Raw genomic sequence first — 111,576 nt, 5'->3', positions numbered from 1 at the left:
TGCGCACCACCCGGGCCGGGTTGCCCACGGCGACCACCCCCGGCGGCAGGTCCGCGGTGACCACCGACCCGGCGCCCACCACCGTGTCGGCGCCCACGGTCACCCCTGGCAGCACGATGACGCCGCCGCCGAGCCAGGCGTTGTCCCCGATGGTCACCGGCGACGCGTGCTGCCAGCCCGCCCGCCGCTCGGCCGGGTCGAGCGGGTGCACCGCGGTGAGCAGCTGGACGCCGGGGCCGAGCTGGACGTGGTCGCCGAGCGTGATGGGGCCGACGTCGAGGAAGACCGCCCCCCAGTTCACGAAGCAGTGGGCCCCGACGCTGATCCGGTAACCGTAGTCGCAGCGGAAGTCCGACCGGATCGTCGTCCCGCCGCCCACCGCGCCGAGGAGCTCGGTCAGCAGCGCGTGCCGGCGGTGCGGATCGGCCTCGGCGTTGTAGGAGGCCACCAGCGCGCCGGCCCGCCGGGAGTCCGCGGCGAGGTCGGGGTCGTCGGGGCGGTACGGCAGCCCGGCCAGCATCCGGTCCCTCATCTCACCCACCTGCCCCACGCTAGCCAGCCCGTGCGGGGTGGCCGCCGGTCCTGCCGGTGCCGCTGCCTCAGAGGCTGACCGCCACCGTCGCCGCGAGCTCCCGGCAGGCCTCCAGGTCCGCCGGTCCCGGCGCACCGGTGAGGCTCAGCGGCGCGGCCACCTGCTTCCAGCGCAGGGCGCCGGTGACGCGCTCGATGCTGCGCAGGGCGCCTGCGGTGTCGTCGTTGCCGTGCACGTACACACCGAAGGGCAGCCCGGGCGTGGCCTCGAGGCAGGGGTAGTAGACGGTGTCGAAGAAGTGCTTGAGCGCCCCCGACATGTAGCCGATGTTGGCCGGGGTGCCCAGGAGCACCCCGTCGGCGGCGAGCAGGTCCGCGGCTCCCGCCGAGAGCGCGGGGCGCAGGACCGGCTCGACGTCGTCGACGAGCGCCACCCCCTCCCGCACCGCCTCGAGCACCGCCTGCAGCGCCGGCGAGGGGGTGTGGTGGACCACCAGGAGACGGGGCATCCCGGCATTCTCGCCGCCGTCCTGCCCCCGGGCACCACCGCCGGGCCGGGAGGTGTGAGGGTGGAGCCGTGCATCTGGTGCTGGAGTACGTGCTGGCCGACGACTACCTGGAACGCCGCACCGCCCTGCGGTCGGACCACCTGGACCTGGCGCGGGCGGCGCACGAGCGCGGTGAGCTGCTCCTGGCCGGCGCGCTGCCCGACCCGTACGACCGCGCGCTGCTGGTGTGGACGGCGCCGCGCGAGGTCGTGGAGCGGTTCGTGGCGCAGGACCCCTACGTCACGCAGGGCCTGGTGACGGCGTGGACGATCCGGCCCTGGAACGTCGTCGTCGGCTGACGCCGCGGGTCAGCCCGGTCCGCTGCCCGGCTCGTGGCGCAGCTGCCCGTAGATGCGGGCCAGGTCGGGCAGCTGCACGTGGGCGTTGAGCCCGCTGGGGTTGGGCACCACCCAGGTCACCGCGCCGCCCACCCGCTCGGGCTGGCGGCCGGCGACCGCCTTCGGCCGCCCGAACCCCTGCCGCCACGCGGTGATGCCCAGCACCGCCAGGACCCGCGGGCGCATGTCGGCCACCAGCCGCTCGAGCGCGTCGGCGCCGGCCTGCAGCTCCTCGAGGGAGAGCTCGGCGGCCGTGCGTGTCGGCCGGTCCACGACGTTGGTCACCCCGAGCCCGTACCGCAGCAGCTCGCGGTCCTCGTCCGGGCGCAGCAGCCGCGGGGTGAACCCGGCGAGGTGCAGCGCCGGCCAGAATCGGTTCCCGGGCCGGGCGAAGTGGTGCCCGACCTCGGCCGAGAGCAGCGACGGGTTGATCCCGCAGAACAGCACGTCGAGGCCGGGGGCGACGACGTCGGGCACCGGCTTGGCGGGCGGCCGGCTCATCGGTAGGTGAGCAGGTGCCGCCGGTCGCCGGTGACGTGCGCGTGGTCGTTGAAGGCCAGCAGCGACAGCCCTGAAGCGCCCGCCAGCACGGAGGTGACCCCCACGTTCACGGCGGCCCGGTTCAGCGCCACCACGCCGTCGGCCGGGGCGCCGAGCAGCCCGGCCACCAGCGCGGCGATGACCCCGCCGGAGGTGACGACGACGGCGTCGCGCCCGCGCGGCAGCCCGGCGGCCAGGTCGGCGAGGGCCGCGGCGGCGCCCGAGGAGAAGTCCGGCCAGCCGTCGGCGTCGCCGGCCGCGATCCAGGACCGGAGCGCGCCGTCGAGCAGCCGCTGGATCTCCCGGGACCCGGGGTTCCCGGCCGGTCCGGCGTCCTCGCCGGGGTAGCGCTTGAGCAGGTCGAGGTGGTCGTACTCGTCCAGCCGGGCGTCGGCCGTCCCGACCGGGCCGAAGCCGGCCGCCTCGGCGAGCAGCGCCGCGGTGTCCCGCTGCCGGCGCAGCGTCCCGGAGACCACCAGCGGGTCGCGCAGCTCCCGGCGCCGCAGCTCCTCCCCCACGGAGCGGGACTGCAAGCGGCCCAGGTCGCTGAGCACGTCGTAGTCGTCGGCGCCGAACGAGGCCTGCCCGTGCCGGACCAGGCAGATCAGCGGCATCCGGCCAGCCGCTCCGCGCGCTGCAGCAGGACCGCTGCGGCGATGCCGAAGTGGGCGAACCGCGGGTTGGTCGTGTGACCGGAACGGTACCGCGCCCAGATCTGCTGGATGATCACCGCGAGGCGGAACAGGCCGAAGACCTCGTAGAAGGTCCAGTTCGGCGTCGACAGCCCCGTGCGCTCGAGGTAGCGCGCCACGATCTCCTCGCGGGTGGGCATCCCGGCCAGCGTGCTCGGCTGGGTGGAGACCAGGCCGAACTCCTCGTCGTCCCCGGCGGTGACCCAGTAGGCCAGCGAGGCGCCGAGATCCATGAGCGGGTCGCCGACGGTGGCCATCTCCCAGTCCAGCACGCCGGTGATGCGGGGGGTGCCGGAGAGGTCGAGCACCAGGTTGTCGAGCTTCCAGTCGCCGTGCAGAAGGCTCGCCCGCACGTCCTGCGGCTGGTGGCGGTCGAGCCAGGCCATCAGCTCCTCGGCCGGCGGGACGTCGTCGGTCAGCGCGTCGCGGAACCGGCGGGACCAGCCCTCCACCTGCCGGCGGACGTAGCCGGGCCCCTTGCCCAGGTCGGCCAGCCCGGCTGCGTCGACGTCGATGGAGTGCAGGTCGGCGAGGGTGTCGTAGGCCGTCTCGCCCAGCACCCGCGCCTGCTCCGGGGACAGCTGCACGCCCTCGGGCAGCGTCCGGCCGAGCACGGTGCCGACGAGCCGCTCCATGACGTAGAAGTCACTTCCGATGACCGCGTGGTCCGTGCAGTTGCCGTGGATCTCCGCGACGACGCCGAGATGCGGGCGCAGCCGCTGCTGCACGCGCACCTCCCGGCCCATGTCGTGCGCCGAGGCCGCCTTGTGCCCGTGCGGGGGACGGCGGAGCACCAGCTGCGGGTCGCCGTAGTCGAGGAGGTAGGTGAGGTTGCTGGCGCCGCCGGAGAACTGCCGGACCGCCGGTGCGGGCCGCCCCGCCAGCGCCGGGACCCGCGGCGCCAGCCACGCGTGCACGGCCTCGACGTCGAAGGCGTCCTCCGGGCGGACATCACGCACGCGGCTCGCGTTCTCGCTCATCGCCGTCCATCCCACCACGACCGCCGCGACGCACTGCAGCGCCCCGGATACGCCGCGGCGGTGGGCGCGCCGGAGCGCCACCGTGACCTGCGCCACAGCCGGTAGCCTCGCGCCGGGCCGAGAGGCCGGCCCGCGCACACCGCCCCGGGCACCCGGGGCCCGGCCGCCGGGTGGGAGGCAGCCCATGGCACCGGACACCGTCCCCGGCGACGCGGTCGCCGACGCGGCGCCGTTCGGGGTCGTCGTCGACCTCGCGGGCGGCACGGTGGCCCTGGCCGGGGAGTTCGTCCGGGAGCACTCCCACCACCTCGTCGAGGCGCTCGCCGCGCTGGTGGGCACGGAGCACCGCAGGTGGACCGTGGACACCCGGCAGGTGACCCTCTGCGACGCGGCGGGGCTGCGGGCGCTCGTCACCGCGCACCACCTCGCCCGGCGCCAGGGGTGCGCGCTGGTGCTCGACCGTCCGAGCCCGGTCCTGCACCGGCTCCTCGTGCTGGTGGGCCTCGACGAGCTGCTCGAGGTGCACGCCGACCGCGCGGCGCCCCCGCCGGCGGTCGGCGGCGGCCGTCCGCTGCCGTCCGCGGGGCCGCTGCGGGCCGCGCAGCGCGCCACGACGGTCCCCGCCCAGCGCCGGCCCTGAGGGCCGGCGGGCTCACTGGACGGGCGCCCCCGGCGGCGGCAGCCGGTGGCCCCGCTGCTCGTCGACCGACGCGACGCCGGCGACGGCGCTCAGCGCGCCGAGGGTCCCCCTGGGCACCGAGCCGGTGATGATCCCGAGCGCGTCCAGCACCTGGTCGACCTGCATGCCTCGAGCCCGCAGGCCCTGGACGACGCCGTCGAGAGCGCTGAGGTGCCGCTCGTCCACGGTGACGCTGACGTGGGTCATGCCACCGACGCTACAAGGAACCCGCGAGACCGGGAACCGCTCACCGCGGCGCGAGGACCAGCCCGCTGCCGATGTCCACGGAGGCCTCGAGCAACCGCTCAGCCTCCTGGACCAGCGTGGCCCAGAGCTCGAGCCCGCGCCGGCCCGTCGCCTCCGCCCACAGCGCGGCGACGCCCGCGACGTGCGGGGTCGCCATGCTGGTGCCGCTGATGGTGTTGTAGCGGGTCGGCATCGGCCACGCCGAGCAGACCTCGAACCCGGGAGCGGCGACGTCGACCTGGCCGCCGCGGCCGGGGACGCTCCGGGCTGAGAAGTACGCCGTCCCGAGCGCCTGGTCCAGCGCCCCGACCGCCAGGATCTCCGGACTGTTCGCCGGGGCGCCGACGAACCCCCACGAGGCCGCCGGCCGGTCGGCGTTGTTCCCGGCCGCGGCCACGACCAGCGAGCCCTGCGCGAGGGCGCGCCGCCCGGCGGCGGAGTAGGGCGGGTGGGCCTGGGTCACGTCGGCGCCCAGCGACATCGAGATCACCGGGCACCGGTTGGTCACCGCCCAGTTCATCCCGGCGAGGATGCCGGCGTCGGTGCCGCTGCCGTCGTCGCCGAGGACCTTCCCGGCGAAGATCTCCGCCTCGTGGGCGACGCCGTACCGCGGCCCCGACGGCGGGGTCCGCGGACCGCAGGCGGTGCCGATGCAGTGCGTGCCGTGGCCGTGCCCGTCCTGGGGCCCCTCGCCGGCGACGAACGAGCGGGCGGTGACCGCGCGGCCGGCGAAGTCGGGGTGGTCGAGGTCGAACCCGGTGTCCAGCACGGCCACCCGGATGCCGCGGCCGGACCGCGAGGAGGAGTCGGCGCCGACCGCCTGCACCCCCCACGTCGAGGAGCGGGTGTCCTCGAACCGCGCCCGGGAGCCGGCCGGCGCGTCGCCGGGGGCGGCCAGCAGCCGGGCGGTGAGGTCGGTGACCCCGTCGCGGTAGCCGCGGGCGTAGCCCGCGCCCGACCCCTCGAGCACGCGGTGGACCAGCTCCGGGGAGACGGAGAGCACCGGGCGCCCGGTCCCGCCGCCCGCCAGGGCGCCGACCTGCGCGGCGTCGGCCGAGACGACCGCGATCCCGAGCGCCGCGAACAGCACCGCCCCGGACTCGCGGAGGGTCTCCGCGGGCACCACCCCGTCGGCGAAGTCCCGCGAGTCCGCGACGTCGCGGACGCCCGCCCGGCCCCAGTCCACCGGCCCGGCGTCGTCGGCGAGCACGACCACCTGCCGGCCGGTGGTGCGGATCAGCGGGCCGACCGCCCCGTGACGCACGTTCTCCGGTCCCTCGGACACCTCCGGTTCGATCACCGCTCCCCCTCCGCGCCCCGGTGGGCCGCCGCGCCGGCGACGCCACCACCGACCGCCGGGAGCGGCCGGTGACGACAGGGTTCCGGAGAGTGGGCGCCGGCGCCAGCCGGCGGGCTCAACCCGCGAGCACCCCCGGGTCCATCCACATGACCTCCCAGACGTTGCCGTCGGGGTCGGCGAAGCTCGAGCCGTACATGGCGCCGTGGTCCTGGGCCGGCAGCCAGGGCTTGCCGCCGGCCGCGATCGCGGCGGACACCATCCGGTCGACCTCCTCGCGGCTGTCCGCCGACAGGCAGGTGAGCACCGAGGTCGCCTGGGCCGGGTCCCCGACCTCGCCCGCGACGAAGTCGGCGAACCGCTCGCGGGTCAGGAGCATGACCGCGATATTCTCCTCGATCTGGTAGGAGACGGTCCGGTCGTCGGAGAACTGGTCGTTGCGCCGGAAGCCCAGTGCTGCGTAGAAGGCGTCGGCCCGGTCGCGGTCGGCGACCGGCAGGTTCACGAAGATCATGCGCACGGGAGAACTCCTCGATCGGGGTGCCCGGCGCCGTCGGCCGGGCTCGTCGGTAGGACGACGGAGCCCACGCGAACTCATCGGTGCGGGCGCGCGCTCACCCCGCCGGTCGGGCGTCCGGCGTCCGGGGCCGCGGGCGGACCTCGCGCGGCCCGGCGACCTCGTGGCCGTCCTCGCACACCAGCGCCACGCGAACGGAGGCACCGCAGCCGCGGTGCTCGAGCGCGAGCGGCGGCGGGCCGTCGGTGAGGTAGCGGTCGCCCCACGCCATGAGGGCGACCAGCGTCGGGTAGAGGTCGCGCCCCTTGTCGGTGAGCCGGTACTCGTGGCGCTGCCGCTCGCCCTCGGCGCGGTAGGGCTCACGGCTGAGCACGCCCTCGCGGACCAGGGTGGCCAGCCGGTCGGTGAGCACCGCCTTCGGTGCGCCGAGCGCCTGCTGGAGGTCGGCGAACCGCCGGACCCCGAGGAACGCCTCCCGCAGGACGAGCAGGCTCCACTTCTCCCCCACCACGGCCAGCGTGCCGGCGACGGAGCAGCGGGACCGGTCGAAGGAGGCGTCGCTCACGGTGTGAGGATAGCCATGCTGAGTTCGCTTGACGAACTGCGCGCGGAGGAGCAGAGTTCAGGGTGCGAACCCAGGAGGCGGACGGTCTCCGGCCGGCCCGCCCGGCCCCCTGCAGCGCTCGCACCACCACCGCTGCTCCGGAAGGACACGCCATGACCCGCCTCCGCACCGTCCTCGCCCGCCGGCACGCCGTCCGCGCCCACCTGCGCGAGGAGCGCGCGCTCGCCCGGGCGCTCGCCACGGCCCCGACCCTCGAGTCCGCGCACGAGATCGCCGCGCTCGGCGCCCGCCGCTGACCGCACCGGCGCCCGCCCCGGCGGGCGCCGCCTCCCTGCCGGCTGCCCGGGACGCGCTGAGCGTCCCGGGCGGTCGCGCGTTCAGGCTTGCGGCTCGACCCTGGCCGCGTCGAGGAAGGGCTCGCCCTCCCACTCCTCGTAGGCGTCGTCGGGCAGGTCGGTGCCCAGCGCCTCCTCGAGCCCGGCGAGCTCGAACTCGTCCGCGGGCTGCGCGGCCACCGCCACCGTCGCGCCCGGCCGGAGGTCGGCCAGCTCCTGGTCCGTGATGACCAGGATCGGCTCGACGTCGTCGCCGGTCAGCGTGAAGGCGACGGGCGAGACGATGCGGCCCACCTGCCCGAGCAGGCTCACCTCGACCCCCTCGTAGCCGTCGAGGTCCTCGCGGAAGTCCGCGTCGTACGCCCCGTTGTACGGGTCCCGGAGGTCCTCCGACGGGCGGACGTCGACGTCGGCCGCGGTGGTGGGGTCCTCGTCGTCCTCCCCGCAGCCGGCGAGCACGGCCCCGGCGAGCAGGCCCGCCAACAGAGCGGCGGGCACCCGGCGGAGGCTGGAACGGCTGGTCGTCATCTCGGTGGTCCTCCACTTCTCGGAGCGCCGCGTGGCAGCTGGTCGCTGGGCCGGTCCTGCCCACTCCGGGCCGGGGCATCTACACGGCGCGGCGTTCGTCACGACATCGCAAGACAGGCGGCGCCGGCGTCGCGTCGGCGTCACACGACCGCCCTCCCCGGTGTGACGAGCCCGTGGCGAACCGGACCCGGGCCGCATGCCCTCGGACCGGCGGGGAACGGTGCTGTCCGCGCCGCTCCCCGCCACCCTGCCGACCCCCTGCCCCGATCCGGAGGACCCGCCCCATGACCTGGCTCAAACGGACCGCCGCCGTCCTCGGTGGACTGCTCGTCCTCCTCGTGCTCTACGGAGTGCTCGTCGAGCCGCGCCTGATCCTCGACGAGGAGCGGGAGCAGGTGCCGATCCCGCAGCTGGACGAGTCGGCCGACGGCACGGAGGTCGCCATGATCTCCGATCCGCAGATCGGCATGTGGTGGGCCAACGAGGGCATGGTCGCCCGGGCCGTGGAGGAGATGGTGGAGGCGCAGCCGGACATCGCCCTGCTCGGCGGCGACTACGTCTACAGCGAGGATCCCAGCATCCCCGAGCAGGTCGAGTCGGTGATGGAGCTGCTGCAGCCGCTGGTCGACTCCGGCATCCCGACCTACGCCGTGCTCGGCAACCACGACTACAAGGTGGGGGCGGCCGAGGAGCTGGTCCGTGCGTTCGAGGACGCCGGGATCACGGTGCTGCGCAACGAGGCGGCCGCGGTCCCCGGCACCGGGGAAGGCGACCAGGCGCTGCACGTCGTGGGCATCGGGCCGGCCTGGCCCGGCGAGGTGGACGTGGACGCCGCCCTCGCCGAGGTGCCCGACGAGGCCCCGCGTGTCGTGCTGATGCACAACCCGACGACCTTCCCGGAGATGCCCGCCGGGACGGCGCCGCTGACCTTCGCCGGTCACACGCACTGCGGTCAGGTGGCCCTGCCCGGCACCCCGCGCTGGTCCTACCTCGGTCTCACCTCCGAGGAGGCGCTCGTCGCCGACGGCTGGGCTCCCGAGGAGTACGGCGCCGAGGGCAACCGCATGTTCGTCTCGTGCGGGCTGGGGTTCAGCACGGTGCCGGTGCGGATCAACGCCCCGCCGCAGCTGGTCATCTTCGAGCTGCGCGCCGAGGGTTGAGATGACGGTGCACGACCATGCGGCCGAGCACGACGGCGCTCTCTCCCGGTCCGTATCCGCCGGCGGGCCGGCCGACCCGGACGTCACGGATTCGTCATCTCCCCCCGGACGGTGCACGGGGTCCGGCGCGTCACACGGACGGGGGCGCGGTGACTAGTTCGCGCGGGGCTGGGCAGACTGACCGGCATGTCCCGGTCTGTGCTGATCATCGAGGACGACCCACGGATCCGGCGCATGCTGCAACTGACCCTGCAGCGGGAGGGCCTGGAGGTCACCGAGGCGGGGAGCGGCGAGGACGGCCTGGCGCGGCTGGCCGAGAAGTCGTTCGACGTCATCCTGCTGGACCTCATGCTGCCCGGGATGGACGGCTTCGAGGTGTGCCGGGCGATCCGGCGCACCTCCAACACCCCCGTCATCATGCTCACGGCCCGGGCCGACAGCCACGACGTGGTCGCCGGGCTCGAAGCGGGTGCCGACGACTACGTCTCCAAGCCCTTCGTCGTCAAGGAGCTCTCCGCCCGCATCCGGGCGCTGGCCCGCCGCACCCGCGCCCCCGAGCCCCGGGTGGCGCTCACCGTCGGCGACCTGCACATCTCGCCGGCCGAGGGCACCATCACCCGCGACGGCGAGACGCTCAGCCTGACCCGCACCGAGTTCCGGCTGCTCTGCGAGCTCGCCGCCGACCCCGGACGGGTGCTCAGCCGGGAGGAGCTGCTCGAGCGGGTGTGGGGGTACGACTACTTCGGCGACTCCCGCCTGGTGGACGTCCACATCCGCCGGCTGCGGAAGAAGATCGAACCCGACCCGTCGAACCCGACGCTGGTGACGACCGTCCGGGGCATGGGCTACCGGGTCCCTGGGTGACGGGGCCGGTCGACGGAGCCGCCCCCGACGCGGGCGCAGCGCCGGCGCGAGCCCGCCGGCCGCGTCGCGCCTCCTTCCGTCTGGCCACCCTGCGGGCCCGGGCGACCGCCGCCTTCGCGGCGGTCACCCTCGTCGTCTCCGCCGTCCTGGCCCTCGCGGTCTGGGTGGCGGTGTCCCAGTTCCTCCTCCTCCAGCGCGAGCGCGTGACGCTCGTGCAGACCTCGGACAACGCGGCGCAGGTGCAGCGCTCGCTGGCCACCGAGGGGCTGGACGTCGCCCAGGTGCTCGCCCAGCTGCCGCGCGAGACGGGCTCCACCTCGCTGCTGGTGGACGGCGGCACCTGGACCACCACGTCGCTGCTCGTCGGCCGGGACGACCTGCCCGAGGAGCTGCGCGAGCTCGCCGTCGCCGGGACCTCGGTCCGGCAGCGCATCGAGATCGACGGCGAGACGGTGATGGCCGTCGCGGTGCCGCTGGCCGAGCTGGGGTCGGCCTACATCGAGGTCTTCCCGCTCGCCGAGCTCGACCGGACCTACCGCGTCCTGGCCACGGTGCTGGCGGTCGCGGTCCTCGGCTCGGTGCCGCTCTCGCTCGTGGTCGGGTGGTGGGTCACCGGCCCTGCGCTGCGCCCGCTGGACCGGATCTCCGCCGCGGCAGCGGCTGTCGCCTCCGGTGCGCTCGACACCCGCATCGACCCGCGCGGCGACCCCTCGCTGGCCCCCATCGCCGCCTCGTTCAACCAGACCGCGGAAGCCCTCGAGCAGCGGGTGCGCAGCGACGCCCGGTTCGCCGCGGACGTCAGCCACGAGCTGCGCAGCCCGCTGACCACGATGCTGGGCGCGCTCGACCTGGTGGAGGCCACCGCCGACCCCGGCGACGCGGAGCAGGCCGAGGCGCTCGGGCTCCTCCGCTCGGAGGTGGAGCGGTTCGAGCGCCTGGTCGCCGACCTGCTGGAGATCTCCCGCGCCGACGCCGGGAGCACCGACATCGCCGTCGAGCCCGTGCGCCTGTCCGCGCTCACCCGCGAGGTCGTGGGCCGGCACCGGCTGGACGGCACGGCCGCGACGCTGCTCACCGTGCACCCCGACGCCGAGCACGTGCTGGTCCACGCGGACAAGCGCCGCCTGGAGCGGGTGCTCGGCAACCTCATGGACAACGCCGACAAGCACGGCGGAGGCCTCACCGGGGTCACCGTCTCGCGGGCCGGCGACGTCGCGCGGGTGGCCGTGGACGACGCCGGTCCCGGCGTGGCCGAGGAGGAGCGCGACCGGATCTTCGAGCGGTTCGCCCGGGGCACGGGCAGCATCCGCACGCACACGGAGGGAGCCGGTCTCGGGCTGGCCCTCGTCGTCCGCCACGTGCGGATGATGGGCGGCGCGGTGCACGTCGAGGACGGCCCCGACGGCGGCGCCCGGTTCGTGGTGGACCTGCCCGTGGAGGCCGGCTCATGAGGGCTCTGGCGGTCCTGCTGTGCGCCCTCGTCGCGCTCACCGGGTGCGGGGTCGACCCGCAGCCGCATCCCGAACGCATCGCGGTGCCCGCCGCCACGCTCGACACCCCTGCGCCACCGCGCGACGGGGTCGGCCCCGAGGTGATCGTCTTCTTCGTCCGCGGCGCCCGGCTGGAGCCGGTCCCCCGGGCGAGCCGCACGGTGACCGCCGAGCGCGCCCTCGACCTGCTGGCGATCGGCCCCACCCGGGCGGAGGTCGTCGGCGGGCTGCGCACCGCGGTCGCGCCGCAGTCCATCGTCGCCGACGAGGGCCTGCCCGGCGGCATCACGGCGGTGACCGTGACCGAGGAGTTCGCCAGGATCACCGGGGGCAACCAGCTGCTCGCCGTGGCGCAGGTGGTCTGGACGCTCACCGAGCTGCCGGGCACCGCCCGCGTGCGCTTCCTCGTCGACGGCGCGCCGGTGGAGGTACCCACCGACGGTGGGCTGACCGACGGGCCGGTCGGCCGTGAGCAGTTCGGTTCGGTCGCCCCGGCCACCGCCCCCGAGACACCGGGCTCCGACCCGGCGAGCGAGGACTGAGCCCATGAACGACGTCCACCCCGTCCAGCGCCTGTGGCGCGGCATGCGCAGCACCCTGTGGCCGATCCCGCTGCTCACGGTCACCCTCGCGGTCGGGCTCGGGGTCGGGATGCCGATCGTCGACGGGTACCTCGGCACGGGCGGTCCGGCGTCGCCGCTGAGCTTCGTCTTCGGCGGCGGCCCGGCCGCCGCCCGTGACCTGCTGGCCTCGATCGCCGGCTCGCTGATCTCGGTGACCGGTGTGATCTTCTCCCTCACCGTCGTGGCGCTCCAGCTCGGCAGCAGCCAGTACTCGCCGCGGCTGCTGCAGACCTTCGCCACCGACCGCGTCGTCCAGCTGACCCTGGCCCAGTTGACCGGGACCTTCGTCTACGCCCTCACGGTGCTGCGGACGGTGCGGACGGCCGAGGCAGCGGCCGGCGACGACTCGTTCGTCCCCCGGGTGTCGATCACGCTGGCGTTCCTGTTCGCGGTGGGCAGCGTCGTGGCCCTGGTGGTCTTCCTCGGCCACCTCGCCCGCTCGCTCCGGGTGGAGACGATGCTGCGTGACGTCCACGCCGAGGCGACCCGGGCCGTGCGGGACGAGGACGACGAGCCGGACGACGGCGGCCGGCTCCCGGAGAGGCCCGGAACTCCCGTCGAGGCCACCGGCAGCGGCTTCGTCATCGACGTCGACGTCGAGCACCTGGTGGAAGCGGCCCGGGACGCCGACGTCGTCCTCGCCCTCTCCCCCCGCATGGGCGACGCCGTCGTCGCCGGGACACCGCTCGCCGAGGTCTGGCGGCGCGGTGGGAGGCCCGTCGAGGACGTGGAACCGCTGCGGGACGCGCTCGAGCGCGGCGTCCGGCTGTCCTACGAGCGCTCCCCCGACCAGGACCCCGCCTACAGCCTCCGCAAGATCGTGGACATCGTCGGCCGGGCGCTCTCGCCCGGCATCAACGACCCGACGACCGCCGTGCACGCCCTGTCGCACGTCTCCGCCCTGCTCGGCGTCCTCCTCCGCCGCCGCGGCACCGTCCGGTCCTGGTGCGACGACGACGGCGCGGTGCGGCTGCTGGTGCCGCAGTGGACCGCCGACGAACTGCTCACCGTCGGCCTGGAGGAGCCCCTGCAGTACGCGTCGGGGCAGCCGGCGGTGCTGCGCCGGATCGCCGGGCTGCTGCACGAGGTGGCGTGGCAGGTGCGCGGGGAGGGGCTCGACGACGCCCTGCGCAACCTGCTCGACCGCACCGTGGACCTGGCGCTGGAGAGCACCGCGATCGAGAACCGCGAGACCAGCGCCTGGCGGGCGGCCTTCGAGGACGCCCTGGCCGGGCGCTGGTCGCCCGCCCGCCGGCTCAGTCCGCGATCGCCGGCGTCGGACGCGCCGGCCGGGTGAGCTCCAGCCCGCGGCGCCGCTGGCCCGGAGCCACGGTCAGAGCTGCGGGCGGACCCCGGCTTCCTCGATCAGCTCCTCGGGTGCCAGTGGTCCCTCGCCGGCCATCGCGGTGCGGCCGGGTCCGCGGCGGCCGAGCGGGAGGACGGTCTTCTCCTGCGCCCCCTCCAGCTCCAGGGCCAGGGCGGCGTAGAGCGCGAGGACCGCCAGGGCCGCGCCGATCCACCCGGCCCCCGTCTTCCACGCCTGCGACCCGGTCATCTCGTAGACGCCGGTCACGACGAACCGGATCCCGGCCAGCGCCATCACCGCTGCCGGCACGACCTTGCTGCCCATCGCGACGGCGGCCGGGGTGAACATGCCCAGTCCGGCCACCAGGAGCAGGACGCCCAGCCCGCTGCTGACCGAACCCGGCGCACTGGTCAGCGTGGTGATCCCGGCGACCGCCCACGTCCCGCTGAGGATCCCCATGCCCGTCGCCGCCACCGGGTCGCGGCTGAGGAACCCGAAGACGGAGGCCAGCAGCTGCAGGGGGAACGTGGCGAACAGCGCGGTGTAGCCGGCGACCCGCCCCTCGGCGGCGGGGATCCAGCCCAGCTGCACGGCGCTGAACATGGTCGTGGCCAGCGCCAGGGCGAGGAACCCCAGGGGCAGGGGCGTGGCCAGCGGCCGCAGGACGATCCGGGTTCCGGCCGCCCCCGTCGCGCCGTCGGAGCTCAACTGACCAGCACCTGGGTCGCCGACTCCTTGAGCTTGCCGTTGGCCCACCGGACCTGCCGCAGGGTCTCGGGGTGGCAGCGCTCGGCGAGCTCGAGCAGCTCCTTCTTCCGGGCGCCCTGCGCGCCCTGGGCGAGGAGCTCCCAGTCCAGCGACGTGCCGGACGCCTCGCGGTAGATGTGCCGCAGGTCGGCCAGCAGGAGCATCCCGGGTGTGCTGCTGCGCCCCATCAGGTCGGACGCCTTCTGCCGGGCCTTCTCCAGGACGGTGGGGTCCCCCTTCGGCTCCGGGTCCAGCTGCAGACCGAAGTCCCTGCCGATCTCGGCCAGGGCCCGGACGTGGTCCTGCGACCAGCGGGCGATGTCCCTGGCCACGTGGAAGACCTCGTGGTCGGCCTTGTGCCGGTCGGACATCGCCAGCAGGGCGCCGGCCAGGTGGTTCTCGGAGCGGTGCAGCTCCTCGATCGCCAGGTGCAGCTTCATCGAGTGCCTCCCGACACGGTCGCCGGCTCCCCGGCGGGCAGCTTCTCGGTGGACAGCTTCTCGGTGGACAGCTTCTCGGTGGACAGGGCGGCGTCGCCGCCGGTGGTGGGCGGCACCCCGTCGGTGACGGGCTTCGATCCGGTCGTCGTCGGCGCGAGGGACGGGCCACGACCCTTCCCGAGCCGCTTCACGGCGGCGGCCGCGGTCTTGAAGATGGGCTGCTTGGAGGCCGGGTCCCAGTCGGTGATCGTCAGCTCGTTGGCGGCCCTGCCGCGCTTGCCCGCCGGCTGGTGACCGTCGGGCTGGTCCCAGTACCCGTAGTGGAAGGGCAGGAAGACCACTCCGGGCCGGATCCCGCTGATCCGCAGCTTCGCCTGGACGCGGCCACGCGGGGTCCTGACCTCGAGCAGGTCTCCCTCGGCGAACCCACGGTCGGCCGCGTCGCTCGCCGACATCTCCACCCAGACCTCAGGGGCCGCCTGCTGCAGCTGGGGTGCCCGGGCGGTCTTCGTCCGGGTGTGGAAGTGGTACAGCGTCCGCCCGGTCATGAGCTGGAAGGGGAACTCCTCGCTGATCACCTCGTGCGGCGGCACGTACTCCGCCGCCTTCAGCACCGCCTTGCCGGAGGGGTTCATGGCCTTGTACTCGACCGGCGACAGCGGCGCCCCGGTGACGAGGTCGCGGCCGTAGCTCTCGCAGTAGCCCGGGTCGGACCAGAACTGCCCGTCGACGTAGATGTGCTCGGTGCCGTCGGGGTGCTCGTCGTTGCACGGCCACTGGATCCCGCTGCCGCCGCGGAGCTTGTCGTAGCTCATGCCCGTGTAGTCGCAGGGGCGCCCGCGGGAGCACTCCTTCCAGCCCTCGAAGGCCTCCTCGGGCGTCGACCACTTCACCAGCGGCGCGCCGTCCTTGTCCTTCAGCCCCATCCGGTGGGCGAAGTCGAGGAAGATGTCGAAGTCCGGCCTCGCCTCGCCCGGTGGCTCCACGGCCTTCTCCGACAGGTGCACCGTGCGGTCGACGTTGGTGAAGGTGCCGGTCTTCTCGCCCCAGGTGGCGGCCGGGAGCACCACGTCGGCGAGCTGCGCGGTCTCGGACAGGAAGATGTCCTGGACCACCAGGAACAGCCGGTCCTGGGCGAGGATCTCGCGGATCCGGCCGAGCTCGGGCAGGGAGACCGCCGGGTTGGTGGCCTGCACCCACATGAAGCGGATGGAGCCCTCCTCGGCGTACCGGAACATCTGCATGGCATGGGTGGGTGGCGAGTAGTGCGGGATGTCCATCGGGTCGACGTTCCAGACCCGGGCCAGGTCCTGGATGTGCTCGTCGTTGGACCAGTTGCGGAAGGCGGGCAGGTCGCCGTCGGCGCCGCACTCGCGGGTGTTCTGCGCGGTCGGTTGGCCGTTCATCTGGAGGATCCCGCAGCCGGGCCTGCCGAGCATGCCGCGCAGGATGTGGATGTTGTTGACCTGCACGGCCGATGCCGTGGCCTGGTTGGCCTGGTAGAAGCCCTGCAGCACCGTGGACATCAGCCGCTCGGCGGTGCCGATGAGCCGGGCGGCCTCCCGGATCCGCTCCGCCGGGACGTCGCACACCTCGGCGGCGACCTCCGGCGGGTAGTTCGCCACCCGCTTGCTGAGCTCCTCGAAGCCGACGGCGTGCTTCTCCACGTACTCGGTGTCGACCCAGCCGTTGGCGATGATCTCGTGCAGCAGGGCGTTGGCCAGCATCACGTTCGTGCCCGGCCGCGGCGCCAGGTGCACGGTGGCGTGCCGGGCGACCGGCGTCTCGCGCGGGTCGATGCAGACGACCTTCGGGGGGTTCGGGCCGGCCAGCCGGTCGAGGATGCGCGTCCAGAGCACCGTCTGCGTCTCGGCCATGTTGTGGCCGTAGAGGGCGATCACGTCGGCGTGGTCGATGTCGGTGTAGGAGCCCGGTTGCCCGTCGCAGGCGAACGACTCCTTGAGCGCCGCCGCCGCGGTGGCGGTGCACAGCCGGGTGTTGCCGTCGACGTGGTTGGTGCCGATGCCGCCGTGCGCGATCAGGCCGAGGGTGTAGTACTCCTCCAGGAACAGCTGCCCGGTGGTGTAGAAGCTGATCGCGCTGGGCCCCTGCTCGTCCAGCAGCACCTTCGCCCGGCCGACCACCGCCTCCATCGCCGTGTCCCAATCGGTCTCCACGAGCTTCCCGCCGCGGCGGATCAACGGCTTCGTCAGCCGGTCCGGGGAGTTGTTCGCCTGCCAGCCGAAGAGGTCCTTCGGCCCGAGCCGGCCGTGGTTGACCCGGTCGACGGCCCGCCCGCGGACCCCGACGATCCGGTCGTCCTTGACCGCGATGTCCAGGCCGTCGCCGTTGCTGTGCAGGATCGTCGCCGACTGCACCCAGCGGTCGACGTCGTCCTCGGTGAGCCCGTCGGCGAGGTGGACGTCCACCCGGGTGGGCCACTCCTCGCCGGGGCCGTACGGCGTGCGGGTGCCCCAGGGCTCCGCGATTCGGTCGATGCGCGTCACGTGCGTCCTCCGGCAGGAAGCGTCTGTCGTGCGGGGATCGGCGCAGGTGCGTGCACGCGCTGTCGTGCCGGCGGTGCCCCTGCGACGGACGGGCCGGCGGCTGCTGCACCGGCGGGGCCAGGGCCACCCTTCCCCCGACCGGATCGGCGAAACGGTGCAGCGGACAGGCCCAGACGGCTGACACGACTTCGTCATGAACAGCCCGGCCAGGGGGACGAGCAGGTCACCCGTGGTGCTCGTGGGCCCCCGCGACCCCCTCGAGCGCCGTCCCCGCGCCGTACTTCTCCGCCGGGATGACGCTCAGCGAGCCGTCGCTCTCGAGGACGACCGCGGCCACCGCGGACAGGTCCCCGGCTCCCGACGAGCGGACCGCCTGGCGGATCTCGTCGATCCCGACGCGGACGTCCCGCATCCGGTCCTGCAGCGGCTCCCCGTCGCGCAGCACCTGCGTCGGCCGGGAGGTGACCACCCCGCGGAGGGCGGGCCAGCGCACCGTCAGCCAGGCGACGACGAGCTGCAGCAGGGCCAGCAGCGCGAGGGCGACCGCACCCTCGGTCCAGGCGACGTCGGTGCTGAGGAGGATGGTGGCCAGCGTGGAGCCCAGCGCCACGGTGACCACCAGGTCGAAGGCGTTGAGCTTGGTCAGCGTCCGCTTGCCGGTGAACCGGAGGATCACCACCACGGTGACGTAGGCCGCCGATCCCACCAGCAGAACTCGGATGATTCCGGACCACTCGTCGAACCACATGGACGCCCCCTACCCCGCCGACCCCCACGGTGACGCAGCGCTGCGCGTTCCGGCATCCCGGTGCGGGCCGGTGGCCCGGCGGTACAACCGCCGGCCCAGCGTGGCGGTCAGCCCGTGCGCCAGGGTGCTGGCCGCGACCACCAGTGAACCGGCCGCGAGCACCACCGGGTCGATCGGGAGCCGCTCGGACTCCAGCGTCAGGTAGAAGAGCGCCGAGATCCCGATGGGGCCGAACCAGCCGAGGTAGACCCCGTCCGGCGGGGCGAGGTGCAGCGGACGGCGCAGCAGGTAGATCACCGGCGGCCGGCGCAGCAGCAGGGTGAGCACGGCGAACACCACCCCGGACCAACCCAGTTCCCGCCACTGCGCCCACGGCAGCAGCGCACCGAACGCCACGAAGAGCGGGAGGATGACGAACCGGTTCACGGCCTCGTCGATGCGCACGTCCGCAACCCGTTCGCGTCCGGTGCTCACCGCGTTGAACGCCAGGCCGCAGACGAAGACGGCCAGGATGCCGTCGATGTGGATCAGGCCTCCGACGCCGAGCACGGCGAGGGCCAGGACGACCGTGAACACCAGCTCCGGCCCGGGGTCGGTCGCCCCGTGGTCGGCTCCGGCCCGCAGGGCACGGCCGCCCAGCCAGCCGAGCAGGGCGCCGAGCAGGATGGCCCCGGCGACCTGCCAGAGCGACTCGAGCAGCGCCTCCCCCACCGACAGTGGGCCGGCGAGCGCGATCGCGACGAGGACCAGCGGCAGCGCCAGGCCGTCGTTCGCGCCGGACTCCAGGGAGAGCACCTCCCGGTCGCGGTCGGGAAGGTCCTCCTCGGCGGGCTTGCCGGTCACCACGTTGGACGCGAGCACCGGATCGGTCGGCGCCAGTGCGGCGCCCAGCAGCGCGGCGACCCCGACCCCGACACCCAGCGTGATCCCGGCCAGCCCGGCGGTCACGAGGGCCATGACCGGCATCACCACGGCCAGCAGCAGGAGGACCGGCCGCCAGCGGGCACGTACGACGCGGGCCGGGTAGCGCAGCGCCACCGCCATGACGGACACGGCCAGCAGCAGCCGCGCGGCGGTGTGCAGCCAGCCGTGGTCCTCCAGCAGATCGGGCAGGGGCAGGACGCCGAGCACCGCCGGGCCGAGGACGACGCCGATGGCGAGCGCCAGGAGCGGCTCGCTGAACGGGAGCCGGCGGATCCGGTCCGACCACGCGGCGGCGACGAGCGCGAGGGCGCCCGCCGTCGCCAGCAGCACGTCGACGGTCACCGCGGAGCACCGGCCGCCGCGCTGATCGCGGTCACGGGGTCACCCCAGGCTGGCGATGAGCTCCCGGCATGCCGTCTCGCAGCGGCGGCACGCCTCCGCGCAGACCCGGCAGTGCTCGTGCATCTCGGCGTGGCCGGCGCACTCGTCGCCGCAGGACCTGCACGCGGCGGCGCAGGCCTCCAGGACGGCCCTGGTCAGGTTCGCGTCGTAGCCGGTGTGCCGGGAGAGCACCCGGCCGGTGGTGTCGCAGATGTCGGCGCAGTCGGTGTTGCTGCGGATGCACTTCGTCAGCTCTGCGACCGAGTCCTCGCTCAGGCAGGCGTCGGCACAGGCGGTGCAGGCCTGCGCGCACTCGACGCAGGCCTCGATGCACTCGAGCAGCTTCTGCTTGTCCACACCGCCGAGGTCCTTCGGGTAGGTGTCGAGCATCTGGGCGGCGACGGTCACGTCGGTCTCCTCCGTGGTCGTGGTCCGGGACGCGGATGCGTCCGGGGGCTCTCGCCGCACCCGCCGTACCCCCGTCGCCGGCTCCGGCACGCAGCCCGGCCCATGACGATCCCGTGACGGGTGCGCGCTGCGCGGCCGGTCACGCGCGCTCGGCGTCCTCGGCGGTGGCCTCCTCCGGCGAGGGCTCCGGCTCGTCGCGGAGGAAGAGGTACCAGTACGACGTCGCGACGAAGACCACGGCGCCGACCAGGTTGCCCGCCCCGGCGAGCAGCCAGTTGAGCAGGGTGTCGTCCCAGCCGAGGTCGGGGACGCCCGCGAAGATCGCCGCGGGCAGGAAGAACATGTTGGCGACGACGTGGTCGAAGCCCATGGCGACGAAGGCCATGATCGGGAAGAAGATCGCCAGGATCTTCCCGGACACGGACGTCGCCGCCAGCGACATCCACACGGCCAGGCAGACCAGCCAGTTGCAGCCCACGGCGCGCAGGAAGGTCTGCCAGGGCGACTCCTCCAGCGCCTTCCCCTCGGCGATGGAGGCGAGCCGCTCGTACGTCAGCCCGCCCGTCCCCGTCGCGTCGGCGTCCCCGATCACGCCGGTCTGGACCGCGAGGAAGTACGCGACGAACAGGGCGCCCAGCAGGTTGCCCAGCAGGACCAGGGTGAGGTTGCGGACGACGTCGTCCATGCCCAGCTTGCCGTGCATGGCGCCCAGCGGGACCAGCATCATGTTCCCCGTGGCCAGGTCGGAGCCCGCCACCAGGACCAGCACGAGCCCGAGGGTGAAGGTGGCGCCCGTGAAGAGCGTCGGCAGCGTGCCCCAGGTCTCCGGGTCCAGCCCCGAGGAGACGGTGATCGCGACCAACCCGCCGAAGGCGATGTAGGCCCCGGCCAGGAAGGCGCTCACCAGCACGCGGTCCCAGGTGCGGCCCACCTTCTTGGTGCCGGTCGCCGTGGCGACCTGGGCGATCTCCTTGGGTTCCCGTGCCGCCATGGTCGTGCCTCCCGTGGGTGGTCCGCCGCTCCAGGCAGCCTCCCGCCCGTTCCCGGCCGCGGCAACCGGGCGGGAGGCCGGGCCGGGAGGGCGCCACTCCTCCCGGCCGCGCCGTCGTCACGCCGTCGTCACGCCGTCCCCCCGCTGGTGGGCACGGCGCCCACGGCCGGGCGGGCAGCGCCGAAGGCGCGGACGAAGTGCCGCGCCGCCTCCTGCTGGGCCTGCTCGGCCTTCTCCAGCACGGCGGCGGCGCCGAAGAACTCGTGCATGACGCCCGGGTAGTAGCGGTGGGTGGTGGGCACCCCCGCGGCCTCGAGCTTCTCCGCGAAGAGCTGCCCCTGGCTGCGCAGCACGTCGCGCTCGTCGGTGATCACCAGCGTGGGGGGCATCAGCGCCAGCTGCTCGCGGCTCCACCCCAGCAGGTCGACCCGCGGGTCCCGCGCGCCCTCGGGCCTCCCCTCGAACGCGTGCATCGCCATCCAGGAGAGCAGCGCGCGGTTGAGCGGGCGGCCGTCCGCGGCGTCCTCCATCGACTCACCGAGCTGCTCCCCGGTGGTGAGGGGGTAGACGCACACCGCGGCCGCGGGCACCTGCTCGCCGGCCTGCGCCAGTTGGAGCACCGTCGCCGCCGCCATGGTGCCTCCCACGGACTCCCCGCCGATGCCGATGCGCGACGGGTCCCCGCCCAGCTCGGCGGCGTGCGCGACCGTCCACCGGTAGGCGGCGAGGACGTCGTCGTGGGAGGCCGGGAACACGGCCTCCGGTGCCCGGCGGTAGTCGGGGCTGACCACCATCGCGCCGGTCTTGTTGCAGATCCCGCGGCAGGACGCGTCGTAGGTGTCGATGTCGAAGAGCACCCAGCCGCCGCCGTGGATCCACATGATCACCGGTAGCGGTCCCTCGGTCGCCCGCACCGGCTTGTAGACCCGCATCCGCAGCTGGCCGCCCGCGGCGTCGGGGATGACGATGTCCTCCACCGAGCCGACCTCCTCGGGCCCCTCGATGCCCTTGTCGGCCATGACCTTCCTGACGGCGTCGTCGGGGCCCGGCTGGGAGCGCGCCTGGTCCGGCTGGAGGATCTCGAACGGCAGCGGGCCCAGCGAGGAGTGCGCGTCGACGATCGCCTGCGCCTGCGGGTCCAGCAGGCCGGAGGCGTCGGTGGCCATCTCCTTCTGCCGGCCCGACAGCAGGTCGCGCACGTGGTCCAGCGGCTTGGCCAGCATGCCGGCGATCCGCTCGGCGATCCCCTCGTCGGGGGCGTGCGGGTGCGGACGGGTCGGGGCCATCCGCTTGGCCGCCAGGAATTCCTTGCCCAGTTGCGCCATGCGCTCGGGCCCGGCCTTGCGGCGGAACTCCGGCAGCTCCTCGCCCTCCTCGTCGCCGACGTGGTGGCGGACGACGCGCATCAGGCTGCTGAGCGCCTCCTCGAACTCCTGTTCCCCGGGCTCGGTGCGGCCCAGGACGACGAGCAGCTCCTTGATCTCCTGGTGCTCGTGCTCGGCGTCGTCGTGCTCGTCGGTCATCCCGATCTCGGTCCAGATCGGGTAGAGCACCGTCTCCTCGGCAAAGGCGTGCAGGGCCAGCTCGAAGGAGACCTGGTCGACCAGCACGCGGCGGTTGCCGCGCCCGGCCTCCAGGTGCTGGAACTGCCGCTCGACGATCGCGTGGTCGTCGGCGATGAGGTGGTCGATGTCGCCGGGCAGGGTCGGGTAGGTCAGGGCCACGGAAGGCCTCCTCGATGCTCGATGGGGGTGCGCAACCGGTCCAGGTGGCTCTACCCCGCACCGCCGCCGGCACGCGCCCTCCGGTCCACCCGGCGGTAGCCGTAGGTCCCGACGTCCGGGTCGAACAGCAGGCCCTCGCCGTCCCGGCGCAGCAGGTAGCCGTCGTGGTCGCGGTCGCGGGTGGGCACCTGGCTCGACGCGCCCAGGACGAGGAGCTCGCGCGCCGCCACGGCGCCGCCTCAGCTCACGCCGGGTCGGCCGGCCCTGCCCCACCGCCTCGTCGACCGAGGTCTCGCCGCCGGTGCGGCCGCCGCCCGGGCGGGCGGGGTCGTCGCCCACGCTGGCGTGCGAGCCCTCGTCGATCAGGCCTGCCGCTGCAGCACGAAGTCGTAGCGCGACTCCAGCCACGGCACGTCGATCGAGCCGCCGTCGGGTGTGCTGCCCGGCTCCCGCTCCTCGAACGCCGTCACCAGCTCCTGCTTGGTGCCGAACACGACGTCGCTGTCCAGGTAGGGCGCCCCCTCCTGGAACAGGTGGGTGATCAGCGGCTCGAAGCCCGGCACGTTGATCAGGAAGTGGATGTGCGCCGGCCGGAAGTGGCTGATCTCGGTCCGGGCGACGAGGTCACCGACCGGCCCGTCCATCGGGATGGTGTAGCCCAGCGGCGCGATGGTGCGCAGGCAGTACTCGCCGTCCTCCCCGGTCGTGTACTTCGCCCGCAGCCGGGCCTCGTCGATGTCGGGGATCTGCGACTCGTAGGCACCCTCGGTGTCCGCCTGCCAGACGTCGAGCACCGCCCCGGCCACCGGGGCGCCGTCGAGGTCGGTCACCCGGCCGTGCAGGTACAGCGGCGTCCCCGGCAGCCCCTCGGACATGTCCTCGCCGTAGCCGAGCTCGGGCGAGCCCTCGATGTGGAAGGGCCCGAGCACGGTGGCCGGCGTCGCCCGCGGGTCCAGCCGGTGGTTCATCTGGACGACGAGCATCGACAGGCCCACCACGTCGGAGGCGAGGATGAACTCCTCCCGCTTCTCGCTGCTGATCTTCCCCGTGGCGGTCAGCCACTGGACGGCGGCCATCCACTCGTCCTCGGTCAGCCGCACCTCGCGGGCGAAGTCGTGCAGGTGCCGCACGAGGGCCGTCATGACCTCCGCCAGCCGCGGGTCGCGGGCGGTGGCCCAGCGCTCCACCGCGAGCTCGGTGATGTTCTCCTCGGTGACCAGGTCCACGACGGTCCTCCTGCCGTCCGGCGCGGCCGCTGACGGCCGCGCGGTTCCTCCCCCGCGCTTCCCGCGTGGGGCGTGCTCGTTCAGGGCGTCAGGACCAGCCGGACGCCGGGGTCCCCGGTCGCCTGCCGCCGCCACGCGGTGGCGACGTCGGCGAGGGGGACCTGCTCGTGGGCGACGGCGAGCCGGCCGGCCGCCGCCTCGCGCGCGACGGCGCCGACCGCCTCCGCCCGCTGCGCCGGGGTCAGCGCGTTGTTCGTGTAGCCGAGCACCGACGCGGACTTCCCGCGCAGCACGGCCGAGGAGAACTCCGCGGTGTCACCCGCGGCGCCGCCGAGGTTCACCAGGCGCCCGCCCGCGGAGAGCGCCCGGGCCGCCGCGGTCGCCGCCGCCCCGAAGACCGGGTCGACGACCAGGTCCAGCCGCCCGCCCGCCGCGTCGGCGAAGCGCCCCGCCAGCGCGTCGACGCCGGCGTCGAGCGCCACCACCGCGTCGGCGCCGGCGGCCAGCGCCCGCTCCCGGGCCGCCGCCGAGCGGGCCGCCGCCACGACGCGCCCGGCACCGAGCAGCCGCGCCGCGCCGACCGCGGCCTGCCCGACGGCCCCGCCGGCGCCGAGCACCAGCACGTGCTCACCCGGCCGCAGCCCGCCGCGCCAGGTCAGCGACATCCAGGCGGCGACGGCGGAGAGCCCGAGCGCGGCCAACGCGGCGTCGGGGACGTCGGCGTCGACCGGGACCAGGTCCTCGGGTGCCACCGCGCAGCGCTCCGCGAGGCTGCCGTCGCCGGGGGCCATGCCGGCGCTGGTGGCGAACCAGACCCGGGTGCCCGGCGCGGCACCGGGGCCGGTCTCGACCACGCCCACGCCCTGGACGCCCGGCACGTAGGGCACCGCGGGGCGCCCGAAGTAGGAGGTGCCCGAGGCGCACAGCAGGTCGAGGGGGACCAGCGGTGCGGCGGTCACGCGGACGACGGCCCGGTCGGCGCCCGGGCCGGGGTCGGGGTGCTCGCGCAGCTCCGGGGTCTCCCCCGGCGTGTGCAGGACGGCGGCGCGCACGGCCGGCCCCTCAGCCCAGCGGCCGCGCGCCGGGCAGGGGCGCGGGGACGTAGGGGTCGGGCGGCACCGGCCGGTTGTTGAGGTCGACGGAGAGGAAGACCTCCTCGGCCACCGGGTGCCGCAGCTCCTCGGCGAGCTGGCCGATCAGCCCGGCGGTGCGGGCCAGCAGCGCGAACCCCCGCAGCAGCTCCAGGGGCAGCCCGAGGTCGGCCAGCGCCGCTCCGCAGACGCCCGCGCCGTTGAGCGGCAGCCGCTTGCCGAGCACCTGCTCGTGCGTGCGGCCGATGGCGGCGAAGAGCTCCAGGTGCGGGCCGACCAGGCCCTCCTCGGCCGCGATCCCGAACAGCCGCGGCGTGCGCGGGTCGCCCTGCTTGTGCACGTGGTGGCCCAGCCCCGGCACGAACCGGCCGGCGGCCCGCTGGGCGGTCACCGTCTCGAGGGCGAGCGCGTCCCAGCCGGCGTCGTCGGCGGGCAGGTCGCCGTCCACGGAGGTGAGGACGTCGTGCAGGAAGCGGCCGCAGTCCTCGGTGACGCCGAGGAAGCGCGACCCGCCACCGAGCAGCCCGGCGGCGAGGGCGCCCTGGATCGAGTCGGGGGCCGAGAGGTAGGTGAGCCGGGTGACGATCGCGGTCGGCGTGAACCCGTGGTCGGCGAGCGCGGCGAGCACCGCCTCGAACACGCGGGTCTCCCCCGGCGTCGGCCGCCGCTGGGTGGCCAGCCAGAAGGCCAGCTCCCCGAAGCCCACGCTGCCCATGACGTCGCGGGCGAGGTCCGTGCCCAGGAGCGTGATCGACTCCAGGCTGGAGGCGCCGAGCGCCGTCGGGTACCGCGGGCGCTCGGCGGTCACGGGGCCCCCTCCTCGGTCGAGAGCCAGCGCCGGATCTCCGCGCCGTGCTCGTCCAGCCGCGGCGGCGGCAGCCGGTAGGCCGCCGGCGTCTCGGAGAAGGTGATCGGGTTGCGCACCGTGGGCACCGCGGCCGCTCCCTCCCCCACCCGGACGACCGGGTCCAGGCCGACCTCCTGCGCGAACGCCACGCCCTGGTCGATCGTGTTGATCGGCCCGCACGGCACGCCGGCGCCGATGATGTCGCGGAACCACTCCTGCTTGCTCCGGGTGCGCAGCCGCTCCACCAGCAGCGGGCGCAGCTCCTCCCGGTGGGCGGTGCGGTCCTCGTTGCGGCTGAAGCGCGGGTCGTCCGCGAGCTCGGGGATGCCGAGCACCTCGACCAGCCGGCGGAACTGGCCGTTGTTGCCGGCGGTGATGATCAGGTCGCCGTCGGCGCAGGGCAGCGGCTCGTAGGGGAACAGGCTCGGGTGGCTGTTGCCCATGCGGAAGGGCACCACGTCGCCCGCGACGTAGGCGCTCGTCTGGTTGACCAGGCCGGACAGCGCCGAGGAGAGCAGGTTCACCTCGATGTGCTGCCCGCGCCCGGTGGCGTGCCGGTGGTTGAGCGCCGACAGCACCCCGATGGTGGCGTGCAGGCCGGCCATGACGTCGAAGAGCGCCACCCCGGCGCGGTACGGGGAGCCGTCCGGGTCACCGGTGAGGCTCATGAAGCCCGAGATCGCCTGGACGATGAGGTCGTAGCCGGGCAGCGCGGCGCCCTCGGGGGCGCTGCCGAAGCCGCTGATGGAGGCGTAGACGACGCGAGGGTTGCCCGCCGCGACGGCGTCGTAGTCCAGACCGAAGCGGGCCAGCCCACCGGGCTTGAAGTTCTCCACGAGCACGTCGGCCCGCCGCGCCAGCTCACGCGCGGCCGCGAGGTCGCCCGGGTCCTTCAGGTCGAGGGCGACCGAGCGCTTGTTGCGGTTGGCGCCCATGTAGTACGTGGAGACGCCCTCGCGCACCGGCGGCTGCCAGGTGCGGGTGTCATCGCCGTGCGGGCCCTCGACCTTCACCACCTCGGCGCCGAGATCAGCGAGCAGCATCGTGGCGTACGGCCCGGCCAGGATGCGGGAGAAGTCGGCCACCAGCAGGCCGGCGAGGGGCCCCGCCGCCGCTCCCCCGGAGTCCTCGGCGTCAGCGCTCATCCGGGTCGCACACTCCTCGTCCTCGACGGCTGCGGACACCCGTCCGCATTCGGCGTCCGCAGTCTCCGACGGCCGTACCGGGCTGTCAACCGCTGCTCCGACGGCCCGCCGTGTCCACGTGACCCGGTTGACAGCTCCCGGTCCACAAGACATGGTGACGCAGGTCGCACAGGCTGTCCGCTCTACGGACGCCGGTCCGGCGACGCGACGACGACGTCCAGGAGGAGACGATGACCCACTCCGAGCCCGCTCCGGCGGCCGGTCGCCCGGTGGTGCTGCGCGGCGGGACCGTGCTCACCATGGACGAGACCTGCACCGTCCTGCCCGACGCGGACGTGCTGGTCGTCGACGACCGCATCGCCGCGGTGGGGCCGGCGCTGGAGGTCCCCGAGGGCACGCAGGAGATCGACGCCCGGGGCGGCATCGTCATGCCAGGGATGATCGACACCCACCGGCACATGTGGCAGACGGCGATGCGCGGCTACGGCGCCGACTGGACGCTGACCCAGTACTTCGTCTGGTACTACCTCGAGCACGGGCGGAAGTTCCGGCCCCAGGACGTCGCGGCGGGCAACCGCCTGTCGGCGCTGGAGGCGCTGGAGGCCGGCGTCACCACGACCGTCGACTGGTCGCACGGCCTGCAGTCGGTCGAGCACGCCGAGGCCGCCGTCGACGCCCTGCGCTCGGTGCCAGGCCGCTTCGTCCTGGCCTACGGCAACATCCAGGCCGCGCCGTGGGAGTGGACCGCCGACGCCGACGTCCGCGCCTTCCTCGAGCGCCAGCGCGACGCCGCCGACGACATGCTCGGCCTGCAGCTCGCCTTCGACGTCACCGGCGACCCCGCCTTCCCCGAGAAGGCCGCGTTCGAGGTGGCCCGCGAGCTCGGCCTGCCCGTCACCACGCACGCCGGCGTCTGGGGCGCCACCAACGACGACGGCATCCGGCTCATGCACGAGCACGGCTTCATGACGCCCGAGACGGTGTACGTGCACGCAGCCACCCTGACGCCTGACTCCTACCACCGCATCGCGGCCACCGGCGGCTCGATCTCGGTGTCGACGGAGTCCGAGCAGAGCGCCGGGCAGGGCTACCCGCCCACCTGGCAGGTGCGCTCGCACGGCATCCCCGTCTCGCTGTCGATGGACACCAGCGTGTGGTGGAGCGGTGACCTGTTCTCCGCCATGCGCACCACGCTGGGCGCGGACCGCTCCCGGGAGCACTTCGAGGCCCACCTCTCCGGCGACACCGTCACCCACCTCCAGCTGCGCGCCCAGGACGTCGTCCAGTGGGCCACCCGCGGCGGGGCGCTGGCGCTGGGCCGCGACGACCTGGGCACCCTCCAGCCGGGCAAGAAGGCCGACGTCGTGCTGATCAAGAACGACGCCTCGCCGGTCTCCTTCCCGCTGATCAACCCCTTCGGCCACGTGGCGTTCCAGGCGCAGCGCGGCGACGTGCACACCGTGCTGGTCGACGGCCGGGTCGTGAAGCACGCGCACCGCCTGGTCGACGTCGACCTGGCGGCCGCGCGCCGCGAGATCGACGAGACCGTGGGCCACCTGCGGAGCACCATGGGCGAGGAGGCCTGGATGTCGGGCATGTACCCGGACCTGCCCGACTCCCAGGTGCTCGACAACCCCTACCAGTACACCGACTACAAGTCCCACGGGACGCACGCCGCCCGGGAGCAGGTGTTCGAGGAGCACCTGGCCACCGAGCGGCCGGCCGGGTCCGTCACCGACCACTGAGAAGGGAACCCCTGCGCCCCGCCGCCCGCACGCTCGCGGCGGGGGGCAGGGGGCCGCGACCCGGGCACCGAGGAGAGGACGAGGGACATGGCAGGGCGCGGCAGCGGGCCCGACTTCGTCGAGGCGCTGGCACGGGGCCTCGACGTCCTCGCGTGCTTCGATCGCGACCACCCGGCCATGACGCTGTCGGAGGTGGCCGCGGCGGCGCAGCTCGCCCGCCCGACCGCGCGACGGCTGCTGCTGACCCTCGAGGAGCTGGGCTTCGTGCGCTCCTCCGGCGGGGCGTTCGCGCTCACGCCCAAGGTGCTCACCCTGGGCATGGCCTACGTCGGCGCCCTCGGGCTCTGGGACATCGCCCGCCCGCACCTGGAGGCGCTGGTCGCCCGCACCGGCGAGTCCTCCTCGATGGCCCAGCTCGACGGCTCGGACATCGTCTACGTGGCGCGGGTGTCGGTGCCCAAGCTGATCACGCTGCGGGTGGACATCGGCACCCGGTTCCCCGCGGCCCAGACCTCGCAGGGGAAGGTGCTGCTCGCCGCCCTGCCGCCGGACGAGCTGGCCGGCGTCCTCGCCGAGCCCAGCCGCGCGGGGCTGCCGCCGGTGATCGGCCGCACCGCCGAGCAGCTGCGGGCCGAGCTCACCGAGGTGCGCGCCCGCGGGTGGGCGCTCGCCGACGAGGAGCTGGCGCCCGGGGTGCGGTCGGTGGCGGTCCCCGTCCGGGACGGCGACGGCGTCGTCCGCGCGGCCATGAACGTCACCGTGCACGCCGCGGAGACCTCCACCGAGCGGCTGGTCGGCGAGCACCTGCCCCACCTGCTGCGCACCGCCGGCGACATCAGCGCCGAGTGGGCGCTGTGGCAGTCCCGCCCGCACGTGGAGCTCTCCCCCGGGCGGGCCACCGGCGCCACGGCCTGACCTCCCGCCACGATCAGGGTCCCTGATCGCCGGGCGTCCTCCCTCACCGCAGACCGTGAGGGAGGACCCCGCCAGGTGAGGGAGGACGAGCGGTGGCCGGGTGGTGAGCTGCTCCCCGCGGCGAGGCGGTGTGCCAGGGTGGCCGGCGTGACCGCCGTCCTCTCCATCCAGTCGCACGTCACCTACGGCCACGTCGGGAACAGCTCCGCCGTCTTCCCCCTCCAGCGCCTCGGCATCGAGGTCTGGCCCGTGCACACCGTCCAGTTCTCCAACCACACCGGCTACGGCCAGTGGACCGGCCGGGTCTACGACGGCCAGTCGATCGACGAGCTGGTGCAGGGCGTCGCCGACCGCGGGGTCCTCGGCAGCTGCGACGCGGTGCTCTCGGGCTACCTCGGCTCGGCCGACATCGGGCACGCCGTCGTCGGCGCGGTGGCGCGGGTGCGCGCGGCCAACCCGGCGGCCGCGTACTGCTGCGACCCGGTGATCGGCGACGTCGGCCGCGGCGTGTTCGTGCGCCCGGGCATCGAGGAGTTCATGCGGGAGGTCGCCGTCCCGGCCGCCGACCTGGTGACGCCCAACCACTACGAGCTGGACCTGCTCTCGGGCGCCACCACCCGGTCGCTCGACTCGGTGAAGGACGCCGTCGCCGCCGTGCAGGCGCTCGGGCCGCGGGTCGTGCTCACCACGTCACTGGTCGCCGAGGACACCCCCGGGGACGCCGTCGACCTGCTCGCCTCCGAGGGCGGCCGGCACTTCCGCGTGCGCACCCCGCGGCTGGGGGTCTCGGTCAACGGCGCCGGCGACGCGATCGCCGCGCTCTTCCTCGCCCACTGGCTGGCGACCCGTTCGGCGGCCGAGGCGCTCGGGCGCGCGGCGGCGTCGGTGTTCGGCCTGCTCCAGCGCACCGAGGACGCGCGCTCCCGGGAGATCCTGATGGTCGCCGCGCAGGACGAGTTCGTCTCCCCGAGCCGGACGTTCACGGTCGAGGAGGTCTGAGGACCCGGCACCGCGGGGTGACCGGGAGGCATCGACCCTCGACCGGGCATCCGGTGGTCTGGAACGTCGTGCACGGGCCAGTGCCTGGCCGGCCGCCGCCGGTCAGGGCTCCAGGACCGCGGCGATGCGGGTGATGGTGGCCTCCTCCACCGGCAGGTGCGGCAGCACGGACGGCACCTCCTCGGGCTCCAGCCCGGTGTCGCCGAGGGCGGCCAGCAGCAGGTCGGCCTCCTCAGGCGGCACCGGGACCGTGCAGCCGGAGTCCTCCAGCGCCGCGCGGGCGAGGAAGAGCGCGCCGGCCAGGGTCTCGTCGGGCACCGGTGCCGGCTCAGGGACGACGGCGGAGCGGGTGGCCGCCTCCGCCGCGCGCACCAGCGACAGGGGCAGCCCCTCGGCCTCGACCTCGATGAGCGGGACGTCGCGCAGCGCGGCGAGCACCAGGTGCTCGGCGTCGATGCGCAGCGGCGCCTCCCACCCGCCGGCCCGCACCACGTCGTCCACGTCGGCGGGGTCCTCACCCAGGTCGTCGGCGAGCTCGGCCCAGTCCGCCGGACGGGTCGCGCGGGCCCGCTCCCCGGCGAGCCGACAGGTCTCGGCGACGAAGGGCACCAGCACCTCGTCGTCGAACCGCTCGGCGACCAGCCGCCCGTCGGCGCCGACCATGTTGAGGGCGTCCTGGAAGCTGCCCGGCGCGGCGTCACCGAGGTCCACGCGGCCGTCCTCCTCGCCGCCGAGCAGCTGCCCGGTGGCCGCCCGCTCCCCCACCGTCAGCCCGCTGGGCGCCAACCGGCCACCGCGCCGGTGGTGGTGCGGCCGGTCGGAGAGCCCGACGGCCCACGCGCAGCTCTCGGCGATCAAGGCCGCGCCGCGCTCGCGCAGCACCTCGCGGGTCAGCAGCCCCATCCAGTCGACGTCGAACACGCCCACCACTGTGCCCCGCGAGCGCCCGTCCGCGCTCGCGACCCCGGTCATTCCGCGGCGGCGCCGGCGGTGCTGCCCTTGGCCTGCTCGCTGCTGGGCCCGCCGATCCACACGGTCTTGGCGTTCATGAACTCCCGCATGCCCAGCTCGGTGAGCTCCCGGCCGTAGCCGCTCTGCTTGATCCCGCCGAAGGGCAGCTCGGGGTAGCTGGCGGTCATCCCGTTGATGAACGCCATCCCCGAGGCGATGTCGCGCACGAACAGCGCCCGCTCCTCGGCGTCCTCGCTCCACAGGTTCGACCCCAGCCCGTACACGTGGGAGTTCGCCAGCTCGATCGCCTCCGCCAGCGAATCCACCGTGTACAACGCCGCCACCGGCCCGAACACCTCCTCCGAATGCACCCGCATCTCCGGGGTCACGTCGGCGAGCAGCGTCGGCTCGAAGAACCACCCCGGCCGGTCCACCCGCCGGCCACCGACCACCACCCGCGCGCCCTTGCTCCGCGCGTCCTCGACGTACTCCTCCACGTCGGCCAGCCCCGACTCGGTGGCCAACGGCCCCACCTGCGTCTCAGGATCCATCGGATCCCCCACCGTCAGCGCACCGATCTTCTCGGCGAACAGGCGGGTGAACTCCTCGGCCACCGCCCGGTGCACGAAGAACCGCTTCGCCGCGATGCAGGACTGCCCGTTGTTCTGGTTGCGCGCCGTGGTCGCCACCTCCGCGGCGGTGTCCAGGTGCGCCGAGGGCATCACGATGAACGGATCGGACCCACCCAGCTCCAACACCGTGGGCTTGAGCGCATCCCCGGCGATCGCCGCCACCGACTGCCCCGCCGGCCCGCTGCCGGTCAACGTCGCCGCCACCACCCGGTCATCACGCAGCACCCGCTCCACCGTGGAGGAGCCGATCAGCAGCGTCTGGAACACATCCGCCGGGAACCCCGCCCGCCGGAAGCACTCCTCCAGGTACAGCGCGGTCTGCGGCACGTTGCTGGCGTGCTTGAGCAACCCCACGTTCCCCGCCATCAACGCCGGCGCGGCGAACCGCATCGCCTGCCACAACGGAAAGTTCCACGGCATGACCGCCAGCACCACACCCAGCGGCTGGTGCACCACGAACGCCCGCTCCGCCCCCACCGCCGCCGCATCCTTCGGCTCGGGCTCCAGCATCGCCGGGCCGTGCTCGGCATACCAGCGCAACGCCTTCGCGCACTTGCCCACCTCCGCCTTCGCGGAAGCCAGCGTCTTGCCCATCTCGGTCGTCATCAGCTCGGCGACGGCGTCGGTGTCGGCGTCCAGCACCTCCGCCGCCGCCGACAGCCACCCCGCCCGCTGCTCCGGCGAGGTCAACCGGTAGCCCGCGAACGCCCGGGCCGCACGAGCCAGCTTCTCCTCCAACGCCTCCTCCCCCAACGGCTCGTAGGTCTTCAGCGTCTCGCCGGTCGCCGGGTTGATCGTCGCGATGGCCATGGTGTTCTCCCTCCTGGTGCGCCCTCACCTGCCCGGACGGGCCCGGTCGAAACGGGCGGCAGGCGGCCCGACCACCGTCCACCCGGCAGGCACCCGCGCTTCCGGAACCCCCGGATGCGCCTCCGGACCGGGGTGCGGGCTGACCACCCCGCCGCGCTGGCCTACCGTGGGAGCCCGAGCAGGACGGCCGGCGCGGAGAACTCAGGGGAACAGGTGAACTGGACGGCAGCGGGCGGTGCGGGCCACCCCCCGACGGCGGGCTTCGTCCACGACGCGCTGGTCTACGACTCCCTCGACGACCTCGTCGCCGTGGCCGCCCCCTTCCTGCGGGCGGGGCTGGACGCCGGTGAGGCCGCCGTGGTCGTCGCGTCGGGCCCGGCCACGACCGCGCTGCGGGAGGCGATCGACGACGAGCGGCTCGTGGTCCTCGACCGCACCGTGACCTACGGGCCGCGCACACCGGCGGCGATCACCAGCTTCCGCCGGCTGGCCGAGCAGCATCGGGCGGCCGGGGCGTCGCGGGTCCGGGTCCTCGGCGAGGTGGACCACGGCAGGACCCCGCGCGAGTGGCTGGAGTGGCAGCGCTACGACGCGGTCATCAACGAGGCGCTGCGCGGCTGGGACCTCTGGGGCGTCTGCGCGTTCGACACCCGGCGGCTGCCCGCGCCGGTGGTGGCCTCCGCGGCCTGCACGCACCCCCACGTGGTGGGCGCCCAGGGTCGTACGAGCAGCACGGAGTACACCGACCCGGCCGCCTACCTGCGCGGGCTGCCCGTGCCGGAGGAGCCGCTGGAGAGCACCCCGCCGCGGTTCGCCGCCGCCGACGTCGCCGACTTCATCGGCCTGCGGCACGCCGTCGGCGCGGAGCTCGCCGGCCTGGGGGCACCCGCCGACCTCGTCGAGGACTTCCTGCTCGCCGTCGACGAGATGACGTCCAACGCCGTCCGGCACGGGCTGCCCCCGGTCAGCCTGCGGCTGTGGACCGCACCCGACCGGCTCGTGTGCACCATCGCCGACGGCGGTCCGGGCTGGGACGACCCGTTCGCCGGGTACGGGCCGGCGCACGGGAACGACCTCTCCCGCGGCGGCATGGGCCTGTGGCTGGCCCGCCAGCTGTGCGACCACGTCGACATCTCCGGCGGGGCGCACCACCCGGGCGACGGCGGGGTCCGCGTCCGGCTCACGGCCCTGCTCCCCTGACCCCTCGCAGCGGCGGATTTCCGCCCAGTGGGGACGGCGGCCCCGCCGGGCGGTGGCGGCCCGCGATACTGGGGGCCGCAGCCGGCGACGATGGGAGCAGCGTGGTGGATCGGGCGCGTTCGGACCACGGACGGGGAACCGTCCCCGCAGAGCGGGAGGGCTGACGTGGACAAGGTCGTCCGCTCCGCCGAGGAGGCGGTCGCCGACATCACCGCCGGCGCCACGTTGGCCGTGGGTGGCTTCGGGCTGTGCGGTGTGCCGTACGCGTTGATCGACGCGCTGCTGGCCCAGGGCGCCGACCGGCTCACCACGATCTCCAACAACTGCGGGGTCGACGACCAGGCCCTCGGCGTCCTGCTCTACGCGGGCCGCATCCGCAAGACGATCAGCTCGTTCGTCGGCGGCAACAAGGAGCTGGCGCGGCTGTACCTCTCCGGTGAGCTCGAGGTCGAGCTCACCCCGCAGGGCACCCTCGCGGAGCGGCTGCGCGCCGGCGGCAGCGGCATCCCCGCCTTCTACACCCCCACCGGCGTCGGCACGCTCGTCGCCGAGGGCGGTATCCCCATCCGCTACGACGCCGAGGGCACCGTGGTGGAGGTCAGCCGCCCCAAGGAGGTGCGGGAGTTCGACGGCCGGCAGTACGTGCTGGAGACCGCGCTCACCGCCGACTTCGCGCTCGTCCACGCCGCCGTGGGCGACCGGCACGGCAACCTCGTCTTCCACGAGTCGGCCGCGAACTTCAACCCGCTGGCCGGCATGGCGGGCCGGATCACCGTCGCCGAGGTCGAGGAGCTCGTCGAGCCCGGCGAGATCACCCCCGAGCACGTCCACCTGCCCGGCGTCTTCGTCGACCGGGTCGTGGTCGTCGGCGCCGACCGCAAGCCGATCGAGCGGCGCACCACCCGTCCCCGCCCGGCGGGGGCCGACACCGCCGCCCCGACCGCCGCCGGTGACGAAGCCACCACCGAGGGAGCACGCTGATGGCCCTGACCCGTGAGCAGCTCGCCGCCCGCGTGGCCCTCGAGCTCGAGGACGGCCAGTACGTCAACCTGGGCATCGGCATGCCCACCCTCGTGCCGAACTACGTGCCCGAGGGCGTGCACGTCGTCCTCCACTCGGAGAACGGCGTCCTCGGCGTGGGGCCCTACCCCTTCGAGGGCGAGGAGGACCCCGACCTGATCAACGCCGGCAAGGAGACCGTCACCCTGCTCCCCGGGGCGAGCTTCTTCGACTCGGCGCTCTCCTTCGGCATGATCCGCGGCCAGCACCTGGACGTCGCCGTCCTGGGCGCCATGCAGGTCAACGCCCGCGGCGACCTCGCCAACTGGCTCATCCCGGGCAAGATGGTCAACGGGATGGGCGGCGCGATGGACCTCGTCCACGGCGCTCGGCGCGTGATCATCATGATGGAGCACGTCGCCCGCGACGGGTCGCCGAAGATCGTGCAGGAGTGCACGCTGCCGCTGACCGGCAAGGCCTGCGTCGACCGGATCGTCACCGACCTCGCCGTCCTCGAGGTCACCGCCGAGGGGCTGGTCCTGCGCGAGACGGCGCCCGGCGTCACCGTCGACGAGGTGGTCGCGGCCACCGGGGCCCCGCTCACCGTCGCCGACGACGTCCGCGAGATGCCGCTGCCGGCCACCGTCTGACCCGGGGGCGCCGGCCGCCGGCCGGCGCCCCCGGGTCAGGGCACCGGTCGCCCGCCGGGCCCGGTCGGGTCCGCAGCACGGTCCAGGGTGCGCGAGATGCCGCGGGCGGCCGCGCGCACCCCCGGGGTCAGGGTGCGGACGGCGGCCGGCGAGTTGCCGCGGACCACGATCGACAGCGCCGCCACGACGGTCCCGCGCACCTCGATCGGGGCGGCCACGGACACCGCGTCGGTGGTCACCTGCCGGTCGCTCACCGCCACGCCGGCGCGGCGCACCTCGGCGAGGACCCGGCGCAGCTGGCGGGGGTCGGTGACGGTGTGCGAGGTGTACCGGTGCAGCGGGCCGGCGAGCACCCGCTCCTGCACGTCGGCGGGGGCGTGCGCGAGCAGCACGAGCCCGACCCCGGTCGGCGGCAGCGGGAAGCGGCCGCCCACCTGAGTGAGGACGGCGACGGCGTTGCGTGCGGCGAACCGCTCGACGAAGACGACCTCCACGCCGTCCCGGACGGCCAGCTGCACGTTCTCGTGGGTCACCTCGTACAGGTCTTCCATGAACGGCAGCGCGGCCTCCCGCAGGCCCAGGCCGCGTGGCGCGAGCGCCCCCAGCTCCCAGACGCGCAGGCCCACCCGGTACCGGCCGTCGTCCGCCCGCTCGAGCGCACCCCACGCGCACAGCTCCCCCACCAGCCGGTGGGCGGTGGACAACGGCACACCGACGGCCCGGGAGATGTCCGACAGCGTCAGCGCCGGCCGGTCCCGGGAGAACGCGCCGAGGACGGCGAGCAGCTTCCCTCCGGCGGTCCGCGAGCCGGTCAGAGCTCCAGCACCAGCTTCGGGCAGGCCGCCCGGGACACGCAGATGAACATCGTGTCGTTGGCCGCCTGCTCCGCCGGCGTCAGCAGCGAGTCCCGGTGATCCACCGCGCCGGAGAGGACCGTCGTCTCGCAGGTTCCGCACGTTCCCTCCTGACACGAGGAGAGCACGCTCACCCCGGCCTCCTCGACCACCTCGAGGACAGACTTCCCCGGGGGCACGGTGAGCGCCAGCCCGCTGACGGCCAGCTCCACCTCGAAGGCGTCGGTGAGCACCGGTTCGCCGACGTCCTTCGGGGCGAACCGCTCCAGGTGCAGCGACCCTTCGGGCCACTGCCGGCAGCGCTGCTCGACCGCGGCCAGCAGCGGCTCGGGCCCGCAGCAGTAGACCACGGTCCCGGGCCGCGGCACGGCGAGCAGCGCGTCGAGGTCGATCAGGCCGACCTCGTCCTGCGGGTGCAGGGTGACCCGGGAGCCGGTCGCCTCCTCGAGCGCCTCCAGGAAGGCCATCGACCGCCGGCTGCGGCCGCCGTAGTGGAGCTCCCACTCGGCGCCGGCCGCCTCGGCGGCGTCGACCATGGGCAGGATCGGCGTGATGCCGATGCCGCCGGCGACGAAGACGTACCGCGGGGCCGGTACCAGCGGGAAGTGGTTGCGGGGACCGCGCACCTCGACCTCGGCCCCCTCGACGAGGGCGTCGTGCACGTGCGCGGACCCGCCCCCGCTCTCCGGCTCGCGCAGCACGGCGATCCGCCAGACCGATCGGTCCGCCGCGTCACCGCAGAGCGAGTACTGGCGGGTCAGCCCGCCCGGCAGGCAGAGGTCGACGTGCGCGCCGGCCGACCAGGCCGGCAGGTCGCGCCCGTCGGCGGCGCGGAGGTCGAGGACCACGACGCCTTCCGCGCCCGTCGTCCGCCGGTCGACGCGCAGCCGCAGCTCGACCTCGTCGTGGGTGCTGTGCACCGGGAGCAGCTCCTTCTCGCTAGGCCAGGACGGGGATGCGGGTCCGCTCCCGGGCCCGAAGGACCGCCGGGTCGGTGACCACGTGCGCGGGCGGGGGCGGCAGGTCGACGGGCGGTTCCGGGATGTCCGGCCCCCCTGCGGGGTGGTCGGGATGGGCGAGCAGCCACTCCCACATCCGCACCGGGTCCTCGGCCTCGGTCTCCGCGCCGCAGTGGCACCGCCCGCGCAGGCGGTCGGAGCCGGGCAGCCAGTTCACCCGCAGCACCCGCTCGCCCTCGAGGACGTGCCGAGGCGGCGGGAGGGACACGCCGGGGGTCACCGGCCGGCCGCGGCGGGGGCCGGGGCGGCCGGGGCGGCGGCGGGGCCGTCGGCCTCCGCGGCCAGCCGGGCGATGAGGCGCCGGGCGGCCAGCCCGCCGGTGTCGATGTTGATCGAGAGCTCCTGGTAGCCGTCGGCCTCGCCGGTCAGCACCTGCTCGAGCACGTCGAGGGCGACGACGTCCTGCAGGACGACGGTCCGGTTGTTCTCGGCGAGGAAGTCCGACACACCCTGGTCGTCGAGGGCGAAGTCGCGGGCGACGGCCCAGAAGTCGTGCGTCGAGTGCTCCGTCTCCGGCGTGATCGCGTAGACCACCTCGACGTGGAAGGCGTCGGGGTCGCTCCCGTCGTCGTTCGGCAGGACGCCGACCGGCGCGATCCGGCTGTGCAGCTTGTACAGGCAGGGCGGGGTGAACTCGATGTCCTGCCAGCGGGTGATCCGCCCCTCGATGCCGGTGCTCTTCGCGTAGAACGGCGGGCAGGCGGCGTCGGCCATGTGCCGGCTGACGTAGACAATGCCGGCGTCGTCGTCGACCTCGGTGGTGATCGGCGTCTCGGCCACCTCGGGGGTGCCGATGTATCCGCCGTGCAGGTAGGTCTCGTGGGAGAGGTCCATGAGGTTGTCCACCAGGAGGCTGGCCCGGGCGGCGAGCGGCTCCATCCCGGACACCGTCGTCCAGCCCTCCATGTCCAGCCACGGCGCCCGCGGGATCCGGGTGGTCTCCGCCCGGTCCGGGTCGCCGATGAAGACCCAGACGAAGCTGTCCTGCTCGACCACGGGGTAGCTCTTCAGCCGCGCGGTGCGCGGCACCCGGGTCTGGCCGGGGACGGCGACGCAGACGCCGTCCGCCCCGTAGGTGAAGCCGTGGTAGCCGCACACCACCGTGTCGCCCACCAGGTGGCTGGGCTGCTGCGAGAGCGGGAACCGGCGGTGCACGCAGCGGTCGCTCATCGCGGTGACCTCACCGGCCTCGGTCCGCCAGAACAGGATCGACTCGCCGCAGATCGTCCGGCTGAACAGCTCCCTCCCGACCTCGCGCCCGTAGGCGGCCACGTACCACTGGTTCCGAACGATCGACGTCATGCGTCCTGCTCCTCCTCGATCCGGCGTGGTCCGAGCGTGACCGCCGTCACCCATCGCCCGACAGCACTCTTCCGCCACGTGGAAGGTTCGTCCGCCGCGGTCGCGGCAGGCCCGCCGGAGTCGCCGACGGGCCCGCGACGCCCGCATCACCCCTCCGGGAGCAACCCGTCCAGGTCGGCGTCGTCCTCGAGGAGGCCGTCCTCGACCATCAGCTCCCCGAGCTGCCCGAGCTCATCCCGCCGCAGGTCGGTGCCGAACTCCTCCAGGCGCACCTGCTCGGCGACCTCCGGCGGCAGCTGCGGCAGCACCTCGGAGATCTGGTCCTTGACGGCGTCGGGGTTCTCCTCGGCGAACTCGAGCGTCTCCTCGATCGCGGCGGTGAAGTCCTCGACGAGCTGGGGGTCGGACTCGACGAGCTCGCCGGAGGTGAAGAACAGCTGGGTCGGGTGGCCCTGCACCGACTCCGCGCTCGAGTAGGTGGCGACGACGTTGCCGCCGGCCTGCAGGCTGCTCAAGAACGGCTCGGGCACCCACACCGCGTCGACGTTGCCGCCCTCCAGGGCGGCGGGCATGTCCGGGAAGGGCAGCTCGACGAACTCCACCGCGTCGGGGTCACCGCCGTCCTGGCGCACCGCCTCGCGGATGGTCAGCCCGCCCATCCCGCTGAGCGTGTTCACCGCGACGGTCCTCCCCTCGAGGTCGGCGGCGGACTCGATGCCCGACCCGGCGGCGGCCACCACACCGTTGACGTCGGCGTCGCCCTCGGACAGGGCGGAGGTCCAGTGGGCGATCACGCGGACGTCCAGACCCTGCCCCCGCGCCTGGAGCAGCGAGACCGGGTTGCTCGTCGCGAAGTCGATCTGACCGCCCATGACCGCAGGCAGCAGGGCCGCACCGCCCTGACCGGTCTCGACGGTGACCTCGATCCCGCGGTCGGCGAAGAAGCCCTCCTCGATGCCGGCGTAGAGCGCGGCGGTGGGGAGGATCGGCAGCATCCCGACGGTGACCTGTCGGGGTCCTCCACCGTCGGTGGCGGCACCGGCCGACGGGGAGGCGTCCGAGTCGTCCCCGCCGCAGGCGGCGAGCACGAGCGTCGAGGCGAGGAGGGTGGGGATCCAGCGGCGCATGATGGCGGCTCCCGGGATTCGGTGAGGTCGTCAACGATTGACAGACGGCATGATGCACGTCACAGCGACGCCTGGCCACCCCCTTCCGCCGGGTGGCAGCCGGCCGCCCGGCCGGCGGCGGGTCAGCCGACGGCGCCACCGCTGCCGGTGCGCACCAGGCGACCGAGGAGATCCCGCAGCAGGTACTGCTCGGTGGCCGTCAGATCGGCCAGCTGGACGGCCACCGCGGCATCGACGTCCACGACGGCGGCTGCGCGCAGCTCGCGACCGGCGGCGGTGCCGACCACCAGCTTGGTCCGCCGGTCGGTGCCCGACGGCCGCCGCTCGACCAGGCCGGACTCCGCCAGCTCGTCCACGAGCAGGACCACCTGGCTGGGGTCGAGGCCCAGGACGCCGGCCAGGTCGCGCTGCGACATCCCGTCGTCGGAGGCGCAGGCGAGCAGCAGGACCGAGTACGAGCGGACCCGGAGGCCGTAGGACGCCAGGGCGGTGTTGCTGGCCCGCACGAACAGCCCGCTGGCGCGGGACAGCAGGAAGCCGACGTCGTCGGTCAGCGCGCCTGTGGTGGTGTGGGCGTCCATGTCTCCTCCATCGTTGGCATCCTCCACGATATCCGCCTAGCGTCGCGCACCAGCTGACCGTCCCCCGATCAAGGGAGTCCCGTGGACCTGTCCGGCAAGGTAGCCATCGTCACCGGAAGCGGACGGGGTCTCGGGCTGGCCTACGCCACCGAGCTCGCCCGCGCCGGTGCCGCCGTCGTGGTCAACGACGTCGACGCCGCCGTCGCCGAGGCCGCGGTCAGGACCATCACCGACGCCGGGGGCACGGCCGTGGCCGAGGTGGTGCCCGTGGGCACCAGCGAGGCCGCGCAGGCGCTGGTCGACCGGGCGGTGTCGGCGTTCGGCCGGCTCGACGTCCTGGTCAACAACGCCGGCATCCTGCGGGACAGCACGCTCTGGAAGATGAGCGACGAGGACTTCGACGCGGTCATCGGCACCCACCTCCGCGGGACCTTCACCTGCACCCGGGCCGCGGCCGTCCGGATGCGCGAGCAGGGTGAGGGCGGCCGGATCGTCTGCGTCGGCTCCCCCACCGGCCAGGTCGGCAACTTCGGGCAGACCAACTACGCCGCGGCCAAGGCCGGGATCGTCGGCATGGTGCGGACCTGGGCCATGGAACTGGCCCGCGCGGAGATCACCGTCAACGCGATCGTCCCGGTGGCCATCACGGCGATGACCGAGACAGCGCCCTTCCTCGAGCCCTACATCCACGCCATGCGGACCGGCGGGCCCCTGGCCGAGTACGGCCGGCGCGAGCTCAGCCTCGGGCCGCCGGAGGACGCCGCGGGGGTGGTCGCCTTCCTCGCCTCCGACGCGGCGGCCGGCATCACCGGCCAGGTGGTCGGCATCGGCGGCGACCGGCTGGCGCTGTGGAGCCACCCGCGCGAGGTCGTGGTGGAGTTCGCCGACGGCACCGGCTGGTCGGCCGACGCCGTCGCCGGCGTGTGGCCCGGGGCGTTCGCCGGTTCCCAGCAGAGGGTCGGCCAGGAGTTCCCGGAGCCCCCGACGAAGGCGATGGCGGAGTGAGCATCGCAGGGAGCGCCAGCGACCGAGGAGCGGAGCGACCCGGAGCCGAGCCGATGAGCAGAGTGACGTCGCACCTGGACCTCGACGCCCTGGTGGCGATCGACGTGCACGTCCACGTGCACGCCGACTCCCACGGCCACCTGGCCCTGGACGACGAGCTCAACGCCGCCGCGGCGACGTACTTCAAGGGCGATCCCTACGACCCCACCGTGGCCGACATCGCGGCCGACTACCGGCGCAGGAAGATGGCCGCGGTCATCTTCACCGTCGACGCCGAGGCGGCCACCGGGCACACGGCCCTGTCCAACGAGGAGATCGCCGAGGCCGCTGCCGAGCACCCCGACGTGCTCATCCCGTTCGGCTCGATCGACCCGCACCGCGGCGTCGCCGGCATCCGGGCGGCCCGGCGGCTGGTCGAGCAGCACGGCGTCCGCGGGTTCAAGTTCCACCCCAGCCTGATGGACTTCCTCCCGAACGACCGGGCCGTCTACCCGCTCTACGAGGAGCTGCAGGGTCTGGGCGTCCCGGCGCTGTTCCACACGGGCCAGACCGGCATCGGTTCCGGGCTGCCGGGCGGCCGCGGGATCAAGCTGCGCTACTCCGACCCGATGCTGCTCGACGACGTCGCCGCCGACTTCCCGGGTCTGACGATCATCATGGCCCACCCCTCGGTGCCCTGGCAGGACTCCGCGATCGCCGTCGCCCAGCACAAGGCGAACGTCTACATCGACCTGTCCGGCTGGTCCCCGAAGTACTTCCCGCCCCAGCTGGTCCGGGCCGCCAACACGCTGCTCAAGACGAAGGTGCTCTTCGGATCGGACTACCCGCTGCTGCGGCCCGAGCGCTGGATGAGGGACTTCGAGATGCTCGAGATCCGCGACGAGGTGAAGCCGCTGATCATGAAGGACAACGCCGTCCGCGCTCTCGGGCTGGACCGTGCGTAACGCCGGGCTCGGCTCCTGGCCGGAGCGCCGGCTGCGCATCTCCCCCGACCGCGACGCCCTCTGGTTCGAGGGGACGACGACCTCGCACGCAGGGTTCGCCGACCGCGTGCGCCGCACCGCCGGTGCGCTGGCGGGGCTCGGCGTCGGATCGGGCGACCGGGTCGCGTGGACCGGCGGGAACCACCCCTCCGCGCTGGAGACGCTCTACGCCTGCGGTCAGCTGGGCGCCGTCTGGGTGCCGGTCAACGCCCGGCTCGCCGCTCCGGAGGCGGAGTACGTGCTGGGCCACTCCGGCGCGAGCGTCGTCGTGCACGGCCGGGACCACGGCGCCCTCGCCGACGCGCTGCGCGACCGGCTGCCCGGCGTCCGGCACTGGCTGGCGGCCGAGCCCCCGGCCGCCGGCGGGGCCGGCTCCCGGCCGTACGAGGAGCTGCTCGCCGAGGCCGACGCGGACGCCCGGGACCTGCCGGTGACGCTCGACGACCCCTGCCTGATCATGTACACCTCGGGGACGACCGGCCGTCCCAAGGGGGCGGTGCTCACCCACGGCAACATGACCTGGAACGGCGTCAACCAGCTGCTCGGTTTCGACTTCGGGCAGCACGAGCGCACGCTGGCCCTCGCCCCGCTGTTCCACATCGGCGGGCTCAACGGCACCGTCAACCCGACGCTGCTCAGAGGTGGGTGCGCAGTGGTCGTGCGCGGCTTCGACCCGGCCGAGACGCTGCGGGTCATCGAGGAGCAGCGGATCAACTCGTTCTTCGCCGTCCCCACGATGCTCGACGCGATGGCCTGGCTCCCGGAGTTCGCCACCCGCGATCTCTCCGCCCTGCGCACCATCGGCGCCGCCGGTGCGCCCCTCCCCCTGCCCACCCTGCGGACCTGGCTGGACCGCGGCGTGACGATGCAGCAGGCCTACGGCATGACCGAGGCCGCCCCCGGGTGCACCGTCCTGGACTCGGCGGACGCCGTCCGCAAGGTCGGCTCGGCCGGCAAGCGGGTCTTCTTCACCGACGTGCGGGTGCTGCGGGCCGACGGCACGGAGGCCGCAGTGGACGAGGTGGGCGAGGTCGTCGTCCAGGGGCCCAACGTCATGGCCGGCTACTGGCGGGACCCGGAGAGGACGGCCGAGGTGCTCGTCGACGGCTGGTACCGGACCGGCGACGCCGGCTCGGTCGACGCCGAGGGCTTCCTGTACATCCGCGACCGCTACAAGGACATGATCATCTCCGGCGGCGAGAACATCTACCCGGCCGAGGTCGAGTCCGCCCTGCTCGAACTGCCCGGCGTGCTCGAGGCCGCCGTCATCGGCGTCCCGGACGAGAAGTGGGGCGAGGCCTGCCTCGCCGTCCTGGTGGTCGCCCCCGGCGTCGAGCACGACGGGGACGTCGTCCGCACCGCCCTGCGCGAGCGCCTGGCCGGCTTCAAGGTGCCCCGGCTGGTCGAGTTCGCCGACGAGCTCCCCAAGACCGCCACCGGCAAGGTGCGCAAGCCGGATCTGCGGGCCCGATACATCCACACCGAGGAGACCACCGCATGAGCACGACCACCACGCTGGCCGAACTGCCGTCGCTGAGGGGCCAGGAGCTCGGGCAGAGCTCCTGGATCGAGGTGACCCAGGAGCGTGTCAACACCTTCGCCGACGCCACCGGCGACCACCAGTGGATCCACGTCGACGTCGAGCGCGCCACGGCCGAGAGCCCCTTCGGTGGCCCGATCGGCCACGGCTACCTGACCCTGTCGCTGCTCATCCCGATGTGGTCGGAGGTGCTCACCGTCACCGACGCGACGATGGGCGTGAACTACGGGCTCAACAAGGTCCGGTTCCCGTCTCCCGTGCCGGTCGGCTCGAGGATCCGGCTGACCGCGACGCTGAAGGACGTCGAGGAGGTCACCGGCGGGCTCCAGGTCACGGTGGCGGCGGTCATCGAGGCCGAGGGCGGGGCCAAGCCCGTCTGCATCGCCGAGCCGGTCTTCCGGATGTACGGCGGCTGACCGTCCGGTCCCCGCGGCACGGCGATCAGGCGGGGTCGCCCCGCAGCTCCGCGAGGATCGGCCCGGCGACCTTGAACGCGTGGTTGGCGGCGGGCACGCCGGCGTAGACGGCGGCGTGCTGGATGACCGCGCCGATCTCCTCGTCGGTCAGCCCGTTGTTCACCGCGGCGCGCACGTGCAGGGCGAACTCCTCCCAGTGGCGCAGCGCGATGGTGATCGACAGCGTCATCAGGCTGCGGTCGCGCCGGGAGAGCTCGGGCCGCTGCCACACGTCGCCCCAGGCGACCCGGGTGATGAAGTCCTGGAACCCGGCGGTGAACGGCGTCGTGCCGGCGACGGCGCGATCGACGTGGGCGTCGCCGAGCACCTCGCGGCGGGTGCGCATGCCGGCCTCGCGGCGGGCGTCGTCGGTGTCGGGCAGCTCGCTCACCGGGTGCCTCCGCCGGGGTTCGAGAGGCCTGCCGCGTCGAAGTGGCCGAGCAGCGCGCCGGTGACCTCCAGCGCGCGCTCCAGGTTGCCCAGGTGGGCGGCCGGGTCGAGCACCAGCAGCTCCGCTCCGGCGATGCCCTCGGCGATCAGCTCCTGGTGCGGGGGCGGGAGGGCCGGGTCCTGCACGCCGGAGACCACGAGCGTGGGCGCGGTGATCCGGCGCAGGTCGTCGCGCAGGTCGATGCCCGCCACCACCTCGGCGCAGGCGGCGTAGCCCTCGTCGTCGGCGCCGGCGACCATCGCCTCGAGCCGGGCGACCAGGTCGGGGTGCTCCGCGGCGAAGCCCGGGGTGAGCCAGCGGGAGACGACGGTCGGGGCGAAGGTGGCCGTCCCCTCGGCACGGGCCTGCGCCGCCCGGTCGAGGAAACCCTGCGGGTCGGTCTTCGCCGAGCTGAACATCACCGCCAGGCACCCGACCCGGTCCGGCGCGCGCGCCGCCAGCCGCATCCCGACCATCCCACCCAGCGACACACCGGCGACGTGCGCCCGCTCCGCCCCGAGCCGGTCCATGAGCGCCAGGACGTCGTCGACCAGGTCGTCGAGGGTGTACGGGCCGGCGGGCGCGGGCGACTCCCCGTGCCCGCGGCCGTCGTAGGTCACCACGCGGAACCGCTCGGCCAGCGGCGGCACCTGCGGGTCCCACATCGCCCGGGTGGCGCCGAGGGAGTTGGAGAGGACGACCAGGGGTGCGTCCGCGGGGCCGGCGACGGAGTGGGAGACGGGGACGGGGCTCATCGGGTTCCTCCGGTCAGGTGGGCGTGCTCGGCGAGCACGGCGTCGACCTGCGCGGCCGCCTCGCCGACGTCGGGGCGGGCGCCGAGCAGGTCGGCGAGGTCGACGTCGTCGCGGCCGGCGACCACGTCGGCCAGCGGTCGCCCGGTGGCCGCGGCCTCCCGGACGGCGGCCGCGGCCTCGTCGTGCGCCGCGTCCCGGCCGAGCGACGGGGTCAGCGCGTCGGCGAGCGCGCCCGCCAGCTCCGGGTCGCGGGCCGCGGCCACCGTGGCCGCCATGCGGGCGGGGTCGGGGCGCAGGCCGTCGAGGCTCTCGACCAGCCAGGCCGCGGCCGAGCCGACGGTCGACAGCAGGTCGGTGAGAGCCGGCCACTCGCTGTGCCAGGCGCCGGCGGCGCGCTCGTGCTCCTGCTCCATGGCGCCCAGCAGGGTGGCCACGAGCCCCGGTGCGCGCCGGGCGCAGGCGCGGGCGGAGATGGCGGCGACGGGGTTGCGCTTGTGGGGCATGGCCGACGAGCCGCCCCGGCCGGCCCCCGTCTCGGCGACCTCGGCGACCTCGGTCTGGGCCAGCAGCACGACGTCGACGGCGACGGTCGCCAGCACCCCGGCGGTGGCCCCGAGCGCGCCGGCCAGGTCGGCGATCGGCAGCCGCACCGTGTGCCACGGCGCGGCGGTGGCGACCAGCCCGAGCTCGGCGGCCAGGGCGGCGCGGAGCGCGGTGCCGGAGCCGTCGCTGGCGGCCAGCGTGCCGACGGCGCCGCCGTACTGCACCGGCAGCGAGGCCACCACCTCGGCCAGCCGCAGCCGGGCGCCGTCCAGCCCCCCGAGCCACCCGGCGGCCTTGAGCCCGAAGGTCGTGGGCAGCGCCTGCTGCATCAGGGTGCGGCCCATGACGACGTGGTCGCGGTGGGCGCGGGCCAACCGGGCGGCGGCCTCGGCGGCGAGCACCAGGTCGCGGTCGATCGCGGCGATCGCCCGGCGGGCCAGCAGGACCAGCGCGGTGTCGACGACGTCCTGGCTGGTGGCGCCGACGTGGACCGCGACGGCGTCGCGCTCCCCCACCGCCGCGCGCAGCACGCGCACCAGCGGCGGCACCGGGTTCCCCGCGTCCGCGGACTGCGCCACCACCGTGGCCAGGTCGAGCGCCGCCGGTTCGGCGCAGACCCGGGTGACGGCGTCGGCGGCGGTCGCGGGCACCAGGCCGGTCGCCGCGGCGGCGCGCGCCAGGGCGGCCTCGACGTCGAGCAGCGCGTCGAACCAGGCGGCATCGGAGACGGCGGTCGCCGCGCCGCCGCGGGCGAAGGTCGCGCTGAAGAGACCGGTCACGTCCCGTTCCTACCGCCTCGGCCGCGCGCGGGGAGGTTCATACGGCGAAGAACACCGTCTCGCGCTCGCCCTGCAGGTGGATGTCGAAGCGGTAGCCGTCCCCGGACGGGGTGGCGAGCAGGGTCTGCCGGGCGGCGTCGTCGGGCAGCGCCCGCAGCACCGCGTCCTCGGCGTTGGCCTCCGCCTCGTCGGCGAAGTAGATGCGGGTGACGACGCGGTCCAGGATGCCGCGGGCGAAGACCGAGACGTCGATGTGCGGGGCCTGCAGGCCGCCCTCGCCGTCGGGCACCCGGCCGGGCTTGAGGGTGTGGACGGCGAACTCGCCGGTCAGCGTCTGGGCCCGGGCGTAGCCACGGAAACCGGGGTAGGACGACGCCCCGCGCGGGTCCTCGGGCGAGGGGAAGCCGCCGTCCGGATCGGCCTGCCAGGTCTCCACCATCGCGTCCGGGACCACGTCACCGGCGCCGTCGAGGATACGGCCGCGGATCCAGAAGGCGCCCGCGGTGCCCTCCTCGGCGGCCCACTCGCCGTCGGGCCAGGTGAGGCCGATGGAGAGGTAGGGGCCGACGGTCGCGCTCGGGGTGGTGCCCAGCCGGAACGGCCCGGTGAGGAAGCCGCTGCCGCGCTGCCCCGAGCGCGGCTGGAAGGGGGTGGGCGGGTCCGGCGGGACCTCCAGGGGGTTCACGGTCACGCCACATCTCCGTCGTCGTCGGTCTCGAACGGCGTCTGGTCCGCCCCGCGGAGCACGATGTCCCACTCGAACGCCAGCGCCCAGTTGTCCTGGGTCCGCTCCAGCGAGAAGCGGCTGATCGCGCGGTGGCGCGCGGCGGCCGGGATCGCGTTGTAGATCGGGTCCTGGCCGAACAGCGGGTCGTCCGGGAAGTACATCTGGGTCACCAACCGCTGGGTGAAGGCGCGGCCGAACAGGCTGAAGTGGATGTGCGCCGGCCGCCAGGCGTTGTGGTGGTTCCCCCACGGGTAGGCGCCGGGCTTGACCGTCAGGAACTCGTACCGGCCCAGGCTGTCGGTGACCACCCGGCCCAGGCCGTCGAAGTGCGCGTCCAGCGGCGCCGGCCAGTTGTCGACGACGTGCCGGTAGCGCCCGGCGGCGTTGGCCTGCCAGACCTCCACCAGCGCACCGGGCACCGGGCGGCCGTCGCTGTCGAGCACCCGGCCGTGCACGAGGATCCGCTGCCCGACGGCCTCTCCGCCGTTGCGCAGCGTCAGGTCGGCGTCGTGCGGCAGGACGCGGTCCTCGCCCAGCACGGGCCCGGTGATCTCGGTGAGCCGGTGCGGCAGGTCCACCGGGGTCCGCAGGGGCGCACGCAGGGCGGTGCTGCGGTAGTCGGGGAAGCCCACGGGGGTGCGCAGCGCGGCGTCCTCCCGGTGGTACCGCGGCAGGTGCAGGCCGCCGGTGGAGGTGGTCCCGGTCATGGCCGGGACCGTACGACCGCCCGGCTACGCTCCCAACCCCAGGCTTCCACTGGACGGGAGAGGCGAGCATGGCCGGTCGCAGCGCCAGCCCGGGACGGTCGGTCACGTCCCGGGCGCTGGGCATCCTCGACGCATTCGACAGCGGCACCCCGCGGCTGTCCCTCTCCGAGATCGCCGAGCGGTCGGGCACGCCGCTGACCACCGCGCACCGGCTCCTCGGCGAGCTGACCGGCTGGGGGGCCCTCATCCGGCGCCCCGACGGCCGCTACGAGATCGGGCGGAAGCTCTGGGACCTCGGGCTCCTGGCCCCGGTGCAGCTCGAGCTGCGCCAGGTCGCCGCGCCGTTCCTCCTCGACCTGCACACGACCATCCGGGACACCGTGCACCTGGCCGTCCGCGAGGGGCTCTGCGCGCTCTACGTCGACCGGGTCTCGGGCCGGGAGTCGGTCCCGGTGGTCAGCCAGGTCGGCAGCCGGCTCCCCCTCCACGCCACCGGCGTGGGGAAGGTGCTGCTGGCCGCGGCCCCCGACGACGTCGTCGACCAGGTGCTGCGCGGGCTGCGCCCGGTCACCCGGCACACCGTCACCGACCCCGCCCTGCTCGCCCGCGAGCTGACCGAGATCCGGCGGCGGCGCTACGCGCGCACCTGCCAGGAGATGTCCCTCGGAGCCGCGTCCCTCGCGGTCCCGGTCCAGGTGGAGCGGGCGGGCGGGCCGCTGGCCGTCGCCGCGCTGGGCATCGTCGTGCCGCCCCACCGACGCGAGCTCGCCCGGCTGGTCCCGGTGCTGGAGATGGCGGCGCGCGGCATCGGCCGGGAGCTGGCCCGCTCCCAGGAGTTCCACTGAGCCGGGGTGGTGGCGGCGACGCCCCCTCGACGGCGCGCTTCCACCGGCCGCACTGCCCGGGGAGGATGCTGCAACCGCCCGGCGACGTCTCGCCGATCCGTCGAGCGGGAGGGGAGGCCGGTGCACGCCTCCGTCCTGGCCGTCGTCGCCCATCCCGACGACGACCTCCTCTTCCTGAACCCCGATCTGGACGCCGGCATCCACGCCGGGCTCCCCACCACCGTGGTCTACGTCAGCGCCGGGGACGCGCTGCTCCCCCTCGAGGAGGCGTCGTCGCGCGCCCGCGACCGGCGACGCGGCGTCCAGGACGCCTACCGGATCTCCGCCGCCGTGCCGAACCGCACCCTCCAGGACGAGTGGGTGGGCGAGGTGGTGCAGGTCGGCGGCCACCGTGTCGAGGAGTTCCGGCTCGGTGATCGCCCCGAGGTGCGGGTGACCTTCCTGGGGCTGCCCGACGGCCGGCTCTCCTCGTTGCTCTCCGGCGCCACCCTGCAGACCGTTCCGGCTGCCGGTGGTCTCGTGGACCAGGTGCAGCGGTACGACCAGGACGACGCGGTGGCGGTGCTGCGCGGGCTCCTGGAGCGCTACCGGCCGACGGTGCTGCACGTGACGGAGCGCTTCGCCGACCACCGGTACGACGTGCCGCAGTCGCACCCGGACCACCGCGCGGCGACCGCCCTCGCCCTCGAGGCGGTGCGCCGCTACCGGGCGGTCCAGGGCACGTGGCTGCCCTACGTGGTGGAGCACCGCGACTACGGGGTCGGGCAGCACCCGGTGAACCTCGACAGCGCGACCCGTGCGCGCAAGCGGGAGCTGTTCGCGACGGCGTACCAGCCCTGGGACCCGGCCGCGGCTGACGTCTTCGGCGCGACCGACCGCTCCTACTACCGGACCTCCCGCGGAACCCGGTGGTCGGCGACCGACGGCGAGGGCGCGGTGCGCCTGTTCGCCGTGCGCGACGGCCGGGTGGCGTGCTTCACCGGTCCGGGCAGCTGGCAGGGCCCGGTGGACCTCGGTCCCGACGACCTCGGCGCCGGGGTCACCACGGTCGTCGCGGCGGCCGGGGCCGACGGCAGCACCCACCTCGCCGCCCGCACCGACGACGGGCGGGTGGCGGTGCGCCCCCTGACCGGCACGTGGACGGACCTGGGCACGCCGAACCCCGGCGACGCCGCCCGGTACGTCGGGAGCCCCGCCCTCGCGCCGAACGCGGACGGCCGGCTGCAGGTCGTCGTCGTCAACGCCGGCGGCGGCCTGTCCAGCCGCCACCAGGAGGCCGACGGGGGCTGGCACCCCTGGTCCGATCTCGGCGGCACGGACCTGCAGGACCCGTGCGACGCGCTGCTGGACGTCACGGGGCGCATCGAGGTCGTCGCCGCCTCGCGGACCGGACTGGTCCTCTGGCGGCAGACCGTCCCCGGCGGCGCGCTCCTGCCGGGCCCGCTGCCCAGCCTGCCACCGGCCAGCCCTGCCACGTTCGCCGTCAACGCAGACGGGCGACCGGAGGTGCACTACCGCCAGGCGGGGACGGCGGACGTCGCGACCAGCTGGCAGGACCGCGACCTCGCGTGGCGATCGGCCACCTCGATCGGGGGGCACGGCGGCACGGGACCCACGGCGAACGCCACCGTGGACGGGCGGATCGCCTGCGTCGCCCGGAACGCCGGCGGGGGCCTCTCGGTGACCCAGCAGGTCGCCCCCGACAGCCACTACGGCCCGTGGACCGACCTGGGCGGGTTCGTCACCGACCACCCCACCGCCGCCGCCACTCCCGACGGCCGGCTGGTCGTGGCCGTCGTCGACGCGGGCGGCGCGCTCACGCACCGCACCCGGTCCGCCGACGGGGAGTGGGGGCCCTGGCGGACGGTCGGGGAGATCGTCTGACCGGATGTGCTCCTCCGCTGGACGGAAGGATCTGGCGACACCGGGGGCGGCGGGCGGGAGACTGCCCCCGTGCGCACCCAGGTAGCGATCATCGGTGCCGGCCCCGCCGGACTCCTGCTCTCGCGGCTGCTCGCCCTGCAGGGCATCGACTCGGTCGTGCTGGAGAACCGCTCGCGGGAGTACGTGGAGGCCCGCATCCGGGCGGGCATCCTGGAGCAGCACACCGTCGACACCCTGACCGACGCGGGGCTGGGCGAGCGGCTGCACCGCGAGGGCCTGGAGCACCGCGGCATCTACCTCCAGTACCCGGGCACCCGCCACCAGCTGGACTTCCGGGAGCTGTGCGGCCGCAGGGTGTGGGTCTACGGGCAGACGGAGGTCACCAAGGACCTCATCGCCGCCCAGCTGGACGGCGGGCCGCCGCTGCTGTTCGACGTCTCCGACGTCACCCCGGAGGAGGTCGACTCGGAGAACCCGCGCGTCCGCTTCACCGACGCCGACGGGGTGGTCCAGGTGCTCGAGTGCGACGTGATCGCCGGCACCGACGGGTTCCACGGCGTCTCGCGTCCCGTGGTGCAGGCCGCCGCCGCCGGGCGGACGTGGGAGCGCACCTACCCCTACGCCTGGCTCGGCATCCTGGCCGACGCGGCGCCGGCCACCGACGAGCTGATCTACGCCTGGCACCCCGAGGGGTTCGCCCTCTACTCGATGCGCTCGCCCTCGGTCTCCCGGCTCTACCTCCAGGTCGACCCCACCGAGAAGATCGAGGACTGGTCGGACGACCGCATCTGGGAGAACCTCTCCCGCCGCTTCGCGCTCGACGGCTGGGAGATCGGCACCGGCCCCGTGACCGAGAAGTCGATCCTGCCGATGCGCTCGTTCGTGAGCAGCCCGATGCGGCGGGGCCGCCTGTTCCTGGCCGGGGACGCCGCCCACATCGTCCCGCCGACCGGCGCGAAGGGGCTCAACCTCGCCGTCGCCGACGTGACCCTGCTGGCACAGGCGCTGGTGCGGCTGCTGGCCGAGAAGCAGACCGACCTGGTCGACTCCTACTCCGACCGGGCGCTGGCCCGCGTCTGGCGGTGCACGCACTTCTCCTGGTTCATGACCTCGATGCTGCACACCTCCGGCGACGACTTCGACGCCCAGCTGCAGCTCTCCCAGCTGCGGCGCATCTGCTCCTCGGAGGCGGCCGCCCGGGAGCTCGCCGAGAACTACACCGGCCTGCCCGTCGAGTAGCGGAGGGTGCATCCGCCGGGCGGCCGTCGCCCGAATGAGGTGCGTGGAGTCCACCGCCCCGCAGCAGGAGACGGCATGGCTGGTGCAGCCCCTGGTCGACGCCGGGCTCGACCTCGACGAGATCAACGCGCTGGTGACGCGCCTGGGCTTCGAGGCCGTCGTCGGCACCGGGCCGGGCACCGGCACCGGCCTCCTGGACGTCGTCGGTGACCGCCCCCGCGACGTCCGGGCCGCCTGGGTGGAGGTCCTCGAGCGGATGACCGGCCGGCCCCTCCCCGGCTGCTGAGCACCGCTCCGGCCACCCCGGGCCGAGCGTGACCTCCGCCACACGGGGTGAGACAGCTCTGGCTAGTGTCTCAGGTGCTGTGGCCCAGCTCACCCCAGGGCTCGGCCGGCACTCCTTGGAGGTCACGTGCGCACCACTCCCCCACGTCCTGCCCGAAGGTCGTTGCTCGCGCTCGGGCTGGGCACCGCCCTGACCGCGGGCGCCCTGGCCGCCGCGGCGCCCGCCGGCGCCGCCCCCGATCGCGCCCCGCTGGTCGTGCAGACGACCGAGGGCGCCGTCGCGGGCACCGCGGCCGACGGCTACCGCCTGTTCGAGGGCATCCCGTACGCCGCGCCGCCGGTGGGCGACCTGCGGTTCCGGCCACCGGCCCCGGCGGAGCCGTGGGAGGGGGTCCTCGACGCGACCACCCCCGGCAGCGCCTGCCCGCAGGAGCCCAGCGCCACGAACCCGACGTCGTCGGTGGAGGAGGACTGCCTGTACCTCAACGTCACGACCCCCTCGGGCCTGGACACGCCCCGGGGGAACCTGCCGGTGATGGTCTGGATCCACGGCGGCTCGTGGCAGACGGGCAGCGGCGACCGGTACGACGCCGCCGAGCTGGCGCTCGAGGGCGAGGTCGTCGTCGTCACCATCAACTACCGGCTCGGCGCGCTGGGGTTCATGGCCCAGGAGGACCTCTCGCGGGAGAACGGGGACGTCGCCTCCGGCAGCGCCGGGCTGCTCGACCAGCAGGCCGCGCTGCGCTGGGTGGAGCGCAACATCCGTTCCTTCGGCGGCAACCCCGGCCGGGTCACCATCTTCGGCGAGTCGGCCGGCGGCTCGGCGGTCTGCGCCCAGCTGACCTCGCCGTCGGCACGGGGCCTGTTCGACCGGGCCATCGCGCAGAGCTACAGCTGCACCGCGCCCTACGACACGGTGGAGACGGCGGAGGCCAAGGGTGCCCGGGTCGCCGGGACCGTCGGGTGCGACCCGGCGGCCGACGTCGCTGCCTGCCTGCGGGAGACGCCGGTGCAGGAGCTGCTCGACGCCTGGCCGGGCGGCGCCTTCGTCGTCGGCGGGTCGGCGCTGCCGGTGCAGCCGGCCGAGGCGATCGCGGCCGGGGACCACGCCCGGGTGCCGGTCATGCACGGCAACCTCAGCGACGAGAACACGCTGTTCACGCCGCTGAACCCGACCGTGGCCGGGCTGGCCGCCGACGGCTTCACGGAGGCCGACTACGCGACCGTCCTCGACGGCGTGTTCGGCGACGCCGCCGGCGAGGTGCGGGCGCGCTACCCGGCGGCCGCGTACCCGTCGCCGCTGCGCGCCCTGGCCGCCGTCAACAGCGACGCCGGGAGCGCCCTGTCCACCTGCTCGCACGTCGACGCCTACGACACGCTGGCCCGTCCTCCGGTGCCGGCACCGGTGTTCGCCTACCAGTTCCGCGACGAGACGGCCGACCCGCTGTACGACTTCCCGTACCCGGACTACCCGGAGGACGCCCAGCACGCCGCCGAGCTGCCCTACCTGTTCCCGGATCTGTTCGGGGACGGGCTGACCGCCGAGCAGGAGGAGCTCTCGACGGCGATGGTCCGCTACTGGACCAACTTCGCGGCCCACGGCAACCCCAACGGCCGGGACGTGCCGACGTGGACCCGCTACCGGGCCCCGGCCGACGTGCAGGGGCTGGACATCGCCTCGGACGAGGGCATCGGCCCGGTCGACGTCGCCACCGAGGCGAACTGCGCGTTCTGGTCGACCCTGAGCTGACCGGACCGGATCCGGGGCGGGCCCCGGGCAGCGCGTGCTGCCCGGGGCCCGTCCGCGCGAGCGGCGCGCCGTCCCCCGGGTGCCGCTCCTACCCACCGGTAGCCCGTGTGGGATCGTCGGGGGCACTACGTCGAGACGGCACCTGCCGCCGTCAGGAATGAGGACCGATGCGGTTGCAGCTGTCCCCGGAGCTCGAGGCCTTCCGGGAAGAGATGCGGACCTTCTTCACCACCCAGGTGCCGCAGGAGATCCGCGACAAGGTCGCGGCCCACCGGCACGTGTCCAAGGAGGAGTACGTCGAGGCCCAGCGCGCGCTCAACGCCGCCGGCCTGGCCGTGCCGCACTGGCCGGTCGAGTGGGGCGGGCGGGACTGGACGCCGCTGCAGCGCCACATCTGGCGCGAGGAGATGCAGCTGGCCGGGGTCCCCGAGCCGCTGGCCTTCAACACCTCCATGATCGGCCCGGTCATCGCCGCCTTCGGCAACCAGGAGCAGAAGGAGCGCTTCCTGGCCAAGACGGCGAACCTCGACATCTGGTGGTGCCAGGGCTTCTCCGAGCCCGACGCCGGCTCCGACCTCGCCTCGCTGCGCACGACCGCCGTCCGCGACGGCGACGACTGGGTGGTCAACGGCCAGAAGACCTGGACCACCCTGGGGCAGCACGCCGACTGGATCTTCTGCCTGGTGCGCACCGACCCGACGGCGGAGAAGAAGCAGCGCGGCATCTCCATGCTGGTCTTCCCGATGGACACCCCCGGCGTCACGCTGCGGCCCATCGAGCTGATCGACGGCGGCTTCGAGGTCAACGAGGTCTTCTTCGAGGACGTCCGCGTGCCCGCCGAGAACCTCATCGGCGAGGAGAACCGGGGCTGGGACTACGCCAAGTTCCTGCTCGGCAACGAGCGCGTGGGGATCGCCCGCGTGGGCGCGACCAAGAAGATGCTCTCGCAGGCCAAGGACCACGCCCGCGAGATCACCGTCGACGGCCGCCCGCTGCTCGAGGACCCGTTCATGGCCCGGCGCATCGCCGAGGTGGAGAACGAGCTGGTGGCCCTGGAGCTCACCGCCCTGCGCGTGGTGGCCAACTCCGCCGACGGGAAGCCGCACCCGGCCTCCTCGGTGCTCAAGCTCAAGGGCTCGGAGCTGCAGCAGGCCGCCACCGAGCTGCTGGTCGACATCGCCGGCCCGCTCTCGATCGCCTCGTTCGCCGAGGAGGGCTCCGACGTGCCCGACTGGGCGCGCGTCGCGACGCCGCACTACCTGAACTACCGGAAGGTCTCCATCTACGGAGGCTCCAACGAGGTTCAGCGCACCATCATCGCCGGCACGATCCTGGGGCTGTGATCTGACGTGGACTTCACCTTCGACAGCGAGCAGAGCGACCTGCGGGAGGCCGTGCGCGGCCTGCTGGCACGCGCCTACTCCGACAGCGAGCAGCGCCGCACGGTCGTCGCCAACGACCCGGGCTTCGACGAGAAGACCTGGGCGCGGCTGGCCGAGATGGGGCTGCTCGGGCTGCCATTCGCCGAGGAGCACGGCGGCATGGGCGCCGGGCCGATCGAGGTCGCGATCGTCGCCGAGGAGATCGGCCGGGTCATCGCCCCGGAGCCCTTCATCGAGGCGGTCGTGCTGGCCGGTGGCCTGATCGCCGCCGTCGGCACCGACGAGCAGAAGGGCGAGCTCCTCGCGGGCATCGCCGAGGGGACGACGGTCCCGGCCTTCGCCCACGCGGAGCCCGGCACCCGGTGGAGCGCCTCCGCAGCCGGGGTCACCGCCACCCCGTCCGGGAACGGCTGGACCCTGACCGGCGTCAAGGAGCCGGTGCCCACCGGCGCCCGCGCCGACGTCCTGGTGGTCACCGCGGTCGTCGACGGCGGCACCGGGCTGTTCCTCGTCCAGGGGGACGCCGCGGGCCTGACCCGCACCGGCTACCGCACGCACGACGGCACCCGCGCGGCCAACGTCCGCTTCGACGGCACCCCGGCGACCCTGCTGGGCGCCAATGGCTCCCCCACCCACCCGGACCAGACCGCCGCCGTCGAGCGGGCGCTCGCCGAGGCCCGCATCGCGTACAGCCACGAGGCGATCGGCGCGATGGACACCGCCCTGCGCACCACCGCGGAGTACCTCAAGACCCGCAAGCAGTTCGGCGTCACGCTCAACAAGTTCCAGACGCTGACGCACCGCGCGGCGGACATGTACGTGTCCCTCGAGCTGGCCCGGAGCACCGCCCTGTGGGCCTCGATGGTGCAGGACGCCGGCGGCGACGTCGTCTCCGCCGCCGACCGTGCCCGGCTGCAGACCAGCCGCGCCGGCCGGCACATCGGCAAGGAGGCCATCCAGCTGCACGGTGGCATCGGCGTGACCGCGGAGTACTCCGTCGGGCACTACACCAGCCGGCTCACCGCCATCGACCACCTGCTCGGTGACGGCGACTTCGCCGCCGCGCGGCTGGCCCGCACGGTGGGCGAGCGGAAGACCGTCGACCCGCTGGGCGCGCCGTACGCAGTCTGAACGCGACCCCTGCCGGGCCCGTCGGAGCCCCGTCCCCCTCGCGGGGGGCGGGGCTCCGCCGCGTGGCCCGTCGCAGGGCCCCGGCGCGAGCGGAGCGAGTGCTGGGGGGCGACGGGGTCCTTCTTCAGTCGGCCAGCATCGCCCGGCGGAGCTCGTCGGCGTCGGCCCGCACCGAGTCGAGGACCGGCACCAGGTCGTCCTCGCGGAGCTGGCCGCAGGTGAGCCGTCCGATCGGCACCGCCTCGTGCTCCTCCGCGGTGAGCCGTGCGGCCACCTCGAAGGCGGCCCGCAGCAGCCCGCCCTCCAGCGAGGCGTGGTCGTCGACCTGGTTGAGCCGGTTGGTCATGGTGTGCGGGAAGCCCCACTGCTCCAGGGCGACGGCGGTCAGCCGGACGCTGTGGAGGCCGTAGCGGCCCAGCTCGGCGCTCCGCCGCGCCGCGAAGCCGGGGTGCTCGGCCACGAGGGCCCCGTAGCCCTCGGGGTCGCCGTGGTGCAGGAGCGCGGCGCCCATCTGGGCGAGCAGCCCGACGCAGAGGGCGTCCTGCGACCGCTCCCCGAAGCGGGGCGCCAGCGTGGAGGACGCGAGCGCCAGGCAGGTGGTCACGTCCCAGAAGTCCTCCGGCAGCCGTGACTCGTCGTCCAGCCCGGTGAGCGCGACCGTCGCCATCGTCCGGACGGTGGTGAAGCCGATCACCGTGACGGCGAACTGCAGGGAGGTGACGCGGCCGCGCAGGCCGAAGTAGGCGGAGTTGGCCAGCTTCATGACGCGCCCGGCCAGAGCGACGTCGGAGGCCAGGATCCGCGACAGCACCCTGGCACTGGTGCCGTCGGAGTTCGCGACCGACACGATCTGCGCCGCGACCGGGCGCTGGGCCGCCATCGTGTCGATGCCCGCGAGGACCTTCTCCAGGTCGAAGACCGGAGCCGACTCGGCGCCGACCGGCAGCGGGGTGACGGTCACCGGGTGCCCTCTCCGTGGGACGCGAACCAGGCGGCGGTGCGCTCCCCGGTCATGGGCCGGCTCAGGCCGAAGCCCTGCAGGTGGGTGGCGCCCAGGCGACGGAGCTCGTCGGCCTGCTCGGCGGTCTCCACCCCCTCGGCGACGGTGCTCAGGTCGAGGCTGCCGGCCAGCGCGATGACCGCCGAGGCGATCTCGCCGTGCCCGTGGGCGAGCTCCGCGACGAACGACCGGTCGACCTTCAGGCAGTCCACCGGCAGGTGCCGCAGGTAGGCGAGCGACGAGTAGCCGGTGCCGAAGTCGTCGATCGCCAGCTCCACGCCGAGGTCGCGGAGCTGCTGGAGCACCTCGCGGGCGGAGTCGGGGTCCTTCATCAGCGCCGACTCGGTGATCTCCACCGAGATCCGGGAGGCGTCCAGCCCGTGCCGCCCGAGCGCCTCGGTCACCTGCGGCGGCAGGTTGGCGTCCAGCTGCAGGGCCGAGACGTTGACGTTGGCCCGCGGGGGTGCGGCCGGCCCCAGGGCGCGGTCCCACTCGGCCAGCTGGCGGCACGTCTCGTCCAGCACCAGCAGGCCGAGGCCGGCGATCAGCCCGCTCTCCTCAGCCAGCGGCACGAACACCGTCGGGCTGATCGGGCCGCGCGCGGCGTGGGTCCACCGGGCCAGCGACTCGACGGCGATCGGGCGCCCGTCGTCGGCGCCGAGGATCGGCTGGTAGAGCAGGGTGATCTCGCGCCGCTCGACGGCGTCGCGCAGCTCGGCGACCAGCCGGAGCTTGTCCCGGGCCTCCTCGCGCGCCCGCTGGTCGAGCACGGTGATCCGCCCCTTGCCCCCGGCCTTGGCCTGGTACATGGCGATGTCGCAGTCGCGGATGAGCTCCTCCGCGCCGGAGTGCTCCTCGGTCTGCACGGTGACGCCGACGCTCGCGTGCGGGCGCACGTCGACGCCACCCAGCCGCACGGGCCGGGCGAGCTCGGCGGTGATGCGCTCGGCGAGCGCCACCACGGCATCCTGGTCGACCTCCTCGCAGACCACGACGAACTCGTCGCCGCCGAAGCGCGCCACCAGGTCCCCCGGGCGGACGACCGACCGCAGCCGGTCGGCCACCTCGGTGAGCAGCTCGTCGCCGGCCGTGTGCCCCAGCGAGTCGTTGACGACCTTGAAGTTGTCCAGGTCGAGGAAGAGGCAGGCGAGCGACCCGGCGCCGGGGACGAACCGCTCCGCGACATGGCGGGCCAGCAGCGTCCGGTTCGGCAGGCCGGTCAGCGGGTCGTGGTCGGCCTGGTGGGCCAGCGTGGCCTCGAACGCCAGCCGGTCGGTGATGTCCTCGATGGTGCCGACGAAGCCCGCACCCACCCCGGGGGTGAACACGTGGGCGAAGCGGATGACGGTCGTGCGGACCGACCCGTCCGAGCGGCGCAGGCGGGCCTGGGCCTCCGCCTCCTCGCCGTCCAGCGCGGCCGACACCTGCTCGATCACCGTGTCGAGGTCGTCCGCGTGCACGGTGTCCATCCACCCGGTGCCCAGCAGCTGCTCGGCGCGGCGGCCGACGAGGCTGCAGAACGCGTCGTTGACGTGCGCCAGGCGCATCCCCTGCTCGGAGAGGAGCGTCGGCACCGGCGACCGCTCGGTCAGGGTGGAGAAGCGTCGCTCGTGGGCGTCGGCGGTCGACCGCAGCGCACGCTCCAGCTCGTTGTCGGTGGAGACGACGCGCATTGTCCACATCCGGCCGCCGGGCGACGGTGTCGTGGTGACCAGCGCCTCGATGCGGGCGCCACTGGCGGTGCGGACCGGCAGCGTCATCCGGGCGGCCCGCTCCCGGCGCAGCAGCAGCGTGAACTCGCCACCCCCGAGGCTCGGGAACAGGTGCTCGACGGGGAGGGCGCGCAGGTCGTCCAGGCCGTAGCCGAGCAGCTCCCCGGCACCGGCGTTGCCCCAGCTCAGGCACGCTCGGCCGGCCACCATCTCGACGACCACGATGGCCAGGCTGTCGCTGACCGTGGCGCCGTAGAAGACCGAGGCCATGATCTCCGGCGGCACCCGGTCGTCGGGGCGGTTCAGGATGACGGACACGGTCCTCCCCTCGGTTCGAGCAGGCGCCGAGGTCTGGACCCGCCACCGAGGTCTTCGGCCGGTCGCCCCTGCCCCCTGCACCCGGACAGGGCGCCCGCCCCCCGTTCGGGGGATACCGGCCGCCCGCCGACCGCGGTGCGTCGCCGTCGTCGGGCGACTCGCCGTGCCGTGCCTCACATTCGCGCAGCCAGGCACCGCCACCGTGCGTTAACAGGCAAGATCCGTCCCACTCACCCGGCACCGCGAAGGACCCCGCCACTGGCGGGCGGGCGACGAGGCCTGCCCACCGAGGAATGGAGCGCCACGATGCAGATCGGAGTTCCGCGCGAGACGCGGCCACGTGAGACGCGGGTGTCCGCGACACCCGCGACGGTCACGCAGCTGGTCCAGCTGGGCTACGACGTCGTGGTGGAGTCCGGCGCCGGGTCGGCGGCCAGCTTCCCGGACGACGCCTACGCCGGGGCCGGTGCCCGGATCGGCACGGCGGCCGAGGCGTGGGGCGCCGAGATCGTGCTGCGGGTCAACGCCCCGGCCGAGTCGGAGATCGGCCGGCTGGCCGACGGCGCGACGCTGATCAGCCTCCTCAGCCCGGCGTTGAACCCCGACCTCGTCGAGGCGCTGGCCGCCCGCCCGATCACCGTGCTCGCCATGGACGCCGTGCCCCGGATCTCGCGGGCGCAGTCGATGGACGTGCTCTCCTCGATGGCCAACATCGCCGGCTACCGGGCGGTCATCGAGGCGGCGAACGTGTTCGGCCGCTTCTTCACCGGCCAGGTCACCGCTGCGGGCAAGGTGCCCCCGGCGAAGGTGCTGATCGCCGGGGCCGGCGTGGCGGGGCTCGCCGCGATCGGCACCGCGTCCAGCCTGGGCGCGATCGTGCGCGCCACCGACGTCCGGCCCGAGGTGGCCGAGCAGGTGCGCTCGCTGGGCGGCGAGTACGTCGCCGTCCCCGCCGGGGAGCAGGAGGGCGGCCAGGGTCCGGGGAGCACAGACGGCTACGCCCGCGAGATGGGCGAGGACTTCAACCGCCGGGCGGCGCAGATGTACGCCGAGCAGGCCCGCGACGTGGACATCATCGTCACCACGGCGCTCATCCCCGGCCGGCCCGCCCCGCGGCTGATCACCGAGGAGATGGTGGCCTCGATGGGCTCCGGTTCGGTCATCGTCGACATGGCCGCCGCGCAGGGGGGCAACGTGGCGGGCTCCGTGCCCGACGAGGTCGTGGTGACCCCCAACGGCGTCACCATCATCGGCTACACCGACCTCCCCGCTCGGCTGCCCGCCCAGGCCTCCCAGCTCTACGGCACCAATCTGGTCAACCTGCTCAAGCTGCTGACCCCCGGCAAGGACGGCGAGCTCGTCCTCGACTTCGACGACGTCGTCCAGCGGGCGATCACGGTGGTCCGCGACGGCGAGCTCACCTGGCCCCCACCGCCGGTGCAGGTGTCGGCGGCGCCCCCGCCACCGCCCGCTCCCCCCGCCGGCGCCACGGCGGGCACCCCCGCGGTGCCGCAGCGGACGCCCGCGCCCGCGCGCCGGTTCGCCCTGGTGGGCCTCGCCGCTGCGGCGCTCTTCCTGGTGGCCGCCTTCTCCCCCGACGAGCTCCTCGGGCACTTCACCGTCTTCGCGCTCGCCGTCGTCGTCGGCTTCTACGTCATCGGCCACGTGCACCACGCCCTGCACACCCCGCTGATGAGCGTCACCAACGCCATCTCCGGGATCATCGTGGTCGGCGCGCTGCTGCAACTGGGCAGCGACGACGGCGTGGTCCGCGCGCTCGCGTTCGTCGCGACGCTCGTGGCCAGCATCAACGTCTTCGGCGGTTTCGCCGTCACCCGCCGCATGCTGGGCATGTTCTCCCGCGGCCCGAGCACGGAGAGCGTCGCCCGATGACCGCCACCACCGCCGCGGCCGCGGCCTACATCGTCGCCGCCCTGCTGTTCATCCTGAGCCTGGCCGGGCTGTCGCGGCACGAGACGGCCAAGGCGGGCAACGCCTACGGGATCGCCGGCATGGCGATCGCGCTGGCCGCCACCGTCGGCCTGGCCACCCGTGACATCTCGGCCGTGGGGCTGACCCTGCTCGTCGTCGCGGTCGTGATCGGTGCCGCGATCGGCCTCTGGCGGGCCCGCCAGGTCGAGATGACCGGCATGCCCGAGCTGATCGCGCTGCTGCACAGCTTCGTCGGCCTGGCCGCGGTGCTCGTGGGCTGGAACGGCTACCTCTCCGTCGAGGGCGCCGACGGCGGGTCGGTGCTCACCGGCGCCGAGGCCGGCATCCACTCCGGCGAGGTGGTGGTCGGCGTCTTCATCGGCGCGGTCACCTTCACCGGCTCGATCGTCGCCTTCCTCAAGCTCTCGGCCCGCATCAAGAGCAACCCGCTGGTGCTGCCGGGGCGCAACTGGCTCAACCTGGGCGCCCTGGCGCTGTTCGCCGTCCTCACCGTCGTGTTCGTGGCCGAGCCCAACCTGCTCGTGCTCTCGGTCGTCACCGTGCTCGCCCTCGCGCTGGGCTGGCACCTCGTGGCGTCGATCGGCGGCGGCGACATGCCCGTCGTCGTCTCGATGCTCAACAGCTACTCGGGGTGGGCGGCCGCGGCGTCGGGCTTCCTCCTCGGCAACGACCTGCTGATCATCACCGGGGCCCTCGTCGGCTCCTCCGGTGCCTACCTCTCCTACATCATGTGCAAGGCGATGAACCGCTCGTTCCTCTCGGTCATCGCCGGCGGCTTCGGCAACGAGGGGGCGGTCGCCGCCTCCGACGTGGACTACGGCGAGCACACAGAGATCTCCGCCGAGGAGACCGCCGAGCTGCTGCGAGAGGCGAAGTCGGTGGTCATCACCCCCGGCTACGGCATGGCGGTCGCGCAGGCCCAGAGCGCCGTCGCGGAGCTCACGCGGAAGCTGCGCGCGCACGACGTCGACGTGCGCTTCGGCATCCACCCGGTCGCCGGGCGCCTGCCCGGGCACATGAACGTCCTCCTCGCCGAGGCGAAGGTGCCCTACGACATCGTCCTGGAGATGGACGAGGTCAACGACGACCTCGCCGGCACCTCGGTGGTCCTGGTCATCGGCGCCAACGACACCGTCAATCCGTCCGCGGCCGAGGACCCGACCAGCCCGATCGCCGGCATGCCGGTGCTGCGGGTGTGGGAGGCCGAGCACGTCGTCGTCTTCAAGCGGTCGATGAACACCGGGTACGCCGGCGTGCAGAACCCGCTCTTCTTCCGCGAGAACAGCCGCATGCTGTTCGGCGACGCCCGGGAGCGGGTCGAGGACATCCTCAAGGCGCTCTGAGCAGGCCTCCGTCGCCGCACGCCGTCCGGGGGTCCCCCCGACGGCTGGCTATATTGGACCGAGCCACACACGCGTCACACAGCCGGCGCGCGGCCGGGCCCCCGGGTCCGGCTCCGAGGGATCCTGGAACAACGCGGGAACCCCCTCACTGACCGCCGGCGCACGTTCGTCCGGTGCATGACCCGACGGAGTGCAACCCGTGACACCCCCCGACGACGATGCCCTCGACGTCCAACCGGCGTTCGACGAGCTGGCCCAGCTCTCCTTCGCGGAGCACTCGCTGGAGTCCGTGCTGCGCACGGTGACCGAGCTGGCCACCCCCATCCTGCCGGGACGGCCCGTGGCCTCGGTCACGATCCTCGACGACGGCCGGCCCACCACGGTGGCCTCGAGCGGCGACCTCGCCCTGCGGCTGGACGAGCTGCAGTACCGCCTGGGTTCCGGACCGTGCCTGGAGGCCGCCACCACGGGACGGCCGACCGCGGTGCCCGACACACGCGCAGAGCCGCGGTGGCCGGAGTTCGCCGCCGAGGCGGCCGCCCAGGGGTGCGAGAGCACCCTGTCCTACCCGCTGCCGGTGCAGGAGCGGGTCTCGGGGGCCATGAACGTCTACGCCCGGAACTTCTCGGTGGCCGACGACCGCACCCGCTCGCTGGTCTCCCGGCTGGCCGCCTACGCCGTCGGCCCGGTGTCCAACATGTACCTGTACGAGACCGCGGTGGAGCGGGCCGAGCACCTGCAGGCCGCCCTGCAGCACCGCGCGGTGATCGACCAGGCCAAGGGCATCCTCATGGAGCGGCACAAGCTCACCGCCGACCAGGCGTTCCAGCTGCTGGCCCGGGTGTCGATGGAGAGCAACACCAAGGTCCGGGACGTCGCCGCGCAGTTCGTCATGACCGGGGAGCTCCGCCCGCGCTGACCACCGCCCGGCCCGACCCGCGCCGGGTTGCGCCGGGGACGCCGGTCACCGACGGTGTCGGGGTGGATCCCTTCCGCGGCCTCGGCATGCCCCGCATCCCCGGCTTCAGCGAGCTGCTGGCGCTGCTCCAGACCCAGACGGAGGCGCTCTCCCAGCTCCCCCGCACGCTGGCCGACCTCAACGGCACGGTGCGGGAGCTGACCGCCGCGACCACCTCCGCCCGGGAGACCATCGCCTCCGCCCAGCGGATGGCCGAGCGCCTGGAGAGCCTGGTCGAGGAGCTCGAGGAGCCGGTGCGCGCGCTACGCCCCGGCATCGAGCGGGTCGGCCGGGTGCTGGACGACCCCGCCGTCGACACCGTCCCCGAGACGCTGCGCCGCATCCACGACGACCTGATGCCCCTCATCCACGGCCTCCGCCAGGCGCAGACCCGCGTGGGCTCGGTGACCGGTCTCCTGCGCCGCCGTCCCGCGGACGAGGACGACGGCTACTGAGCGAGGGTGTCCGAGGGCCCGGTCGGGAGGGGGCCCGGGCCTTCGGGCGCCGGGATCCTCGGCGTCGGTGCGTTCGTCCGGCTCTTGCTCTCGGACGGGACGGTTGTTGGGGATAACGGTCGACGTGGCGCGCCACGGGTCCGCGCCTGGCTCGAGAGGACGCCGCCGGTCAGGTCACCGGACGGCCGGCGATCACTGCTGGGCGGGCGGCTCCCGGCGCACGATGTCGCCGACCGCCTCCTCCAGCCGGGCCCAGGTGGAGCTCCACTCCACCAGCGGGTCGAGGATCCGCTCGAAGACGGCGAGCTGCTGGTCGAAGGCGTCCAGCTGGGCGCGCATGGCCGCGATCGAGCTGCGCTGCGCCGTCACCATCTCCTTCACCGCCCGGAGCTGGGCGGCCGACATCGCCCCGGGCGGGGTCGGCAAGGCCGGGAGCGGGAGGCGGGACGTCGCGCTGCCGGCGAGGTTCCGGGCACGGTCGCTGAAGAACCGCAGCTGGCTCACGAACTCGTCGATGGACCGGCCGATCATCCCGCTCTGCGGGGTCGTCCGGTCGTCGTCGGCCTCGGTCATCGCTCCCCCTCGATCGGCTGCGGACCGACCTTAGGCAGGGCCGCCGCCGCGGGGCGAGGGCTTCGAGAACGCAGGTAGGGCTTCCTGTGCCTCAGCGGGACGGGCCCGTCCCGGGTCCCGCCGGGAGCCGGCGAGCGGTGGGGTGGACGCCGGGTCCGCTCAGTACCAGCCGACGGACTGCGAGTGCGCCCACGCGCCGCACGGGGAGCCGTAGCGGTTGGTGATGTAGATCAGGCCGGCGTCGATCTGGCGGTAGCCGTCGGAGGTCTTGGCGATGCCGGTGCCGGCCCAGGTGGAGTCGAGGAACTGCGCGATGCCGTAGGCGGTGCTGCGCGGGTTCTGCGCGTTGGGGTTCCAGCCGCTCTCCTTGCCCCAGAGGCTCTCGAGGCAGGAGAACTCGCTGCCGGAGCCCACCTTGCCCATCGCGTAGTCCTTGAAGGAGCCGCCGGCCGGGGCCGGAGCGGCGACCGGCGCGGGGGCGCTGCGGGCGGGAGCCGGGGCGGCCGGGGCGGCCGGGGCAGAGGTGCGGGGGGCCTCCTGGCGAGCGGCCTCGGCGCGGGCGGCCTCCTCCTCGGCGGCCTTGCGGGCAGCCGCTTCCTCGGCGGCCTTGCGCGCGGCCTCCTCCTCCGCGGCCTTGCGCGCGGCCTCCTCGGCGGCGCGGCGGTCCAGCTCGGCCTGCTCGGCGGCGGCCCGGGCCTCGGCGGCGGCGGTCTGCTCGGCGGCGCGCTCGCTGCGGCTGGCGGCCAGCGGCGCGAGGCTCGCGACGGCGGACTCGACGGGGTCGACGGCCGGGGCGTCGGCGGTGATCCCGAGCTGGTCGGCGACGCTGACCGACGCGAGCTGCGGCTCGGCCTGCGCGGCCGGCTCCGTGGCGACGACGCCGTTGACGAGCAGCCCGCCCGCCGCGGCGACCGCCAGGAGCAGCGCGGGACGGCGCATACGGGCGGCGCGGCCCCCGGTCGCGGGACGGTGGGCGCGGGTGATCGAGGTGGCGCGAAGCTTCATGGGGTGCAACTGCTCCAGGGGCAGGGCGCGGCGGGCCGCACGGGCGGCACCACTGCTGGGGTGGTCGAGTGGCAGCGGGGATCGGGCGGGTGCCCGGGCGCTCAGCGCGGGGAAGGCGCGCGCGAGGCTCCGTACCGGCTGCGGTTCCGTGCAAGGTGGGCCCGCAGGCTCGCCATGCGGCGGCTCTCCCTTTCTTCCGTGTGCCGCCTACCGGGTCAGCTGACGGGGGAGCAGCGCTGCTGCCCGCGACGGGACGTGCCCGGCGCAGGGGGGTCAGTGCTGCGGTGGTCCCCGGCTCGCCCCGGAAGGCGACTCGGCGGCGCCCGGCGGACCTCCCCGGTGGGGAGTGGACGACCGGCCGGGCGGAGCCACGGTAACCACCGTTATGCGTCCGTGACAATCCCCCGGCGGTCATCGCTGGTGAGACGGGCCTCAGGGCAGCCGCCACACGGTCGTCCGGCGCACCGGCGGGGGCCCCGTCGGCGAGGGCTCGGTGTCGGGTACGTCGTAGGTCGCCAGCGCCTCCAGCCGGTCCTCGGGCAGGTACACCCGGCCGGGATCGCCGACGAGAACCTCGGCGCCGCGCGCCCGGGCAGCCGTCAGGAAGGGCAGGACCCGGTCGGTCATCTCCCGGTCGTAGCAGACGTCGCCGGCCAGGACGACGCCGACGTCCGGCGGGTCCGCACCGAGCACGTCGCCGACCGGCGTGATGCCGGCCGCCCCGTTCCGGCCGGCGTTGACGGTGACGGCGGTCAGCGCGTACGGGTCGACGTCGCTGGCGAGCACCGCGCTCGCCCCGGCGAGGACGGCGGCGACGGCGACCAGGCCGCTGCCGGCGCCCAGGTCGAGGACCGCGCGCCCGGCCACGAGCTCCGGGTGGTCGAGGACGTACCGCGCCAGCGCCTGCCCGCCCGGCCAGGCCGCGGCCCAGAACGGCGGGTCGGTGGAGGTGCGCCCGTGCTCGCTCTCCATCGCCTCCCAGAGGGCGACGACGTCGGCGGCGACCAGCAACTCGACCTCGGGCACCAGGTCCGGGCGCACCGGCCGGGTGTGGGCCCGGAGGAACTCCGCGGGGATGGGACGGTCCACCTGGGCAGTCAACCGCACCGGACCGCCGGCCCCGCAGCGCCCCGGCTCAGAGCCGGGCCGACCACGACGAGAGGGCGCCCGCGGGGCGGAACCCGAGCTCCTCGTTGACCGCGACCATGGGGGTGTTGTCCTCGGCGTTGTAGGTGCTGATCCGCCGCACCTGGGGGTAGCCGGCGGCCAGCTCGCGCAGCACGGCGGCCTTCATGCGCGCACCGAGCCGGCGCCCGCGGTGCTCGCGCAGCACCAGCGTGCCGCCCTGGTGGGCGAGCACCGGCTGGGCGAGCGGGATCTGCAGGTCGGTGAAGCCGACCAGCCGGCCGTCGGTCACCGCACCCGCGCTGAGCACCGTCCGGCCCCGGGCGACGTGGGTCTGCTCGTACTCGCGGATCCGGTCGCCGTCCCACTCCTCCTCCCCCACCGGCAGCTCGCCGTGCGGGGCGTCGGTGGTCATGCGCCGCTCCAGCAGCGCGCGGTCGGCCAGCAGCGCGTCCGGGGTCCGGTCCCGCCAGGTGACGATCCCGTACCCGGCACCGGCCGCGGCGGCCCCGGCCTCGACCGCCCGCAACCGGTCCGCGTCGACCGGCAGGGCCAGCTCCCGGCGGGTCTCCACCAGATCGCAGCTCCAGCCGTGCCTTTCGGCGAAGACCCGGCCCGGCGCCCCGGGGCCGGGCTCGTCGACCTCGGTCACCAGCAGGGTCCGCCCGTGCGCGGCGGCGATGCCCCGGGCCTCGGCCAGCAGCGCGCTCCCCAGGCCGCGCCGCCTGGCGGCCGGGTGCACGGCGAGGTCGACCACCGCCAGCGACGGGTTGTCCTTGAGCGGGAGGACGATCCGCAGCGCGCCGGTGACCGCGCCGTCCGCCAGGGCGGCCCGGTGGGTGCCGTCGCGCGATCCACCCGCCGCCACCAGCTCCCGGCCCAGCGCGACGTGCTCCTGCGCCGGCCGGGGCGGGTCCGCGGGCCGGGCGTCCCGGCCCGCGGCGGACCACACCTCGCACCAGGAGGGGAAGAGGCCGTCGTCGGGTCCGAGCTCGACGATGCGCCAGGAGCGGTCGCTCACACCTCCCGTTCTACCGGGGGCGGCAACCGCTTTTCCGGCCTCAGCGCTCAGGCTTCGTCGGCGCCGCCCGCCGGGCGATCAGCCGCCAGTAGGTGCCGGGGAGCAGGCGCACGAGGACGTCGGGCACCTTCGCCGTCCAGCCGATCAACAGCCGGGGACGACGGCGCTCGACCGCCGCGAGGATCTGCGCGGCGGCGACCTCCGGCGGGATGCGCAGCAGCTTGCTGAACTGCCTGCGGCCCTCCTCGTACTCCTCCACCGAGACGCCGGCGCCGGTGCGGGCGCTCTCGGCGATGCGGGTGCGGATGCCGCCGGGGTGCACCACGGTGACCCCGACGCCGTCCTCCGCCAGCTCGTGGCGGAGCGCCTCGCTGAAGCCCCGGACGGCGAACTTGCTGGTGGCGTAGGCGACCTGGCCGGCGGGGGCGAAGATGCCGAAGACGCTGGACAGGTTCACCACGTGCGCGCCGGGGTGCGCCTTCAGGACCGGCAGCAGCGCGTGGGTGAGGCGGACGACGGCGCGCAGGTTGATCGACAGCAGCCACTCGACGTCCCCGAAGCTGACCTGGTCGAAGCGCCCGCCCAGGGCCACGCCGGCGTTGTTGACCAGCAGGGTCGTCTCCGGGTGCTCGGCCACCAGCGTGGCGGCCACGCGGGCGGTCGCCTCGTCGTCGGCCAGGTCGACCACGTGGGTCACGATCCGCAGGGCGGGGTGGTCGGCGGTGAGCCGCGCGGCCACCGCCGCGAGCCGCTCGGCGTCGCGGTCCAGCAGCACCAGGTGGCTCCCCCGGCCGGCCAGCTGCCCGGCCAGGGCCTCGCCGATGCCGCTCGCCGCGCCGGTGACGACCGCCGTCCCGCCCGCGAAGACGTAGGGCCCCATCAGGCGACGACCCGCTCGGTGCCGGCCGCGGCAGCCACGCGGGGCTGGAAGGTCATGCCCTCGTCCTCCAGCGGGCCCCGGCGCATCATGGCGACGTCCCGCAGGTAGTTCTGGTGCAGCCGCCAGGGGGCGCGCCGCCCCTGCTGCGGCAGGCCGGAGAGGCCGCGCTGCACGTAGCCGGCGGTGAGGTCGAGGAAGGGCGCGCCGCCGCCCTCCGGCGGGGCGACCGGCGTCGCCGACGCGTAGCCGTGCTCGTCCAGGTGGTCCAGCAGCCGGCAGACGTAGCGGCTGACCAGGTCGGCCTTGAGCGTCCACGAGGCGTTCGTGTAGCCGATCACCATGGCGAAGTTGGGCACGCCGGAGAGCATCATCCCCTTGTAGGAGACCCGCTCCGGCAGCTCGACGGGCTCCCCGTCGACCGCGATCTGCATCCCGCCGACCGGCAGCAGGTTCAGCCCGGTCGCGGTGACGACGACGTCGGCGGCCAGCCGCTCCCCCGAGGCCAGCTCGATGCCGTCCTCCGTGAAGGTGGCGATCCGGTCGGTGACGATCGAGGCCGCACCCCCGCGGAGGGCCCGGAAGAGGTCACCGTCGGGGACGAGGCACAGCCGCTGGTCCCACGGGTCGTACGGCGGGTTGAAGTGGGTGTCGACGTCGAACCCGGCCGGCAGCTGCTTGGCGGTGACGCGGCGCAGCAGCGAGCGGACCAGCGCCGGGCGCCGGCGGCTGAGCTGGTAGAGCGCGGTGCTGGTCAGCACGTTCTTCCACCGCACCACCGAGTAGGCCACCCGCTCCGGCAGCCGCGCCCGCAGGACCTCCGCGACGGGATCGCGCCCGGGCAGCGACATGACGTAGCTGGGGGTGCGCTGCAGCATCGTCACGTGCGCGGCCTGCTCGGCCAGGGTGGGCACCAGCGTGACCGCGGTGGCCCCGCTGCCGATGACGACGACCTGCTGGCCGGTCACGTCGAGGTCCTCGGGCCAGTGCTGCGGGTGGACCAGCCGCCCCCGGAAACGCTCCTCGCCGGGGAACTCCGGCCGGAAGCCTTGGTCGTAGCGGTAGTAGCCGGAGCAGACCTGCAGCCACGAGCAGGTGAGGGTGACCGGCTCGCCGGTGTCGGTGCGCTCGGCGGTGACCGTCCAGCGGGCGTCGGCGCTGGACCACTCCGCCCGCACGACGCGGTGGTGGTATCGGATCTTCTGTGTCACGCCGTGCTCGCGCGCGGTCGCCTCGATGTAGCGGCGGATCGCCGGGCCGTCGGCGATCGACTCGGCCTCCCGCCACGGCCGGAAGGAGTAGCCGAGCGTGAACATGTCCGAGTCCGACCGGATCCCCGGGTAGCGGAAGAGGTCCCAGGTCCCGCCGAGGGCGGCCCGGGACTCCAGCAGCAGGTAGCTGGTGCCCGGCCGCTCCCGCTCGAGGTGGCAGGCGGCGCCGATGCCGGAGAGCCCGGCGCCGACGACGAGGACGTCCACGTGCTCGGTGGTCATGCACTCTCCGGTGGCTCCGCCGGGTGGACCGGCCGCGGGCTGACCCCGGCACGCTATCGACGCCCTGTCGAGTTAGTCAACACGGTGTCGACAACAGCGCGGCCCTGGCTATCCTCTCCCCGTGCCGACTGCCGCGGGCGAACCGCAGACCGCCGGTCGCGGCCGGCGACCGGCCCGGCCCTCCGGGGACGACCGGGAGCTCGCGATCCTCGTCACCGCCGAGCGGCTGCTGGCCGAGCGGCCGCTGGCGGCCATCTCGGTCGACGACCTCGCCCGCGGCGCCGGGATCTCCCGGCCGACGTTCTACTTCTACTTCTCGTCCAAGGACGCCGTCCTGCTCGCCCTCCTCGACCGGGTGGTGGCGGAGGCGGACGCGGCGATGCGCCACGCGTTCGACACCCCGGCGACCGGGGCGCGGGACGGCTGGGCCCGGGCGATCGGCACCTACCACGACACCTTCCGCGCGCACCGGGCGCTCACGGTCGCCTGGGCGCAGGCCCGGTCCACCAACGAGGAGGTGCGGGCGCTGTGGTCGGCGGTCGTCGAGCGCTGGGTGCAGCGGTCGGCAGCGGCCATCGACGCCGAGCGGGCGCGGGGCGCGGCGCCGCCCGGGCTCGCCGCGCGCGACCTCGCGATCGCCCTCACGTCGATGAACGAACGGGTGCTCTACGCGACCTTCAGCGGGGACGGCCCCGCCGTCGCCGAGCAGGACGTCGTCGAGGTCCTGCTGGGCATCTGGCTCGCGGCCGTCTACGGCACGGCCACGCCGGGCTGAGCCGCGACGTCGTCAGACGGCGAGGGTCGCGACCGTGTTGCCGGTCAGGCTGCCGAACCACAGCCTGCCGCCGGCCTCGCGCACGCCGGTGAGCATCTCGAAGCCGGGGATCTCGCCGCTGAAGCGGTGCACCGCCGCCCCCTCGGCGTCGACCGCGAGGACGCCCAGGGTCCGGCCGGGGCTGGGCTGCAGGGCCGGCGGGAGGAGGCTCACCAGCGCGCGCAGGGGCGCGGGCAGCCGGTGGATCGCGGCCAGCGCCGCGACGCGGGGGCTGGGCAGGGTGATCCACACCAGCCCGTCCGAGCCGAGCGCGATGTTGTCGGGGTGGCCGGGCAGGTCGTCGACGAAGACCTCGCTCGTGCCGGCCCGCGCGCCGGTCAGCCAGACCCGGCGGACCCGCGCCGCCCCGGTCTCCGCGGCCGCCACCCAGGACCCGTCCGCGGCCAGGGCCACGCCGTTGGCGAACTCCAGGCCGCCGAGCAGCTCGGTGACCGTGCCGTCGGGGTCACGGCGGAACAGCCGCCCGCTGGCGGTCCGCCGCACCAGGTCCGCCCGCCACCGCGGGATCAGGTAGCGCTGCGAGGAGTCGGTGAAGTAGATCGTCCCGTCGGCGCCGACGGCGGCGTTGTTGACCGCCCGCAGCCGGCGCCCCGCCACCTCGTCGACCAGCGTCCGCACGCCGCCGTCGGCGAGCGAGACGGCGAGCAGCCCGGCGTCGGAGGCGCACACCAGGAGCTCCCCGCTCCCGAGGAGCTCGAGGCCCAGCGGCCGGCCGGGCACCCGGGCGACCGTCTCGACCGGCCCGCCCGGGCCGGCGACGCGCACGATCCGGCCGTCGGCCAGGCCGGTGAGCACTCGCCCGGCGCCGTCGACGAGGACGTCCTCGGGCCCCTCGCCGACCGGCACCACCGTCGTCCCCGCGAAGTCGCGCACGCCGTCTCCTCCAGCTCGCCGCCCGCGGTCGCTCCGCGGGCCGGCGGCAGTCTGCCCGACCGAGCCGCCGACCCCCGGGCTCACTCCCCGACGACGGCCCCGACCGCGTCCGCGGTGAAGTCGCGTCCCTGGGCGCCGGTGCGCACCACGGTGACCGGGCAGGCGGCGTGGTGGACCAACTGGTCGCTCACCGAGCCGAGCAGCAGGCCCTTGAAGCCGCCGCGGCCGCGCGCGCCGACGATCAGCAGGCTGGCCCCTTCGGCGGCGGCCAGCAGACCGGGCACCGGAGCGCGGTGGACGACATGGGTGGTGACCCGGCAGGCGGGGTCGAGCCCGGCCGCCGCCACGTGCGCGGTGAGCTCGTCGCGCACCGCCTGCTCCCAGTCGGGGAGCGGGGGCACGTAGCCCGGCTCCCAGGTCGAGGGCTGCGGTGCGGTCGTCATCGACCAGGCGCGCACCACGTGCAGCTCGACATCGGCGCGCCGGGCGAGCCGCCCCGCCCACTTCAGCGCCTCCTGCGCGCACTTGGAGCCGTCGTGCCCGACCACGACGCCACCCTCGATCCGAACGACCTCACGGACCTCGTCCACCGCTGACCTCCTCGTTGCCCTGTGCCGGCGCGTTCACCGGCCCCGGCCAGCCTCTCACCACCCGCGACCGCGCAGGCCACCGGCGGCGCGCGCCGCGCCGTCAGCCGGTGACGGGCTCGGCCCGGCCGCCCAGCAGCGCCAGCTCCTCGGCCGGGGGAACCCCGACCGCCTGCAGCGCGGCCCCGATCCGGTCGGTCAGGCAGCGCAGCGACTCCCGGGCCTGGTCGCGCTGGCGCCACAGGTCCTCGATCTCCGTGCGGAGGGCGGCCAGGTGGGCGCCCGCGGCGTCGTCGGCGGCGGCCCGGTCGCGCCGCGCCTGCTCCTCGGCGCGCTCGAGCTCGGCGGCGGCCTCCGCCGCGAGCCGGTCCCGCTCCGCGGCGGCCTCGGCGGCCAGCCGGTCCCGCTCCGCCGCCGCGGCCCGCAGCAGCTCCTCGGCCTCGTCGCACGCCTGCTCCAGGGCGGCGACCCCCTCCGCCCGGTCCCGCTGGGCGTTGACCCGCAGCTGGTCGGCGACCTCGATCGCCAGCTCCTTGATCTCGTGCGCCTTGCGCAGCCGGGCATCGGCCTCCAGGCGCGCGTCGGCGCGCAGCTGGGCGGCCTCGGCCTCGGCGGCGTCCAGCACCTGCGCGGCCTGGTCCTCGGCCAGCCGCAGCACCTCGCCCACGCGGGCGCTGACCGCGGGGCGCTCGCGGCCGACCGGCTGCTCGGCGAGGAGCCGACGGGAGATCTCCAGCTCCGTCCCGCAGGCGACGACGCGGTCGAGCAGGTGCTCGCGCTCGCGCTGAGCGGCGGCGAGCTCGTTCTCGGCCCAGGCGACGTAGTTGTCGACCTGGACGCGGTCGTAGCCGCGCACCGAGCCCCGGAACGCGGGCCCGTGGTCCAGCAGCGCCTCCAGGGCTCCGGCGGGCCGCGGCGACGGGGCGGCGGGCCCGTCCGGCGGCACCCCCTCGTCCTGGACATGGTTGGCGATGAATTCGACACGCCGGAGCATCCGGATGGCCCCCCTGGGAAGTAGGTGGAGCGGAATCTGCCAGAGCCGCCGGGAGCGCGCGGTCGACCGTGACGGCTCCGTGACCCGTGTCGCGGCCGGTCCGGGGGTGCCACGGCGGGGCGTGCCGGAACAGTCACGGATCGTTCCGACCCCACCCCGCAGGGCGACCGGGCATAGCCGGGGGGTCCCGCGCGTTGAGCCGGGCAGAGATGATTGCACTCTCAACCAGTTTGGAGCTCGAGATGCAGTTCGGCGTCTTCACCGTCAGCGACATCACCACCGACCCCACGACCGGCCGCACGCCCAGCGAGGCCGAGCGGCTGAAGGCGGTGCTGACCATCGCGCAGAAGGCCGAGGAGGTGGGCCTGGACGTCTTCGCCCTGGGTGAGCACCACAACCCGCCGTTCTTCTCCTCCTCCCCCACCACCACGCTGGCCTGGATCGCGGCGCGGACCTCGACGCTCCAGCTGTCGACGGCGACGACGCTGATCACCACCAACGACCCGGTGAAGATCGCCGAGGACTACGCGATGCTCCAGCACCTGGCCGAGGGCCGGGTCGACCTGATGATGGGCCGCGGCAACACCGGCCCGGTCTACCCGTGGTTCGGGCAGGACATCCGCAACGGCATCGAGCTGGCGGTCGAGAACTACGCGCTGCTGCGCCGGCTCTGGACCGAGGACGTCGTCGACTGGTCCGGCCGGTTCCGCACGCCGCTGCAGGGCTTCACCTCGACCCCCCGCCCGCTGGACGGCGTCCCGCCGTTCGTCTGGCACGGCTCCATCCGTTCGCCGCAGATCGCCGAGCAGGCCGCCTACTACGGGGACGGCTTCTTCCACAACCACATCTTCTGGCCCAAGGAGCACACCCAGCGGATGGTGGAGTTCTACCGGCGTCGCTACGAGCACTACGGCCACGGCGCCGCCGACCAGGCGATCGTCGGGCTCGGCGGGCAGGTGTTCATGCGGAAGAACAGCCAGGACGCCGTCCGCGAGTTCCGCCCGTACTTCGACAACGCGCCGGTCTACGGCCACGGCCCCTCGCTGGAGGACTTCAGCCGCGAGACGCCGCTGACCGTCGGCTCGCCGCAGCAGGTGATCGAGCGGACGCTCGGCTTCCGCGACTACGTCGGCGACTACCAGCGGCAGCTGTTCCTCATCGATCACGCCGGGCTGCCGCTGAGGACCGTCCTCGAGCAGCTGGACATCCTCGGCGAGGAGGTCGTGCCGGTGCTGCGGCGCGAGTTCGCCGCGCTGAAGCCCGCCCACGTGCCCGATGCCCCCACCCACGCGGCCCGCGTCGCCGCGGCCGGCGGTGCGGCGGACGCGACGGTGCACGCCCCGGCCGACGACGTGACCGGGCAGGTCCGGGACGAGGTGGAGGTCCGATGATGCGCCGGACAGCACGGCGCAGCCGTTCCGCTCCTGCACCGGAGGTGGGTCGATGAGCACCCGAACCCTCGCGGTGGTCAGCGCCGGGCTGTCGACGCCCTCGTCCACCCGGCTGCTGGCCGACCGGCTGACCACGGTGACGGTGGAGGCGCTGCGGGAGCGCGGCGTCGCCGCCACCGTCGAGGTGGTCGAGCTGCGGCAGCACGCCCGCGACCTCGCCGACAACCTGACGACCGGCTTCGCCAACGAGGCCTTGCGCGCGGCCGTGGACACCGTCGTCGGCGCGGACGGCCTGATCGCGGTGACGCCGATCTTCTCCGCGTCCTACAGCGGCCTGTTCAAGACGTTCGTCGACGTCCTCGAGAAGGACGCGCTGACCGGCAAGCCGGTCCTGATCGGCGCCACGGCCGGCACCGCCCGGCACTCGCTCGCGCTGGAGCACGCCGTGCGGCCGCTCTTCGCCTACCTGCGGGCGACCGTCGCCCCCACCGCCGTCTTCTCCGCCCCGGAGGACTGGGCCGGTGGCGACACCGGCACCCCGGCCCTGACCGGCCGGGTGCGCCGGGCGGCCGGGGAGCTCGCCGACCTGGTGGCCGGCCGGCCCCCGGCCGCCCCGGCCGATCCCTTCGCCGACCCGACGACCTCCTTCGAGGACCTGCTCCGGGGCAGCTGAGGCCGGGGCGTCCGAGGGTGCTCCCGGGCGTCGGAGGGGTCAGTCCTCCTCTTCCTCGCCGCCCTCCCCGCCGCCCTCCTCGCCGACCTCCTGCTCGATGACGCCGCCCTCCTCGCCGCCTTCCTCCCCGCCGCAGGCGGTCATGGTGAAGGAGGCGGCCGCGATGGCCACCCCGGCGGCAGCCGAGCGCCAGCGACGGGCGGGCAGGGACGTGCGGTTCATGGGTTCTCCTCCAGGCAGGCCGACCACGGGGTCGGGCACGGGCGTACCTGCTCTCCTGTGCCCCGGTCCGCCGAGAGGCACGCCGATCCGTGCCGATGTCATGGACCCGTCACGCGTCCCCGTGGACGCGGGCGGCGTCCGGCTCAGCCCACGGCGTCGGGCGACGGCGGTGCGCTGCCACCCTCGGGCTCGCCGATCATGAGCGCCGTGATGGCGGCCCGGTCCGCGGGCGAGGGCAGGCCCCACTCCGGCTCGTACCCGTACACCTCCCGCAGCGGCCGCGACGCCGTGCGCCCGGTGAGCACCTCGACCGAGTCGGTGTCGATCAGCCCCGGGTGGGGGACCCCGCACGCCTCGGCGACCCGGAGCAGGTCGCGGCGCAGGGTGCCGATGTAGTTGGCCGCGCGCACCGACTTCAGCTGCGGGTCCAGGCCGTGGGTCAGCCAGGCGTTCTGCGTCGCCACCCCGGTCGGACAGGTGTCGGTGTGGCACTTCTGCGCCTGGATGCAGCCGATGGCCAGCATCGCCTCACGGCCGACGTTGATCATGTCGCAGCCGAGCGCGAAGGCCACCACGGCGTTGTCCGGCAGGCCGAGCTTTCCGGCGCCCATGAACACCACGTCCTCGGCCAGCCCCGCCCGGGCGAACACCGCCTGCACCCGGGAGAACCCGAGCTGGAAGGGCAGCGAGACGGAGTCGGTGAAGATGAGCGGCGCGGCCCCGGTGCCGCCCTCGCCGCCGTCGACGGTCACGAAGTCCACTCCCCGGCCGGTGTCGGCCATGAGCCCGGCGAGCTCTTCCCAGAAGGTCATGTCGCCGACCGCGGACTTGATGCCCACCGGCAGGCCGGTCTCGGCGGCGAGCAGCTCGACCCAGTCGAGCAGGCTGTCGGCGTCGGAGAACTCGGCGTGCCGGGACGGGCTGATGCAGTCGACGCCCTCGGGCACCCCGCGCGCGGCGGCGATCTCGGCCGACACCTTGGCCGCGGGGAGCACCCCGCCCAGGCCGGGCTTCGCGCCCTGGCTGAGCTTGATCTCCAGCGCCCGCACCGGGGCGCCGGCGACGAGGTCCTTGAGCCGGTCGAGGTCGAAGCGGCCGTGCTCGTCGCGGCAGCCGAAGTAGGCGGTGCCGATCTGGAAGACCAGGTCGCCGCCGTGCCGGTGGTGGCCGGAGATGCCGCCCTCCCCCGTGTTGTGCAGGAAGCCGGCCAGCGCGGCCCCGCGGTTCAGCGCCTCCACGGCCTGGCCCGACAGCGAGCCGAAGCTCATCGCGCTGATGTTCACGACCGACGGCGGCCGGAAGGCGGCGGCCCGCCCACGGGGCGCCCCGAGCACCTTGGCGCAGGGCAGGTCGACGAACTGCCCGGCGTGCACGTCGGTCGCCGGGACCGCCGGCCCGAAGGTGCGGTGCTTGATCACCGGGTACCCGGCGGTGAACTCCAGGTCGTTGTCGGTGCCGAAGCCGAAGTAGTTGTTGTCGCGCTTGCTGGAGGCGTACACCCAGCGCCGCTGGTCGCGGGTGAACGGGCGTTCCTCGTTGTTCCCGGCGACCAGGTACTGGCGCAGCTCGGGCCCGATCGACTCCAGCAGGTAGCGGGCGTGGCCCACGACCGGGAAGTTGCGCAGCAGCGTGTGCTCCCGCTGCAGCAGGTCACGGACGGCGACGGCGGCGAGCGCACCGAGCCCGGCGGCCGCGGCACGTGGGAGGAGCGGCATGCCCCACTATGGCGCGTCCGGGAGCCCGGTGCAGTCGCGGCGTCCGCCGTCGTCAGAGGAAGAGGCTGAGCACGAGCGCCAGGACGAACCCGATCGTGCCCAGCAGCGTCTCCATCACCGTCCAGGTCTTCAGCGTCGTCTTCTCGTCCATCCCGAAGAACCGGCTGACCAGCCAGAAGCCCGAGTCGTTGACGTGCGAGAGGACGGTCGCCCCGCCGGCGATCGCGATGACGATCAGCGCGAGGTCGACCGAGCTCAGCCCGTCGGTGGCCTCGACGACGGGCGCGATCAGACCGGCCGCGGTGGTGAGGGCGACGGTGGCCGAGCCCTGCGCCACCCGGATCAGGGCCGAGATGACGAACGCCGCCACGATGACGGGCAGGCCGACGTCGCCCAGCACGTCGGCGAGCGCGGCACCGATGCCGCTGGCCCGCAGCACGCCGCCGAACATGCCGCCGGCACCGGTGATCAGGATGATCGCGCAGACCGGGCCCAGGGCGCTGTTGACGATCGACTCGACCTCGGCACCGCTCTCCCCGCGGCGCCGGCCCAGCACCCACATCGCCACGAGCACGGTGATCAGCAGGGCGATCGGCGTCGCGCCCAGCAGCTGCCCCCACTCCACGACCAGGGACTCCTCATCGAGCACGCCCTGGGTGGCGAGGGTGGACATCCCGGTGTTGAGGAAGATCAGGACCAGCGGCAGGAGCAGGATCCCGATGACCGTGCCGAACCGCGGCGGCGCCGGCCGGGCCTCCGTGCGGGTGCGGCCGGACGCGATGGCCGGCGAGGTGCCCTCGACGGAGGGGTCCGGGGCGTCGTCGGCGGTCCTCCGGTCGGACAGCACGTCGGGGACCGCGATGTCGTAGCGGCGCCCGGCCCACAGGCCGAACAGGTAACCACCGAGGAACCAGGTCGGGATGCCGATGATCAGGCCGAAGACCAGGGTCAGACCGATGTCGGCGCCGACCAGCTCGGCCGCGGCCACCGGCCCGGGGTGCGGTGGCACGAAGGCGTGCATGACGGCGAAGGCGCCGGCCACGGGCAACCCGTAGGTGAGCAGTGACCCGCCCAGCCGCCGGGCGACGGTGAAGACGATGGGCAGGAAGACGACCAGCCCGGCGTCGAAGAAGATCGGGAAGCCGAACATCAGCGCCGCGACGCCGAGGGCCAGCGGCGCCCGCTCCTCGCCGAACCGCCGGATGAGGCTGTCGGCCAGGACCTGCGCCCCACCGCTGTGCTCGAACAGCCGGGCCCAGCATGGCGCCCAGGCCGACCAGCAGCGCGACGCTGGCCAGGGTCGCCCCGAAGCCGGACGTCATCGTCTCGATGACGCCGCCGATGGGGACCTGCGCGGCCAGCGCGACCAGCAGGCTGACCAGGATCAGCGCCAGGAAGGCGTGCAGCTTCACCTTCGTGATCAGGAAGGGAGGACCGCGACCGCGGCCGCGGCGATCAGCAGCAGGGGCCCGGCGCTCAGCGCGGGTTCGGCCTCGGGCATGGCTCCTCCACGGGTTCAGGTGGGTCGGCTCGGTGCGTCATCCAGGGCGTCGAGGGTGGTGAGGACGTCGGCCAGGGTCGTGGTGGACCGGTCGACGAGGGGGCGGAGCTGCCGGTAGACGGCGACGGCCTCCGGGTCGGGGAGCACCGGCTCGTGGACGGCGACGAGCGCGGTCGCCGCGGTGAGGTCGGGCAGCGCGCCGAGGGCGTGCCAGCCGAGCAGGCAGGCGCCGAGAGCGGTGCCCTCCGGGGAGTCGGCGACCCGCACCGGCAGGTCCAGTGCGGAGGCGAGCGTCCGGATCCACAGCGGCGAGGCGACCGCACCGCCGGTGGCGCGCACCTCGCGCACCGGCACGTCGGTCGCGGCGAACGCGTCGCGCACCAGCGCCAGCTGCTGGCACACCCCCTCGACCGCGGCGCGGACCAGGTGCGGGCGGCGGTGCTCGCGTCGCAGCCCCAGGTAGGCCCCGCGCATCCCCGACCGCCACCAGGGTGCCCGCTCGCCCAGGAAGTAGGGCAGGCAGAGCAGGCCCGAGCTCCCGGCCGGCACGGCGGCCGCCTCCTCGAGCAGCCGGGCGTCGAGGTCGTCGGCGGCCTCCCCCTCGGGGCCCGGCTCGCCCCCGGCGCCGGCGGCCAGCGCCTGGGCGGCCCAGCGCACCACCGACCCGCCGTTGTTGATGGCGCCGCCGACGACCCAGGCGTCGTCGGTGAGGGCGTAGCAGAACAGCCGCCGCCCCGGGTCGACCGTCGGCCGGGGGACGACGACGCGCATCGCACCGCTGGTGCCCAGCGAGACGGCGGCGACGTCGGAGCGCACGGCGCCCACGCCCAGGTTGGCCAGCACGCCGTCGGAGGCGCCGACCACCACGGGGAGCCCCGGCGGCAGGCCGGTGGCCGCCGCGACCTCCGGCCTCAGGCCGGGGAGCAGCGCCGTCGTCGGCAGGACCTCGCCCAGCTGGCCGGGGCGCACGCCGGCGATGCTCATCGCCTCCTCGTCCCAGCGCCCGGCGCGGAGGTCGTACAGGCCGGTGGCCGACGCGCAGGATCGGTCGACCACGTGCGGGCCACCGCAGACGGCGGCCACCACCAGCTCCTTGACCCCGCCCCAGCGCGGCACACCGGCCACGCGGGCGGAGTTCTCCGCCCGCTCCCACGACAGCTTGACCAGCGGGGACATCGCGTGCACCGGGGTGCCGGTGCGGGCGTGGAGGTCGGGCGCGCGGCCGTCGGCGACCAGCGCCTGCGCCCACTGCGCGGCGCGGTCGTCGGCCCAGGTCACCACCGGGCCGAGCGGGGTGCCCCCGTCGTCCATGGGGACCAGCCCGTGCATCGCCGCGCTCAGCGAGACGGCGACGACCGCATCGCCCCGCTCGCGGGCGAGGGCGGCGACCTCCCCCAGCGCCTCGACGGCGGCCGCGGCGAGCCGCCCGGCGTCCAGCTCGGCGCGGCCGGGGGCGGGGACGAGCAGCGGGTAAGCCACGCTGGCGCCGTCGCGGACGCGGCCGTCGGTGCCCGCGGTGACCGCCTTCGTCGCCGTGGTGCCCGAGTCCAGCCCGACCACGACGTCCACGGGTCCACCCCCCTGACCAGCTCGTCCGCTCCCGGCATCGTGCCGGTGCGCGGCCGGGGCGGCAACAGCCCGTTCCGGATCAGCCGCCCGACGGGCCTCCGCGCAGCCGGTGGCGGACCGCGACGTGCAGCGGCTGCAGCACGACGCCGTCGCGGGCCAGCCGTGCGCGCAGCTGCCGGCGGTGCCGGACGACGCCGGCCAGGCCGATCGCCCAGAACAGGTACTGCACCGCGAAGGCGGCCCGGAAGGAGTCGAGGTCGTAGGCGGTGGAGGTGCCCGGGGTGAGCAGGTCCAGCACCGCGCCGACGGCCAGGATGGTGAGCAGCGAGGCCACGAACCCCCCGACGTTGACCACGCCGCTGGCGCTCCCCTGCCGCTCCGCCGGGTTCTCCGTCCGGGCGTAGTCGAAACCGATCATCGAGCCGGGGCCGTTGGTGCCCAGGACCACCACCAGCAGCACCAGCACCGCCAGCGGCGCGCGGCCGGGCCACAGCAGCACGAGCGTCCAGGTGCTCACCGTCGCGACGAGGATCGCGAACACCAGGACCGAGCGGCGCAGCGGCCACCGGGCGCACAGCCGGCCCAGCGCCGGCCCGACGCCCATGCCGACCAGCACCAGCAGCGTCAGCAGGGCCGCCGCCGTGCCCGGCGACAGCCCCTGGCCGACGACCAGGAAGGGGTAGCCCCACAGCAGCACGAACACCGTGCCCGAGAACTGGGTGACCAGGTGGGCGTAGAGCCCGATCCGGGTGCCCGGCTCGCGCCACGTGTCGGCCAGCCCCCGGCGCAGCTGGGCCAGGTCCGGCGCCGCCGGGCGCGGCGTCCCCTCCGGCGCGTCCCGCAGCGCGACGAGCACGAGCAGGGCGACGAGCACACCGGTCGCCGCGGCCCCCAGGAAGGTCGCCGTCCAGGAGGTCTCGTGGAGCAGGGTGACGAGCGGGTAGGCGGCCACGATGGATCCGACCTGGCCCAGGATCCCGGTCAGCTGGGTGATCAGCGGCGCCGCCGGGCCCGGGAACCAGAAGGCCACCACCCGGAGCACGCTGATGAAGGTCATCGCATCGCCCGCGCCGACCAGCACGCGGGCGGCGATGGCGGTGGGGACGTCCCCGGCCAGTGACAGCACCAACTGGCCGGCCGCCATCGTGACCGCGCCGGCGAGGATCATCCGCCGGGACCCGAAGCGGTCCAGCGCCACGCCCACCGGAACCTGCAGCCCGGCGTAGACCGCCAGCTGCAGCACCAGGAAGAGCGAGACGACGGACGCGCCGGCGGAGAACCGTTCCTGCGCCTCGACGGCGGCGACGCCCAGCGACGAGCGGTGGAAGACGGCGACCGCGTAGGCCAGCAGTCCCACGACCCACGTCGCGTAGGCGCGGCCCGACGGGCGGGCCCGGTGCAGGGAGGTCACCTGAGGAGGACACCCCGACCGACCGGAACCTTCCCCGTCGGGCGGTGAGTTCCCTCACCCGCGTGCCGACCGCCGGAGGAGGTCCGGCGGCACAGCTGCCCCGAGCGCCGGGTTCGGGCGGCGCCGGTCCGTGGCGCCCTGGGCGTGATCGACGACGCTGCCCCGGACGACTACTCCCGGCCCGGACAGGGCAGGAGCAGCCCGGCGCCGGCCGGGCTGCTCCGCGCCCGGCCGGCCGTAGCCGTCCGTCCCCGAGACGAGAGGAGCGCCGTCCATGGCGTCCGTCATCCACTACACGATCGCGACCGAGGCCGAGAAGAGCCCGGACTTCCGCCGGGTCCTCTGGACCGGCACGAACACCCAGTTGGTGATCATGACCATCCCGCCGGGCGGTGAGATCGGCGAGGAGACGCACGAGGACATCGACCAGATCCTCACCTTCGTCAGCGGCATCGGGAAGGCCGTGATCTCCGGCAAGGAGAAGAACGTGGCACAGGGCGACCTGGTCGTCGTCCCCGCCGGAACGAAGCACAACTTCCTGAACACGGGCGAGAACCCGCTGGTCCTCTACACGGTCTACGGCCCGCCCGAGCACGCCGACGGCGCGGTCCACAAGACCAAGGAGGAGGCCGACGAGGCCGAGGAGTCGGGCCAGGACGAGCCCCCGACCTCCTGACCGGGCGCACGACCACCGGCCGGGGGGGGGGGGGGGGGGGGGGGGGGGGGGGGGGGGGGGGGGCGGGGGGGGGGGGGGGGGGGGGGGGGGGGGGGGGGGGGGGGGGGGGGGGGGGCGGGGGCGGCGGCGGCGCCGCCGCCCCCCCCCCCCCCCCCGTCCCCGGTCCCGGGAGGGGGCCCGGGCGCGCCCGCCCGCGAGCGGCGAGCCAGACTCGGCGGCATGAGCGCACCGGCCGCGGACACGACGACGCGCACCGACGACGGCCGGGCGGTGGCGGCCGAGCTCCGCCGCGCCGGGATCGGCGACGTCGACGACTCGGGGCTGGCCCGCGCCCTCTACTCCTCCGACGCGTCGCTGTACCGCGTCCTGCCCCGGGCCGTCGTCCGGCCGCGCCACCCCGACGAGATCGTGGCCGCCCTGGAGGTGTGCCGCTCCCTCGGCGTGCCGCTGACCGCCCGCGGGGCGGGGACGTCGATCGCCGGCAACGCCGTGGGCGCCGGCGTGGTGATCGACACCAGCCGGCACCTGTCCCGCGTGCACGAGGTCGACCCGGAGGCGCGCACGGCGACGGTGGACCCCGGCGTCGTCCAGTCCGCGCTGCAGACCGCCGCCCGCCCGCACGGACTGCGCTTCGGCCCGGACCCGAGCACGCACAACCGCTGCACGATCGGCGGGATGATCGGCAACAACGCCTGCGGCTCCCGCGCCCTGGGTTACGGCCGGACGTCGGACAACGTCGTGGGCCTCGACGTCGTCACCGGCACCGGCGCGCGCCTGCGGCTCGGCCCGGGCACCGAGCCCGCGCCGGGGGTGCTCGCCGACCTGCACCGGCTCGTCGCCGGCGACCTGGCCACCGTGCGGACCGAGCTCGGCACCTTCGGCCGGCAGGTCTCGGGCTACTCGCTGGAACACCTGCTGCCCGAGCGCGGCTTCGACGTCGCCCGCGCCCTGGTCGGCAGCGAGGGCACGCTGGCCGTCGTCCTCGGCGCGACGGTGCGGCTGGTCACCGACGCCCCGGTCCGCGGCCTGGTGGTGCTCGGCTACCCGGGCATGGCCGACGCCGCCGACGCCACCCCCGGCCTCCTGCCCCACGAGCCCACCGCCGTGGAGGGGCTCGACCAGCGGATCGTGCAGCGGCTGCGTGACGTCCCCGCCGCCGTCGTCCCGGACCTGCCGCGCGGCGACGGGTGGCTGATCGTGGAGCTGACCGGCGACACCGAGGCCGAGGTGCAGGCCAAGGCCCGGGGCGTGCTGGCCGACGCCGGCGCGGTCGACTCGATGGTGGTCACCGACCCGGCGCACGCCGCGGCGATCTGGCGGATCCGCGAGGACGGCGCGGGGCTGGCCAACCGGACCTCCGACGGGCGCCCGGCGCACGCCGGCTGGGAGGACGCCGCCGTCCCGGTCGAGCGGCTGGGCGCCTACCTGCGCGGCTTCGAGGCGCTGCTCGACGGCCACGGTCTGCAGGGCGTCCCCTACGGACACTTCGGCGACGGCTGCGTGCACGTCCGCATCGACTTCCCGTTCGGGCAGGGCGACGACCGCGGCCGGTCGGCCTACCGCTCCTTCGTCGAGGACGCCGCCCGGCTGGTCGCCGGCTACGGCGGCTCGCTCTCCGGCGAGCACGGCGACGGGCGGGCGCGCAGCGAGCTGCTGCCGCACATGTACTCCCCCGCCGCGCTGGACCTCTTCGCCCGGGTCAAGGCCGTCTTCGACCCGGCCGACGTGCTGAACCCCGGCGTCCTGGTGCGCCCGGCGCCGCTCGACGAGGACATCCGCATCGCCGCCGCCCCGCCCCTGCGGGAGGGCCTCGCGCTGGCCTACCGGCACGACGGCGGCGACTTCTCCGCCGCCGTGCACCGCTGCACCGGCGTGGGCAAGTGCCGGGCGGACCTGCAGTCCTCCGGCGGCGTCATGTGCCCGTCGTGGCCGGCCACGCGGGAGGAGAAGGACTCCACCCGGGGCCGCGCCCGGGTGCTGCAGGAGATGCTCGCGCCCGGGGGCCCGGTCAAGGACTGGCGGTCGCCGGAGGTGCACGAGGCGCTGGACCTGTGCCTGTCCTGCAAGGGGTGCTCGTCGGACTGCCCGACCGGCGTGGACATGGCCAGCTACAAGGCCGAGGTGCTGCACCAGTCCTACCGCCGCCGGCTGCGGCCGCGCTCGCACTACACCCTGGGCCGGCTGCCGTTCTGGTCCGACCTCGTGGCCCGGGCCCCCCGCCTGGTGAACGCGATGCTCGGCTCCGCGCTGGTGGGCCCGCTGGCCAAGTGGAGCGCGGGCATCGACCAGCGCCGCCCGGTGCCGGCGTTCGCCGCGCGCACCTTCCGGCAGCAGTGGGCCGGGCGGACCGCGGGCGGCGACGGGCCGCGGGTCGCCCTGTGGGTGGACTCGTTCACCGACCACTTCGCCCCGGAGGTCGCCGAGGCCGCCGTCCGGGTGCTCGAGTCGGCCGGCTACCGGGTCGAGGTGCCCGGCGCCGACACCTGCTGCGGGCTCACCTGGATCACCACGGGGCAGCTCGACGCCGCCCGCCGCATCCTCGGCGACACCGTGCGCACCCTCGCCCCGCTCGCCGCCGCCGGCGTGCCGGTCGTCGGCATCGAGCCCTCGTGCACCGCCGTGCTGCGCGGCGAGGCCCTGGAGCTCGTCGGCGGGGCGGAGGCCGAGCAGGTGGCCGCGGCGACCCGCACGCTGGCCGAGCTGCTCCGCGACACCCCCGGCTGGACGCCGCCGTCGCTGGACGGCCTGGAGATCGTCGCCCAGCCGCACTGCCACCACGCCTCGGTGCTGGGCTGGTCGGCCGACGCCCGGCTGCTGGAGCGCGCGGGCGCCCGGGTCACCCGGCTGGGCGGCTGCTGCGGGCTCGCCGGCAACTGGGGGGTCGAGCGCGGGCACCACGACGTCTCCGTCGCCGTCGCCGAGCAGCAGCTGCTGCCGGCCGTGCGCGACCTGCCCGAGGACGCCGTCGTCCTGGCCGACGGCTTCTCCTGCCGCACCCAGCTCGAGCAGCTCGCCGGCCGGCGCGGCCGGCACCTCGCCGAGCTGCTGGCGGAGCGGCTGGCCTGAGAGCGGGTCTGCGACGATGCCGGACGTGGAGCTCGAGGAGACCCTGCTGCCCGGCGTCGGCGTCCGCTACCAGATGAGGACCCGGTCGGGGCAGCTGATCGGCATCGTCGTCCAGCGGGAGGGCGGCGCGGAGATCGCGGTGTTCGACCGGCGCGATCCCGACCAGGCGCGGGAGACGATCCGCCTGGACCCGGAGGAGGTCGACGCCGTCGCCGAGGTGCTGGGTGCCCCCCGGCTGACGCAGCGGTTCGCCGACCTCTCCCGCGAGGTGCCGGGGCTGGAGTCCGGGCGGATCACCGTCCGCCCGGAGTCACCGTTCGCGGGCCGCACCCTGGGCGACACGCGCGCGCGCACGCTGACCGGCTGCTCGGTGGTCGCCATCGTCCGCGGCGCCGATGTCGTCCCCTCCCCCTCGCCCGCGGACCGGCTCTCCGCCGGCGACGTGCTCGTGGCCATCGGCTCGGCGCCTGGGCTGGAGCAGCTGGACCGGCGGCTCGCGGGTCACGAGTAGAGCGGCGGTGGACCACGTCGCCGCCCTGCTCCTCGAGCTGGGGCTGCTCTTCCTCGGCCTCTCCGCGCTCGGGCTGCTGGCCCGGCGGCTGGGCCTCTCCCCCATCCCGTTCATCCTGCTGGCGGCGCTGGCCCTCGGCGAGGGCGGCGTGGTTCCGATGGACAACGCCGCGCCGTTCCTGGAGGCCGCCGCGGAGATCGGCGTCGTCCTCCTGCTGCTGACCCTGGGCCTGGAGTTCTCCGCCACCGAGCTGTTCGCGTCCTTCCGCCGGCACGCGCCGTCGGGGCTGGTGGACCTCGTGCTGAACGGCCCGCCCGGATTCGTCGCCGGGCTGCTCCTGGGGCTGCCGTGGCAGGGGGCGCTGGCGCTGGGCGGGGTCACCTACATCTCGTCGTCGGGGATCATCGCGCGGCTGCTCGGCGACCTCGGGCGGCTGACCAACCGGGAGACCCCGGCGGTGCTCTCGGTGCTGGTGCTCGAGGACCTCGCGATGGCGCTGTTCCTGCCGCTGCTGGTGGTCGCCCTCGCCGGCCAGGGCCCGATGTCGGCCGTCGCCGGCGTCGGGCTGGCGGTGGGCGCGGTGCTGCTGGTGCTGCTGGCCGCCCAGCGGCACGGGCACCGGCTGGGCCGGCTGCTCTCGCACGACGACGACGAGCAGGTGATGCTGCGGCTGATCGGGCTCACCCTGCTGGTCGCCGGGGCCGCCCAGGCGATGGGGGCGTCGGCGGCGGTCGGCGCGTTCCTCGTCGGGCTGGCGCTGCCGGCGACCTTCGCCGAGCGCGCCCGCGCGATCCTCGGCCCGCTGCGCGACCTGTTCGCCGCCACCTTCTTCGTCGCCTTCGGCCTGGCCACCGACCCGGGAGCCATCGTCCCGGTGCTCCCCGCGGCGCTCGCGCTGGCCGCCGTCACCACCGCGACGAAGATCGGCACCGGCTGGTTCGCCGCGAAGCGGGACGGCGTCGCCGTCCCGGGCCGGCTCCGCGCCGGGACCGCGCTCGTGGCCCGCGGGGAGTTCTCCATCGTGATCGCCGGGCTGGCCGTCGCCGCCGGGATCCCGGCCGTCGGCCCGGTGGCCACCGGCTACGTGCTGGTGCTGGCGGTGACCGGGCCGGTGCTCACCCGCTTCGTCGAGCCGCTCTCCGCCCGCCTGGTGCGCGCCCCGTCACCCGCCTGAGCGGTCACGCCGCGGCGTCCTCCCGCCGGGCGCGGGCCGCGTCCAGGACGTACGGGGTGAGCACCTCGGCGATGCGCGCGTAGCCGGCGGAGGAGGGGTGGAAGCGGTCGGCGGAGAAGAGCGCCGGGTCGGCCGAGAAGGCGCGCGCCACCTCGGCGGCCACCGGGGCCACCGTGGCGCCGCCGCCGGCGGCGACGTGCGACTGCCGCTGCTGGAGCACCGCGCAGGCGCCCCGGACCAGCGCCCGCAGGGCCGGCGGTACGAAGGGGACCATCGACATGTCCGGCGCCGGGACGACCACGACGTCGGTGCCGGCGGTCCGGAGCGCGGTCACCGCGGCCGAGAGCGCTGCCGCCGCCTGCTCGGCGGGGACGAAGCGGGCGAGGTCGTTGGCGCCGATGACCACGACGGCGAGGTCGGCCGAGAGCGGGAGGGCTCGGCGCACCTGGTCGGCGAGCCCGGCCGAGACCGCCCCGGGGACGGCGAGCACGTGCAGGTCGACGTCGAACCCGTCGTCGGTCAGCGCGCGGGTCAGCCGCGGGCCGAGGGCGTCGGCGGGACGGGCGGCACCCGTGCCGGAGGCGAGGGAGTCACCGAGGACGAGCAGTCGGAGAGCGGAGCGGTCCACGTCAGGCGGAACGACGCGGACCGCCCCGGTATGCCGCTGCGACGGCTCAGCGCCCGCGCCACACCGGCGGGCGGCGTTCGGCGAAGGCGGTGGAGCCCTCCCGCGCGTCCTCGGAGCCGAACACCGGCCGGACGACCTGCTCCTGCCGCTCCCACGCCTCCTCCGCCGGCCAGGTGGGCGCCTCGAGCACGACCCGCTTGGTCGCGGCGACCGCGAGCGGGCCGTTCGCGGCGATGACCTCGGCGAGCGCGACGGCCGCCTCGACCGCCGTTCCGTCCTCGACCACCCGGTTGACCAGCCCGACCGCCGCCGCGCGCTCGGCGTCCACCGGCTCCCCGGTCAGCAGCAGCTCCAGTGCGACGGCGCGCGGCACCCGCTGCGGGAGGAGCAGCGCGGCCCCGCCGGCGGCGACGAGCGAGCGCTTCACCTCGGGCACCCCGAACCGGGCGCCGCGGCCGGCCACCACGAGGTCGCAGGCGAGCACCAGCTCGAAGCCCCCGGCCAGGGCCCAGCCCTCGACGGCGGCGACGAGCGGCTTGCGCGGCGGCGTGCGGGTGATGCCGCACAGGCCCCGCCCCTCGATCGCGGGGCTCTCGCCGCGGAGGAAGGCCTTGAGGTCCATCCCGGAGGAGAAGGTCCCGCCCGCCCCGGTGAGCACCCCGGCCCGCAGGTCGGCGTCGGAGTCGAGCTCGTCGACCGCGGCCGCGACCGCCCGAGCGACGTCGCCGTCGAGGGCGTTGCGCGCCTCCGGACGGTTGATGGTGATGACCTGCACCGCGCCGCGGCGCTCGACGAGGACGGACTGCTCGGGCACGGGACCTCCGGGAACGGTGCGGGTGCGGCACGGGGCCGGGCCGCCGGTCAGGCAGCCCGGCCCGTCGTGAGGGTGGAACGGCCCCTGGCGAGGGGATGGAACGGCCCCGCTGCAGGGCCCCCCGGCGCGCGAAGCGTGCCGTGGGGGGCAGCGGGGTCCTTTCAGGCCTTCGGGCCGCCGGCGGCGTAGACGACCTGGCCGGAGACGAAGCCGGCGCCCTCGCTCACGAAGAACGAGACCAGGTGCGCGATGTCCTCGGGCTTGCCGGTGCGGGCCACCGGGATCTGCGAGGCGGCGCCCTTGATGAAGTCCTCGAACGGGATGCCCATGCGCTCGGCCGTGGCCTTGGTCATCTCGGTCTCGATGAAGCCCGGGGCGATCGCGTTGGCGGTGACGCCGAACTTGCCCAGCTCGATGGCGAGGGTCTTGGTGAAGCCCTGCAGGCCGGCCTTGGCCGTCGAGTAGTTCGCCTGGCCGCGGTTGCCCAGCGCGGAGGTGCTGGACAGGTTGACGATCCGGCCCCACTTCTGGTCGATCATGTGCTTCTGGGCGGCGCGGGTCATGAGGAAGGCGCCCCGCAGGTGCACGTTCATGACGATGTCCCAGTCGGAGTCGGACATCTTGAACAGCATGTTGTCGCGGAGGACGCCGGCGTTGTTGACCAGGACGGTCGGCGCGCCCAGCTCGGTGGCGATGCGCTCGACGGCGGCCTCCACCTGCGCGGAGTCGCTCACGTCGGCGCCGACGGCCAGCGCGCGGCCGCCGGCGGCCTCGATCGCCTCGACGGTGCCCTTGGCCGAGCCCTCGTCCAGGTCCAGGACGGCGACGGCGAAGCCGTCGGCCGCCAGCCGCTGGGCGGTCGCCGCGCCGATGCCACGGGCCGCGCCGGTCACGATGGCCACGCGGGATGCCGTGGTGCCTGCCTCGGTCATGTCGTTCCCTTCGTCTCGGATGCCTGCGGTCACCGGGGCGGACGGCCCCGGTGCGCGGCGAGCTGCGCCCGACACGTTACGGCCGCCGGTCGCGGCCGCCGTCACATGGTCCGGGCCGGCCCGCGGCGGAGCGTGCCGGACGACGTCCACCCGGTCGAAGCCCTCGTCCACCGATGGCGGCACGAACCGGGCCCGGGTGGCGTGCAGGCCCACCAGCGGCACGCGGGCCCGGCCGGTGCGGGCGGCGTTGCGGGCCAGGCAGACCTCCGCGGGGGTGTCCAGCCACACGGCGCGCACCGGAACCCCGGCCTCCCGGGCGAGGGCGACGAGCGCCGCACGGTCCTCCGGCGCGGGGTGGGTGTTGTCGACGACGACGCTGTGCCCGGCGGCGAGCAGCTCGGCGACGACCCGCTGCTGGCGCGCCTCGCGACGCCGGGCGTTGGGCCAGTGGTCCTTGCTCACCACGACGTGGGTGCCGGCCAGGTGCGCCCCCACCCAGGTGCTCTTCCCGCTCCCCTGCAGGCCGACCAGGACGACGAGCTCCTGCGCGGTCAGGACCGCCCCACCGGGGTCGGCGTCTCCTCGTGCTCCGCGTCGGCCGCCCCCGACCGGCGGGAGGGGTGGTGGTGCAGGCGCCGCATCGACGCGAGCGCGGCGTGGCGGTCGGCCATCCGCCGCCGGGCGCGCGTGGTCCGCGGGGCGCGCGGCTCCTCGCGCAGCAGCGCGTCCAGCCAGTGCCCCCGCGGGTCGACATCGACCATGAGGGCCTTGACCAGGAGGGTCAGCGGGATGGCGAGCAGCGCGCCCAGGGCGCCGAGGACCCAGCCCCAGAAGAGCAGCGCCACGAACGTCACCGTCATGGACAGGCCCACCGAATCGCCGACGAAGCGCGGCTGGATGAGGGTCTGCACCACGAAGTTCAGCAGCGAGTAGACGACCAGGATCGCGACGAAGTCGCCCCAGCCGCCGGCGAGCAGCCCCAGCACGGCGGGCGGCGCCACCCCGAGCAGGAACCCGATGTTGGGCACGTAGTTGGTGATGAACGCCAGGAGCCCCCACAGCGGCGCGGCGGGCACGTCGAGCAGCGCGAGGGCGATGGTGTCGCCCACCGCGACGATCGCCCCGAACACCGTGCTCACCAGCAGGTAGCTGCGGGTGCCGCGGGTGAACAGGCCCAGGGCCACCGGCAGGTGCGGGCGCTCGGCCCCGATGAGCGCCAGCCGCCGGCCGAAGCCGCTGCTCTCGATGGCCATGAACACCAGCGCCGAGAGCAGGAGCACCAGCGTGGTCGCCGCGTCGGTGAGCCGGCTCAGCAGGTCGGTGGCCAGCCCGACCAGGGAGCCGTAGTCGATCTGCTCGACGAGGTCCGAGAGCTGACCGGAGACGATCCCCCGGCTGTTCAGGTCGGTGACGACGTCGTTGATCAGGATCTGGGCCCGGTCGGCGTAGTCGGGCAGCAGCGCGGCGAACTGGGCCACCGAGGCCACCAGCAGGGCGACGAAGGCGAGCAGCACCGCCCACACGAGCAGGAGCAGCACCGTCGTCGCCAGCCAGCGGGGCGTGCCGATGCGGCGCAGCCACCGCTGCACGGGGGTGAGCGCGACGACGACGACCAGGGCGAGGAAGACCGGCGCGACGAGCCAGGCGACCGCCTGCAGCCCGGCGACGGCGATCGTGGCGGCGGCCGCGCCGCCCACCAGCAGCAGCCAGCGCGGCAGGCCCGGCTCGGGGGCCGGCAGCGGCACGACCGGCTCGACCCCGGCGGGCTGCGGGGCGCTCCCCTCCGCCGGCGGGATCAGCTCGCCCGTCGCCGGCTGCCCGGGACCTGCTGCCACGCCCGCCTCCCCCTCCGTCGCACGCGGCCGCACCGGTTCTGCCGAGCCCGTCAGCCGCGGGCGTCGAGCAGCGCGGTCATGGCCGGCAGGTCGAAGAACGCCGCGGTCTCCCGGGCGCTGGGCCCGCCCGCGTCGGGATCGGCGCCGGCGGCGAGCAACGCCTCGACCGTCTCGGCCGACTGCTTGAACACCGCCGCGGCCAGGGCCGTCTGCCCCCGGTCGTTGGCCCGCCCGTGGTCGGCGCCGCGCGCCAGCAGGGCCGCCACCGTGTCGCCGTGCCCGTGGTAGGCCGCGAGGATCAGCAGGGTGTCGCCCTTGTCGTTGGTGAGGTTCGCCGGCACGCCCGCGTCGAGGTAGGCGACGAGCTCGCCGGTGTGCCCGCCGCGGGCGAGGTCGAAGACCCGCCCGGCGAGCTCGATGACTCCGGGGTCGATCGGCTGGCCGCTCACCCGACCCAGCGTAGGCACCTCGGCGGTGACCGGGCCCGCACCCCCGTCGGCCGGCAGGTCAGAGCACGAGCCTGTAGCCCGCGTGCGAGTGGACGAAGCCGAGCCGCGCGTAGAACCGGTGCGCGTCGGGCCGGGCCAGGTCGCTGGTCAGCTGCACCAGCGCGCACCCCTGCCGGCCGGCCTCGGCGACCGCCCAGGTCAGCAGCGCCGCGCCGAGGCCTCCGCCGCGCCGGTCGGAGCGGATCCGCACGCCCTCGATCTGCCCGCGCAGCGCGCCCCCGCGGGAGAGCCCCGGCACGAGCGAGAGCTGCAGCGCGCCGACGACGTCCGTCCCGTCGACGGCGGCCGCCAGCAGGTGCGCCGGGTCCTCCTCGATGCGCCGGAACGCCGCCCGGTAGGGCGCCGGGTCCGCGGCCCGCTCGCGCCCACGGCCGAGCGGGTCGTCGGCCAGGAGCGCGACGAGGGCCGGGAGGTCGTCGGCGGTCGCCGCGCGCACTCGCACCCCCGTTCCGGGCAGCGCCCCCCAGGCGGGCGGAGTCACCGGCGGGCGACGCGGTCGGTGAGGGCCAGCAGGTGCTCCCACGCGTCCCGGCAGGCGTCGGCCCACTCGCCGTGCGAGCGGTCGAAGAACGAGTGCGGCGCTCCGTCGTAGACGGCGAGGTCCACCTCCGCCCTGGCCGCCCGGAGCCGCTCGGCCAGCCCCAGCTGCTCCTCGAGCGGCGTCACGGTGTCGGCGCCCGCGACCAGCATGACCATGGGCAGGTGTGCCCGGTCGGCGGCGTCCCCCACCAGCGCCGGGCGCCCGTAGAAGCCCGCGCAGCCGGCCAGGTCCAGGTGGCCGCCGGCCAGCCGCCACGCGTGGCTGCCGCCGAAGCAGAAGCCGACCGCGACCACCGGCAGCTCCGCGCCGGCCCGGTCGCGGAGGTGGGCGATCGCGGCGGTGACGTCGGCGTCGACCCCCTCCGGCGTGGTGCGCGGGATGTGCGCCTGCCAGTCGAACCCCTCCGGCCGGACGCCGTCGGCGCACACCCCGGCGGTCCGCCCGAACCAGTCGATCGCCACGGCGGCCAGCCCGGCTTCGGCGAACCGCTCGGCCAGGGCGACGTAGTAGGGGTGCAGCCCGCGGATGTCGGGGAGGACCACCACCCCCGCGCGCGCGGTCCCCTCGGGCAGCGCGGTGGCGGCCGTGAAGGAGGCGCCGTCGGCCGCGGTGAGCGTGGTCGTGCTGCGCTCGCGCACCGGGCCGGTGCGCGGAGGGGCCGGCGGTCGGCTGTCGTGGTCGTGGCACATCGTCGTCCCCCGGTCAGGCGTCGGCGTCGCCGGCGGCGGTCCCCGCCCGGCCGCCGAGGACCGAGGCCGCCACCTCGCGGCGGACCACGACGAGCCAGTGGTGCTGCCGGTCCGCCTGGTGGATCAGCCGCTCGAACAGCTCGACGTCGACGCGTCGGTCCACCTCGCCGAGGGCGCGCAGGGTCTCGAACCCTGCCCGCTTCGCCACCACCGCGGTGGCGATGAACTCCCACTCGACGAGGTCGCTGAGCGGCGAGCGGGTGAAGAGCCGCCCGTTGAGCTTGAACCGGCCGAGCTTCTCGGCCGCCCATGTCACGGCCTGCTTGTACTCGCGCACCGGCACCCCCAGCGCACGCATCGTCGTCAGCAGCGCGGCGCGCTCCTCGCGGAGCTCGTCGAGCAGCTGCGCGAGCGCGTCGTCGTGCGGCCCGCCGCGGTGGTGGCCGAGCATGCGGGTGACGAGCTCGACGCCGCCGGTGGCCGCGGCGAGGTGGTCGTTGCAGTAGACGGTCAGCAGGTCGGGGTTGCGGGCGCCACCGGGGGCACGCGACTCGGGCACCAGGCCTCCAGGGGCGGGCAACGGCGACGGGGCCCCAGTCTTCCCCCCGTACCGCACAGCCCGCTCGGCGTGTGCCCCGGTCAGCCGCGGAGCAGGACCGCGACCCCGACGCAGCCGGCGGCCCACAGCCCGCTGGCCAGGGTGCCCACGATGAACCGCTCGGCCGCCGCCGGCGCGCGCAGCTCCGAGAACCGGCCCAGCCCCTTGACGGCGAGGACGACGGCGAGCCCCTCGGGCCACCCGACGAGGAGGGTGGCGGCGATCGCCCCCCGCTCCAGCACGCCGATCCAGGCCCCGCCCCGGAGGATCTCGGGATCCTGCGGCCCGCCCGACACCCCGGCGGCGGCGGGGTCGGCGGCGTGCAGCACCGCCGTCGCCACCGGACCGCCACCGGTGACCGCGGCCAGCGCCGCGAGCGCCGCGCCGGCCTGCGCCGCGCCCGCCCCGCCCGCGGCCGGCCAGGCGAACGCGGCGGCGACCGCGAGCGCGCCCACCAGGGCGATCGCGCCGGTGGCGACGGAGGCCCGCTCGCCGCGGAGGGCCAGGGCCAGCCCCGTCACGCAGACCAGGGCGAGGAGCACGAGGACCGCGACGGTCATCCGGCAGCCCTCTCCAGGAGCCGGGCCGCCGTCGGCCGCAGCTCGCGCTCGAGGTCCCAGGACGCGGCGCTCAGGCGCTGGCCCACGGCCTGCCGGGTGATCCCCAGCGCCTCGGCCGCCTCGGCCTGGGTCCGCCCGCCCTCGACCAGCTCGATCGCCTCCCACGCCTGCCGGCTGCGGCGCCCCACCAGCACCGCCAGCGCACCGAGCACCGCCTGCGCATCGGCGGCGTCGGAGGCTACCGCCCCGCGCACGGCCAGGCGCACCGACCGCTGCTTGGCGGCGTCGACGGCACGCCGGGCGCACAGGAAGGCCGGCCCCGCCGCGGCCCGGGTGCTGGAGGGCAGCGGGTGCTGGACGGCCCCGGCGCCGATGCCGATGCTCCACCCGCCCAGCCGGACCAGCCGCAGGGCGACGTCGACCACCGTCTCCGGCTCACCCAGGACACCCTGGAACTCGTCGCCCGCCGTCCGCTCGAAGGCCAGCACCGCGCCGACGCCGGCGTTGAGCTCGGCCAGCACGTCGGCGACCCGGTCGGGCCCGCGCCGGCTGCCTCGCTGGTCGACGGTCAGGACGTACACCATCGCGAAAGACTCCCACCTTTCACCTCCGCATGCAAGTCTCAGAGCTTGTCGGCTACCTCGGCGGGGAAGCCGCCGGTCGCGATCGGGCCCCACGCGGTCACGGTCACCCGGACCAGCGCCTTCCCCTGCCGCTGCATGGCCGCGCGGTACTCCGCCCAGTCGGGGTGCTCCCCGCTGATGGACCGGTAGTACTCGACCAGGGGCTCGAGGGCCTCCGGCAGCTCGAGCACCTCGGCCTCCCCGTCGAGCTGCACCCACGGACCGTCCCACTCGTCGGAGAGCACGCACAGCGAGACCGCGGGGTCGCGCCGGGCGTTGGTCACCTTCGCCCGCTGGGGGTAGGTGGAGACGACCACCCGCCCCTCGGCGTCCACCCCGCAGGTGACCGGGGAGAGCTGGACGCCCCCCTCGCGGCGTCGGGTGAGCAGCACCGCCCGGTGCCGTGGGCGAAGGAACTCGAGCAGGGACTCCCGGTCGACCCGGTCGGCGGTCGCGATCTTCGGCATGCCGCGCACGCTACGACGCGGGTGTGATGATCGTTTCCTGCCCGGTCGGTCGCGCACATCTGTGTTGAGATCGGTGCATGAGGATCCGCTTGCCCGGTCGCACCGACCCGCCGCCGGACGGGACCCCCGACGACGTCGAGCCCGACCAGCCGACGCCGGAGGCCGGTGTCCAGCCGGCCACGCACGCCCCCGCCCCCACCCGTGAGCGCGGGGAACGCCTGCACCGGGCGAGCCGGGCCGTGGCCGTCGCCTCGGCCGAGCTGCTGCTGATCGTCGGCGGTGTGTACGTCCTCGGCTGGGTCGTCGGACAACTCTGGGTCGTCCTGCTGCCGGTCGTGCTGGGCCTGCTGTTCACCACCGTGCTGTGGCCGCCCACCCGCTTCCTGCGCAACCACGGCTGGCCGGCGGCCCTGGCCGCCCTCACCGTCCTGCTCACCTTCCTCGCCGCCTTCGGCGGGATCATCGCGCTGATCGCGCCCCCCGTCGTCCGGCAGGTCGAGGAGCTCGCCGACGGCGTCAGCGTGGGCCTCCAGCAGCTGCAGGAGTGGCTGACCGGCCCGCCGTTCAACCTCGGCCAGGAGCAGATCGGCACCGCCGTCGACCAGGCGATCGACTCGATCCAGGGCAACGCGCAGAACATCGCCTCCTACGCCGTCACCGGAGCCACCGCCATCGGCGGGATCCTGATCAACCTGGTGCTGGCGCTGGTGCTGACCTTCTTCTTCCTCAAGGACGGCCCCCGCTGGGTGCCGTGGCTCGCCGCGCAGACCGGCCCCCCGGCCGCCCCGCACGTCGCCGCGCTCTCCTACAAGACCTGGTCGACGCTGTCGGAGTTCATCCGGCAGCAGGCCCTGGTCGGGTTCTTCGACGCCTTCTTCATCGCCCTCGGGCTCTGGATCCTCGGCGTCCCGCTGGTCCTGCCCCTGGCGGTGCTGACCTTCTTCGGCGCCTTCGTCCCGATCATCGGTGCCTTCGTCGCCGGCGGTTTCGCGGTGCTGATCGCGCTCGTCGACAGCGGCCTCACCACGGCCCTGATCGTGCTCGGCATCGTGATCCTCGTGCAGCAGATCGAGGGCAACATCCTGCAGCCGATCCTGCAGGGCCGGGGACTGAACCTGCACGCCGCCGTGGTCATCCTGGCCGTGACCGCGGGCGCCAGCCTGGCCGGCATCGTCGGCGCCTTCCTCGCGGTCCCGGTCACCGCGCTCATCGCCGTCGCCTACCGCTACGCGCGTGACCAGCTCGACGGGAAGTCGCCGGAGATCCTCCCCGACGGCACGCGGGCGCAGATCGTCGCCGACGAGGTCGGCGCCCACCTGACCCGCGAGCCGGTCGCCGAGCCCGCGGGCCAGGACGCCGACGGGCGCGAGGGCCGGGAGGAGACGGCGAACCGCTGAGCAGGGCGGCCGGGCGCACCCCACCGGGAATGCGGCGGTGCGCCCGGCGGCTCTACGGGGCGAGGTGTGACCCGCCGTCACGCCGCACGACCCCACAGGAGGTGCCCCGTGGCCCAGCGACCGGACGACCTGGTCGAGCTGCTCCCGGCGGCGGAGCCGTTCCTCGCCCGCGAAGCGGCGGTCGGCGACGCGGCCGAGCGGCCGGGGCTCGTGCTCGTGCACGACCTGGCCGGCGACTTCGACGCCGCCTCCGCCGGCACGCTCGCCGGCGCGCACCTGCTGGCCGGCCTCCCGCACGAGGTGATCGCCCGCTTCGACGTCGACAGCCTCGTCGACTACCGAGCCCGCCGGCCACGCATGACCTTCAACGCCGACCGCTACGAAGCCTTCACCGCGCCGGAGATCCTGCTGTACGCCGTCGAGGACGACGCCGGCGCGCCGTTCCTGCTGCTGCACGGCGCCGAGCCCGACTACGCCTGGGAGCGTTTCGTCGCCGCGGTCGGCGGGCTGGTCGAGCGGCTCGGCGTCACCTCCGTCGCCGCGCTGCAGGCGATCCCGATGCCGGTCCCCCACACGCGGCCGGTCACCGTCACCGCCCACGCCACGCGCCGGCAGCTGATCGAGTCCTACCCGGTCTACTGGGGCGAGCTGCGCATCCCGGGCAGCGTCTCGGCGTTGCTGGAGCTGCGCATGGGCGAGGCCGGGGTGGACGCCTTCGGGGTCGCCGCCCACGTCCCCCACTACCTGGCGCAGGCCACCTACCCCGCCGCGTCGCTCGCGCTGCTCGAGAACCTGGAGCAGCTCACCGGCCTGCGGCTGCCCACCGAGGCGCTGCGCGAGGCCGCCGAGCTGCACCGCACCGAGGTGGACGCGCAGATCGCGCGGTCGGCCGACAACGTCGCCGTCGTCGCGGCCCTCGAGCAGCAGTACGACTCCTTCACCGCCGCCCGCGAGGGCACCGACCTGCTCGGCAGCACCGGCGAGGTGCCCAGCGCCGAGGAGATCGGCGCCGAGTTCGAGCGGTTCCTCGCCGACCAGGACCGCCGCCGGGAGTGAGCCCCCTCGTCGCGGGCCCAGCGACCCCGCGCCCCCCGCGCCGGGATCAGGTTCCCTGATCGTGGCGTGTCCTCCCTCGCGGTGTGCGGTGAGGGTGGACGCGCTGCGGCGAGGGAGGACGCCAGCGCCCGGGACCTGCTCGGCTGGTCTGCGCCACACCTCGCCGCGGCGTCGGGACGGCGGACGACGCACGGCGGGCCGCGACCGGTGATCCGGTCGCGGCCCGCCGCGGTGGTGCTGGTGTCGCCCGAGGATCAGCCGGCGACGACGACCCGCTCGTTGGGCACGCAGTGCGTCATGACCAGGCCGGTCACGTCGCGCGGGCCGTTCTTGCCGAGGTTGGCGGCGCGCTGCTGCTCCTCCTCGGTGAGCGTCTGGGTCTGCAGCGGCGGCAGGCCCCGGACGTCGTCGGCGGTGATGCCCAGCGCGTCACCGACGCGCTGACCCCACTCGTCCTCGCACATGAAGAAGTGCCAGACCATCCGCTCCTGGATCTCGCGGCTGCACTGCTGGAGGGCGCCGACCAGGTTGGTGACCAGGTCGTCCTTCTCCCACTGCTCGCTGAGCAGGTAGCGCTCGCCGGCCTGCTTGTAGTCGTTGGTCCGCGGAATCCGCTTGCGGGTGAGCCGGCCGTTGATGACCGGGCCCTGCTCGTCGTGCGTGGGGTAGGTCGCCTCGCGCAGCCCGCCGGTGATCGACGGCTCGTAGTTGACGTGCGGGTTGGCGCCCACGTTGTCGCGGCCGTAGGACATCGGGCCGCCCTGCTGGTTGGTGTTCACCGGCACCTTGGGGCGGTTCACCGGCAGCTGCAGGTAGTTCGGCCCCACGCGGTAGCGCTGGGTGTCGGAGTAGGAGAACGTCCGGCCGACCAGCATCTTGTCGTCGGAGAAGTCCAGCCCGTCGACCAGCACGCCGGTGCCGAAGGCGATCTGCTCGTTCTCCGCGAAGTAGTCCTCGGGCATCCGGTTCAGGGTCATCGTCCCGACCTTGCGGAGCGGGAAGACCTCCTCCGGCCACACCTTGGTGTCGTCCAGCGGGTCGAAGTCGAGCTCGGGGTGCTCGTCGTCGCTCATGAGCTGCACGTGCAGCTCCCACGACGGGAAGTCGCCGGCGGCGATCGAGTCGTAGAGGTCCTTGGTGTGCGCACCGAGGGTCTGCGCCTGGACGGCGGCAGCGTCGGCGGCGGTGTAGGACTTCACGCCCTGCTTGGGCAGCCAGTGGTACTTGACCAGGACGGTCTCACCCTGGGCGTTCACCCACTTGTAGGTGTTCACGCCGAAGCCCTGCATGTGCCGGTAGGACGCCGGCAGACCCCGCGGGCTGAAGACGAGGGAGACCATGTGCATGGCCTCGGGGGTCTGGCTGAAGAAGTCGAACGCGCGCTCGGCGACGTTGGCCTCGAAGGTGACCGGGTCCGGCTTCTGCGAGTGGATGAAGTCGGGGAACTTGATGGCGTCCCGGATGAAGAAGACGCCGAGGTTGTTGCCGACGAGGTCCCAGTTGCCCTCCTCGGTGTAGAACTTCACGGCGAAGCCGCGCGGGTCGCGGGCCATCTCCGAGGAGTCGCGGCCACCGGCCACGGTCGAGAAGCGCAGCGCGACGTCGGTGCGCTTGCCCTTCTCCTGGAACAGCTTCGCGCGGGTGTACGTCGCGATCGGCTCGTCGCCGACGGTGCCGTCGGCCTCGAAGTAGCCGTAGGCGGTCACGCCGCGGGCGTGCACCACGCGCTCCGGGATGCGCTCCCGGTCGAAGTGGCTGATCTTCTCGAGGAACTGGTAGTTCTCCAGCGTGGCGGGGCCCCGGGCGCCCACCGTCCGCTGGTTCTGGTTGTCGTAGACCGGGTGGCCCTGACGGTTGGTCAGGACCGGCTTGTCGGCCTGGCTGGGCGCCGTGCCCTGCGATGCGACGTCGGTCATGCTCTCGTTCCTCCTCGGATTCCGTGCTCTTCGAGCCGCTCAGGTCCGGCGGCGTCCGCGACCCTGCGGCCGCGGTCCTGGCAGGTCCGGCACAGGCCCCAGAACACGACCTCGGCCTCGTCGACGACGAAGCCGGCCGTGTCCGACGGGGCCAGGCAGGGGGCTGCGCCCACGGTGCAGTCGACGTCAGCGACCGCGCCGCACGAGCGGCAGACCAGGTGGTGGTGGTTGTCGCCGACCCGCAGCTCGAACAGCGCGGGCGCACCCGCGGGCTCGATCCGGCGGGCGATCCCCGCGGCGACCAACGCCTTGAGCACGCCGTAGACGGCCTGCGGGGACAGCGACGGGTGCAGCACGCGGGCGCCGGTCACGATCGCCTCGGCGTCCGCGTGCGGACGGTCGGCCAGCACGCTCAGCACCGACAGGCGGGGACGCGTCACGCGCAGCCCTGCCTCTCGCAGCTGGTGCGCCCAGGTCGTCTCCATCGGGACCCATCCAACGCCCTTTTCTTGAGTCAGTCAAGAAAAGGCGTCCACGGTGGGTGAAGACGGCCGGGCCTCGCCGCCCCGACGATCAGCCTCCCTGATCACCGAGCGTCCTCCCTCACCGTGCACCACGAGGGAGGACACCGCATGATCAGGTCACCTGATCATCGCCTGGGGGCGTGGTGGTCAGGCGAAGACGATGGTGCGGTCGCCCTCGACGATGACCCGGTCCTCCACGTGCCAGGTCACCGCCTGGGCCAGCACCTGCCGCTCGACGTAGCGCCCGACCCGCCGCATGTCCTCCACCGTGGCGCGGTGGTCGACGCGGGCGACCTCCTGCTCGATGATCGGCCCGGCGTCCAGCTCGGCGGTCACGTAGTGCGCGGTGGCGCCGATCAGCTTCACCCCGCGGTCGTGCGCGGCCTGGTACGGGTTCGCGCCCACGAACGCCGGCAGGAAGCTGTGGTGGATGTTGATCAGCCGCTCGGGGAACCGCGCGCAGAACTCCGGCGAGACGATCTGCATGTAACGCGCCAGCACCACCAGGTCGACGTCGCCCACGATCTCCAGCGCCCGCGTCTCGGCCTCGGCCTTGGCGCCTGGCGTGACCGGGACGTGGTGGAAGGGGATGCCGGCCGCGGCCGCCACCGGCTCCAGGTCGGGGTGGTTGCTGACCACCGCGGTGATGTCGGCCCGCAGGTCACCGGCGCGGACCCGGTAGATCAGCTCCTGCAGCACGTGGTCGGTGCGGCTGACGAAGACGGCGACGGTCGGGCGGTGCGCGGCCTCGACCAACCGCCAGGTGAGCCGCCAGGCGCGGGTGAGCTCGCCCAGCCGCTCCTCGAGCTCGGCGCGCCGGCCGGCGAGGTCGGCCAGCACGAACTCCAGCCGCAGGGTGAAGATGCCGCCGCTGGGGTCGGAGGAGTGCTGCTGGGACTCGGTGATGTTCGCGCCGACGTCGGCCATCAGACCGCTGAGCGCCGCGACGATCCCCGGACGGTCGGGGCAGCGGACGACGAGCCGTCCCAGGTCGGCGGTGCGGGGATCGAGCTGACCAGCGGCGGACATGGCCGGAATCGTCCCAGAGCCGGGCCGGAGCCCCCGGAGAGGGGCGGCCGCTCACACCCCGGGGAGGGATGCGCGCACGGCGCCGGCGACGTCGAACAGGTCGCCGTACTCCTCGACGCGGGCCAGCACCTGGTCGGTGGTGAAGCGCAGCCCGGCCGGGTCGAGGGAGCCGTCGCGGACGGCGTCGACCTCGTCCCAGCCGATCGGCGTGGAGACCGTCGCCCCCGCCCGTGCCCGCAGCGAGTACGGCGCCACCGTGGTCTTGGCCGGGTTGTTCTGGCTCCAGTCGATGAGGACCTTGCCCGGGCGCAGCGCTTTCTCCATCCGCCAGACGACGTGGTCGGGCGTCTCGGCCGACAACTCCTGCGCCAGCTTCTTCGCGTACCGGCTGGGGTGCTCCCGGTCATCGGGCGTCTCGATCGGCGCGTACACCTGCATGCCCTTGGAGCCCGACGTCTTCACCACCGGATCGAGCCCGTCGGCCTCCAGCCGCTCCCCCAGGCGCTCGGCGACGAGGCAGCACTCGTACAGGCCGGTCTCGGGCCCCGGGTCCAGGTCGAGCACCAGCAGGTCGGGCAGCTGGGCCACCCCGTCGTCGTCGACCCGCCACTGCGGCACGTGGACCTCCAGCGCCGCCAGGTTCGCCGCCCAGGCCAGGTCCGGGACGTCGGCCAGCAGGACCATGTCGAGCGTCTCGCGCCCCCGCGAGCTGCCCGGGCTCGGCAGCGTCACCCGGCGCACCCAGTCCGGGGCGTGCCGGGCGCTGTTCTTCTCGAAGAACGCAGGCCCCTCCACCCCGTCGGGCCACCGGGTGAAGGTCACCGGGCGACCGGCCACGTGGGGCAGCAGCACCGGCGCGATCCGCACGTAGTAGTCGATGACCTGCGCCTTGGTGAAACCGACCTCGGGGAAGAGCACCTTCTCCAGGTTCGACACCGCGAGCCGCCGGCCGCCGATCTCGACGAGCTGCCTGGCGGGGCTCAAGGTTCGCTCCCGCGGGGCGCTCCGCTCCTCGCTCGTCCCTCGCGGCGATGCTCACGCCCCCGTCCGCTCACGATGCTCACGACTCCCTCACCACGTCATCGGGCTCGAGGTCGTCCCGGACGCCGCGCCAGATCGGGTGCCGCAGCCGGCCCTCCGCCGTCCACACCGCGTAGGCCACCTCGCCCACGAGGTCGGGCTCCACCCAGTGCGCGTCGCGGGTGACCTCGCGGGGCAGGTGGCCGTCGAAGGGCGGGGTGCGCCGCCGGGTGAGCAGCCGTTGCAGGTCGCGCAGGTCCTGGTCGCCGAAGCCGGTGCCCACGTGCCCGACGTACACCAGCCGGCCGTCCTCGTCCGGCACGCCGACGAGCAGCGAGCCGATGGTGCCCGCGCGCCGGCCCTGCCCGGGCCGCCACCCGCCCACGACGACCGACTGGGTCAGGAAGTTCTTGACCTTGCGCCAGTCGGGGCTGCGGACCCCCTCGCGGTACGGGGAGCGCAGCCGCTTGGCGACGACGCCCTCCAGGCCGTTCTCCTCACTCGCCGCCAGCACCTCCGCGCCGTGACCCGGGAACCAGGGCGTCAGCACCCAGCGGCCACCGGCCGGGGCCAGCTCGTCGAGGAGCTCCCGGCGCTCGGTGTAGGGGTGCGAGCGCAGGTCGGTGCCGTCGAGGGCGAGCAGGTCGAAGACCAGGTAGCTCACCGGCGCCGCCGCCGCCAGGCGCGGCACCTCCGGCCCGGTGCGGTGCATGCGGCTCTGCAGCGCGCCGAAGTCCGGCCGCCCCCGGGCGTCCATCAGCACGACCTCGCCGTCGACGACGGCGTCGCGAGCGGCCAGCGCCTCCGGGAGCCGCGCCACCTCGGGATAGCGGACGGTGATGTCGCCGCCCTTGCGCGAGGCGAGCGTCAGCCGCCCGTCGCGCACCCCGGCGACCGCCCGGACGCCGTCCCACTTGAACTCGTAGCCCCACCCGTCGTCCCCGGCGGGCATCTCCCCGGGGACGGCGAGCATCGGCAGCGGGAGGTCGGCCGGCTCGGGCGCCGCCACCTCAGGCGCTGCGGCGGGCCCGCTTGGCCGGTGGCTTGTCGCCGCCGGCGGCCCGCGCGGTCGTCTTCTTCGCCGGGGTGGCCGCCGCCTTCCGGGGGGCGGCCTTCTTCGCGGCGGCCTTCTTCGCCGGCGCCTTCTCCGCCGTGTCGTCCGCCGCCTTCCGCGGCGCGGCCTTCCGCGCGGACGTCGCCTTCTTCGCCGGTTCGGCGGGGGCGTCGTCCGCCACGCCGCCCCGGGCCCGCTCGACGCTGCGGCGCAGGGCGCTCATCAGGTCGACGACGGCGGCACCGTCGTCCGGGGCCTCGGCCGCCGGCTGGGCCACCTCGCCGCCGCTCTGCTTCGCCTCCAGCAGGGCGGTCATCGCCTCGCGGTAGTCGTCGGTGAACTGCGTCGGGTCGAACTCGGTGGTCATCGAGCCGATGAGCGCCTCGGCCATCGTCAGCTCCTGCGGCCGCACCGAGATGTCCTCGTCGAGGAAGGCGAAGTCGGGACGCCGGATCTCGTCCGGCCACCGCATCGTGTGCAGCACCAGGACGCCGTCGCGCACGCGGAGGGCCGCCAGCGACTCGCGCTGCCGCAGCGCGATCTTCGTGATCGCCACCTGGCCGGCGTTCTCCAGCGCGTCGCGCAGCAGCACGTAGGGGCGGGCCGCGGGGCCGTCGGGCTCCAGGTAGTAGGTCTTCTCGAACATGATCGGGTCGATCTCGCCCTGGTCGACGAACTCCAGGACCTCGATCTCCCGGCGGGTGCTGAGCGGCAGCTCCTCGAAGTCCTCGTCGGTGAGGATCACCACCTCGCCGCTGGGCAGCTCGTAGCCCTTGGCGATGTCGGAGTACTCCAGCTCCTCGCCGTCGACCGAGCACACCCGCCGGTACTTCACGCGGCCGCCGTCGGCGGCGTGCACCTGGTGGAAGCGGATGTCCTTGTCCTCGGTGGCCGAGTACAGCTTCACGCCGATGCTGACCAGGCCGAACGACACGGCGCCGCGCCAGATCGATCGCATGCCGACCCTCCCTCGCGCCCGTTCCGATGGGCGGTCCCGGACCCGCAGCCGGGTCAAGATCGCAGGATAGGTCCGCGGCGCCCTCCGCGGCAGCGCGAACGCCGCGCCGGGTCCCCCCGACGGAGGACCGCGGACCTCTCAGACCTCCTCGGCCGCCCCGTCGTCCGCCGGCGCGAGCGCCCCGTTCTGGATCGAGTCGTAGACGAACTGCAGGACGTCGGAGCCGGCGACCGTGGTCATGGTCAGCGCGGCCAGCCGGGTGGCCCGGGGCGCGGTCACGTAACCGAAGACGAACGCCGTCCCCACCCACTGGGCCAGGCAGAAGGGGCAGGTCAGCAGCTCGCCGACGGCGTGCTTGACCCCGCCGTGCTCCCGCACCTCCTCGGCCACCTCGGCGTGCCCGGACGTCCCCTCGTAGCGCACGAACGGTGCCCGCAGCGGGCTGGTGACCGGGTCCTTGGCGATGCGGCGGGCCAGCCGGAACGTGGCGATGGTCAGCAGCGCGACGTCGCCCAGCGGGATGCGGTCGGGCAGCTGCTTGCCGGCGGCCCGCACCGCCGCGGCGCCGCCGACCACCAGGCTCGCGTAGACGCCCATGGCCCCCAGGTCGCCGGCCAGCGGCCGGGGCTCGCCCTGGGTGTACTCGCGCTTCTGGGTGCGTGCCCACCGGCGGAGGGGTGCTCCGACCCGCTGGACCTCGTCTGCGATCGCCATGGCCCCCCGCTACCCGGCGGGCGCACGACCATGCCGCCCGCACGGAGGCAGTGCCAGGACCCACACCGGCGCATGGCGGCCGGGCACCCGGGTAGGGCGGGAGACCGACGCCGGTCCCCCGACCGGCGCGGCGTCCCCGTGCGACGCCGGCGAGAACCACGCGCGCACCCCGCGCAGAGACGGAGGCACCGCATGACGCAGCCCGAGGGCCAGACCGCGCGCGACGTCTTCCCCGAGGACGACGGCATCCCCGAGGTGGCGCAGGACGACTCCCCCACGCAGGCGTGGAAGGAGGACCCCCAGTTCGCGCCGCTGCCCGGCGAGCGGCCCACCGCCACCACCGACTTCGGCACCACCGCCCGGGAGCAGTCCGAGGGCGAGTCGCTCACCGGCCGGCTGGAGCGGGAGCTGCCCGACGACGCGCTCGACGTCCGGCCGGCGGAGGACCCGTCGCGGGCGGAGGCCCAGCTGGAGCAGGACACCTCGACCACCCCCGAGAGCGACTCGGGCACCAACCGCACGGCCGACGACGTGGAGGCCACCGCGGACCTCCCCGTGGGCGGTGAGGGCCCCGAGGAGTCCGCCGTCCACGTCATCGACGGCTGAGCCCCTCCCCCCACGCACCACCGACCCACCCCCCATGGCCCCCGACCGGGTGCCCGCCGGGGGGGTGGGTTGGCGCGCGCCCGGCAGGTTGTCTACGTTGGGTCAGCGGTTCAGCAGGCAGCCGCAACGTGCCGGGCCCGGTGGCCCGGTGCGCGACACGTTCGACCACCGCGAGCCGGGGGCCCGGGCCCCCGGAGACGCGGAGCGGTAGATTGTCCGGGCGGCCCGTCGTCCGGGTCCGCCGAGAGGAGCCACTGTCCGTGACCACTTCCGACCTGCCCGCCGAGGGGCAGCCCGACGTGTCGACCGAGGGCACCGAGGCACCCTTCGACGACGTGATCACGCTGTCGACCTCCACCGACGAGGACGGCGCTGTCACGGTCACGGTCGTCGGCGAGGTGGACACCTTCACCGCTCCGGTCCTCCGTTCGACCCTCGACAGCCAGCTCGAGCAGCAGCCGCGTGAGCTGGTGATCGACCTGTCCGGCGTCCAGTTCCTGGGCTCGGCCGGTCTCGCCGTCCTGGTCGAGACGCAGAAGTCGGCCCGCAGCCGCGAGGTCGCCCTGCGCCTCATCGCCACCACGCGCGCCGTCACCCGGCCGCTCGAGGTGACCGGCCTGATCGATCTCTTCACGATCGCCGACGCCCGCTAGCGACGTCTCGTCCCGAGCACGACGAAGGCCCCCCGGTCCGCCGGGGGGCCTTCGTCGTGCTCAGGCGGTGAGCAGCCGGCAGACGGCCTGCTCGAGCACCTTCTGGGTGTCCCGGTCGGCCTCCGCCTCGTCCGCCTCCCCCAGCGCCTCGGCGACCGTCTCGCCGTGCTCGAACCGGTCGACGACGCGGGGGTCGACGTAGCTGGCCTTGCAGACCGCCGGCGTGTTCCCCAGCTGCTCGCTGACCCGCTTGTACGCGGCGCTGACCAGCTTCTTCCGGGCGGTCTTCGACGCCGGCGGGGGCGCCTCGGCGAGCGCGGCCGCCATGAGCACGGTCGCCGTCCACGTGCGGAAGTCCTTGGCCGAGATCTCGGCGCCGCTGATCTCCTTGAGGTAGGCGTTGATCTCCGCGCTCGTGACGTCGCGCCACTCGCCGTCCTCGGTCTGGTAGGCGAGCAGGTCCTCGCCCGCGTCGGCGGGGCGCTCGAGCAGCTGGCGGACGACGGTGGCGGTCGGCCGGTCGGTGATCTCCACCTCGCGCTCGATGCCACCCTTGGCGACGTAGGAGTAGAAGGTCCGCTCGCCGCGCACCGAGACGTGGGAGCGCTTGAGCGTGGCCAGGCCGTAGGTGCCGTTCTCCTCCTCGTACTGCTCGCTGCCCACGCGGAACGCGCCGAGGTCGAGCAGCCGGATGGCGGTGGCCAGCACCCGCTCCCGGCTGAGACCGCGGCTGCGCAGGCCCGCGCGCACGGCGTCGCGCACGTCGGGCAGCTGGCGAGCGATCTCCAGCACGCGCTCGTGCTTCTCGGCGTCCCGGCGGGCGCGCCACTCGTCGTGGTAGCGGTACTGCCGCCGTCCCGCGGCGTCCAGCCCCGTCGCCTGGATGTGCCCGTTGGGCCACGGGCAGATCCAGACGTCCTTCCAGGCGGGCGGGACGGCGAGCGACCGGATGCGGTCCAGCCGCTCGTCGTCCCGGATCAGGGTGCCGTCGGTGTCGTAGTACGCGAAGCCGCGCCCCGCCCTGCGGCGTCGGAAGCCGGGGCCGTGCACGTCGCTGCGCCGCAGTCTCACGGACCGTCCATGGGCACCGGAGGCGTTCCGCAAACGCCGTGGTACGCAGGGTCACAGCTCAGCGGAGGTCGACCAGCCCGTCCAGGCCGCTGATCTCCAGCACGTGGCGGGTGACGCCGCCCGCGGGGGCGTGCACCACCAGGCGCCACGACTCGTCCCGGGCGATGCGCGCCATCGCCAGCACGACGCGGACCGCCGCGCTGCTGAACAGGCCGACCTCGCAGAGGTCGAGCTCCATGGGGGTGGCGCCGCCGTGGCTGGCCTCCAGCATCCGGATGCGCAGCTGCTCGGCGGCGGCGGCGTCGATGGCACCCCCCGCCCGCACGACCGGCCGCGGGCCCTCGCGGTCGACCACCACGTCGGCGCCGTCGGCGACGCGCTGCGGATCGGTCTCCTCGTCCGGGGTCCGCCGCAGCCGGAAGCTCAACGTCACCGTCGTCCCGTGGTCCTCCGTCAGGGTCACGCCGTCGACCAGCTGCCGCATGATCAGCAGCCCGCGCCCCCGGTCGCCGGGGTCGCGGTCCGGCGGGCGCCAGGTGCCCTCGTCCTGGACGGTGACGGTGAGGACGCCGTCGACATCGACCTGCGCGGTCACCGACATCGGGCCGGGCTCGGCCCCCCGGTAGGCGTGCTCGGCGGCGTTGGCGCAGGCCTCCCCGACGGCGACCATGACCCCGACCCGGTCCTGCTCCCCCATGCCCAGCTCGGTCAGCCAGGCGTTGAGCCGGCGGCGCACGCCGGGCAGCGCCGCCGGCACCGCCGTCAGGTCCAGCCGGAGCGCCTCCTGGGTGGTGGCCCGCCGGTGGGCGACGAGGACGGCGACGTCGTCGAGCCAGCCGTGCGGCCGGCGCACGCCCTCGGCGATCGCCCCGGCGAGCCCGGCCGCCGCCTCAACGTCGAGGGCACCGGGCTCGTCCAGCGCCTCACGGGCGGCGGAGCCGAGCCGCTCGAGCGCCTCGGCGGGGGGCTCGTCGAGCCCGGCGACCGCGCCGTTGGAGAAGAGCACGAGGGTGGCGCCCTGGGCCAGCTGCGCCTCGTGCAGGGGGGCAGGCGCCCCGGGGAGGCTGCCGAGCGGGGGCCGGGGGGTCACGGTCAGGAACGTGCTGCGGCCCCCCGCGTCGACCACCAGCGGCGCGGGGTGCCCGGCGGCGCTGTAGACCAGGCGCCCGCTGGCGGCGTCCAGGACGCCGTAGAACACCGAGGTGCCCTCGACGTCGTCCATCTGGGCGGCGAAGGCGTCGAGCGCCGCGAGCACGGCCGCGGGCTCCGGGTCGCCGAGCAGGACCGAGCGCAGCGCGCCGCGCAGCCGGCTCATCGCGCCGGCCGCGGCCACCCCGTGCCCGACGGCGTCGCCCACCGCGAGGGCCACCCGCCCCTTGCCCAGCGGCACGGCGTCGTACCAGTCGCCGCCGGCCGCCGAGAGCTCGGTGGCGCGGTGGTAGCTGCCGGACAGCACGACGTCGGGGAGCATCGGCAGCGACGGCGGCAACAAGGCCTGCTGCGCCCGGTGGACGTCGTCGGCGGCGAGCGCCTCGATCACCAGGAGGGCACCCGGCCCGCCGGCGACCGCGAGGGGACGCGCCGTGGCCGTCGCCATGGGTCCCTCGGGGCCGAGCGCGCCGCTGAGGGTCTCGGTCCGGCCGGCGCGCACCGCGGCGTCGACGAGGTCGGCCAGCGGGCGACCGGAGAGCTCGGGGAGGCCGCCGCGGCGCGCCTCCAGGCCCCGGGCGCGGGCGTTGGCCCACAGCGGCTCGGCGGCGTCTGCCGCGAGGCAGAACAGCGCGTCGGGCGAGCTCTCCATGGCAGCGAGCAGCACGGCGGAGCCCTCGTCCAGGGCGCCGTCGGTGCGGGGTGGCAGACTGCCGGAACCGGTGCTCATCTCCGGCCAGCAAACAGCAGGGCCCCGGTGGCGGCAACCGCGTCCCGGGGCGCAGAACCCGTGGTCCGCGCCACGTTTTGCGGTCGGTGCGGGACGGGTAGGCAGCATCCTTGTGCACCGACCGGGAGCCCGGTCCGCGCCCCCACCGGAGGCCGGGCCGCCCGACACGTAGGACCGCCGCGGCTCGAGGGTCGAGCGCGCCGGGAACGAAGGAGCGGACGACGGATGGTCGACTCGAGGGCCCCCCTCGCGCAGGACGGACGGCGCGCGGAACGGCTGGAGCTGCGGGTGCCCACCACCCCGACCCAGCTGCCCGCGGTCCGGGCCATGGCCGGTGACCTGGCGATGCGCATGGACTACGACCTCGACGCGGTGGAGGACCTGCGCCTCGCGGTCGACGAGGCCTGCGCCACCCTGTCGACGATCGTGGAGGGCGATGCGCCACTCACGGTCGTCTTCGAGACCACCCGGGCCGGCCTGCACATCAGCGCCTGGGTGCCCACCTCCGACGGCACCGAGGTGCCCACCGACGGGTTCGGCTGGGCGGTGCTCGCCGCCCTGGTCGACTCCGTGGAGGGCCGCCGGTCCACCGAGCGCGAGATGCCCGGCGGCAACGGTGACGACGTCCCGGTCGCCGTCATCTCGCTCGCCAAGTACCTGCCGGGCCAGCGCCCGGCCGGCGTGGGCAGCGACGACAACGTCTCGGTGGCCCGGTGAGCCGGTCGGCCGCCGCCGACTCCGTCGAGGAGGAACCACTGGACGCCACCGACGGCACGCCGGTCGACCCCCCGGCGGACGAGCCGGTCGCCATCCCGGAGCAGCCCACTCGGGGCACCTCGGCCGCGCCGGTGGCCGACGCCGAGCCGGTGACCGACGCCGAGCCGGTGGCCGAGGTGGAGCCGGACGCGCCCCCGCTGTCGGAGAACCGGCGCCGGGCCGAGCGGACGGCACCGCTGTTCGCGGAGCTCGCCACGCTGGAGAAGGACGACCCCCGCCGGGAGCGGCTGCGGGAGATCCTGGTCGAGGAGCACCTCCCCCTGGTGCGCCACTTCGCGCGCCGGTTCAGCAACCGCGGTGAGCCCTTCGACGACCTGCTGCAGGTCGGCACCCTGGGGTTGATCGCGGCCATCGACCGGTTCGACCCGACGCGGGGCGTGGAGTTCCTCTCCTTCGCCGTCCCGACGATCACCGGGGAGATCAAGCGGCACTTCCGCGACCAGGGCTGGTCGGTGCGGGTGCCGCGCCGGCTCCAGGAGCTGCACCTGTCGCTCAACGCCGCGGTGGGCGAGCTGGCGCAGAAGAACGGCCGCGCGCCCACGCCGTCGGAGCTGGCCGAGCACCTCGGCATCCCGCGCGCGGAGGTGCTGGAGGGCCTGGCCGTGGCCAACGCCTACCGCAGCAGCTCGCTGGACGAGCGGCTCTCGGGCGAGGACGACTCCCCCACCCTGGCGGCGACGCTGGGCGAGGAGGACGCCGCGCTGGAGGGCGTGGAGTACCGCGAGTCGCTCCAGCCGCTGCTGGCCACCATCCCGGCCCGCGAGCGCCGCATCCTCATCCTGCGGTTCTTCGGCAACATGACCCAGTCGCAGATCGCCGCCGACATCGGCATCTCGCAGATGCACGTCTCCCGCCTGCTCAGCCAGACCCTGGCCAAGCTCCGCGAGGGCCTGCTCAAGGACTGAGGAAGGACCTCCCTGCCCCCGCGTCTCGCACCCTCGGCGCGGGCCCCTGCAGGAAGGCCTTTCCAGCACGTCGCCAGGCTCAGGGCGGGCCCCTGACGAGGGCCGTGGACGCCGATGGCCCAGAACTCCACGAGTTCTGGGCCATCGG

Annotated in this window: 113 protein-coding genes and 2 pseudogenes (1 of these 115 only partly in view); 42 read left to right on the top strand and 73 right to left on the bottom strand. The window is 74.8% G+C overall.

Annotated elements, in window-relative coordinates; all coding sequences use genetic code 11:
* On the bottom strand, positions 1-532 hold the 5' portion of the coding sequence (locus tag ACI79P_RS11820) for a sugar O-acetyltransferase (RefSeq protein WP_456581270.1). Its footprint begins 11 nt before the window's first position; 532 of the gene's 543 nt are visible here — the first part of the coding sequence; its start codon is at positions 530-532; its stop codon lies beyond the left edge, outside the window.
* A 67-nt stretch (positions 533-599) separates the two neighbouring features.
* Entirely contained in the window at positions 600-1,040 is a 441-nt protein-coding gene (locus ACI79P_RS11815) for an NAD(P)H-dependent oxidoreductase (protein ID WP_456581238.1), read from the bottom strand.
* A 68-nt stretch (positions 1,041-1,108) separates the two neighbouring features.
* Here ACI79P_RS11815 and ACI79P_RS11810 point away from each other — a divergent pair, with 68 nt between their 5' ends.
* The gene (locus tag ACI79P_RS11810; RefSeq protein ID WP_456581237.1) at positions 1,109-1,378 is read left to right on the top strand and encodes a YciI-like protein; all 270 of its coding nucleotides are present in this window, start codon (positions 1,109-1,111) and stop codon (positions 1,376-1,378) included.
* Between the two features lie 9 nt (positions 1,379-1,387).
* On the opposite strand, the gene mug is transcribed toward ACI79P_RS11810, so the two are convergent.
* The 3 genes from mug to ACI79P_RS11795 are packed head-to-tail and all read right to left on the bottom strand — an operon-like array spanning position 1,388 to position 3,629.
* Positions 1,388-1,918, bottom strand: coding sequence for a G/U mismatch-specific DNA glycosylase (gene mug / locus ACI79P_RS11805; RefSeq protein WP_456581236.1), 531 nt, complete (start codon positions 1,916-1,918; stop codon positions 1,388-1,390).
* Positions 1,915-2,571: a histidine phosphatase family protein gene (locus tag ACI79P_RS11800; RefSeq protein ID WP_456581235.1), complete on the bottom strand. Its 657-nt coding sequence runs from the start codon at positions 2,569-2,571 to the stop codon at positions 1,915-1,917. The genes mug and ACI79P_RS11800 overlap by 4 nt, the downstream gene beginning before the upstream one ends.
* Complete coding sequence (locus ACI79P_RS11795; RefSeq protein WP_456581234.1) at positions 2,562-3,629, bottom strand: phosphotransferase family protein; 1,068 nt, start codon at positions 3,627-3,629, stop codon at positions 2,562-2,564. Before ACI79P_RS11795 ends, ACI79P_RS11800 begins: the two co-directional genes overlap by 10 nt.
* 184 nt (positions 3,630-3,813) lie before the next feature.
* Here ACI79P_RS11795 and ACI79P_RS11790 point away from each other — a divergent pair, with 184 nt between their 5' ends.
* Positions 3,814-4,269, top strand: coding sequence for an STAS domain-containing protein (locus tag ACI79P_RS11790; RefSeq protein ID WP_456581233.1), 456 nt, complete (start codon positions 3,814-3,816; stop codon positions 4,267-4,269).
* Between the two features lie 12 nt (positions 4,270-4,281).
* On the opposite strand, the gene ACI79P_RS11785 is transcribed toward ACI79P_RS11790, so the two are convergent.
* The 4 genes from ACI79P_RS11785 to ACI79P_RS11770 form a co-directional block, all read right to left on the bottom strand.
* Complete coding sequence (locus tag ACI79P_RS11785; RefSeq protein WP_456581232.1) at positions 4,282-4,515, bottom strand: hypothetical protein; 234 nt, start codon at positions 4,513-4,515, stop codon at positions 4,282-4,284.
* 40 nt (positions 4,516-4,555) lie between these two features.
* Positions 4,556-5,854: a S8 family serine peptidase gene (locus ACI79P_RS11780; protein ID WP_456581231.1), complete on the bottom strand. Its 1,299-nt coding sequence runs from the start codon at positions 5,852-5,854 to the stop codon at positions 4,556-4,558.
* 115 nt (positions 5,855-5,969) lie between these two features.
* The gene (locus ACI79P_RS11775; protein ID WP_456581269.1) at positions 5,970-6,365 is read right to left on the bottom strand and encodes a VOC family protein; all 396 of its coding nucleotides are present in this window, start codon (positions 6,363-6,365) and stop codon (positions 5,970-5,972) included.
* A gap of 100 nt (positions 6,366-6,465) precedes the next feature.
* Positions 6,466-6,933: a winged helix-turn-helix transcriptional regulator gene (locus ACI79P_RS11770; protein WP_456581230.1), complete on the bottom strand. Its 468-nt coding sequence runs from the start codon at positions 6,931-6,933 to the stop codon at positions 6,466-6,468.
* A gap of 152 nt (positions 6,934-7,085) precedes the next feature.
* Here ACI79P_RS11770 and ACI79P_RS11765 point away from each other — a divergent pair, with 152 nt between their 5' ends.
* Complete coding sequence (locus ACI79P_RS11765; RefSeq protein ID WP_236826088.1) at positions 7,086-7,229, top strand: hypothetical protein; 144 nt, start codon at positions 7,086-7,088, stop codon at positions 7,227-7,229.
* Positions 7,230-7,310: 81 nt separating this feature from the next.
* Here ACI79P_RS11765 and ACI79P_RS11760 read toward each other — a convergent pair whose 3' ends face one another.
* Entirely contained in the window at positions 7,311-7,796 is a 486-nt protein-coding gene (locus ACI79P_RS11760; protein WP_456581229.1) for a hypothetical protein, read from the bottom strand.
* Positions 7,797-8,080: 284 nt separating this feature from the next.
* Between ACI79P_RS11760 and ACI79P_RS11755 the strand changes: the two genes are divergently transcribed.
* From ACI79P_RS11755 to ACI79P_RS11735, 5 genes are all read left to right on the top strand, one after another.
* The gene (locus ACI79P_RS11755) at positions 8,081-8,956 is read left to right on the top strand and encodes a metallophosphoesterase (protein WP_456581228.1); all 876 of its coding nucleotides are present in this window, start codon (positions 8,081-8,083) and stop codon (positions 8,954-8,956) included.
* 186 nt (positions 8,957-9,142) lie between these two features.
* Positions 9,143-9,820, top strand: coding sequence for a response regulator (locus ACI79P_RS11750; RefSeq protein ID WP_456581227.1), 678 nt, complete (start codon positions 9,143-9,145; stop codon positions 9,818-9,820).
* Positions 9,817-11,271 carry an ATP-binding protein gene (locus ACI79P_RS11745; RefSeq protein WP_456581226.1) on the top strand — a complete coding sequence of 485 codons (1,455 nt, stop codon included), beginning with the start codon at positions 9,817-9,819 and terminating at the stop codon, positions 11,269-11,271. Before ACI79P_RS11750 ends, ACI79P_RS11745 begins: the two co-directional genes overlap by 4 nt.
* Positions 11,268-11,852, top strand: coding sequence for a GerMN domain-containing protein (locus ACI79P_RS11740; protein WP_456581225.1), 585 nt, complete (start codon positions 11,268-11,270; stop codon positions 11,850-11,852). Before ACI79P_RS11745 ends, ACI79P_RS11740 begins: the two co-directional genes overlap by 4 nt.
* 4 nt (positions 11,853-11,856) lie before the next feature.
* Positions 11,857-13,230 carry a DUF2254 domain-containing protein gene (locus ACI79P_RS11735; protein ID WP_456581224.1) on the top strand — a complete coding sequence of 458 codons (1,374 nt, stop codon included), beginning with the start codon at positions 11,857-11,859 and terminating at the stop codon, positions 13,228-13,230.
* A 36-nt stretch (positions 13,231-13,266) separates the two neighbouring features.
* On the opposite strand, the gene ACI79P_RS11730 is transcribed toward ACI79P_RS11735, so the two are convergent.
* The 13 genes from ACI79P_RS11730 to ACI79P_RS11670 form a co-directional block, all read right to left on the bottom strand.
* Positions 13,267-13,947, bottom strand: a complete 681-nt coding sequence (locus tag ACI79P_RS11730; RefSeq protein WP_456581223.1) for a hypothetical protein — start codon at positions 13,945-13,947, stop codon at positions 13,267-13,269.
* The gene (locus tag ACI79P_RS11725) at positions 13,944-14,426 is read right to left on the bottom strand and encodes a hypothetical protein (protein ID WP_456581222.1); all 483 of its coding nucleotides are present in this window, start codon (positions 14,424-14,426) and stop codon (positions 13,944-13,946) included. The genes ACI79P_RS11730 and ACI79P_RS11725 overlap by 4 nt, the downstream gene beginning before the upstream one ends.
* Positions 14,423-16,933: a molybdopterin oxidoreductase family protein gene (locus ACI79P_RS11720; protein WP_456581221.1), complete on the bottom strand. Its 2,511-nt coding sequence runs from the start codon at positions 16,931-16,933 to the stop codon at positions 14,423-14,425. The genes ACI79P_RS11725 and ACI79P_RS11720 overlap by 4 nt, the downstream gene beginning before the upstream one ends.
* Positions 16,934-17,156: 223 nt before the next feature.
* Positions 17,157-17,681: a DUF421 domain-containing protein gene (locus ACI79P_RS11715; protein ID WP_456581220.1), complete on the bottom strand. Its 525-nt coding sequence runs from the start codon at positions 17,679-17,681 to the stop codon at positions 17,157-17,159.
* A gap of 9 nt (positions 17,682-17,690) precedes the next feature.
* On the bottom strand, positions 17,691-18,947 hold the full coding sequence (locus ACI79P_RS11710; RefSeq protein ID WP_456581219.1) for a cation:proton antiporter domain-containing protein: 1,257 nt from the start codon (positions 18,945-18,947) through the stop codon (positions 17,691-17,693).
* A gap of 39 nt (positions 18,948-18,986) precedes the next feature.
* The gene (locus tag ACI79P_RS11705) at positions 18,987-19,394 is read right to left on the bottom strand and encodes a four-helix bundle copper-binding protein (protein ID WP_456581218.1); all 408 of its coding nucleotides are present in this window, start codon (positions 19,392-19,394) and stop codon (positions 18,987-18,989) included.
* Positions 19,395-19,533: 139 nt separating this feature from the next.
* Positions 19,534-20,385, bottom strand: coding sequence for a formate/nitrite transporter family protein (locus ACI79P_RS11700; protein ID WP_456581217.1), 852 nt, complete (start codon positions 20,383-20,385; stop codon positions 19,534-19,536).
* A 128-nt stretch (positions 20,386-20,513) separates the two neighbouring features.
* A complete protein-coding gene (locus ACI79P_RS11695; RefSeq protein WP_456581216.1) occupies positions 20,514-22,109 on the bottom strand; it encodes an alpha/beta hydrolase fold domain-containing protein in 1,596 nt (531 codons plus the stop codon).
* A 50-nt stretch (positions 22,110-22,159) separates the two neighbouring features.
* Positions 22,160-22,339 (bottom strand): hypothetical protein, encoded by a 180-nt coding sequence (locus tag ACI79P_RS11690; protein ID WP_456581215.1) that lies wholly within the window; start codon positions 22,337-22,339, stop codon positions 22,160-22,162.
* A 132-nt stretch (positions 22,340-22,471) separates the two neighbouring features.
* Complete coding sequence (locus ACI79P_RS11685) at positions 22,472-23,335, bottom strand: dioxygenase family protein (protein ID WP_456581214.1); 864 nt, start codon at positions 23,333-23,335, stop codon at positions 22,472-22,474.
* An 80-nt stretch (positions 23,336-23,415) separates the two neighbouring features.
* Positions 23,416-24,387: a zinc-binding dehydrogenase gene (locus tag ACI79P_RS11680; RefSeq protein WP_456581213.1), complete on the bottom strand. Its 972-nt coding sequence runs from the start codon at positions 24,385-24,387 to the stop codon at positions 23,416-23,418.
* 10 nt (positions 24,388-24,397) lie between these two features.
* A complete protein-coding gene (locus ACI79P_RS11675; RefSeq protein WP_456581212.1) occupies positions 24,398-25,234 on the bottom strand; it encodes a citryl-CoA lyase in 837 nt (278 codons plus the stop codon).
* Positions 25,231-26,418: a CaiB/BaiF CoA transferase family protein gene (locus ACI79P_RS11670; protein WP_456581211.1), complete on the bottom strand. Its 1,188-nt coding sequence runs from the start codon at positions 26,416-26,418 to the stop codon at positions 25,231-25,233. The genes ACI79P_RS11675 and ACI79P_RS11670 overlap by 4 nt, the downstream gene beginning before the upstream one ends.
* Before the next feature lie 230 nt (positions 26,419-26,648).
* Between ACI79P_RS11670 and ACI79P_RS11665 the strand changes: the two genes are divergently transcribed.
* The 3 genes from ACI79P_RS11665 (at position 26,649) to pdxY (ending at position 30,077) form a co-directional block, all read left to right on the top strand.
* Entirely contained in the window at positions 26,649-28,163 is a 1,515-nt protein-coding gene (locus tag ACI79P_RS11665) for an amidohydrolase family protein (protein ID WP_456581210.1), read from the top strand.
* Between the two features lie 87 nt (positions 28,164-28,250).
* Positions 28,251-29,078, top strand: coding sequence for an IclR family transcriptional regulator domain-containing protein (locus ACI79P_RS11660; RefSeq protein ID WP_456581209.1), 828 nt, complete (start codon positions 28,251-28,253; stop codon positions 29,076-29,078).
* A gap of 147 nt (positions 29,079-29,225) precedes the next feature.
* A complete protein-coding gene (gene pdxY, locus ACI79P_RS11655; RefSeq protein WP_456581208.1) occupies positions 29,226-30,077 on the top strand; it encodes a pyridoxal kinase PdxY in 852 nt (283 codons plus the stop codon).
* Positions 30,078-30,179: 102 nt separating this feature from the next.
* Here the strand turns inward: pdxY and ACI79P_RS11650 are convergent, their stop codons facing one another.
* Together ACI79P_RS11650 and ACI79P_RS11645 are read right to left on the bottom strand one after the other, a co-directional pair.
* Positions 30,180-30,998: a hypothetical protein gene (locus tag ACI79P_RS11650; RefSeq protein ID WP_456581207.1), complete on the bottom strand. Its 819-nt coding sequence runs from the start codon at positions 30,996-30,998 to the stop codon at positions 30,180-30,182.
* A gap of 47 nt (positions 30,999-31,045) precedes the next feature.
* Positions 31,046-32,470 carry an NADP-dependent succinic semialdehyde dehydrogenase gene (locus ACI79P_RS11645; RefSeq protein WP_456581206.1) on the bottom strand — a complete coding sequence of 475 codons (1,425 nt, stop codon included), beginning with the start codon at positions 32,468-32,470 and terminating at the stop codon, positions 31,046-31,048.
* Positions 32,471-32,683: 213 nt separating this feature from the next.
* On the opposite strand from ACI79P_RS11645, the gene ACI79P_RS11640 reads away from it, so the two are divergent.
* The 3 genes from ACI79P_RS11640 (at position 32,684) to ACI79P_RS11630 (ending at position 35,319) form a co-directional block, all read left to right on the top strand.
* Entirely contained in the window at positions 32,684-33,670 is a 987-nt protein-coding gene (locus ACI79P_RS11640; protein ID WP_456581205.1) for an anti-sigma factor RsbA family regulatory protein, read from the top strand.
* A gap of 165 nt (positions 33,671-33,835) precedes the next feature.
* Entirely contained in the window at positions 33,836-34,651 is an 816-nt protein-coding gene (locus ACI79P_RS11635) for a CoA transferase subunit A (RefSeq protein ID WP_456581204.1), read from the top strand.
* Positions 34,651-35,319, top strand: coding sequence for a CoA transferase subunit B (locus ACI79P_RS11630; RefSeq protein ID WP_456581203.1), 669 nt, complete (start codon positions 34,651-34,653; stop codon positions 35,317-35,319). Before ACI79P_RS11635 ends, ACI79P_RS11630 begins: the two co-directional genes overlap by 1 nt.
* Before the next feature lie 35 nt (positions 35,320-35,354).
* Here ACI79P_RS11630 and ACI79P_RS11625 read toward each other — a convergent pair whose 3' ends face one another.
* The 6 genes and pseudogenes from ACI79P_RS11625 to ACI79P_RS11600 all read right to left on the bottom strand — a co-directional run bounded on the left by ACI79P_RS11625 (position 35,355) and on the right by ACI79P_RS11600 (position 40,202).
* Positions 35,355-36,104: an IclR family transcriptional regulator gene (locus tag ACI79P_RS11625; RefSeq protein WP_456581268.1), complete on the bottom strand. Its 750-nt coding sequence runs from the start codon at positions 36,102-36,104 to the stop codon at positions 35,355-35,357.
* A 26-nt stretch (positions 36,105-36,130) separates the two neighbouring features.
* Positions 36,131-37,075, bottom strand: a pseudogene (locus tag ACI79P_RS11620) (PDR/VanB family oxidoreductase); the annotation flags it as partial.
* 37 nt (positions 37,076-37,112) lie between these two features.
* The gene (locus ACI79P_RS11615; protein ID WP_456581202.1) at positions 37,113-37,400 is read right to left on the bottom strand and encodes a hypothetical protein; all 288 of its coding nucleotides are present in this window, start codon (positions 37,398-37,400) and stop codon (positions 37,113-37,115) included.
* Between the two features lie 8 nt (positions 37,401-37,408).
* A complete protein-coding gene (locus ACI79P_RS11610; RefSeq protein WP_456581201.1) occupies positions 37,409-38,494 on the bottom strand; it encodes a Rieske 2Fe-2S domain-containing protein in 1,086 nt (361 codons plus the stop codon).
* A 146-nt stretch (positions 38,495-38,640) separates the two neighbouring features.
* Positions 38,641-39,621, bottom strand: a complete 981-nt coding sequence (locus ACI79P_RS11605) for an ABC transporter substrate-binding protein (protein ID WP_456581200.1) — start codon at positions 39,619-39,621, stop codon at positions 38,641-38,643.
* A gap of 122 nt (positions 39,622-39,743) precedes the next feature.
* Entirely contained in the window at positions 39,744-40,202 is a 459-nt protein-coding gene (locus tag ACI79P_RS11600; protein ID WP_456581199.1) for a MarR family winged helix-turn-helix transcriptional regulator, read from the bottom strand.
* Between the two features lie 81 nt (positions 40,203-40,283).
* Here ACI79P_RS11600 and ACI79P_RS11595 point away from each other — a divergent pair, with 81 nt between their 5' ends.
* From ACI79P_RS11595 to ACI79P_RS11580, 4 genes are all read left to right on the top strand, one after another.
* Positions 40,284-41,207: an SDR family oxidoreductase gene (locus tag ACI79P_RS11595; RefSeq protein ID WP_456581198.1), complete on the top strand. Its 924-nt coding sequence runs from the start codon at positions 40,284-40,286 to the stop codon at positions 41,205-41,207.
* A gap of 74 nt (positions 41,208-41,281) precedes the next feature.
* Positions 41,282-42,151 carry an amidohydrolase family protein gene (locus ACI79P_RS11590; RefSeq protein ID WP_456581267.1) on the top strand — a complete coding sequence of 290 codons (870 nt, stop codon included), beginning with the start codon at positions 41,282-41,284 and terminating at the stop codon, positions 42,149-42,151.
* Positions 42,144-43,691 carry an acyl-CoA synthetase gene (locus tag ACI79P_RS11585; protein WP_456581197.1) on the top strand — a complete coding sequence of 516 codons (1,548 nt, stop codon included), beginning with the start codon at positions 42,144-42,146 and terminating at the stop codon, positions 43,689-43,691. The genes ACI79P_RS11590 and ACI79P_RS11585 overlap by 8 nt, the downstream gene beginning before the upstream one ends.
* Complete coding sequence (locus ACI79P_RS11580; protein WP_456581196.1) at positions 43,688-44,146, top strand: MaoC family dehydratase; 459 nt, start codon at positions 43,688-43,690, stop codon at positions 44,144-44,146. Before ACI79P_RS11585 ends, ACI79P_RS11580 begins: the two co-directional genes overlap by 4 nt.
* A 25-nt stretch (positions 44,147-44,171) precedes the next feature.
* Here the strand turns inward: ACI79P_RS11580 and pcaC are convergent, their stop codons facing one another.
* The 5 genes from pcaC to pcaH are packed head-to-tail and all read right to left on the bottom strand — an operon-like array spanning position 44,172 to position 48,126.
* A complete protein-coding gene (gene pcaC, locus ACI79P_RS11575; protein ID WP_456581195.1) occupies positions 44,172-44,576 on the bottom strand; it encodes a 4-carboxymuconolactone decarboxylase in 405 nt (134 codons plus the stop codon).
* Positions 44,573-45,370, bottom strand: coding sequence for a 3-oxoadipate enol-lactonase (gene pcaD, locus ACI79P_RS11570; protein ID WP_456581194.1), 798 nt, complete (start codon positions 45,368-45,370; stop codon positions 44,573-44,575). The genes pcaC and pcaD overlap by 4 nt, the downstream gene beginning before the upstream one ends.
* Positions 45,367-46,692, bottom strand: a complete 1,326-nt coding sequence (gene pcaB / locus ACI79P_RS11565; protein WP_456581193.1) for a 3-carboxy-cis,cis-muconate cycloisomerase — start codon at positions 46,690-46,692, stop codon at positions 45,367-45,369. The genes pcaD and pcaB overlap by 4 nt, the downstream gene beginning before the upstream one ends.
* A gap of 37 nt (positions 46,693-46,729) precedes the next feature.
* Positions 46,730-47,383 (bottom strand): protocatechuate 3,4-dioxygenase subunit alpha, encoded by a 654-nt coding sequence (pcaG, locus tag ACI79P_RS11560; protein WP_456581192.1) that lies wholly within the window; start codon positions 47,381-47,383, stop codon positions 46,730-46,732.
* On the bottom strand, positions 47,380-48,126 hold the full coding sequence (gene pcaH, locus ACI79P_RS11555; protein WP_456581191.1) for a protocatechuate 3,4-dioxygenase subunit beta: 747 nt from the start codon (positions 48,124-48,126) through the stop codon (positions 47,380-47,382). Before pcaH ends, pcaG begins: the two co-directional genes overlap by 4 nt.
* A 68-nt stretch (positions 48,127-48,194) precedes the next feature.
* On the opposite strand from pcaH, the gene ACI79P_RS11550 reads away from it, so the two are divergent.
* The 7 genes from ACI79P_RS11550 to ACI79P_RS11520 all read left to right on the top strand — a co-directional run bounded on the left by ACI79P_RS11550 (position 48,195) and on the right by ACI79P_RS11520 (position 56,642).
* Positions 48,195-48,971, top strand: a complete 777-nt coding sequence (locus ACI79P_RS11550; protein WP_456581190.1) for an IclR family transcriptional regulator — start codon at positions 48,195-48,197, stop codon at positions 48,969-48,971.
* 120 nt (positions 48,972-49,091) lie between these two features.
* Positions 49,092-50,855 carry a PIG-L family deacetylase gene (locus ACI79P_RS11545; RefSeq protein WP_456581189.1) on the top strand — a complete coding sequence of 588 codons (1,764 nt, stop codon included), beginning with the start codon at positions 49,092-49,094 and terminating at the stop codon, positions 50,853-50,855.
* A gap of 69 nt (positions 50,856-50,924) precedes the next feature.
* A complete protein-coding gene (locus ACI79P_RS11540) occupies positions 50,925-52,094 on the top strand; it encodes a 4-hydroxybenzoate 3-monooxygenase (RefSeq protein ID WP_456581188.1) in 1,170 nt (389 codons plus the stop codon).
* 43 nt (positions 52,095-52,137) lie between these two features.
* Positions 52,138-52,380, top strand: coding sequence for a hypothetical protein (locus ACI79P_RS11535; protein ID WP_456581187.1), 243 nt, complete (start codon positions 52,138-52,140; stop codon positions 52,378-52,380).
* A gap of 126 nt (positions 52,381-52,506) precedes the next feature.
* Positions 52,507-54,129: a carboxylesterase/lipase family protein gene (locus tag ACI79P_RS11530; RefSeq protein ID WP_456581186.1), complete on the top strand. Its 1,623-nt coding sequence runs from the start codon at positions 52,507-52,509 to the stop codon at positions 54,127-54,129.
* Positions 54,130-54,296: 167 nt separating this feature from the next.
* Positions 54,297-55,472 (top strand): acyl-CoA dehydrogenase family protein, encoded by a 1,176-nt coding sequence (locus tag ACI79P_RS11525; RefSeq protein WP_456581185.1) that lies wholly within the window; start codon positions 54,297-54,299, stop codon positions 55,470-55,472.
* 6 nt (positions 55,473-55,478) lie between these two features.
* Positions 55,479-56,642, top strand: a complete 1,164-nt coding sequence (locus tag ACI79P_RS11520; RefSeq protein ID WP_456581184.1) for an acyl-CoA dehydrogenase family protein — start codon at positions 55,479-55,481, stop codon at positions 56,640-56,642.
* Between the two features lie 124 nt (positions 56,643-56,766).
* On the opposite strand, the gene ACI79P_RS11515 is transcribed toward ACI79P_RS11520, so the two are convergent.
* Positions 56,767-57,603 carry an HDOD domain-containing protein gene (locus ACI79P_RS11515; RefSeq protein WP_456581183.1) on the bottom strand — a complete coding sequence of 279 codons (837 nt, stop codon included), beginning with the start codon at positions 57,601-57,603 and terminating at the stop codon, positions 56,767-56,769.
* Complete coding sequence (locus tag ACI79P_RS11510; protein ID WP_456581182.1) at positions 57,600-59,672, bottom strand: putative bifunctional diguanylate cyclase/phosphodiesterase; 2,073 nt, start codon at positions 59,670-59,672, stop codon at positions 57,600-57,602. Before ACI79P_RS11510 ends, ACI79P_RS11515 begins: the two co-directional genes overlap by 4 nt.
* Positions 59,673-59,978: 306 nt before the next feature.
* Between ACI79P_RS11510 and ACI79P_RS11505 the strand changes: the two genes are divergently transcribed.
* The 4 genes from ACI79P_RS11505 to ACI79P_RS11490 all read left to right on the top strand — a co-directional run bounded on the left by ACI79P_RS11505 (position 59,979) and on the right by ACI79P_RS11490 (position 64,381).
* Complete coding sequence (locus tag ACI79P_RS11505) at positions 59,979-61,565, top strand: Re/Si-specific NAD(P)(+) transhydrogenase subunit alpha (RefSeq protein WP_456581181.1); 1,587 nt, start codon at positions 59,979-59,981, stop codon at positions 61,563-61,565.
* The gene (gene pntB, locus ACI79P_RS11500) at positions 61,562-62,968 is read left to right on the top strand and encodes a Re/Si-specific NAD(P)(+) transhydrogenase subunit beta (RefSeq protein WP_456581180.1); all 1,407 of its coding nucleotides are present in this window, start codon (positions 61,562-61,564) and stop codon (positions 62,966-62,968) included. Before ACI79P_RS11505 ends, pntB begins: the two co-directional genes overlap by 4 nt.
* 199 nt (positions 62,969-63,167) lie before the next feature.
* Positions 63,168-63,887, top strand: a complete 720-nt coding sequence (locus tag ACI79P_RS11495; RefSeq protein ID WP_456581179.1) for a GAF and ANTAR domain-containing protein — start codon at positions 63,168-63,170, stop codon at positions 63,885-63,887.
* A gap of 62 nt (positions 63,888-63,949) precedes the next feature.
* Complete coding sequence (locus ACI79P_RS11490; RefSeq protein WP_456581178.1) at positions 63,950-64,381, top strand: hypothetical protein; 432 nt, start codon at positions 63,950-63,952, stop codon at positions 64,379-64,381.
* A gap of 192 nt (positions 64,382-64,573) precedes the next feature.
* Here ACI79P_RS11490 and ACI79P_RS11485 read toward each other — a convergent pair whose 3' ends face one another.
* The 6 genes from ACI79P_RS11485 to ACI79P_RS11460 all read right to left on the bottom strand — a co-directional run bounded on the left by ACI79P_RS11485 (position 64,574) and on the right by ACI79P_RS11460 (position 70,475).
* Positions 64,574-64,954, bottom strand: coding sequence for a hypothetical protein (locus ACI79P_RS11485; protein ID WP_456581177.1), 381 nt, complete (start codon positions 64,952-64,954; stop codon positions 64,574-64,576).
* 159 nt (positions 64,955-65,113) lie between these two features.
* On the bottom strand, positions 65,114-65,959 hold the full coding sequence (locus ACI79P_RS11480) for an aggregation-promoting factor C-terminal-like domain-containing protein (RefSeq protein ID WP_456581176.1): 846 nt from the start codon (positions 65,957-65,959) through the stop codon (positions 65,114-65,116).
* A gap of 432 nt (positions 65,960-66,391) precedes the next feature.
* Positions 66,392-67,048, bottom strand: coding sequence for a class I SAM-dependent methyltransferase (locus ACI79P_RS11475; protein ID WP_456581175.1), 657 nt, complete (start codon positions 67,046-67,048; stop codon positions 66,392-66,394).
* A 46-nt stretch (positions 67,049-67,094) separates the two neighbouring features.
* Positions 67,095-68,105 carry a GNAT family N-acetyltransferase gene (locus ACI79P_RS11470; RefSeq protein WP_456581174.1) on the bottom strand — a complete coding sequence of 337 codons (1,011 nt, stop codon included), beginning with the start codon at positions 68,103-68,105 and terminating at the stop codon, positions 67,095-67,097.
* Positions 68,106-68,145: 40 nt separating this feature from the next.
* Positions 68,146-68,985, bottom strand: coding sequence for an SDR family NAD(P)-dependent oxidoreductase (locus tag ACI79P_RS11465; protein WP_456581173.1), 840 nt, complete (start codon positions 68,983-68,985; stop codon positions 68,146-68,148).
* Positions 68,985-70,475 (bottom strand): flavin-containing monooxygenase, encoded by a 1,491-nt coding sequence (locus ACI79P_RS11460; protein ID WP_456581172.1) that lies wholly within the window; start codon positions 70,473-70,475, stop codon positions 68,985-68,987. Before ACI79P_RS11460 ends, ACI79P_RS11465 begins: the two co-directional genes overlap by 1 nt.
* Positions 70,476-70,596: 121 nt before the next feature.
* Here ACI79P_RS11460 and ACI79P_RS11455 point away from each other — a divergent pair, with 121 nt between their 5' ends.
* Positions 70,597-71,250 carry a TetR/AcrR family transcriptional regulator gene (locus tag ACI79P_RS11455; RefSeq protein WP_456581171.1) on the top strand — a complete coding sequence of 218 codons (654 nt, stop codon included), beginning with the start codon at positions 70,597-70,599 and terminating at the stop codon, positions 71,248-71,250.
* Between the two features lie 12 nt (positions 71,251-71,262).
* On the opposite strand, the gene ACI79P_RS11450 is transcribed toward ACI79P_RS11455, so the two are convergent.
* The 3 genes from ACI79P_RS11450 to ACI79P_RS11440 form a co-directional block, all read right to left on the bottom strand.
* A complete protein-coding gene (locus ACI79P_RS11450; protein ID WP_456581170.1) occupies positions 71,263-72,183 on the bottom strand; it encodes an SMP-30/gluconolactonase/LRE family protein in 921 nt (306 codons plus the stop codon).
* Positions 72,184-72,263: 80 nt separating this feature from the next.
* Positions 72,264-72,773, bottom strand: a complete 510-nt coding sequence (locus ACI79P_RS11445) for a universal stress protein (protein WP_456581169.1) — start codon at positions 72,771-72,773, stop codon at positions 72,264-72,266.
* 100 nt (positions 72,774-72,873) lie between these two features.
* A complete protein-coding gene (locus ACI79P_RS11440; RefSeq protein WP_456581168.1) occupies positions 72,874-73,764 on the bottom strand; it encodes a DivIVA domain-containing protein in 891 nt (296 codons plus the stop codon).
* Between the two features lie 209 nt (positions 73,765-73,973).
* Here ACI79P_RS11440 and ACI79P_RS11435 point away from each other — a divergent pair, with 209 nt between their 5' ends.
* Both ACI79P_RS11435 and ACI79P_RS11430 read left to right on the top strand, forming a co-directional pair.
* A complete protein-coding gene (locus tag ACI79P_RS11435) occupies positions 73,974-75,155 on the top strand; it encodes an LLM class flavin-dependent oxidoreductase (RefSeq protein ID WP_456581167.1) in 1,182 nt (393 codons plus the stop codon).
* Between the two features lie 52 nt (positions 75,156-75,207).
* Complete coding sequence (locus tag ACI79P_RS11430) at positions 75,208-75,828, top strand: FMN reductase (RefSeq protein ID WP_456581166.1); 621 nt, start codon at positions 75,208-75,210, stop codon at positions 75,826-75,828.
* A gap of 39 nt (positions 75,829-75,867) precedes the next feature.
* On the opposite strand, the gene ACI79P_RS11425 is transcribed toward ACI79P_RS11430, so the two are convergent.
* The 6 genes and pseudogenes from ACI79P_RS11425 to ACI79P_RS11400 all read right to left on the bottom strand — a co-directional run bounded on the left by ACI79P_RS11425 (position 75,868) and on the right by ACI79P_RS11400 (position 82,246).
* Positions 75,868-76,050: a hypothetical protein gene (locus tag ACI79P_RS11425; RefSeq protein WP_456581165.1), complete on the bottom strand. Its 183-nt coding sequence runs from the start codon at positions 76,048-76,050 to the stop codon at positions 75,868-75,870.
* 143 nt (positions 76,051-76,193) lie between these two features.
* Positions 76,194-77,765, bottom strand: a complete 1,572-nt coding sequence (locus ACI79P_RS11420; protein WP_456581164.1) for an FMN-binding glutamate synthase family protein — start codon at positions 77,763-77,765, stop codon at positions 76,194-76,196.
* Positions 77,766-77,817: 52 nt separating this feature from the next.
* Entirely contained in the window at positions 77,818-79,014 is a 1,197-nt protein-coding gene (locus ACI79P_RS11415; protein WP_456581266.1) for a GntP family permease, read from the bottom strand.
* Positions 79,015-79,078: 64 nt separating this feature from the next.
* Positions 79,079-79,177 (bottom strand): annotated as a pseudogene (locus tag ACI79P_RS11410) (hypothetical protein); the annotation flags it as partial.
* Between the two features lie 104 nt (positions 79,178-79,281).
* A complete protein-coding gene (locus ACI79P_RS11405) occupies positions 79,282-80,835 on the bottom strand; it encodes a gluconokinase (protein WP_456581163.1) in 1,554 nt (517 codons plus the stop codon).
* 79 nt (positions 80,836-80,914) lie between these two features.
* Positions 80,915-82,246 (bottom strand): MFS transporter, encoded by a 1,332-nt coding sequence (locus tag ACI79P_RS11400; RefSeq protein ID WP_456581162.1) that lies wholly within the window; start codon positions 82,244-82,246, stop codon positions 80,915-80,917.
* 274 nt (positions 82,247-82,520) lie between these two features.
* Between ACI79P_RS11400 and ACI79P_RS11395 the strand changes: the two genes are divergently transcribed.
* From ACI79P_RS11395 to ACI79P_RS11380, 4 genes are all read left to right on the top strand, one after another.
* Positions 82,521-82,922, top strand: a complete 402-nt coding sequence (locus ACI79P_RS11395; protein ID WP_456581161.1) for a cupin domain-containing protein — start codon at positions 82,521-82,523, stop codon at positions 82,920-82,922.
* A gap of 219 nt (positions 82,923-83,141) precedes the next feature.
* On the top strand, positions 83,142-85,988 hold the full coding sequence (locus ACI79P_RS11390; protein WP_456581160.1) for an FAD-binding and (Fe-S)-binding domain-containing protein: 2,847 nt from the start codon (positions 83,142-83,144) through the stop codon (positions 85,986-85,988).
* Positions 85,989-86,013: 25 nt separating this feature from the next.
* The gene (locus ACI79P_RS11385) at positions 86,014-86,499 is read left to right on the top strand and encodes a cation:proton antiporter regulatory subunit (protein ID WP_456581159.1); all 486 of its coding nucleotides are present in this window, start codon (positions 86,014-86,016) and stop codon (positions 86,497-86,499) included.
* 7 nt (positions 86,500-86,506) lie between these two features.
* Positions 86,507-87,673: a cation:proton antiporter gene (locus ACI79P_RS11380; RefSeq protein ID WP_456581158.1), complete on the top strand. Its 1,167-nt coding sequence runs from the start codon at positions 86,507-86,509 to the stop codon at positions 87,671-87,673.
* A 4-nt stretch (positions 87,674-87,677) separates the two neighbouring features.
* Here the strand turns inward: ACI79P_RS11380 and ACI79P_RS11375 are convergent, their stop codons facing one another.
* The 11 genes from ACI79P_RS11375 to ACI79P_RS11325 form a co-directional block, all read right to left on the bottom strand.
* A complete protein-coding gene (locus ACI79P_RS11375) occupies positions 87,678-88,301 on the bottom strand; it encodes an SGNH/GDSL hydrolase family protein (RefSeq protein ID WP_456581157.1) in 624 nt (207 codons plus the stop codon).
* Between the two features lie 46 nt (positions 88,302-88,347).
* A complete protein-coding gene (locus tag ACI79P_RS11370; RefSeq protein ID WP_456581156.1) occupies positions 88,348-89,115 on the bottom strand; it encodes a crotonase/enoyl-CoA hydratase family protein in 768 nt (255 codons plus the stop codon).
* Between the two features lie 161 nt (positions 89,116-89,276).
* Positions 89,277-90,578, bottom strand: a complete 1,302-nt coding sequence (fabG, locus tag ACI79P_RS11365) for a 3-oxoacyl-ACP reductase FabG (RefSeq protein ID WP_456581265.1) — start codon at positions 90,576-90,578, stop codon at positions 89,277-89,279.
* A gap of 20 nt (positions 90,579-90,598) precedes the next feature.
* Entirely contained in the window at positions 90,599-91,882 is a 1,284-nt protein-coding gene (locus tag ACI79P_RS11360) for an AI-2E family transporter (protein ID WP_456581155.1), read from the bottom strand.
* Positions 91,883-91,932: 50 nt separating this feature from the next.
* On the bottom strand, positions 91,933-92,331 hold the full coding sequence (locus tag ACI79P_RS11355) for an ankyrin repeat domain-containing protein (protein ID WP_456581154.1): 399 nt from the start codon (positions 92,329-92,331) through the stop codon (positions 91,933-91,935).
* 58 nt (positions 92,332-92,389) lie between these two features.
* Positions 92,390-92,827, bottom strand: coding sequence for a GNAT family N-acetyltransferase (locus ACI79P_RS11350; RefSeq protein WP_456581153.1), 438 nt, complete (start codon positions 92,825-92,827; stop codon positions 92,390-92,392).
* Positions 92,828-92,868: 41 nt separating this feature from the next.
* Positions 92,869-93,570 carry a dienelactone hydrolase family protein gene (locus tag ACI79P_RS11345; protein WP_456581152.1) on the bottom strand — a complete coding sequence of 234 codons (702 nt, stop codon included), beginning with the start codon at positions 93,568-93,570 and terminating at the stop codon, positions 92,869-92,871.
* Between the two features lie 64 nt (positions 93,571-93,634).
* Positions 93,635-94,180 carry a hypothetical protein gene (locus ACI79P_RS11340; protein WP_456581151.1) on the bottom strand — a complete coding sequence of 182 codons (546 nt, stop codon included), beginning with the start codon at positions 94,178-94,180 and terminating at the stop codon, positions 93,635-93,637.
* A gap of 80 nt (positions 94,181-94,260) precedes the next feature.
* Entirely contained in the window at positions 94,261-94,779 is a 519-nt protein-coding gene (locus ACI79P_RS11335; RefSeq protein ID WP_456581150.1) for a hypothetical protein, read from the bottom strand.
* Positions 94,776-95,363 (bottom strand): hypothetical protein, encoded by a 588-nt coding sequence (locus ACI79P_RS11330; protein ID WP_456581149.1) that lies wholly within the window; start codon positions 95,361-95,363, stop codon positions 94,776-94,778. Before ACI79P_RS11330 ends, ACI79P_RS11335 begins: the two co-directional genes overlap by 4 nt.
* A 38-nt stretch (positions 95,364-95,401) precedes the next feature.
* Positions 95,402-95,869: a PPOX class F420-dependent oxidoreductase gene (locus ACI79P_RS11325; protein WP_456581148.1), complete on the bottom strand. Its 468-nt coding sequence runs from the start codon at positions 95,867-95,869 to the stop codon at positions 95,402-95,404.
* Positions 95,870-95,958: 89 nt separating this feature from the next.
* Here ACI79P_RS11325 and ACI79P_RS11320 point away from each other — a divergent pair, with 89 nt between their 5' ends.
* Together ACI79P_RS11320 and ACI79P_RS11315 are read left to right on the top strand one after the other, a co-directional pair.
* On the top strand, positions 95,959-97,266 hold the full coding sequence (locus ACI79P_RS11320; RefSeq protein ID WP_456581147.1) for an AI-2E family transporter: 1,308 nt from the start codon (positions 95,959-95,961) through the stop codon (positions 97,264-97,266).
* Between the two features lie 108 nt (positions 97,267-97,374).
* A complete protein-coding gene (locus ACI79P_RS11315) occupies positions 97,375-98,322 on the top strand; it encodes a proteasome assembly chaperone family protein (protein ID WP_456581146.1) in 948 nt (315 codons plus the stop codon).
* Positions 98,323-98,576: 254 nt separating this feature from the next.
* On the opposite strand, the gene ACI79P_RS11310 is transcribed toward ACI79P_RS11315, so the two are convergent.
* The 7 genes from ACI79P_RS11310 to ACI79P_RS11280 all read right to left on the bottom strand — a co-directional run bounded on the left by ACI79P_RS11310 (position 98,577) and on the right by ACI79P_RS11280 (position 105,537).
* Positions 98,577-100,238: a catalase gene (locus ACI79P_RS11310; RefSeq protein WP_456581145.1), complete on the bottom strand. Its 1,662-nt coding sequence runs from the start codon at positions 100,236-100,238 to the stop codon at positions 98,577-98,579.
* Positions 100,235-100,723, bottom strand: coding sequence for a Fur family transcriptional regulator (locus tag ACI79P_RS11305; protein ID WP_456581144.1), 489 nt, complete (start codon positions 100,721-100,723; stop codon positions 100,235-100,237). The genes ACI79P_RS11310 and ACI79P_RS11305 overlap by 4 nt, the downstream gene beginning before the upstream one ends.
* A gap of 186 nt (positions 100,724-100,909) precedes the next feature.
* Entirely contained in the window at positions 100,910-101,791 is an 882-nt protein-coding gene (gene purU, locus ACI79P_RS11300) for a formyltetrahydrofolate deformylase (RefSeq protein WP_456581143.1), read from the bottom strand.
* A 51-nt stretch (positions 101,792-101,842) separates the two neighbouring features.
* Positions 101,843-102,775: a non-homologous end-joining DNA ligase gene (gene ligD / locus ACI79P_RS11295; RefSeq protein WP_456581142.1), complete on the bottom strand. Its 933-nt coding sequence runs from the start codon at positions 102,773-102,775 to the stop codon at positions 101,843-101,845.
* Positions 102,776-102,851: 76 nt separating this feature from the next.
* Entirely contained in the window at positions 102,852-103,820 is a 969-nt protein-coding gene (gene ligD, locus ACI79P_RS11290; RefSeq protein ID WP_456581141.1) for a non-homologous end-joining DNA ligase, read from the bottom strand.
* Between the two features lies 1 nt (position 103,821).
* On the bottom strand, positions 103,822-104,823 hold the full coding sequence (ku, locus tag ACI79P_RS11285; protein WP_456581140.1) for a non-homologous end joining protein Ku: 1,002 nt from the start codon (positions 104,821-104,823) through the stop codon (positions 103,822-103,824).
* A 138-nt stretch (positions 104,824-104,961) separates the two neighbouring features.
* The gene (locus ACI79P_RS11280; RefSeq protein ID WP_456581139.1) at positions 104,962-105,537 is read right to left on the bottom strand and encodes a DUF1360 domain-containing protein; all 576 of its coding nucleotides are present in this window, start codon (positions 105,535-105,537) and stop codon (positions 104,962-104,964) included.
* A 192-nt stretch (positions 105,538-105,729) separates the two neighbouring features.
* Here ACI79P_RS11280 and ACI79P_RS11275 point away from each other — a divergent pair, with 192 nt between their 5' ends.
* Together ACI79P_RS11275 and ACI79P_RS11270 are read left to right on the top strand one after the other, a co-directional pair.
* Entirely contained in the window at positions 105,730-106,143 is a 414-nt protein-coding gene (locus ACI79P_RS11275) for a hypothetical protein (protein WP_456581138.1), read from the top strand.
* Between the two features lie 260 nt (positions 106,144-106,403).
* Positions 106,404-106,796: an STAS domain-containing protein gene (locus ACI79P_RS11270; protein ID WP_091933845.1), complete on the top strand. Its 393-nt coding sequence runs from the start codon at positions 106,404-106,406 to the stop codon at positions 106,794-106,796.
* A gap of 60 nt (positions 106,797-106,856) precedes the next feature.
* Here ACI79P_RS11270 and ACI79P_RS11265 read toward each other — a convergent pair whose 3' ends face one another.
* Together ACI79P_RS11265 and ACI79P_RS11260 are read right to left on the bottom strand one after the other, a co-directional pair.
* Positions 106,857-107,867, bottom strand: coding sequence for a DNA topoisomerase IB (locus ACI79P_RS11265; protein ID WP_456581137.1), 1,011 nt, complete (start codon positions 107,865-107,867; stop codon positions 106,857-106,859).
* 58 nt (positions 107,868-107,925) lie between these two features.
* The gene (locus ACI79P_RS11260; RefSeq protein WP_456581136.1) at positions 107,926-109,746 is read right to left on the bottom strand and encodes a SpoIIE family protein phosphatase; all 1,821 of its coding nucleotides are present in this window, start codon (positions 109,744-109,746) and stop codon (positions 107,926-107,928) included.
* Positions 109,747-109,971: 225 nt separating this feature from the next.
* Here ACI79P_RS11260 and ACI79P_RS11255 point away from each other — a divergent pair, with 225 nt between their 5' ends.
* Together ACI79P_RS11255 and ACI79P_RS11250 are read left to right on the top strand one after the other, a co-directional pair.
* Entirely contained in the window at positions 109,972-110,463 is a 492-nt protein-coding gene (locus tag ACI79P_RS11255; protein WP_456581135.1) for an ATP-binding protein, read from the top strand.
* Positions 110,460-111,428: a SigB/SigF/SigG family RNA polymerase sigma factor gene (locus tag ACI79P_RS11250; RefSeq protein WP_456581134.1), complete on the top strand. Its 969-nt coding sequence runs from the start codon at positions 110,460-110,462 to the stop codon at positions 111,426-111,428. Before ACI79P_RS11255 ends, ACI79P_RS11250 begins: the two co-directional genes overlap by 4 nt.
* Positions 111,429-111,576 lie beyond the last annotated feature (148 nt).

This window comes from Blastococcus sp. SYSU DS0510, assembly GCF_054050835.1.
The sequence above is the reverse complement of the archived record's forward strand: the minus strand, read 5'-3'. Positions and strand labels throughout refer to the sequence as shown.

What these genes read in the sequence shown, in the direction of transcription:
- ACI79P_RS11815 (WP_456581238.1), bottom strand. Translation starts at nt 1,040, where the DNA reads ATGCCCCGTCTCCTGGTGGTCCACCACACCCCCTCGCCGGCGCTGCAG.
- mug (WP_456581236.1), bottom strand. Translation starts at nt 1,918, where the DNA reads ATGAGCCGGCCGCCCGCCAAGCCGGTGCCCGACGTCGTCGCCCCCGGC.
- ACI79P_RS11800 (WP_456581235.1), bottom strand. Translation starts at nt 2,571, where the DNA reads ATGCCGCTGATCTGCCTGGTCCGGCACGGGCAGGCCTCGTTCGGCGCC.
- ACI79P_RS11795 (WP_456581234.1), bottom strand. Translation starts at nt 3,629, where the DNA reads ATGAGCGAGAACGCGAGCCGCGTGCGTGATGTCCGCCCGGAGGACGCC.
- ACI79P_RS11790 (WP_456581233.1), top strand. Translation starts at nt 3,814, where the DNA reads ATGGCACCGGACACCGTCCCCGGCGACGCGGTCGCCGACGCGGCGCCG.
- ACI79P_RS11785 (WP_456581232.1), bottom strand. Translation starts at nt 4,515, where the DNA reads ATGACCCACGTCAGCGTCACCGTGGACGAGCGGCACCTCAGCGCTCTC.
- ACI79P_RS11775 (WP_456581269.1), bottom strand. Translation starts at nt 6,365, where the DNA reads ATGATCTTCGTGAACCTGCCGGTCGCCGACCGCGACCGGGCCGACGCC.
- ACI79P_RS11765 (WP_236826088.1), top strand. Translation starts at nt 7,086, where the DNA reads ATGACCCGCCTCCGCACCGTCCTCGCCCGCCGGCACGCCGTCCGCGCC.
- ACI79P_RS11760 (WP_456581229.1), bottom strand. Translation starts at nt 7,796, where the DNA reads ATGACGACCAGCCGTTCCAGCCTCCGCCGGGTGCCCGCCGCTCTGTTG.
- ACI79P_RS11755 (WP_456581228.1), top strand. Translation starts at nt 8,081, where the DNA reads ATGACCTGGCTCAAACGGACCGCCGCCGTCCTCGGTGGACTGCTCGTC.
- ACI79P_RS11750 (WP_456581227.1), top strand. Translation starts at nt 9,143, where the DNA reads ATGTCCCGGTCTGTGCTGATCATCGAGGACGACCCACGGATCCGGCGC.
- ACI79P_RS11740 (WP_456581225.1), top strand. Translation starts at nt 11,268, where the DNA reads ATGAGGGCTCTGGCGGTCCTGCTGTGCGCCCTCGTCGCGCTCACCGGG.
- ACI79P_RS11735 (WP_456581224.1), top strand. Translation starts at nt 11,857, where the DNA reads ATGAACGACGTCCACCCCGTCCAGCGCCTGTGGCGCGGCATGCGCAGC.
- ACI79P_RS11725 (WP_456581222.1), bottom strand. Translation starts at nt 14,426, where the DNA reads ATGAAGCTGCACCTGGCGATCGAGGAGCTGCACCGCTCCGAGAACCAC.
- ACI79P_RS11715 (WP_456581220.1), bottom strand. Translation starts at nt 17,681, where the DNA reads ATGTGGTTCGACGAGTGGTCCGGAATCATCCGAGTTCTGCTGGTGGGA.
- ACI79P_RS11700 (WP_456581217.1), bottom strand. Translation starts at nt 20,385, where the DNA reads ATGGCGGCACGGGAACCCAAGGAGATCGCCCAGGTCGCCACGGCGACC.
- ACI79P_RS11670 (WP_456581211.1), bottom strand. Translation starts at nt 26,418, where the DNA reads ATGAGCGCTGACGCCGAGGACTCCGGGGGAGCGGCGGCGGGGCCCCTC.
- ACI79P_RS11665 (WP_456581210.1), top strand. Translation starts at nt 26,649, where the DNA reads ATGACCCACTCCGAGCCCGCTCCGGCGGCCGGTCGCCCGGTGGTGCTG.
- ACI79P_RS11660 (WP_456581209.1), top strand. Translation starts at nt 28,251, where the DNA reads ATGGCAGGGCGCGGCAGCGGGCCCGACTTCGTCGAGGCGCTGGCACGG.
- ACI79P_RS11645 (WP_456581206.1), bottom strand. Translation starts at nt 32,470, where the DNA reads ATGGCCATCGCGACGATCAACCCGGCGACCGGCGAGACGCTGAAGACC.
- ACI79P_RS11630 (WP_456581203.1), top strand. Translation starts at nt 34,651, where the DNA reads ATGGCCCTGACCCGTGAGCAGCTCGCCGCCCGCGTGGCCCTCGAGCTC.
- ACI79P_RS11610 (WP_456581201.1), bottom strand. Translation starts at nt 38,494, where the DNA reads ATGACGTCGATCGTTCGGAACCAGTGGTACGTGGCCGCCTACGGGCGC.
- ACI79P_RS11605 (WP_456581200.1), bottom strand. Translation starts at nt 39,621, where the DNA reads ATGCGCCGCTGGATCCCCACCCTCCTCGCCTCGACGCTCGTGCTCGCC.
- ACI79P_RS11600 (WP_456581199.1), bottom strand. Translation starts at nt 40,202, where the DNA reads ATGGACGCCCACACCACCACAGGCGCGCTGACCGACGACGTCGGCTTC.
- ACI79P_RS11580 (WP_456581196.1), top strand. Translation starts at nt 43,688, where the DNA reads ATGAGCACGACCACCACGCTGGCCGAACTGCCGTCGCTGAGGGGCCAG.
- pcaD (WP_456581194.1), bottom strand. Translation starts at nt 45,370, where the DNA reads ATGAGCCCCGTCCCCGTCTCCCACTCCGTCGCCGGCCCCGCGGACGCA.
- pcaH (WP_456581191.1), bottom strand. Translation starts at nt 48,126, where the DNA reads ATGACCGGGACCACCTCCACCGGCGGCCTGCACCTGCCGCGGTACCAC.
- ACI79P_RS11550 (WP_456581190.1), top strand. Translation starts at nt 48,195, where the DNA reads ATGGCCGGTCGCAGCGCCAGCCCGGGACGGTCGGTCACGTCCCGGGCG.
- ACI79P_RS11525 (WP_456581185.1), top strand. Translation starts at nt 54,297, where the DNA reads ATGCGGTTGCAGCTGTCCCCGGAGCTCGAGGCCTTCCGGGAAGAGATG.
- ACI79P_RS11505 (WP_456581181.1), top strand. Translation starts at nt 59,979, where the DNA reads ATGCAGATCGGAGTTCCGCGCGAGACGCGGCCACGTGAGACGCGGGTG.
- pntB (WP_456581180.1), top strand. Translation starts at nt 61,562, where the DNA reads ATGACCGCCACCACCGCCGCGGCCGCGGCCTACATCGTCGCCGCCCTG.
- ACI79P_RS11485 (WP_456581177.1), bottom strand. Translation starts at nt 64,954, where the DNA reads ATGACCGAGGCCGACGACGACCGGACGACCCCGCAGAGCGGGATGATC.
- ACI79P_RS11480 (WP_456581176.1), bottom strand. Translation starts at nt 65,959, where the DNA reads ATGAAGCTTCGCGCCACCTCGATCACCCGCGCCCACCGTCCCGCGACC.
- ACI79P_RS11465 (WP_456581173.1), bottom strand. Translation starts at nt 68,985, where the DNA reads ATGGGGCCCTACGTCTTCGCGGGCGGGACGGCGGTCGTCACCGGCGCG.
- ACI79P_RS11460 (WP_456581172.1), bottom strand. Translation starts at nt 70,475, where the DNA reads ATGACCACCGAGCACGTGGACGTCCTCGTCGTCGGCGCCGGGCTCTCC.
- ACI79P_RS11440 (WP_456581168.1), bottom strand. Translation starts at nt 73,764, where the DNA reads ATGCTCCGGCGTGTCGAATTCATCGCCAACCATGTCCAGGACGAGGGG.
- ACI79P_RS11435 (WP_456581167.1), top strand. Translation starts at nt 73,974, where the DNA reads ATGATTGCACTCTCAACCAGTTTGGAGCTCGAGATGCAGTTCGGCGTC.
- ACI79P_RS11430 (WP_456581166.1), top strand. Translation starts at nt 75,208, where the DNA reads ATGAGCACCCGAACCCTCGCGGTGGTCAGCGCCGGGCTGTCGACGCCC.
- ACI79P_RS11425 (WP_456581165.1), bottom strand. Translation starts at nt 76,050, where the DNA reads ATGAACCGCACGTCCCTGCCCGCCCGTCGCTGGCGCTCGGCTGCCGCC.
- ACI79P_RS11420 (WP_456581164.1), bottom strand. Translation starts at nt 77,765, where the DNA reads ATGCCGCTCCTCCCACGTGCCGCGGCCGCCGGGCTCGGTGCGCTCGCC.
- ACI79P_RS11395 (WP_456581161.1), top strand. Translation starts at nt 82,521, where the DNA reads ATGGCGTCCGTCATCCACTACACGATCGCGACCGAGGCCGAGAAGAGC.
- ACI79P_RS11390 (WP_456581160.1), top strand. Translation starts at nt 83,142, where the DNA reads ATGAGCGCACCGGCCGCGGACACGACGACGCGCACCGACGACGGCCGG.
- ACI79P_RS11335 (WP_456581150.1), bottom strand. Translation starts at nt 94,779, where the DNA reads ATGACCGTCGCGGTCCTCGTGCTCCTCGCCCTGGTCTGCGTGACGGGG.
- ACI79P_RS11330 (WP_456581149.1), bottom strand. Translation starts at nt 95,363, where the DNA reads ATGGTGTACGTCCTGACCGTCGACCAGCGAGGCAGCCGGCGCGGGCCC.
- ACI79P_RS11325 (WP_456581148.1), bottom strand. Translation starts at nt 95,869, where the DNA reads ATGCCGAAGATCGCGACCGCCGACCGGGTCGACCGGGAGTCCCTGCTC.
- ACI79P_RS11310 (WP_456581145.1), bottom strand. Translation starts at nt 100,238, where the DNA reads ATGACCGACGTCGCATCGCAGGGCACGGCGCCCAGCCAGGCCGACAAG.
- ACI79P_RS11305 (WP_456581144.1), bottom strand. Translation starts at nt 100,723, where the DNA reads ATGGAGACGACCTGGGCGCACCAGCTGCGAGAGGCAGGGCTGCGCGTG.
- purU (WP_456581143.1), bottom strand. Translation starts at nt 101,791, where the DNA reads ATGTCCGCCGCTGGTCAGCTCGATCCCCGCACCGCCGACCTGGGACGG.
- ku (WP_456581140.1), bottom strand. Translation starts at nt 104,823, where the DNA reads ATGCGATCGATCTGGCGCGGCGCCGTGTCGTTCGGCCTGGTCAGCATC.
- ACI79P_RS11280 (WP_456581139.1), bottom strand. Translation starts at nt 105,537, where the DNA reads ATGGCGATCGCAGACGAGGTCCAGCGGGTCGGAGCACCCCTCCGCCGG.
- ACI79P_RS11275 (WP_456581138.1), top strand. Translation starts at nt 105,730, where the DNA reads ATGACGCAGCCCGAGGGCCAGACCGCGCGCGACGTCTTCCCCGAGGAC.
- ACI79P_RS11260 (WP_456581136.1), bottom strand. Translation starts at nt 109,746, where the DNA reads ATGAGCACCGGTTCCGGCAGTCTGCCACCCCGCACCGACGGCGCCCTG.
- ACI79P_RS11255 (WP_456581135.1), top strand. Translation starts at nt 109,972, where the DNA reads ATGGTCGACTCGAGGGCCCCCCTCGCGCAGGACGGACGGCGCGCGGAA.